We start from the raw sequence: 86,013 nt of genomic DNA, 5'->3' as shown, positions 1-86,013 counted from the left end.
CAGCTATCAGCTATCAGCTATCAGCTATCAGCTATCAGCTATCAGCTATCAGCTATCAGCTATCAGCTATCAGCTATCAGCTATCAGCTATCAGCTATCAGCTATCAGCTATCAGCTAAAATAATTTAACTCTTATATAATCGAATATTTAATGCTTATTATTCTCTTTTCATTGTTTGGTTAATATCAGATAACATGTGTAAAATATTTAATGCACAAAATAAAACTTAGAATATTTATTTATCTAACCTACAAAGCCAGCTTTTAAATATAATTGGTGAAATATCTTAAAGTACAGGAAGTTAATAAACACTTTAGTTTAAGTGACTGTATGGCCAGCTAAGCTGCTGATTTATAAGTATTTTTATTTATTTTCTTTCTGATATGATAGACTAAATAGATAAACAAGGATAAAGAAGATGCCTATCATCACGATAGATAACTTAACACTCATTGTATCCCTGGTCTCATCTTTTGTAGCTATAGCTATGTTTGTAATTGCGTCCATTCAAACTCGAATACAAAAAACGTAATCTTAATCTAGCTCTTTTTAATAGCAGATATAAAGTTTATATAGATTCGCAGAAGCTATATCAAGAGTATACCAATGGATATATTTCTGACGTTACTTTTAGCCACTTTATTGCTTCAGAATTACTATTTCCGTCAGAATCTGGAATTTATAAATTTCTAGAGAAAGTACATGAATATGCAATATCTTTTAATGGTACTAAAAGAGCAATGCAAAGCACTGGTGAACCAGCTGCCCTAGAAAGGATTTATGAATACAATAGAGAAGCTAGTTCTAATTTGAATTGTTTTTTACAAGAGCTAACGAAATTAATGAAGCCTTATATTAAGATTAATTAGTAAAAAAAGACAAAGTATATTGCTTTACAGAATGCATAAGCATTAACAGAAAGGCTTTCATCCTCTTCCTTAATATTACGACCTTATTTGTGGACTTATATTATATTCAGATAAATAATTTATAAGCCGCTTTTAGCGGCTTATAAATTTAACTTTAAAGCTTCTCTAGCTATGTTTTATGATTTTATTTTTGTATAAATCCTCAACAGGAAAAATCATAGTGTAGTCATCCCAATTGATATTTCCATCAACAATATCAAAGTTTAAGAAACCATCTATCTTTTTGTAAGCTTCGTAGTCAGGATGACCTACAGAAAAAATAAATGTGGCAAAATCTACAGTCGAAATATGCCCGTCATTGAATTCAATATCAAGTATATGACCTGTAATATGTTTAGCATTAACTACCGATAGCTCTGACATTTTTCACCTTTCTTGTAATCAATTGTGGACTGATATGTTTCTTTTTAACAAAATAATCGACCCATTTATTAACTATATCGTCAGCATAAGCATTAACGAACTATTCAAATTCTTTGCGTTTTTTCTGTTCAAGTCCCGTTCCTTTATCCTTTATCACAATCTTGTAAATGCGGCCGCTCAACATATGCAGCTCGGCTTTAGACTCTTTACCTTGAAATTTAGCATGAATATGGATCGGCTCATGTTCATTGCTATAAAAAATAGTACTAGCCCAAAGTATTCATATATTTTTGGCATAAATATCTCCTTTCTCCATTGCCTAACTTAAGTTTTACGTTTTAAAGTATACCTAAAAGCTCCTATCTCTATAATTAGTAAGTATAATTTTTTATTCGCTTAGCACAATCCCATATTTATTATTTAATACTCTAGCCCTTTAATAAAAATGTAATAATTTAGTACATGCCTGAGCTAATACATACTTATTTATAGCTTCTTATCAAACGCTTCAGCTAATTTTTCAGTTTCACTAAAAACGGTATTCCAATATTTAATGCGTGTGTCTGCATCGAGATTAGTAAAGTCATTTCTATCTGGAATTTTTCCGTAAGGTAAACCTGCTATAAATTCTTTTGATGGTGAGATCATCACAACATTATCGTAATTTTGTGGTGCTACTTTACGTTTTAAATTTTTATCGAACCACCCTGCTTTTGGCTCGCTATTAAAATGCGGATATAAAATTAAGCCTGGGTTATTAATTTTTAAATCAAAGTGGTAGTCAATTATTCCACCATCGCGATACATACCTTGTGGTGAACCGGCAATATTTTTTATACCTTGCATAACAAGCGGTATAGAGCCCGATGCGAGTAAGGCATCTTTTAAATTAGTTTGGCTAAGTGGTATGTTTTGAGTTTTAAAGTTATAACTATCAGTTATTGATAAATTACTGTTTGGCGCACCAAAAATAAATCGCTCGTACTGCGAGCCTAACAATTTTCGGTTTACGCGATTGAGCATATAACTTTTTGATAAACCCAAAAGCTGAATTAATTTATTTTCGCTGGCAATAAAGCCATTAGATTTAGCCACTATAAAATGCGCTTTAAACACGGGGTTATTTAAAATTTCGGTTACACCGTTATCCCCAAAAACATCTTCAAGTAATCCGCGCGCTTTTATTGTTATTTCATTTGGTGTTGGTTTATTACTAGAATAGCGCGTTTGCGAATACGATTTTGCTAAACGCTCAATGGCAGCAACGGGGTCGTTTTGTGCAAAACACGCAGATCGAAATGCGCCAGCAGATGATCCAATTAAGTTAAGTGGTTGGGTGCGGTGTTTAAAAAACTCACCAAAAATATATTTGTCTAAACCAAATAAAGTAAACCATTTAGGCCCACCACTTGCCCCTAAAAAAGAGGTAAATAACTCGGGTTTAAAGCCCTGCTTGTTAATAATTTTTGCTGCTGTTTTCCCTGCATGAATGTCTATCATTAAATCAGTTTACCTTATTTTTCTTAGCTTTTAGTGCAGTTTACAAAACCCAAAACTGAATAATTATGCAAATTTAAAAAGCGGTTTTATGTTGCCATAAAACCGCTTTTTATCGTTAAAATTGCTTAAAATACGCGAATCAATCCCAAATGCCGCTTTCGCATTTTCCCTGTACTTTTACATTTTTTACTTTAAATTCGGGCTCTATGCCTTTTTCTCTTTGTGTGTTGTAGTCGCGATTAACAGACAAAATAGTTGGCGTGAGCAATATAATAGCGATTACGTTAACTACTGTCATTAACCCTAATGCTATATCGGCTAAATCCCAGACTTCTTTTAGAGACGCAGATGCGCCCCACAGCATCATTGATAAATAAAGTAATGTATAAATTGTGCGCCCTACTTTGTTATCGAGCTTAAATAAATGTAGGTTACTTTCGGCGTAAGCGTAGTTGGCCACCACCGAAGTAAAGGCAAATAAAGTAATGGCTGCCGCAACAAAATATACGCCGCCTTGTGCTAAGTGTGCGGTCATGGCGCTTTGCGTTAAACGTATGCCTTCCATTTCGCCGCTTATATCTACATCGGCAAGTAAAATCACAACGGCGGTACAGCTACAAAGTACAATGGTGTCAAAAAACACGCCAAGCATTTGTATATAGCCTTGTGTTACTGGGTGATTAGGAATAGGGCTTGCGCTTGCTGCTGCATGGGGCACACTACCCGCACCGGCTTCGTTAGAGTATAAACCGCGTTGTATACCATTTTTAATGGCTGCACCCATTGCACCTGCGCCAGCTTCTTGCAAGCCAAAGGCTGATAAAAATACATCTTTAAGCATGGCTGGTACTTGCGGTAAATTTATAAGCGTTATAATTACGGCAGCTGCTACAAATAATATGCCCATTAATGGCACTACACGTTCAGCAAAACGGGCTATTGCTTTAAAGCCGCCAAGTATAATTGAGCCTGCTAATACGGTAATTACTAATCCTGAATAAAAGGTGGGTACTTCAAATGCATAGTTAAGGGCGTCGGTTATGGTATTGGTTTGCATGGCACTAAAGGTAAAGCCGTAACCTAAAAATAAACACGCGGCAAACACAATAGCAAAGGCACGGCTGCCTAAACCTTGTTGAATATAATAGGCGGGGCCGCCTCTAAACTCGCCACTACTATCGCGTACTTTATACACCTGCCCTAATACACTTTCGGCAAAGCCGGTTGCCATGCCAAGTATGGCAATAACCCACATCCAAAATATGGCGCCGCTTCCGCCAAGTGAAATGGCAACGGCTACCCCAGCTAAATTACCTGTACCTACACGAGCACACAGGCCAGTACACAATGCCTGAAATGATGAGATATCGTCTTTTTTACACTTGCTACTGCCTTTTAAAAGGCTAAACATGTGTTTAAATTTTACTATTTGAATTGCTTTTAAACGCACCGAAAACCAAATACCTGCAAACAGTAGTATGTAGATCAGTATTTGGCCCTCTCCCCATAATAGGCCATTTACACTTTTTACTACGGTATCGAACATGGGCTAATCCTTTTGTATTTATTATGTTTTACTCAGCAAGTGGTTGAGTAAATGGCATTTAATTATGCATATTAGCCATAGATTTAGGCAGCTAAGCTGCCTTAGTATGTTGACTTAGTGGTAGGTTATTTACTTTGCAGATGAATGCCTGCAATCATGCATCTAACCGAACCTCCCGCCGACTCTATGGTTGGTATAGGTAACGGAACAAGTTTAGCTGTTTTTTGTATTGCTGCTTTTTGTTCGGTTGTAAGTGCATTAAACGCCGTTTGTGAGAGTGCTAAAATACGGCCATTTGTACCTTGTAGCTCTATTGCGTTGCCGCAAAAGCTACTTATTTGCTCATTAGTTAAGTTTATTACTTCTAAATGGCTTTGTATAAAATGGCTAGTTATTTGTTTGTGCTGACTATTTGGCACCATATCTAAGCTGATCATGGCAAACTCTGTTGCTATACACATTAATACATTAGTATGATAAACCGCAGTACCTTGTTTATCGTACGCATTAAATACAACAGGTTTTAGCTTTAATTGTTCACATACTGTATTAACCACAGTTTTAGTAGTGCGCTTAGATTCTACTGCATAAGCAAGCTTATGTGGGTGATCAATAACAAGCGATCCTGTGCCTTCTAAATATGCATTTTCTTTCGCTAAAAATGAATAATCAGTCACAGACAACACTTTATAGTGATTAGTCAAAAAATCAATAATATCTTTTCGATATTCTAATCTTCTGTTTTCTGCATACATTGGATAAACAACTAGCTCACCACTTTGATGGGTAGAAAACCAATTATTTGGAAACACTGAATCGGGCGTGTGTGTCTGTTCGTCTTCAAAAAGGTGAACGGTTACGCCCTCGTTTTGTAATAATTTAACCGCATTGGTTACTTCGTCAAAGGCGTGCTGACTCTGATTTTGTGAGTTACAGGTACTTTGAAACGTGTTGTCTAACATAGTTTGTGGGTTAGATGTAAAATGATGCGGTCGCACCATAACCACAGCGCTTGGTGCTTGCTTTATATAACTCATGCCACTTGCTCTTGCTTATGGGTTTTTGCTGTTTGTGTACAATTAAGTACCGAAAATAAATTACGTGGATCAGCTTGTTGTGTAATTAAATCAAGTAATTCAAACTCACCCGCAGCCACCAGCGCATCTTTAATATAAACCAATGCGGTAAAGTCTTCGCTTGCAAAACCTACCCCATCAAAAATAGTTAGCTCGTCGTTACTTGTACGCCCAGGTACTTGTTTATTAATTACTTTATGAAACTCTGTTACGGCAAAAGTGTCGCTCATTTGCTGTATTTCGCCTTCTATTCTGGTTTGCGGCTCGTACTCTACAAACACAGTGGCACGCTCTAGTAACTGTGAATCAAGCTCTGTTTTACCAGGGCAATCTCCACCAATGGCATTTAAATGCACACCTTGTGGGATCATATCGTTGGTTAAAATAGTGGCATTTTTTTTATCCGCTGTGCAGGTGGTAACAATGTGCGCGCCCTGTACGGCTTCCGCTGCGCTATTACATATAGTTACATTTAAGCCGTAGCCACTTAAGTTGTTGTAGGCTTTTTGTGAGGCGTTTTTATCAATGTCGTATAAACGAATGTGGGTAATACCTAATACGGCTTTAAAAGCGAGTGCCTGAAACTCAGACTGTGCACCATTACCAATTAATGTCAGCGTTGTTGAGTTTTCAGGCGCTAAATACTTTGCAACAAGCGCCGATGTAGCCGCTGTGCGTAGGGCCGTTAGTAGGCACATTTCACTGATCATTACTGGGTAACCGCTATCAACATCCGACAAAATACCAAATGCGGCCACTGTTTGAAGCTCTTTAAATGTGTTTTTTGGATGACCATTTACATATTTGCAGCTAAACATTTTGCCATCGCTTACGGGCATAAGCTCTATTACGCCATCTGGAGAGTGCGCCGCATAACGTGGCGATTTATCAAATTCGTGCCAGCGAGCAAAATCTTGCTCTAACCTTTGAGTAAGCGCTAATAGCACGTTTTCTATGCCCACTTTATTTATAAGTTTGGCCATTGCCTGTACGCTCACAAATGGAACACCTTGTTTAGGCTGTGCGATAAAATGACTCATAAATACCTCTTTAATGACTAAATAAATTATTTGAAATAAGTTTATAGGCCAGAGGTGTTACTTAAAATGCCAAAAGTTTATACAAATAATGTTATTTTTTAGCAAATTGCTATGCATCAAAGTACAAATTTAGTAATTTGTAATAAACACATAACCCTAGGCGTTTTATGACCCCTTATATTTACGACTCATTAGATAACGCGTTAATAGCCGAATTAAGAAAAGACGGCCGCGCTTCTATTTCAGCATTGGCCGATGTTTTAAAAGTGTCGCGCGGGACGGTACAAAACCGCTTGGACCGTTTAGTCTCATCGGGTGCTATATTAGGTTTTACTGTGCGCGTACATGAACACATAGAAACCGAAGCCGTAAGAGCCATTATGATGGTAGAAGTGGTGGGTAAATCGACCTCGCAGGTAATTAAAACCATGCGTGGTATACCTGAGCTTACTAAGTTACATACTACTAATGGCGCTTGGGATTTAGTGGCTGAAATACAGGCTGCTAATTTAAGTGAGTTTGATGGCGTACTCAGGCAAGTACGCGAAATAGAAGGCATTTTAAATAGCGAAACCAGTATATTATTGTCATCTACTTAGGTTTATTAACGCGATGTTTTACTAAAGAATTTTAGACAATACTCGGTTTATGTATTAGATATTGGAGTAGGCAATGAATAAGCTTTCTATTCGGTTTTATTCGCAAGATATAAAGCGCCACCAGCATAATTACCATCAACTCGTGTTACCTCTACACGGTGAAATACACATAACATTAAATAATGACTTTAAAACAACGGTCAGTACAGGCAGTTGTATAGTTATACATAAAAACGTAGTGCATGCCTTTACGGCCGATGAGGCTGCACGTTTTATTGTGGCAGATTTAGATGCGCTCCCTGATAACCTTATAAATCTTTTTTGCCCTAAAATTTCAATAGATAGCCGCTTATTAAGTTACTTACAATTTATTGAGCAGCAACTGCTCGTTGTTAGTGATGATAAACTGACTAGCTCAACCTTTGATTTATTTTATTTATTACTTTGTGAGCAAAGCAGCCACAGTAATATTGATAAGCGAATAGATAATGTAATAACCACGGTAAAGCAAAATTTAGCGTATCCCTACACGTTAAAAGAGCTGGCCAATATAGCCTGTTTAAGCGTTACGCAATTTAAAACTGTTTTCAAAAGAAACACTAACATGAGTGCGCTGCAATATATAACTATGTTACGAATGCAGCATGCGCGCGCCTTATTAACCCATTCAGACCTGCCGATTGCTTTAGTAGGTGAGCGCATTGGTTATAACGATGCCTCTGCTTTTAGCCGTCGGTTTAATGTATACTTTGGGCAGCCACCTAAAGCGTTTACAAAGCAGTAAATTGCGCCTAAGCAAACAACAACACCGCCTTTTTAGCATATTTATACTTCACCCTGTTGATACACTCAGTAAATAGTATTTACGGAGGATAATTAATGGCAACAAACATAGGCCTTTTAGCAATATTTTCGTGGGGGCTTTTAGCCTTACTAGGTAATTTAACCAAAGCACTGCCTGCTTTTCAGTTACTTTTTATATGTTTTTCACTCTCTTTTATTATTTTATTAGTTAAACGCGTAGCTACAAAACAGCCATTATTAACCCCTCCTAAGCTTTCTAAAAAGCAAATTATAATAGGTGTTACTGGTTTATTTGGTTTTCACTTTTGTTATTTTATGGCTTTAAAATACGGCCCTTTAATCGAGGTAAGCTTAATTGTGTACCTTTGGCCATTATTGCTAGGTGTATTTGTTGCTACCCCAGGGGCTAAATTTAAAGCTATATTGGGCGGATTACTGGGATTTTTAGGCACGCTTAGTTTAATTACCGATGGCAGTGGGTTATCAATCAATAGTGAATATTACTTAGGGTATGTTTTTGCAGGATGCTGCGCCGTACTTTGGTCGAGTTATTCTTATTTAATGTCGCGATTTAATAGCCATGTAGATGACATAGGCTGGCTTTCACTGATTGTGGCAGTGCTTGCCCTTTGTGCACATTTTTATTTTGAAACAACCGTTACTAGTTTGTCTTCTTCACAATGGCTAGGCGCTATTTTATTAGGATTAGGCCCAGTAGGTGGTGCATTTTATTTATGGGATCATGGTTTAAAATTTGGTAATCGCTCGCTATTAGCTTCCTTAAGCTTTTTAACGCCGGTGCTCTCTACATTTATTTTAATACTCGCCTCGCAGGCTCCCTTTAGTTGGTCAGTATTTATTGCTTTAGCGCTTATTTTATTAGGTGCGGCAATTAGCAATAAAAAGCCATCGATAAGCTTAAAAAAAGCATAGCTTTAATTTTGCTAAGGCACTTTACCAGCGCTTAAACTTAAATTACCACTTAAGTTTAAGCGCTGGTATACACAGCTACATGGCATAGCTGTGTGCGTAATCTACTATACGTGCATTTTGACTTTTTAAATAAGCGCGGCCTGCTTTTACACCTAGTTTATGATCAAAGCGTAAATCATCGTTTGAACTGCCTAATAATTTACTGTGTAGTTTTTCATCTGCAAAAATTTGTATAATTTCTACATCACTAGGCGGATTGGCAATAAACGTTAGCTCGTCTAGGTATGCTTGTTCGTGTTGAATCAAGTAATCAAGTGTTTTTGGGCAGTAACCTGACGCACACGCAAATGTTCTAAGCTTTTGAACCCATGCAGTTTGCGCTTGAAAATGCTCATCAACGGTTCTTATTACCACGATTTTTCGTGCACCGCGGTTATAAGCTTCGCGTACCGGCAATGGCGCAGCTAAACCGCCGTCTACATAAAAGTCGTCACTAGAGTGCTCTTGATGAGCTAAATCTGCTTCGTTTGCCGCTTTTGTATCTAACCAAGGTGTTAATTTAACCCCCTGTTTATACAAAAAAGGTAACGCGCTTGAAGCTTTTAATAAATCTCGCCATTGCTTTCCCTCACCAGTTGGCGATAAGTAATAGGCTTTTCTGTCGCGAGTATTGGTTGCAGTTATAAGTAACTCTCGCTCACCTAAACTGCTTTTAGCTGTTTTAAAGTCGAGTACTCTGTTTACCTCGGTGGTTTTATCAAAGTACCAGTCTAAATCAACTATGTGTTTACCCATTAAACCACGGCCCAATTGAAAAAAACGCTTGTTACGCGAAAGCCCTCTAATTAAACGTTTTGCATAGCCTTTTTGGCGTGCTAAATAGCTAGTTAAATTTTGCGAGCCGGCAGAGGTGCCAATAAATAAATCAAAGGGGTCGTAATTTTGCTCTAACCACGCATCAAGTACACCGGCTGTGAATATCCCTCGCTGTCCGCCACCTTCAGCTATCAGTGCAACTTTTGGCTGCGCTGGTTTTGTAACTGAATTAGCCGATGCGGTTGTTAGAGCGTTCACGGTGTACCTTCCTTTAATTTAATGATGTTTTTGTTTATACAGTCATTATAAAAAATTAAAGTGGTATCTTAAAATTGATTGTTTAAATCAATTTAATTGAAAAAATAGAACGGTAATAAATGCAAAAATAGCCGTTAAACATTGGCAAAACACTTTGCACTAACTAATTAAATACCGAAAACAACTTAATACAGACACCACTGAAAGTTAATAAACAAAGTATATAAAAACTAACTTTTAATGATGCCTGTATAGTATCAAGCTTAGGGTGTACGCTTGCTTAACCAATATAATTAATGTTTTATTTCCATTAAAATTTCTAAGGCTCTGTGGCGTTTTTCGCTGTTGTAAACATCGTTAGTAAATATAAACTCATCCACTTCTAGCTCTTTCGCTATCATCTGTAATTTGTGTTTTATACTCACATGCCCGCCTACTACGCTTAAACTTAAAAAGTTTTCTACGTGGGCACGCTCTTGCTCGCTCCATAATCCTTCCATGGTATCTACCGGAGGTTTTAGCCATAGCTCTTTGCCGCGTATTAATTCAAGCACCCGTTGTTTTGAGGTGGTAGAGAGGTATTGCGCTTCTTCATCGGTTTCTGCCGCCACCAGCGGTAAAGCAAGCATTACATAGGGTTTATCTAATACGTTTGAGGCTTTAAACTCTCGTTTGTATAGCGCTATTGCATCGTGTACAAAACGCGGCGCAAAGTGTCCTGCAAATACATAAGGTAACCCTTTTTGGGCGGCCAATTGCGCGCTAAATAAACTCGAGCCTAACAGCCAAAGTGGTACATTTGTGTCCTCCCCAGGAATAGCGCGTATTGGGTGAGTGCCGTTGTATGGGCCTAATAATGTTTGTAGCTCTGTTACCTCCCCAGGGAAATTTTCAGCGCGGCTCATATCATTATTGAGTGCACGGCTAGTTACCGGATCACTACCTGGGGCGCGGCCAAGACCTAAATCTATTCGCCCGGGGTATAAACTCTCTAACGTGCCAAATTGCTCAGCCACAACTAATGGCGAATGATTCGGCAGCATTATTCCGCCGGAGCCAACACGAATACGCTGAGTTTTACCTGCAATATGGCCTACTAATATTGAAGTAGCAGCACAAATTATACCGGGCATATTGTGATGCTCAGCCAGCCAAAAGCGATTAAACCCTAATTGGTCTGCCCGCTGGGCGTATTTAGTGGTTTTCTTGAGCGTATGAGAAACGCTTTCCCCTTTGATCATGGGGGCAAGCTCTAATAACGAAAAGGGAATGGAAGATAACAAAATAGCAGCTCCTTAAAATGCATGCTAATAATGGGCTTCATCATCAGCATAAAACACTTAAATGGGTCTGCTATTTATTCAATTCAAGTAAGGTAACAGATAAAAGCAAAATAGCGTTAGGCTGTTTTGCTCTTAGGTATTTATGCAAGCTCAGAGCTTTGCTGACGCTCTTTTTTATAACCCTCTGAGTCTACGCCTTTTTTCCAATAACCAGAGGAAACTATATTACTACGCGGTATATTAAAGTTATGCGTAAGTAAGGTTTTTGCTTTACGCACTAATCCTGCCTCTAATGCCATAAATACAATAGGTGACTCATTTGTGTGTGGCAAATTGTTAAGCGCGTTGAGCATATCGGCATCAGGTGTATCTGTAATTATCCAATTAACATCGCGCTGCGTGTGTAAATCAATAATGTCTTGCTCTGTAGGCGCATGCACAAACGCGTCAATTTTTGCGCTTGCGGGTAACTGCTGCATGTACCCTTTTATTGCATTTACTGAGGTTAAATCGCCTAGCAAAACATAGTGCGAGTGCTGGTAATTATCAAGCTTTTTAGGGCCTGGGCCTGCTATAGCGAGCTCATCACCTACTTGGGCAATTTTAGCCCAATGGGTTGCTGGGCCTTGGTGCATATTTATTACAAAGTCGAGCGTTAACGCACCACTTGCCTCATCAACGTCTCTTATTGTGTAAGAGCGCATACACGCGGTTTTTAAATTAAAATCAACTTTGCCATTTTGAGGAATAAGCACTTTTACATAGCTGCCAATATGCGCTGGCGTTAAATCCGAAAACTCAGCTGAGCCTACAATAATGCGCTGTAAATGCGGCGTTATTTGTTCAGTACTTAGTACTCTAGCTTTGCGAACTTGTTTACCCATTTAAAATCACCTCGTTTAACAAAATAGTTAACTGCTTTTTAAAGCAAGCATTGCACAACGCCTCATTGGTTGATAAAATCAACTATAAACAGATTGATTGACATTGTCAACTACATTGAGAGCCCTATGAATACGTCTTTATCAAATACCTTGTTTGAACTCATGCAAAATTACCGTGTAACAATCCGCGAGGCCATTAACGCAGGCGACCTTGGTATTAATGCTATGCACGTGCGTTGTATACATATAATTGCCGCTACAAGTAACTGCACCGCTAACGATATAGTTACCAAAACACAGCGCGACAAAGCACAAATTGCCCGCTTAATTAAAGATTTAATTGCCTTAAACCTTATCAATAAGCAAGCAAGTGAGCACGACAAACGCTGCTTTATTTTGTCGCTCACCGAACAAGGCAACACACTTTTTGATAAGTTATTAGCCTCTGAGCAGCAAATAAATGAACAAATGTGTAAAAATTTAAATCCTCAACAAATCAAAGACTTTTTAGATACCGCGCAACAAATGATCAAAAACATGGACTAAGCTGCCTTTCATTTCTTGGCATAACTCATACAAAACGCATATACTGTACACTTATACAGTATATGCGTTTTAGGTTATGTTATGTTTGTTATTCCCGTTTATATAGAAGCTGGTGTGTGTGGATTTGAATCGCCCGCGGCGCAATATGCCGAGCTAGGTGTTTCGCTTGATGAGCTATTAATAAAGCACCCCGACGCCACCTTTATTGGTATTGCATCGGGTAACTCCATGCAAGAGGTGGGGATTTTTGAGGGCGACTTGCTTGTAGTAGACCGTGCTGAGCAAGCCGATAACGGCGATGTTATTGTTGCCAATTTAAATGGCTTATTTGTGTGTAAGCTATTGGATAAAACCAATGCGCGGTTACTCTCGGCATCGCCTTTACATAAGCCGGTACAACTAACCCCAGCTGATGAGTTTCAGTTAGAGGGCGTGGTTACACTATCAATTAGAATGCACCGCCCAAGCCCTGAGCTATTAAAATGTACGCCTTAGTCGATGCCGTTGCCTTTTATGCCAGCGCCGAAAAAGTGTTCGACCCTGCTATTCGCTCTAAACCTGTGGTGGTTTTAACTAATAACGATGGCTGCGTATGTGCGGTGTGCCCGATTGCTCGGCATTTAAACATTCCTAAATTTGGCCCTTATTTTAAAGTTAAGCATTTGCTTGAGAAAAATAATGTGGTTGTACGTTCGAGTAACTATGAGCTGTACGCCGATTTAAGTGCCAAAATGATGAACGTAATTGGCCGCTTTTGCGATACACAGCATATATACAGTATTGATGAGTCGTTTTTACACTTTAATGGCTACATGCCACTTATTAAAAACTGGCATGAGTATGGGCATACAATAAGGCGTACCGTTTGGCGCGAAACTAAGCTCCCTGTGGGTGTGGGTTTTGGCCCTACACCTACACTTGCTAAAGCCGCTAACCATGCAGCTAAAAAGCTAAGCGGGTTTGATGGCGTAGCCGTTATAGATAACGAGCCAAGCCGCCAAGCTATTTTACAAAGAATGAGCTGCGCCGATGTGTGGGGCATAGGAAAGCGCCTAGCTAAAAAGCTTAACATAATGAACATACATACCGCGTGGGATCTAGCACAGCAAAATCCTAAAACCATGCGTCGTGCGTTTAGCGTAGTGGTGGAGCGTACCGTAAGTGAGCTAAATGGTGTAGCGTGCTTAACCTGGGACGATGTACGCCAAGATAAACGAGAAATATATTCTACTCGCAGCTTTGGTGAGCGGATCAGTGAGCCAACTGCACTTAAAACCGCCCTTATTAACCACGTAACCACAGTGGCAAGTAAACTACGAGCCCAGCGCTCACTAGCAAAACAACTTTATATATTTGCCGCCACGGGCAAACACGAAGACCGCTATTGTAAAAAGTCGTTTATATATAAATTTGCCACCCCCACTAACGATACCTGCGTAATGGCCAATGCTGTATCAGAAGTGTTTGCTCATATTTACCAGCCAGGTGTACGCTTTTATAAATGTGGTGTAGGCGCCTTAGAGCTTACCTCGGTGCAGTACCAGCAAAACGATTTATTTAACCAAAGTGCCGATAACCCTAAATTAATGCAGTGTCTTGATACAATAAACAACCGCTACGGAAAAGGTATACTCACTCTAGCCAGCAGCAAATTAAACCAAGGCTGGCATATGAACAGAGATCACTTATCGCCCCAGTACACGACTCGCTGGCACGATATACCTAAAATTTACTGTTATGAATAAGCGCGCTATTGCCTTTATAAATTAAACGCTGTGTTCAATCGGCTTGTTTTTCAAAGGTGCATTGTACTTGTGGATCATTAAGGGTGTATTTAACAGTTGTAGGGCTCACAAATTCTATGCTTTGCCTAATGGTTTTTTCGTTAACGGGATCAACACAGCGACTCATTCTTAGGCTGTTATCTACACCATCACTTTTGTATTTATACGAGCTGGTTACAAAGCAAAAGTCAGGTTTTTTAGTGGTACGTGTGCCGTTATGCAGACTTTCAAACGCGATATGCTCGCCTAATTTGAAGCCCGCGTCTGGGTAGACTGGGTTAATTAAACTCAATTGACTATCCACACACAGTGGGGAGTTAGCAGTTACCACCTGGTAATCGCCAAGCATTGTTTTTAATAACGGTATAAAACGGCTTTTATTACTTGGCGTAGCCAATGCAGATGCACTAATAAAGGTTGTCGAAATTAAAAAACAAAGTAAGGTTTTCATTAAGTGGGCGTATCCTCGTAATAAGTAACGTGCGGCGCTAACTTTTATAACTATAACAGAGATTTAATCTAAAAAAAGGACACATCACTTAGCATTATGTAATGCAGTGTTGTAGTTATGTTTTACGAGTAATAAAACAAAGTGGTTTAATTACTAAATAAATAAACCACTAAGGGTGACTTTACTGCCAGTATTTTGCAAATAATTGCGGATAGCTTTGCTTTAAAAATTTAGGTTTGTCTTTAAAGCGTTTACCTGCAGGTTGCTCGCCTGATGGAACAAACGGCAACTCGTCGTCGTTGCGCTGCTCATAAAGTAAACCCGCAATTAAATCGTATTCATCAATATAAGGGTAAGGTTGCTCATTTAAATAATACACCGGTGAACACTGTGCAAGTGAGTCAGCATCATTCAATGCGTTATTAAATACGGCTTCTCCTCGCGATATAAGCCAACATCTAAATTCGCTAAAGCCATATTCGTCATTACAACCGGCCATAACAAATGCGGCACCGAACAAATCCCAGGTAAAAGATTTGCGCATGTTAATACCAAAAAATTTATCAAAAGCAATAAGCTGCTCGTCAGTAAGCTCGCTCAGTTTAGCTTTTAAATTGTCGCTTACGCTTTGAGGGTCGAGCCCTAACTCAGGCGTGGTCACTAAATCCCAAAATTCCTGCTCAGTTAACACTGTCATTCTAAAATCTCTTTTACTCGACCAACTTGACCGTCTTCTAGGCGTACTTTAATACCATGCGGGTGATTAGGTGACTTAGTTAATAAACGCTCAACTACACCTTGGGTTAATGTGCCGCTGCGTTGATCTTCTTTTAATACAATATTTACGGTTGTACCTGGTGTGATTTGCGAACGCGATGGAACAGCCATGCTTTATATCCTAAAAATAATTTTGGTAATTATACCGTCCAAAGCTAGGCAAACCAATGTTAATCAACTAAAAACGCTACTTGCTTAGCCGCTACCGGTAAGCTTATTTTGCTAAGTTCAGCGTTAATAATATCGACTAGCTGAGAGAAATGCGCCTCGGTGTCGTGATAGGCTACATCATCTTCAAAATAGCAGCTTATTTTTAGTGACTTTGCTTCATTTTTTAAATCAACGGTGTGAGTTAAATAGGCAAAGCCATAATGAGTCGCTTTTATTTGCTCACAGGCGTTAGTGAGGGCTTGGCGTATTTGTTTGTCGCGCAATTTTTGTGTTTTTGTCATAACTTATTGTGTTTGCTCACTTTGTTGTTTTTTATATTCTTCAAAATTTTTATCTTGTTTTTTAAGGCACTCATAATACTCTTTATCGGCTTTATAATTACATTCATCTAAACGTGCCGATTGAATTTCATGAAAGCGAGCGTCGGAGCTGCACCCTGCAAGTACCGAAAATCCCACAAACAGCAATGCACTTTTAGTTATTTGGCTGATTAACATTAGAATTCCTTACACTTTCGTTATCGAAAGCAACAATATTATTGTATATTAGCGTCATAAAAACCTGACTTTGCATAGGACCCATAATTATGATGTCGCAGTTACAAAAGCTGTTTCAGCGTATAGACAAAAGCAAGATATTTCAATCATTTGTTATTGCTGTCATTGTTGTTTCTGCCCTCACCGTAGGTGCTCATACCTATTCTCTTCACCCCACTGTAGAATTTATTCTAAATTGGATGGATGTAGGAATAACAACGTTCTTTTTAATCGAGTTAATTATTCGCTTTATTGCAAGTAAAGGATTAAAAGACTTTTTTTCAAAGGGCTGGAATATATTTGATACCATTATTGTACTTGGCAGCTTGTACCCAGCTGCGGGCTCAACCATGTTACTTGCTCGATTGCTGCGCATATTTAGGGTACTGCGTTTAGTATCAATGATCCCCGAGCTGCGCTTACTTGTAAATTCATTACTTAAAGCTATACCGCAAATGGGTTACATAGCGCTGCTTATGTTTGTTATTTTTTATATTTACGCAGCTATGGGCAGCATGATGTTTGCCGATATTAACCCCGTGCTTTGGCAAGACGTATCCATTTCAATGTTAACGCTATTTAGAATAGCCACCTTTGAAGATTGGACCGACATTATGTACGAAACCATGGCGGTGTACGAGCTGAGCTGGATTTACTATCTCACTTTTATCTTTTTAACCGCATTTGTGTTTTTAAACATGATGGTAGGTGCCATTTTAGAAGTGATGAGCGAAGAGCATCGCAGTGCCCGTGAGCTCAAAGCAGATAATAGCTCTCTTCCGGCAACACAAGGACAGGTTATTGAGCTTCAAGCGCAAATTGCAGAGCTAAAAACGTTATTGGGTAATAAAAATACTCATAGCTAAAACTTAAAAAGCCCTTTGCATTGAGTTAATGCAAAGGGCTTTTGGTTACTCATCTTGCTGCTTTTGTGTGCTTTCAAACGAAATTACGTTATCAACCTTCATTTTAAACGCTTCAAAAAACGCATTTTTTAAAACCGATACCACCGCTTCAAAAGTAGAAACGTCAGCATTATCTAACTGCCCTTCTATAGGCACCCGAGCAGCCACCAGCTTTGACTCGTCGTTTTCTAATAACGAACTGAGTAAATCAATACTGCCTTCAAAAATAGCAGTAAATAGGCCGTCGTCATCTTTTTCAATGTCTTCACGCCACGAAAAAACACTTAAATTGTGCACACCGGCTTTTACATAACCATTTAAGTTATTGTTGTTAGCTGCAAGCTCCATTGCACCATCAATGCCACCGGCCTCAATATCAAATGGGGTATACACTTTAAAAACAGTTTCGAGATTTTTAACAGAAAAACGTTGTACCTCAACATTAAAATCAAAATTAGCTTGTTCACTAAAAGGGTCTAACTTCCCGTTTAAGATAAGTGCAGCCTCTCCCATTAAAGCACCTTCTACATTTAAACTGGTGACTAGCGTTTTAGAAAGGTTTTGGGCATTGGTTATATTTTTAATCTCAGCATTTATGTTTGAAATATACGTGGGTTTTTCGCCGTCGTTTGTCGCATTAACTAGCGAAACTTTACCGTTATTAATACGCAAGGTATCGATTGAAAAAAGCACTAAGTCGTTAGCAAGCCCAACCCAAGTTGTTTCGTCTTTAACTTGTTGGTTTTGCTCAGCGGTTGATGGGTCCTTATCGTATATAACAATTTCTGGGCGAGTAAAAGCCATATTAGTGACTAAATTGCCCTTCAAAAGTGCAGACCAAGCAAGTGAAAAATCAAGGGTTTGTATCGCCAACAAAGGTTTAGGGGCTGATGTTGCATCTACAGCGTAAATTTCAACATCGTCAATCGCATATGCACCACGATATAAATATAAATCTACATCACCAACATGTCCTGTTATTCCTTGTGTTTGTTCTAGCTGCTGGTTTACATAATATTGAACCGCATAAGGCGCTGCCGCTCTTAATAAAATTAAAAATAAAATTGTAGTAACTAAAACAGACAAACATTTATTTCGGGCATGCTTAAAAGTAAAAGCCATTTTATATCCTTGTTGTGGGGCTTAATTACTCGAATAAGTAAATGTTACGGGCGTAAGTGAACTAAATACGCACAAATCAGCTAAAACCGAGCAAAAAGCGATGTAATACGATAACGGCAGCAAAAGCTATACCAAAAAACGTAATATAGATGTATTAGACACAAACAAGTAATACATAAACTTTTACAAATAGCATGCTTTAATAACAGCGCTTTGCTCGAATTAATAAGCAACCTCAACTACATTAAAAAGTAACTCACACAAGAACATACCTCTATGAGTCCAATATTTTTTATTTTAGTTACACTTTTACTAACCAGTATTATTTGGTCTGTTATTTTTTTAATGGCGTGGTTTACACTAGGGAAAAAGTCATACGCTTTATTTTGGGGTGGTGCGTTTGTACTCTCTGCGTGCCAATGGGGCACTATCTTATTAAGGCCCTACTTCGACTCAGATACCCTTTATTGGATGACGGGAGTGAGCTTTTCTATGGGGTCTGTGATTTTAGGCACATGCGGGCACGCTATTCGTGCTCGATGCCCTATTAATTTAAAGTATTTATTAGCATTAGCCGTGATCACGCTAGCCGCGGTTTATTATTATAAAGCCATAAATGTTCATGTTGGCTTATTCATGTCGTTATATATTTATTACGATATTTTACTGCTGCTGGTAAATGCCGTAATTATAATAAAACATAAAGCCAAATCGCTCCCAGCTGAAGTTGGTGCGGCCATTACTTACACTTTGTGTGGAATATGTTTATTCATTGCTGCCACTATCGCGCTGATGCAAGGAAGCCAAGTGAACCAAACTTATTTAGACTTATACACACTCATTAACTTTATAACGGTCCCAACTGCGCATGTGGGTATGGCGGTGTTTATTATTTTTATAATGGCTTCAGACTTAGCCCAAGAGATGCAAAAACTCGCCATAACCGATGTACTAACAAAATGCATAAACAGGCGCGGATTTTACGATATTGGCCAACAAAAACTTGAAGCTCATCTAAGCTGTAAACAGCATGTATCCCTTATATATTGGGATATAGACTCGTTTAAAAATATCAATGACGAATTTGGACACGCTGCAGGGGATGAGGTGTTAGTTCAAGCAACTCAGCGTATAAAAGCGTGTTTACAAAAAGAAGATATTTTTGCCCGACTAGGTGGAGAAGAATTTGTCGTACTCATAGCCAGAGAGACAGAATTAAAAGCACAGAAGTTTGCTGATACATTACGAGAAACTCTTGCAAGTAAGCCCATTGCATGCAAAAAGCAATGTATAGATGTTACGGCAAGCTTTGGGGTGATCAGTATCAAGTGTGTTAACACACCAATTGATAAAGCTATAGATTTAGCCGACAAAGCTTTGTACATAGCAAAGCATGAGGGGAAAAATAAAGTAGCATATGCAATGCCGCTTAACTAAAAAAAGGGTTAGCAATACGCTAACCCTTTTTAATATATAGTTTTAAATGTAAAAATTATTCACCGTCTACAATAATGCGCAGCATACGACGAAGTGGCTCTGCAGCGCCCCACAATAGCTGATCGCCTACAGTAAATGCGCTAATGTATTTAGGGCCCATCGCTAATTTACGAATACGACCAACAGGAATACTTAAAGTCCCTGTTACTTTAACTGGGGTTAAATCAGTAGCCGTGATATCACGTTCATTAGGGATAACTTTAACCCACTCGTTATGCGAAGCTAAAATTTCTTCAATTTTTTCAACGCTAATGTCTTCACGTAATTTAATGGTCATGGCTTGGCTGTGACAACGCATTGCACCAATACGTACACATAAACCATCAATGGGTACTGGCTGCTTAGACGAGCCTAAAATTTTGTTCGCTTCAACCTGAGCTTTCCACTCTTCTTTAGACTGGCCACTTGGCATTGGCACGTCAATCCACGGAATTAAGCTACCAGCAAGCGGCACGCCAAATTGGTCTTGTGGTAAATCGCTTGAAGCCATTTTTTCGCTCACTATTTTATCTATTTCTAAAATAGCTGAACTTGGGTTATCTAGTTGCTCGGCAACGCTTGAATGAATAGCGCCCATTTGTGCAATAAGCTCTTTCATATTACGAGCGCCGGCACCAGAGGCCGCTTGGTAAGTCATTGGGCTTACCCATTCAATTAAGTCTTGCTCAAACAAGCCACCTAAAGCAAGTAGCATTAACGATACGGTACAGTTACCGCCTACAAAGGTTTTTACGCCTTGCTCTAAACCTTGTTCGATAACATCTTTATTTACAGGGTCAAGTACAATTATGCTGTCATCAACCATACGCAGTGCAGAAGCTGCATCAATCCAGTAACCACCCCAACCCGATTCGCGTAATTTAGGGTAAACCGCTTTGGTATAATCACCACCTTGACAGGTAACAATAATATCCATTTTAGCAAGTTCATTTACATCACTTGCATCGAGTAACGGTTTTGCGTCGCCCGCAATATCTGGGCCGAGTTGCCCAGCTTGTGAGGTGGTGAAAAAGGTGGTGTCGATATGCGCAAAATCATTTTGCTGTTGCATACGTTCTAATAACACAGAGCCAACCATGCCACGCCAACCGACTAATCCTACTTTTTTCATTGTTTTTTCCACTGTTTGATTCATAAAAGATGCCTTAATACATTAAAAATTAAAATTCATTGCGTGAGAATTAATTTTTATTAAACCTAACACCCAAAGCGCCCTAAAACTAGTGAATAAAGCGAAACTTAAATATTTTTCATAGTCATAAAAAAGCCCTGTATTAAATACAGGGCTAATCGGTAGTTAGGTTTTATTATATCCCCCTTCCTTGGGATTAAAATTAAAACTCGTAGCTGTAACTTAAATCAAACGTTACACCTTGTTCTTTTGAGCGCACTATAATGTCTGATTGGGTTACCTCTTGATCTTCATCGAGTAAGTTTTTAACTTTAAACTTAATCTTAGAATTAAAATCTGGGTAGTAGGTGTAAACTAAATCAAGTGAGTGAAATGGTTGCTCATACGCGTCATCCCTATTAGCAACACCGGCTGCTAAAATTCGCTCACCAAAAACGTTATAAACTAATGAGCTGCTGTGCATGCCATCTAATGAATCGTAGTTTAATTGTAAATTAACTACATACTCAGAGTGGCCTGTCATACGTTTTTTAGGATTAGTTAATGTACCCGCAAGTGCTGGGTCAATAGACGCTTCAGAATCACTTAATGTGATATTACCGCTAGTAAATAGGCCTTCACTTACAAAAGTTAAGTCTTGTAGCCATTCAGCTTCAATACCATATACTTCTGCTGTTTCACCATTTATAAACGATGCTGAGTAATCTTCATCACCAATGTTTAAAACTGTTTCAATTGGCGCTGTAATATCTTTATAAAACGCCGCTACGCTAAATGAATTACCAGCTTGTCCGTAATACTCATAGCGTAAGTCGTAGTTTTTAATTGGGCTACTTTTAATCCCCGTACGACCAAACGTTCTAATATCGGTCAAAGGGTCATAATACGTAACTGGCACTACTTCACGAAAATCAGGGCGTACTACTGTTTCGCCATAACCTAAGCGCACCTGGTAATCATCGCCACCTACATAGGTAATAGACAGTGCTGGGTACCAATCATCGGTAATCACAGAGCCTGCTTGAATTTTATCTGGATCGTAAAAGGTATTTAAATCATCTTCATCAAAAATAAGGCTCGATGTACCGATAGAAGATTGTTTAAATTCTTCATAACGAATACCACCGCTTATTCTTAACCATTGATCATAAAACACATCGAAAGACGCATAACCTGCATCCACCTTTTGCGCAGCAATGTAATCGTCGGCATCAGGCGCTGTTGGCTCATTAAAGTCAACTAACACAGCGTTATTATCAATAAAGTCGTCAGTTAAAAAGCCACTATTATTAAGCGCATCGTTGCTACCGTCGTTTATTGAAATACCAGAGCCACCACTATTGTTTATAGCAAAGCTTGAGGTATTAAATATTCGGGCTCTGTCAGAAAAATCGTAACCCACTTTAAACTCAACTTCCATACTCTCAAAGCTAAGTGGCAAGGTTAAATTACCGCCGTACGATTTAACACGCTCTTGCATATTGGTGTATGACATAATTACACGGTTATCATCCCCTGTAATAGTTGAGCCTGCATAGCTGCCATCACTATTATAAGTGTCACGAAACTCAAAATCGGCACTGGTAGGTATATCAGTCGTTGCTTTAGCTTCGGTGTACTGCCAATCGGCACCAATACCAAAATAATCTAAAAAGGTGTGTTGGCCCATAAACTGCGTAATGTTTAATTGGCGTTCTTCGTAATTAAACTCATGATTACGGTTTGCAATCCCATCACCGGCAATACTAAACGTAGAACTACCCGCAGGGCTTTGCGAAATAGCAATTTCAGATTCATCTTCATTATCAATAATGTAAAGCTGTTGAGCTGAAATACTGTGAGTACCTAAACGGTATGACAAGCTTAATGAACCGTTATAACTTTCGGTTTCAGTTGTCACTTGCGAATTTTTGACTGTGTTGTAACACGAGTTACTCACATCATCACTGGTCGCTAACGACGTTGTACAATCAATATTGCCTTCTTCGTTTTCTAAATCTTGGGTGATAACTGAGCTAAAACGTTCTTCAAAATCCCATTCGCTTTTGTAAGCACCGGCAAGCAAAAACCCAACCTTGCCACCAAAATAGCTCTCTTCAAAGCTATCACCATAATGGGCTTTAATATTATAACGCGGGTCTAAAGACTCTTCTTTTAACTCATAATCGCGAGGAAGCGATTTTAAGAGTGCGTTATTAACAGCGGTTGCTTGTTCTGCACGCGTTAAATCGCCATCTTCAAAACCTTCACTACTAACAATATTGCCAATACCAAAATTACCACGGTAGGTAGAAATAGCTTCAGTTAAAACACTCGGAATGCCATTTTCGTTACGATTGTAAGTAAATCCATCACTCGATGCGGTATCGTAACCTGCACCCACTTCAATACCTGCTGTAAATTCACTCGGTGCGGTTTTAGTTCTAATATCTATATTACCGCCACCAAACGCTGCTGGCATGTCTGGAGAGTAGGCTTTTTGAACGGCCATACTTTCAATTATACTGGCAGGGAAAATATCCAGCGGAATAACGTTACGGGTTAAATCTGGGCTTGGGATGTAAGCGCCATTTAAACGCGCACTAGAGTAACGCTCACCAAGGCCCCTAACGTAAATAAACTTACCATCAACAAGCGTTAGGCCTGTTACACGACGAAGCGCAGATGCAGCATCGCTGTCGCCCGTGCGTGATAACTGTTCAGAGCCTAAAATATCGGCAACAAAGGCTTGGTTTTTACGCTCTTCTACAACTGCCGCAGCGCTCCCTTGTAAACGCGTACCTACAGCAACAACTTCTTCTATTTCTTGTTCGTTTGTTAACTGTTCATCGGCTTGGGCAGCAATTAAACTGGTTGACTGAGCAACTAAACCTAAACCAATTGCCCAGGTAATATGATTGAGTCTATGCTTTTTAGACATGAGATAATCCTAATCAGGTTATACAAAAGAGGCGCCTGACGCTTAAATAACAAGCCACAAGGCGCCTTTAATTAGAGGTTATAAAGGGTGTTGCTATTTAGTCAGCATTTGCTGCTGTAACAGCCGCTTCAACCCATTTGTACCAGCTAGAGTCTGTATCCTGATCCGATACTGCACCAATGTAGTTTACGCTTTCAAAGAATGAATCGCTTGCGCTTAAGTCTGTTGCAGTAACCGTTACTTCGCTAGCCGCGGTGTTTGTAGCAAAACCGTTATCTGCAAGTACTGCAACATCATCAGTTAAGATTTGGTTAGCACCGTCATTTTCAAACCACGCTGTTTTTGTTTGACCTGCTAATGGGCCGCTTGCAAACGTATCTGTATCAGTAAAGTTTGCAGAACACGCCATTACAGAACTTGTGAATGAGATTTTATCTGCTTGTGTTTCACCGTCGCCTGAAAACTCAATACATTGCGTGTTAGTGGCGTTTTGCTTAACAATAACTGTGTTGTAAATGCTTGAATTAAATTGGTCATCAAACTTGTAAGCTTGTGAAGGGTCATCATCACGTACCGAGTTACCATCGGTAGTTACAACCGTTACATTGGCAACCGTTGGATTAGATGGAGACACTTGCTCGGTAGAAGAACCTTTAACACCATCAGACTCAAAGCCATTGTTACCCATGTTAACTACAGTGCCGTCATTTAGTGTCACAGTACCGTGTTGAATAAATAAGTACTGAGCTTTACCTTGCCAACCTGCGTCAAAGTCAAATGAATCATCTTGTGTATCTGTTACCGCTACGTGTTTAAGCGTTGTAGCACCACCAAAAATTTCAATACCGTCATCAAAACCTTGGTGAATGTGTAGGTAATCAAACTCAGAACCAGAGCCAACTGCATTTAGTGTTAGTGAATTTAAATCATCGCCTTCACCACCAACGCGAGGGCCTGAACCTGCGTACCAAATTTTAGCCCATTTAATATTACCGCTAGAGTCTGCATTATCGTTACCACCAAAGTAGCTTGTAATACCTTCAGAGGCTACGTTACACGTACCACCGTCACGCTCTGCATCAGTACATTGGTCAGTAATACCGTTACCATTAATAATGATACCGCCCCAATCTGCGTAGCGTGCGCCTTCACCTGCTGTATCAAAACGGTCGAACGCATTTGCAGAAGTAAATACAACCGGCTTTTCTTCAGTACCTACTGCTTGAATTTTTGCACCACGTGCAATACGTACAATTGCTTCACCTGAGCCAAATGCTAAGACAGCACCTGGTTCAACAGTCATTGTCGGGCCATTTGCTGGTACTTCAAAGCCATCTACTGTGCTGCCGTCTTCGCCAATTTGTAATGCATCTTCAAAAACATGAACACCGCCATCAGGTAGCTCAGCGAAAGTAATGTTGCTTGTGATAGAAATTGTTTTGCTCGCAAACGAGTCGTTGTATAAACAATCAATGCCGCTTACTACGCCTGTTACCGTACCTGCATCTGATTCGTAGCTTGCACAAACAGCTTCTTCTTCTGTTGTTGAACCAGTGGTATTGTTTGAATTATTAACACTGTTATCTGTTGTTGAGCTGTTATCGTTTACAGTAGGTGTAATTTCGATATCGCCGCCACAGCCAGCTAGCGTCATTGCAGTTGCTACTAGGCTGACCTTGAATAAATCAGATAATTTCATTGTTCACTCCGTTAAAGTATTTAATTATTTTGTTAGTGCATTAAGTAAAAAACTTAAGTCACTTTAAGGCACGATACTCATGCATTAAGGTGACCTGAGTTATCGGATGCAAATAAGATACGGGAGGGATATGACAAAGTAGTTACAGTTTGGTAACCATAAGATGACAATGGTAATTAATTTAAATTCAATAACTTAAATAATTTAACAACGAAAAAAACCGCCCTAAGGCGGTTTTGGTGTTGCGATTATGAAAAAGGTAAACGCTCTTTTATTGGTATAAAATAGCGTTAGAGTAAAAAGTTAAAGTAACGCGGCTTTAAGTGTTTGCGCATGCACTTTTTCACGCTTCACATATTTGATCCACTGATTTGCTAAACGTTGTGATTTATCATGCTTTTGGGCTTGTTCAAACGCTAAAATAGACGCATCAAAATTTTGCATATTGTACTGTGCCATACCTAGCGCAACGTAGGCGTTTGATTCAAAATCAAGACCGCCTTTATCAAGCGCCTTACGCGCAGCATCAGCGGCTTCTTCGTATTGCTCGATGTTAACATAAACTTCAGCTAAGCGTTGATCGTACTTGCCATGCTCTGATAGGTCAGCCGCTTTTGCAAAGTAACTAATCGACTTTTCGTCTTCTTTGGCCTGGATCATAGCCTCTGCAATAAAGGCATAGTTCTTCGCTGACTTTTCTACAACGCCGCTTTCTATCGCATCACTCATTGTTTTAGCCGCTTTGTATGCTAGGCCGTTATAAAGGTAAGTTTGCGATAATTGCCTTAAGTCAGACTTAGTTTTTAAAAAGCCTTGTTGATAAGCTGCTTCTATTACTGCTAGTTGTTCTTTTTCTTTGCCAGTTTCTCCGTACATACCAGCTAGCTGAACCCAGTACTCTGGTTTATTGTAAAGTTTGACCATGCGCTCAAGTACTGCAACTACATTATCTGTTTGATTAAGTGAGTAATACATAGCGCGCTGAAGTACCAGCCAATTTTCTTTAGGGGTTTTACCTTCGCTGTCGCTAAGAGCAATAACTTGATTGATGTACTCAAGTCCCTTTGGATATTCTTTTAACTGATAGTAAGTTTGCGCTCTAAGTAAATAATACCCTTCAGTAATAGGTTTGGTATTTATTTCATCCCATTTATCTAAAAACGCAATTACTTTTTTATACTCACCATTTGCCATTGCAAGCTGCGCTAGGCTAAACGTAGTACTTAAACGTAATGACTCTGGAATAGCCTCTTCGGCTACCACTTTTTCAAAAGAGGCAATCGCTTTAGGTAAATCATTTTCGTTGTAATAAATAAAGCCATAAAAGTTATGCATCATCGCGATTTCGTACGAGTTCATACTAGACGCTCGCTCTTGAATGCTATCAAGTGCTTCAAGGCCACCTTTTACATCGCCATCGTCAGCAAGCTTTTGCGCTCGAGCGAGTTGGCTATAAACCTTTTCACGCAATGCGGGTACACGCTTTGTTTTTTGCTCTGCATGTGCAGTGGCTACGTTTAGCCCTGGCACAAGGCTTAGTGTACTTGGCACAACAATACTTGCACTAATCGCGGCAGTGCAAAATAATGCCAGTTTTAAATTTTTAGCTGTAGGTAGTAATTTCATAATCGCCTCGCTATTTCATCCAATTAAGATAAATTAACCATTAATTTGGAAAGATATTTTGTTTTGAACACCCGCCACTTCAACGGCTTCACCATTTACTACGCGCGGTTTATATTTAAATTTAAGTGCAGCATCCATCGCAGCTCTATCAAACAGTGACTCAGGAACCGCTTTTACTACTTGCGGATCTCGCACAGTACCTTGCTTAGTTACTGTAAATTCCACAATTACGTAGCCTTCAATACCACGCGACAAAGCACGGCGCGGATACACAGGAGCTACTTTTACAATGGGTAGATATTCACCATCACTGGTTTCAAGCGCTAAGCCACCTGCTAGGTCAACGTCGCTGCCTACATCGGCGCCAAAGTCAAAATTATTGCTGGCCGCGTTTGCATCATTATTTTGCATTTGCGGCGACTCCATTGGCGGTGGTGGCTCTTTTGGAGTAGGTGGCTTTTGCGGTTTACGTTCTTTCTTCTGTACTGTTTCTTCTTTTTTCAAACGTACAAAGTCTAGAACGTTTCCTTTTACTGGCTCCGACATGGCACCTTCACCACCGGTGATCAGTGCCTGCATGCCTAAAAACAGCATAAAGGTCACTACGCCCGCTACTATTAATGCTACTAAATATCGCAACATGACTAACCCTTAAGACGCATCTTGTGCAGCAATTGACACATCAAACGCACCCGCAGCACGCGACGCATCCATTACTTTAATTAACATATCAGTGGTCGCTTTTTTATCAGCCTGAATGACCACGCTCCCTTGTGGGTTTTCTGCTTTTAAGCGTTCAATATTAGCTTGCACTGCACGTACATCGATTTGGCGTTTATTAATCCAAATCTCGCCTGTATCAGAAATAGCCACTAAAATATTTGCGCGTTCTTTTTTAACCGCTGTTGCGGCTTCTGGGCGGTTTACATCAATACCGGCTTCTTTCACAAACGAGGCGGTAACAATAAAGAAAATAAGCATGATAAATACAACGTCTAACATTGGGGTCATGTTAATTTCTTCTGCTTCGTCTTCTTGTAATAGATTTCCTAACGGGGCTCTCATTTTTATTCTCCTAGGATGAGCGACTATATAAGCCGCTTATCAAAATGTTACTTAATGGTCTAAAACCATGCTGTCTTGTAGTAGTTCAACTTCGCGCTTGGCTCTGCGTTGTAAAAACGTAGAGGCAAATACACCCGAAAGTGCACCAACCATACCTGCCATGGTTGGAATAGTTGCTTTAGAAACACCTGATGCCATAGAGCGCGCACTACCTGTACCGGTAATTGCCATTACATCAAATACTTCAATCATTCCCGTTACTGTGCCTAATAGGCCAAGTAGCGGACATAATGCAACCATTACATTTATCAGCGCTAAGTTGGTGTCTAAACGCATTGAGGCACGAGAGATCATTGCCTGGCGTATTTGCTCAGCATTCCAGCTATTGCGCTCTGCACGGTTTTTCCACTGCGCTTTTACGTTTTGCTTGTAACTACGAAAACCTTTGAAAAAATATATAAATCGCTCGAGTATCAATAACCACATCGCGAAGATTAACACCCCGATGACCAAGAGGACTTGGCCACCAGTGTCGAGAAAATCACGGATAGCATTGATTGAGTCAATCAATAGCACCATGGTTTATGCTCCCTTCTCGCTTCGCTGTGCGATAATACCTGCGCTTTGCTCTTGAATAGTAAGCAATATGTTTTTAGCGCGTGTATTGAGTAGGGTGTATAAAAATACCGTAGGAATTGCCACAACTAAGCCTAAAACCGTTGTAACCAATGCTTGCGAAATACCACCAGCCATTAGTTTAGGGTCACCTGTACCAAATAATGTGATTGCTTGGAAGGTGTTGATCATACCGGTTACTGTACCTAGTAAACCTAGTAACGGTGCCACCACCGAGATGATTTTAATCAGCGTTAAATTACGCGTTACTTTTGGCATTTCACGTAAAATAGCTTCACTTAATTTAAGTTCTAATGTGTCGTGGGCAACATCAGGGAACTGATCTTTTACTTTCATTACGCGACCAAGTGGGTTGTCATCGCGTGCTACATCATCTTTGAGTTGACGACGAATTTTACCGCCCATAATCAGTAATGAGAAAAAACGCTCAAGTGAAATAAGTAAAGCAATGACACCTACACCTAAAATAACATAACCGACTGTGCCACCTTGGTGCACACGCTCTTCGGTATCTGGTGCTTGCACTAATAAGCCTAAAATTGAGCCACCCGTTGGGTCAAGCGCAAACTGTACAACACCGTTTTTAGTGTTTTGTAACTCATCTGCTGTTGCAGTGAAACGCGCTACAGGCTGGCGATTTAACTCGCTTAAGGTATTTGTTACTGGGTTAAATTCTAGGTATTTACCGTTAGAGATTAAGTTAAAAGCACCAACACGCACCACTTCTTGCTGTGCTTTTTCACCACCTTGTACAATTACATCGGTAGTAAAGCGGCTTACTTTACCTTGCTCTGTCATTTCACGTTGTAGCTCAAACCATACTTTTTCAATATCTTCGATAGAGGCAAGCTTTGAAGTAGAGCCCATTTTTTGTGCTAGCTCATCCATAAATGTGCTACGACCCGCAATTTCAGCTGATACCACAGAGGTAGCAAACTTATTGCTAGAATCGCCTGCAACTTGCTGAAGCACACCAAATAGCTCCTTTAAAGAACCCATTCGTTTAGACAGTGTATCTGTTAAGTTAGCAAGTTTTACTTCGTTTTCTTCAAACTGTGTTTCTAAGCGCTCAGACTCGACAAGCATTTGATTACGTTTTGCTTGTGTATTGTTAAGCATTTGCACTTGTTCGTTTTGGCGCGCCATAAATTCTTGTTCGCGTTGTTTGTTTTGTGCGCTTTGAGCCGATTTGCCTTCTTCAAGTGTTTTTAATAATGAGTCTAAATCCATAGGCTCAGCAGCCACACTTGTGCCTGCAAAGCTTAGGCTTGCAGCAAAAAGGGCCACTTTTGTCATTTGAGTAAACAGTTTCATTTTCAACCTCTTATTCTGCTGCGTGTACTGGCAGAGTTAACATATCTGGGGCAAGTTGCTTACGTGCTATGCGTAAACCTTTGTTGATTTGGCTAATTGTTGAGTCTGGTAATGTAACAAACGATTTTGTTTGTTCATCCCAGCTACCGGCTTGCTTGCCATCACGTGTTAAATAAATAAGCTCTAAGCGGCCAATGCGTAAAAAGTCTACTTCACGCTCTTTACCGTCTACCGTTAACAGTGAGGTGTAGGCTTCAATAGTGCGTCCGTAATCAACTTCTACTTGGTATGCTTCTAATACGCGGCGGAATTTTTCGCTTGAGTTAATATCTGCACGGTCCATCATGGCGTTTAAAGAGCTAATACGCTTAGTGCGCTCTTCTTGCAAAAATGGCACATCAAGTGCTACAAATTGCTCAAGCCCTTCAATCATGCGCAGCATTAGTGGTGTGATCTGACGCTCAATAATAGAGACCTGATCCATTGAAAGGTTAAGTGACTCCATTTCTTCAATTTGGTTATTTAACTGTTTAGTTAATTGCGCGTTATAAACAGTTAAACCATCAATTTCTTTATTAAGGGTTTTAAACTGTTGAAGACGTCCTTGCATTGAATCAGCAATCTTGTCTATTTTTGTTTGTGATTGCGCAGCTGATTTATTAATTTCACTGCTTTTATCGATAACCTTTTCTAAATCATTGGCATGTACTGCAGCACTTGCTGCTACAATACCAGCTAAGATCAATGGTTTAACGCCTTTCATCGCATACACCTTTACTCGTTAATTAGCGGATTTGCTAGTTTGTTGTTTTAGCCTAAACTGACTTGTTTTAGGCTAAAGATTTTCAATGAGTGAAATTGTATAGAGGAATAATGACAGGCATGTTGCGCAAAAAAGTCTATTTTGTTACAGGTGTAACATTTACGTCTTATATCGTTGTTTTTGTACAAAAGCGTATATTTTAGCAGCAAATACACGCCCTAGTTGTTAAGCTAATAAAGCGTTAATTGTGTTTAATGTTTGCTGGTGGTCGGTGTAATTTATTTTAATTGCAATGGCTTTATTATCAGTTATTAATACTAACGAAGGAAAGCCTTGTATTGGTAAGCTTGCACTAAATGCTAACTCCGCATGTAATTTTTGATTCAAAGCCTCTGAGCAAAGTTCCTCGGTAAACTGTTGTTTATCTAGGCCTATTTTTTCAGCTAAGTTAATGAGGGTACTTTCATCAGATGGGTTTTGAGCATGTAGATAATAAGCATGTTGAATTGCCTCTATCATTTGTGGTTCTTTATTATGCGCTCTGGCAATAATTGCTGCTCGACAGGCTGGGTAAGTAGAGCGCCTTGGCTGACATACCTGCCAAAAATCAAAATTAAACTGTGTTCCCAACATCGCACTAATTTTATGCCATGTGCCTTCAAGCATGGCACGCATATTTTCTAGCATGGTCTCTTGGCTATCTGGAGCAAGCCCCCCTACTTTGTATTCTATAGTTAGCTGCGAAGCTAATGCGGCTTTTAGTTTTAACCACGTCGGTTTATACCCCCAGCACCAACTGCACATAGGGTCGTGTACATATATAAGTTTAGTTTGAGTCATAGTGTTCCTGTGTGATTTGATACAACTTTGTTACGCCCCTGCTCTTTAGCTAGGTACAGGTATTCGTCTGCTTGTTTAAGTGCACGGCTGTAATACTCCACATTATCAACCTGTGCCACACCAATACTACAGGTAATAGATACCTGTTTATTATTAGTGGTTAAAATAGCTTGTTTTGCGACACATTGTCTAAAATCATCGGCTAATTTTGTAGCCACTGGCGCTGTTTCTTTAGGTAAAATAACAACAAACTCTTCGCCGCCATAACGGGCTTTAACTGCGGAGTTTGGAAATTGTGAATCAAGTAGTTTGGTAAATTCAATCAACACTGTATCGCCAAAATCGTGACCGTACGTATCATTTAGTCGTTTAAAAAAATCTAAATCAAGTAATAAAATAGAAAACGGCAGGTAGCTTTCGGGTTTTTTAGCGGCTAATTTTAAAAAATGAGCTGTAATAAAGCGCCTGTTAGCACCACCTGTTAACTGATCTGTGTAGGCATCTTGCGTTTGCGCAAGGGTTATATCGGCAATTGCCAGATGGCTTTTATGCCTAAAATACTCACCTATAAACGAAAAAATAAACACCAGTGTAAAAGAGGCTAAAAACCGAGACTTTTCAACATTGCCATAGTTAACTTGCCCAAAATCAGGCCCGTATAAAATAACACTGCAGCACAGTAATAATCCTAAGCCAAACCTGCAGCCATGCTTTACACCTAAAGAGGCAAAACACACCACAGGGTAAAACATAAGCCAATAAAGCGCGGTATTTTCTTTTCCTCCGGTATACGTAAGGGCCACACACATAATAAACACTATACACATACTTATAAGTGCAACCATTTCTAGTTTGGCAGTTTTTATAAAATAAAAGGTGCCGCTAATGAGGGTAATATTAACCGCTATTAACGATGTTGTAAGAATAGGCGAATACACCTTGTAGTTAAAAACCACTAACATGGAGATAACAATAATAGCAATGGCTATCATGGTGAATAGTGAAAATGCTTGGCGCTGTTTATCCGAACTATACACCTTATCTATGTTAATAAGGCTTAACCAACTTTGTCCTGCTGATGATTTCTTGGGCATACTTTAAACTCTAAACTTTTGAATCATTTGCTCTAAATCACTAAATTGTTGTTTAAGTTTAGTACATTCATTAAGGGTGTTTTTTAAATTTTCTTGGCTTTGTACCGATAGCTCGCTCATGCTTGTAATATCTGAATCAAGTACTTTAACAAGCTCGTTTTGCTCAACAGTTGCATTAGCAACACTATGATTAGCTGTGCTAATTTGTTTTATCGACTCTATTATTTGGCCCATTAATACGCTCACACCTTCAGCGTGCTCTACACTTTTTTCACTGTCTTGAATGCTTGTTTTCATCAGTTCTACCGCTTGGTTTGAGCCCCTTTGTAATTGTTCTACGGTATCTTCAATCTCTTGGGTTGATTGCTGAGTACGATGTGCTAATTGACGCACCTCATCAGCAACAACAGCAAAACCGCGCCCTGCTTCACCGGCTCTTGCAGCTTCAATTGCCGCATTTAATGCAAGTAAGTTGGTTTGCTCGCTCACACCTTTAATCACCTCAAGCACTTGCCCAATACTAATTGTATGCGCGTTAAGGCTATTAATCGTATGTTGCGCTTGTTCCATATTAGCCGATAACTGATGAATACTATTAACACTGTGCGATAAAGTTTGCTGGTTTTGTGTTGAATGTTCATCTGCATTTTTAGCAATTACAGAGGCGTCACTGGCGTTATTTGCAATAGCCATAGCCGATTGCGAAAAATTATTTACCGCCATAGCGACACTGTCAGTACGCTTAGTTTGGTCATGGTGCATGGCTAGTGAAGAATGTGTTTGCGACACCACACTGGCTATTACGCTATCGAGTTGTTCAGTCGTTAATTTAACGTGTTCAATAGAGTGCTGAATTTTTTCAATAAAAATGTTAAACGAGTGACTAATTTGGCCAAATTCATCATTGTTTTCAACCTTTAAACGTTTGGTTAAATCGCCTTCGCCTTTTGCAATATCTTCTAATGCATCATTTAGGCGCGCCATAGGTTGCATCAAATAACGCAGTAAAAACTGCATAAACACAATAATGGCCACAATTCCCACTAACATATAAATAAGCGCGTTAATACCAAAGCGAGACACCTCTGCATAGGCTTGGTTTTTATTAATAACAACACCTAAATACCAGTCAACATTGTCTATGCCACGTATTTTAGTAAACGATATCAACTGCGGCTCACCCGCTATATCATATTGTGTAAATTCGCTATTAAGCGCAGTAGATTGGCCAAATAATTCAGATGTGGTTTTTAAATTAAGTTCGCTATTAGGATGGCTTAGTACTTGGCCATTATTATCTACTAAAAAGGCATACCCTAATCCTAAGAAATCAATATCGTTAATTATTTCAGTCACTGTATGCATGTCTATATCTGCTCCCGCTACGCCACTAAAACGTCCATTGCTTTGAATGGGCACGACTGCAGAAATAGTCAGCTCGTTAGTGGTTACATCAATATAAGGGGTTGTAAAAGCAGAATAGCTTTTATTTTCAACTAACTTATACCAAGGTCGTGAGGTGGCATTAAACTCTGGTGGTAATACAATGCTTTGATCGTTAAGTATAAATAAGCCACTTGGTTTACCAATGTAAGTGTTTTTAAAGCCGCCTGCGTATTTGGCAGTATTGAGCTGAGTGAGCGTTAATTGCTTTTGGTCACTGTTTTGGTGAGTTTGCGCAATCGACTTAACTATGGCTAGTTTAGCATTGAGCCAGCTCGCAATGTTTTGTGAGGTAGATTCTGAATTTTGCTTAAGGACTAAATCGAGCTGCTGTTGCGTTTGGTTACGCATGGCGATGTAATTATTAATAGCAAATAAACCCAGTACAATTACCAGTACCATAGATGCTGCAATAGTCACTTTTGAGGTAAATTTAAGTGAGTTAAGCATGACTGCCCTTTTTTATTTTTTGTTATTAATTATATTTTTAGCAAAATTTTAAAGGTATGTCGTCGCTATTGAGATATATAGCCAGGTTATGGCCATAAAATAAGAATAAAGAACCAGCTATTTACTATATATATTTGTAACACAAATAATTTATAGATAAGGGAAAATAATTTGGAACGTTCCTAGTTGTTTGTAATAAAAAAGCGACTGAATACGTATTCAGCCGCTCTTTAAGCAAAGAGTATTTACCACTTTTTAGCTAAACGAACCACGTTCAAGCCATACCAAGCAATAAATACATAACACACTAGCGGAACAAAAAAGCTTTGCTGAATATTAACAACATCAGCAATATAACCTTGTAATAAAGGCACCAAGGCCCCCCCTACAATTGCCAAACACAACCAGCCAGAGCCCTTACTTGTTAATGAGCCTAAGCGCTCTATAGCAACAGAGAAAATAGTTGGGAACATAATTGAGTTAAATAAGCCAATGGTCAGTACCGCGTATAGGGCTACATTACCTTGGGTAAAAATAGTCACAAGTAATAAAGCAATTACCATACAAGCATTAAATGCCAACGCTTTAGATGGCGCTATTTTTTGCAGTAAAGCTGAGCCAATAAAGCGGCCAACCATTGCTCCGCCCCAATAATAGCTGATCAGTGCTGCCGCAGCGTGCTCTTCAAGTCCAGCTATATGTGCTTCACCAAAAAAGTTAACTAAAAAACTGCCTATAGCCACTTCACCACCCACATAACAAAAAATAGCCAAAACACCCATTGTTAGATGAGGAGCTTGTGTTAAAGAGCGAGTTTCATTAACTGGGTTATTTTCTTCTTTATGGCCTTCTATTTCTGGAAGTTTAATAAAGGCAAATACAATAGCAATAACCAGTAAGGCCACTGCCAACATTAAATAAGGCACTTTAACAGATTCAGCGCTTGCAGCACTGACCGCGAGTGTTCCCGCTGTGCCAAAAAACAGTATACCCCCAACATAAGGGCCTACCGTAGTACCTAAGGCATTAAGCGCTTGCGCTAAATTTAGTCTTGATGATGCGGTTTTTTCTGGGCCTAAAGCAGCCACATATGGGTTTGCAGACACTTGCAAAACAGTTACACCAGCAGCCAATACAAATAAAGCACCCAAAAACAACCAGTATTCATGCACCACTACTGCAGGGTAGAACAACATACAGCCCATTGAAGCAACCACTAGACCGGTTAGTATGCCTTTTTTATAGCCTAATTGTTTAACCAAAATTCCAGCAGGAATAGAGACAATAAAATAGGCGCCAAAAAAGCAAAACTGCACCAGCATTGCTTCAAAATAAGTTAGGTCAAAAACGCCCTTTAAACGGGGAATTAGTACATCGTTTAAAACGGTAATAAAACCCCATAAAAAAAACAGTGTGGTCATTGCAGTCAGCGGTAACAGGTAATTTTTATTTTGTTGCTCTTTGACCGCAAATGATTGATTGGTATTTATTTCACTCACGTCATTTTCACTCCATTAACAAGTTGAAAATGATTTTACACGTTTGTGACACGTTAAAAGCACTAAATTTTTGGAACGTTACAATTTATCACATTCATTTAATAATGTATTTTTGAGCCTTTGCGTTTCGCCACTATTTTTAAACTTATACAATCCCGTATTAATATTTTCTAAAACAGTAAGCCAATTAGGAGTGCTTTTACTAATAGCAAAATATAGAGGGTTATATTGAATTGCCTTGCTTTCTGGTTCGATAGCACTAAGAAGTGCCTGTTTTTCACTATTGGCTAAAGAGGCATATTTTACTGAGTAAATAAGCACATCGAGGTCGCCTATGATTAAATCTACACGCTTTGCAACAAGCAAGTTTACAAGCTGTAAATCGTCAACAGCATCAATAATGATAAATTCGTTGTTATCCATCATGGCATCAAATTCAGGGGTATTTTGATACCCTCTTACTACCCCAATACGTGAGCCTTTAAGCGATTTTAAATTTCCATTAAACCTATCTGGCTCGCCTTTTCGTTTTAAAAAACCTATATTGCCGCCTTCAAACGAATTTGAGAGCCCTAACAATTTACGACGTGTTTGCCCTGCTACATAATCAGAAGGTGCGGTATCTTCAATATAATATTCTGGCATTAATATATCAGCTTTGCCTAATTCTACCGCGCGTACAGCCCGTGCCCAAGGAACAAACTCAATATACACACTGTAGTCAACACTATTTAAAACGGCTACGCTAAATTGATATACCCAGCCTTTATTACATAGTTTATTACCTATATACGGAGGCCAGTCTAATGTTACAACATGGATGGTTTGAACACTGTTAGGGGCATTAAACAAATACCCCGATTTATAGCGCTCACCTATTACAGTGCGACGAGTATCATTTTGTATGTAAGTGATGGGCACTTGCGCAAAACAATAAGATGAAAAGAGTATAAAAATTAAAAGTACGCGCATAATTACACTTTGTTTGGGGTATGTCCCTAAAGTGTAGAACTAAGTACGTAAAGTAAAAGAAATTTTAGCGATCATTTTAGCTTTGCTCGCTTATGCTTTATCCCATTTCATTTTATTATTGGTATCGCGGGAATTAATAATAGTTGCATCGCTACTCTCTACTCCACCTAGCTTGGCTAAACGGTCGTACAATACTACATTACAAGTAGCTGCAAGGTTCATACACCCTATTGTTGGCACATACACGACTTCATCACACCATTTTAAAACGTCTTTTGGAATAGAGCCGTCTTCAGGACCAAATACATAAAATGCATTTTCTGGGTGCTTAAACTCAGGCAAAGGCGTTGCACCTTCAATTAATTCAATAACCACTACGGTAGCACCTTCTGGTTTTACATTTTGAAGATTATCAGCACTACTAAGAGGGATTCGTTCAACGACATTTTTAGTATCGGTGTGAAACTTTTTAGCGTTTAAATAACGGCTACCGGTAAAAAATACTTGCTTTGCATCGTAGCAACCAGCGGCACGTAAAACGCCACCTACGTTTGTAGGGCTTTTAGGATTAATTAAACCAATTACAGCGCTAAACTTGCTCATTAATCGCAATCCTGTGTTGGCCACTCAGCAATGTATAAATCAAAGTCATCAAGCTTTACGTCACAATCTTTAACTGTTTTATCTTTAACAGATATACCTAGCTCGTGCATTTTTGCTTTTTCGCCATTATTTAAAAGCGGGTGCCATGACGCTAAACCACGCCCCTCGTGAAGACGGCGGTAGCTGCAGCTTTGCGGCATAAAAAAGATATCTTTAAGGTTGGCTTTGGTAAGCTTTACGCATGATGGGACAAGCGTCTGGCGGTTTTCGTATTCGCTACAACCACAGGTGTTGTTATCAAGATATTGGCAAACAATATTTGTGAAAATAAGTTCTTCGCCTTCACGTAACTGATCGGTGGCGGTAAATTCGTCTTCGTCTTCGCTATCAATAAAGGTATTTAAACAGCATTTTCCGCACCCATCACAAATCGCTTCCCATTCGTTTTGGCTCATATTGGCTAAGCTTTTCTTAAGCCAAAACTGTGTACTTGCTAACTCTTGATCAAACATAATTTACTCGCGCCCCTAAAGAGCGCGCATTCTAACGTATTGCAGCTATACGCGCAAAGCCCGTGCCTTTATTAATACGGGCTTGGCGTATTTTATTACTGAAGCGTGGCAACCCAACGCTTTATTTTTTCCTCTAAAATTGGCATAGGCAGTGCGCCATCAATCAATATTTGCGTATGAAACGCTTTAATATCAAACTTATCGCCAAGCTCTTTTTTAGCATAATCACGCAGTTGCTTAATTTTAAACTCCCCCAGCTTGTAAGAAAGAGCTTGACCAGGCCATGCAATATAACGCTCAACTTCTGCTATTACATCACTTTTAGCCATTGACGAATTTGCCAGCATGTAATCGATACCTTGCTGTCGAGTCCAACCTTTTGCATGAAAGCCAGTATCAAGCACTAAGCGCATTGCTCTGAGTTGTTCATCGGCTAAACGCCCGTACCACATATAAGGGTCGGTGAATAAGCCAAGCTCTTTACCAAGGCTTTCTGCATACAATGCCCAGCCCTCTGCAAATACAGTGTAGCCACCAAATTTTCTAAAATCTGGTAGGCCATCTATTTCTTGCTGTAAAGCAATTTGAAAGTGATGGCCTGGAGCTGCCTCGTGGATTGAGAGTGTTTCGAGTAAAAACTTTGGCTGTGCTTTTAAATTAAACGTGTTTATGTAAAAAATCCCTGGGCGAGAGCCATCAGGTGCAGGTGCTGCATAAGACGCCCCCGCTGCAGATTGGGCTCTGTAAGCTTCAACAGCTTTTACTACGTATGGCGCTTTAGGGGCAATATCAAATAGCGTGGGGACACGTGCATCTATTTTTTGTTTCACGTTTTCATAGGCTGCTATCAGCTCTTGCGGTGTAGTGTAATAAAACTCGTCTGAATCACGTAAATGATGAAAAAATTCTGCCAACGAACCATTAAATCCAACATCCTGTTTTACTTTTTTCATTTCATCTAAAATACGCGCGACTTCGCTTAAACCAATGGCGTGAATTTCATCTGCAGATAAGCTTAACGTGGTATTTTTTTTAATTTGATATTCATACCAAGCCTGACCATTTGGTAAGTCACTATAGCCAACTGTTGTGCGGCTGTTAGGAATATACTCATTGGCTAAAAAATCACTCATGCTTTTATAAGCAGGAACCAATTGCGTCATAATAAGTGAGCGGTACTGCGCTGTAATTTGCTGCTTTTGTTGCGCTGTAAATGACTCAGGAATGTTTTTAACTGGCCCCCAAAATAACGAGTCCTCAGCACGTTTAACAACATGTGCTGCAAATTGCGGCTGTAGTTTTTTAGCTAAAGGTTTTGGTAAAGAAATACCTTGCTTTAAACCTTCCCCCATTGAGCGTTGAACACTTGCAAGCCATGCTACAAAGCCTTCACTGCGCTTTACAAAATTACTATAATCTTCGACTGTATTAAATGGTTGCGCACTTTGCCCTGAGCCAAAACCTGCAAAGGTATTATGCGAGCCTGCCATTTGGTTTATTGGCAACATGTAAGATGGGAATTTCATGCCTTGTAAATTAAGTGCCAAATCACGCTCTAATATTTCGTAGCTTAAAAGTGCCTGTCCTGTTAATTGCGATTTGTCAATAAAGGTAAGGCGCTGTTGATACTTTTTATAAAATGCTGCTTTTTTTGCCCGGTTTTCAGTTGAAAGCTCTGGGGTAAACTTATCATTAAATTCACTGCGACCACTGTAGGTTGCATTAATAGGTTTAAAGCTGAGTAACTCGTTGTAATACTGTGCTACAAGTACATCTAATTGCTGCTCATTAGAGAGCTCTGAAACAATAGCTGCGGGTGCGTTTGAGGTGTTTAGCTGTGCACCACTGCCAGTGTTATTACTGGTTTGTATATTCATACAGCCACTTAAAGCAAACATAACGCCACTGGCAACTAAGGCTAATTTAATTGATTTCATGATAATCCTTTTTAGTATCGTCAGCCGATTATGCGCATTTAACCGGCGTTAATAAAGAAATTACGATAAGTGGCGATTATCCAATTATATTTACACTTTTATATTAGGTTGTTACATTTCAATAAATTAAATCGCCACCAGAAGAAAAACACGATGAAAAAAAAGCTACTCAGCGCCTCCGTCGCACTTATGTGTTTAGGAAGTTTTAATGCCCAAGCCCTCACTTATTTAACTGCTAAAGCAATGGTAGATGTACAGACAGGTGAGGTTATTCAATCGCCGCTGATCACTATTGATAACGGTGTGATCACTGATGTTGCACAAAACAAAAAGCCGAACATGACCAAAAACGATCAGCATATTGATTTACCCGAGCTGACTTTAATGCCGGGCCTTATGGATATGCACGTACATTTAACGAGTGACCCAACCGTATCGCGAAGTGAGCGTTTAAGTCAGTCGGTACCGCGTATGGCTATTAAGGCCGCGTACTTTGCTAAAAAAACATTGCTTGCTGGCTTTACTACCCTCAGAAATGTAGGGGCCGAGGGTTATAGTGTGATTGCAGTGCGTGACGGTATTAACGCCGGTGACATTGTAGGCCCACGAATTTGGGCAGCAGGCCCTTCACTTGGTATTACAGGTGGACATTGTGATAATAACCGTTTACCACCAGAGCTAAAATACACCTCTACAGGGGTAGCCGATGGCCCATGGGCTGCACGTGTAAAAGTGCGTGAAAACATAAAATATGGTGCTAATGCCATTAAGTTTTGCGCCACAGGCGGCGTTTTTTCTAAAGGGACAAAAGTAGGTGTACAGCAATATTCATTTGAAGAAATGAAAGCCATTGTTGATGAAGCCCATATGCGAGATTTACCTGTAGCCGCTCACGCACATGGTACAAGTGGTATTAAAACAGCCATAAAAGCCGGTGTTGATAGTATTGAACATGCCAGCTTTTTAGATGATGAAGCCATCGCACTTGCTAAAAAACATGGCACGTGGTTATCAATGGACATTTATAATACAGAATACACTCTGAGTTTTGGCGAACAAAATGGGGTAGACGAAGAAAATCTCAATAAAGAACGCCAAGTGTCTAAAAAGCAGCGTGATAGCTTTAAACGTGCAGTAAAAGCAGGTGTAAATATGGTATTTGGTACCGATGCTGCTATTTACCCTCATGGCGATAACGCTAAACAATTTAGCCGTATGGTTAAATTTGGTATGAGCGAACTACAGGCAATACGCTCTGCAACTATTAACAGTGCTAAGCTATTAAAAATGGAGAATAACTTGGGCCAGCTAAAATCTGGCTTTGCAGCAGATATTATTGCTGTTAAGGGCAATCCACTTGAAAATATCGCTACGCTCGAGCACGTACCTTTTGTCATGAAAGCAGGCGTTGTTTATAAAAAGTAGTCACTAGTGACTACTTTCACAAAAGCATGAAGGCTTATACTTTCATGCTTTTTTATTTTTTTGCGTCAATTTTAACCTTTAATTTACTTTTTAGAACAATAACCGACCTAAAAACCAACTATTTTCACTTTTTTAGAAATTTTTATTCACTTAACGAATAATAACTATTATTATTCGCGCACTTTAAGAAATGCGAATAATTATCAATATGAAAAAGTTCAACTATTCACTTTTAACTTTAGCGTGTTTAAACGCTCCTTTAGCCCTTGCTGCAACAACGGCTGAAAAAGACATAGAACGTATAAGCGTTTATGAAAAGCAAAATCAAGTTGTAATGAGCTCAGGACTTGCAACTAAATCAGACATGTCGTTAATGGAAACTCCGGCACCTGTTGTTATTATCGACCGCGAACTTATAGAATCACAAGGTGTAGATAGCCTACAAGAACTTGTACGTAACGTAAGTGGTTTAACTCAAGCCGGTAATAACTATGGTATAGGTGATAATTTAGTTATTCGTGGTCTTGATGCTAACTATACATACGATGGTATGTATGGCGGTGCTGGACTAGGTAATACATTTAACCCTACCCGTTCACTTACAAATGTTGAATCAGTTGAAGTACTTAAGGGCCCTGCTACGGGTTTATACGGCATTGGTAGTGCAGGCGGTGTAATTAACCTAATTGAAAAAAAACCAGAGTTTGAAGAAAAACATAAAGTTTCTGCAGAGCTTGGTCAGTGGGATAGCTATTCACTTGCCTTTGATAGCACCAATGCAATTACCGACGACCTAGCTTACCGTGTAATGGCTAAAACAGCCTCAAGCGATGGGTTTCGTGATTTAAAAGAAGACCGCGACGAAATTTATACCTCACTTAAATATATAGTGAGCGATAAGCAAGACATAATGATCTCAGCTGCGTATATTAAAGATTCAATTGCAGTAGATTCTATCGGTCACCCTATTCGAATTTATAACGCAGAAACAGCCAATGGGTTAACTGCGGGCGAAGTAACCGGCGCAGATTTAGCCAATGATCCATCAGGCAATGGGGTGCAGTTAACTGCGGCTCAACAAACTCAATTAGCACAGTCACTTTCATCAACCGACGGACTAACACCTTACGATTTTGGTACTAACGGTATCATTTCTCCAATGGCCGATGACAATGAAGGTGAAGAACTTCGCTTTAAGCTAACTCATAATTACTTCATTACCGATGATTTATTTTTAAATCAACAATTACAATACCGTAATTACACATCAAGCTTTGCACGTCAAACGGGTGCGTTTAACTACGTGTATTCAACACGTGATGGCATTATTAATAATGACCCACGTGCCCCATTAGTAGAAGACGGCGAATTATACCCATTTGCAGCTCGTCGCCAAGAATATCGCCAAGTAGAGGCTGATGAAAAATCATGGCAGTATTTCTTAGATTTACGCTACGACTTTATGCTTGGTGACATTGATAACGAACTACTCGTTAATGCAAACTACGAAGATAGAGATATTCGCTTTAAGCAATACTCTATTTATGATGCAGACAAAGTTATTTACGACAGCGAAGGCGAGGTGCTTTACCAAGGTACTTTACCATATATTTACGATATGCGCTCGCCTAATTGGCCAACAGGTAACTTTGATGACTACGACCCGCTTAAAACCAGTGACTACAACAAAAAAGTACAAGCCTGGGGTTTAGGTATACAACATGTAGGTTATATAACTGAGCAGCTAACTACACGTGTAGGTGTTGCTTATAACCGTATTAAGCAAACGTATGAGCATTTTGGTGTAGATGAGCGTTATAGCTCAAGCCGCGCAGAGCCAACGCCTGAGGCGAATACTTCAGATAGCGGCTTAACATATAACTTAGGCGCTACGTATCAACCAACTGAAGACTTTTCGGTATTTATTAACCATGCTAAAGGGCGCACTGCATACAGTGTACTTGGCTCAGTAGCAGGCAACGAAGCAGACCGTGAAGACTCTGAATCTATCAGTAACGATTTAGGCTTTAGATTTAAAGCATTTGATGATCAATTGTTAGCATCACTTGTAATATTTGAAAGCGCGCGTACTAATTTAGAATACGCTAACCCACTTTATGAAGCCGGTGTGTCAGGCCCAGATGTAGTAGAAAGCTACTACGATGGCGAAGAACAAACTAAAGGCGTAGAGCTTGATTTAAATGCACATTTAAATGAGCAATGGAAAGTAAATGTAAACGGTGTATATCAAGATGCTCGCGATAAATCTAATCCAAATAGCAGCAGCTACGATACGCGCCAAAAAGGGGTGCCGTATGTAACTGCAAGTACGTGGGTTACCTACTACGCAGATATGTTTAACCTACCAGAAGCTGTTAATATCAGTGGTGGTATTACATTTGTAGATAACCGCAGCACTAACTCAAGTTCGTTTAGTATCCCTGATGGCTATGTACCTAGCTACACGGTTTACGATGCGGCAGTTTCGTACACAACTGATAAATGGCATATGCAGCTTAATTTAAACAATTTGTTTAATAAAAAATACTACTCTAAAGCCATGTTTTTAGGTGGTATGCCAGGCGAAGAGCGCAACGCTAAACTTAGCTTTAGCTACACACTTTAATCCCGCGTAAGCAATTAATTTACTCCTACCTAGTAGGAGTAAATTAAACTTTTTATTCGTTTTTACTCTACAAAAAAGATACCTTCCTAAGCGTTGCTATAATTTATAAGCGTGCTAGCATTACTTTCTGAATTTACTGAAACTTAAAAAGCTATGAGTCTATCTGAAAAAAACTTAGCCTTTGTGATGCACTGTGGTGAAATGGGCAGCCGTTGGGGTTTCAATCGTACGATTGGCCAAATGTGCGGCTTACTGATCATCACCAAAGAACCCATGACCGCTAATGAGATTGCCGATGCGCTAAGTATCTCACGCGGTAATGTGAGCATGGGTATAAAAGAGCTGCAATCATGGCAATTAATTAAAGTGCATCATATTCCTGGCGATCGTAAAGAATATTACGCTCCTGCAGGTGAAATTTGGGATATGGCTAATCGCGTATTTGAAGAGCGTAAAAAGCGTGAAATAGACCCTACCCTTAGTTTGTTGCGCGACAACTTGTTAGACGAAGCAAACAATGAAGAAGAGCGCTATGCACAAAAGCAAATGGGCGAAATCCATAATTTACTCGAAACGGTTACTAAGTGGTCTTCAGAGTTACAACGCTTAAGCCCTGAGCAGCTGAATAAGCTAATGAAACTAGGCTCAGGAATTGGAAAGGTTATTGATTTAAAAGATAAAATATTTAAAAAAGAACATGATTAAACAAATAAAAAAAGCCGCATAGCGGCTTTTTTATTACACAACAGCGTGCAAATTATATTTTCGGATAACCGATTCTATCTGATAAATAGCCCACGCTGGTGGCAAAGTAATATGAGCGGTTCCAGTGCATAAACACTTTGTAGTTATCATACGCTAAATACATGCGACCATTAATATCATCAGGCATAACTAGTGCGGCGCGTACATCTACATTTGGTAAATCTGAGCCATCAGCTTTGCGTACACCCAGTGCTTGCCAATCAGCTAATGAGCGCTCAGAATCACTCCAGTATTCTAACCATTGCTTACGTGTTTTAGTGCCACGTTTTAGCACGTATTTGCTGTCAAAATTTTCAGGTAACTTAACTTGGCGACCCCAAGTGAGTGAGTCATTCCAGCCTTCTTGTTTTAAATAATTAGCAATCGATGCAAATGCATCTTCTTTTGTGGTCCAAATATCTTTACGGCCATCGTTGTTGTAATCAACCGCGTAGGCATTAAATGAAGTAGGCATAAATTGCGTTTGCCCCATTGCGCCTGCCCAAGAGCCTTTAAATTTATCAAGGCTTATATGGCCTGATTTTAAAATATCTAATGCTGCCCAAAGCTGGCGTTTATAAAGTGCCTCGCGACGACCATCAAAAGCAAGTGTTACCAAAGATGAAATAACGTTATGGCCACCTTGTATTGTACCAAAGTTACTTTCAAGGCCCCATAATGCCACAATAAAGCGCGCTTGTACGCCAAACTCTTTAGCTACTTGCTCTAGTACATCTTTATTTTCTGCATAAAGCTTACGTGCACGGTCAATTTTCCACTGTGGTACACGTTTTGGTAAGTAGGTTTCGAGGGTTTCTTTAACCTCTGGCTGATTTTTATCAGCCGATACAACTTTTTCTTTGTATGAGGCAGTCGCAAATGCATCGTCAATTAATTTGCTATCGTACCCTTTAGCAATGGCCTCTTGCTTTAAGTCACTTAAATAAGTTTGAAATTCGGCCTGCGTTTTAGCAACTACAGAGCCACTTAAACACACTGAGCATAAAATTACGGCTAACTTTTTAATCACTATCAACTCCGTTTTCTTTTCGTAATTGGCTAAGTAAGTTTTCTTCTGGCGGTGGAATCTGTAAATAGTAGCCTTTATCGGGATCGGCTAAAGCTTCTTTTACAGTTTCAAGGTCGGCGCCACCTAAATGATCTCGCTTTGCTAAGTTAATGATCATTACATAAATAGGTTGACCAAACATTGCCAGTAAAGGTTCAGGCACTTTACTAAAATCATCTCTTTTTTCAACAAATAAGAAGGTATCCGCTTTTTTCTTACTTTTATATACCGCAGTGAGCATAATGGCCCTATTTAATCTTGCTTAACATTGCCGCACACTATAACATGAGAGTAATAATAAGTTAGAAAAATTAGATTAGAAATTTCATTAAAGGCCTTATTCAGCCTACGTTTATCTAAAATTAATTTCTAATCAGACAAATCAATTGAGCGTGTATGTCGGAACAAATTTTTGAGCTAAAAGGGAACCTTTTCACACTATCAGTATTGCATCTTTACAGCACTGATATCGCCCTTCTAGCAGAACAGTTGTATGTAAAAATAGCCCAAGCTCCTCGTTTTTTTGAAGGAGCGCCTATTGTTGTTAATTTAGAAGAAATTAAAAACAGCTCACTTGATTTTGACCATTTAAAGTCTCTCATTGAGCGTATGAGCTTTAATGCTGTAGGTGTATGTAACGGCTCAGATGAGCAACACACCCAAGCTAAAGCCGCTGGTCTATCAGTACTAAATTACTCGCAAGATGCTAAAACAGCCCCGGTTAAACAAGAGGCACCTAACACCTCTATTGTTGAAAAAAACGTGTATCTACCCGCACAAGTAATAAATGGCACGGTGCGCTCAGGGCAACAAGTTTATGCAAAAGACAGAGACTTAATTGTACTCGGTGCAGTAAGCCATGGTGCAGAAGTAATAGCCGATGGTAATGTGCATATTTATGGCACCTTACGCGGACGTGCTATTGCAGGTGCAAAAGGGATTAAAGATGCCTGCATTTTTTGTCAAAAGCTTGAAGCCGAATTGGTTTCAATTGATGGCAACTACTGGATCAGCGACTCATTACAAGGTGAGCACTGGGGCAATGCAGTACAAATACAACAAAAAAACGAATCACTAGAAATTTCAGCTTTGGTTAAAGGATAAATCTCATGGCAAAAGTTATTGTCGTAACGTCAGGTAAAGGCGGTGTTGGTAAAACAACATCAAGTGCTGCAATAGGCACTGGTTTAGCTTTAAAAGGCTATAAAACAGTTATTATCGATTTTGATATTGGTTTACGGAATCTAGATTTAATTATGGGGTGTGAGCGCCGTGTAGTATACGATTTTGTAAACGTAATAAATGGCGAAGCCAACCTAAATCAAGCGCTTATTAAAGATAAACGCGTTGAAAAATTATTTTTACTACCCGCATCACAAACACGCGATAAAGATGCCCTGACTCGTGAAGGCGTTGAACGCGTATTAAACGAACTTAAAGAAGACTTTGACTACATTGTCTGTGATTCACCTGCAGGCATTGAAGCTGGCGCTATGATGGCTATGTACTTTGCTGATGAAGCAATCGTTACTACCAACCCAGAAGTGTCTTCAGTTAGAGATTCTGACAGAATTTTAGGTATTTTACACAGCAAGTCTAAACGTGCTGAAGAAGGCCTAGAAAATATTAAAGAACACCTTTTATTAACACGCTACAACCCTGAGCGAGTTGAAAAAGGTGAAATGTTATCGGTAGAAGATGTTAAAGATATTCTATCTATTCCTTTACTCGGTGTTATTCCTGAGTCGCAAGCGGTGTTAAGTGCCTCTAACTCAGGACAACCAGTAATACTTGATGGTGATTCAGATGCAGGGCAAGCGTACGCTGATGCAATCAATCGCTTACTCGGTGAAACAGTCGATTTTCGCTTCTTAGATGTTGAGAAAAAAGGCTTATTTAAACGGATTTTTGGAGGTTAATGTGTCTTTACTTGACTACTTCCGCTCAGAAAAGAAAAATAGCGCGTCATTAGCAAAAGAGCGATTGCAGATCATTGTCGCGCACGAGCGTTCGCAACGTGGAACACCGGATTACTTACCACAATTAAAACAAGACATATTAGATGTGATCCGTAAATACGTGAATGTAAACACGGATGCAGTGCAGGTACAGTTTGATCAAAACGAAGATGATTTAGCGGTACTTGAGCTCAACGTGACATTACCTGACGAAGAAAAAAAGTAGCACAATTAAAAGCGGCATTTTAGATGCCGCTTTTTGCTTTTATACCCATTAGATTAATCAAGTGATCTATTTTAAGGCTGGAAAAACGTGTTACTAGCTAGGCAAAAAATTCGCTATTTAGTTGTTCAAAATGCGATTTTTACGTAGTTAGCGACCCAATTAGCCCACAGATTGATTAAGTATTAGCGCAGTTGGGTATTAGGTCATTGAGTGTAGTAAAATAATCGAGTTAAGCCCAATGGTTGCTTTTAGTCTCTTATAAGCGGCAAGTATGTTAGTATGCGTGTAATGTTTTTTTGTACTTACTTTTGCCATGCTTAATTCCCCGCCCTGCTTTACATTATTTTCAAAACCAATAAATAGTATCCCCCTTCCAGATAAATTTACGTTTCCGTTTTACTACCAACCTCATCCGCTATCTGTTTTAGCTGCAACGCAATTACAGCAGCAACTTGAAACACATTTACCGTATAACGAAAATGACAGCAACAAAATAGCAGCGAATGATGGCAAAATGTTTGGTGTACTGGTTGTACAAAACCAGCAACAACAGCTTGGCTTTTTAGCGGCGTATTCTGGCCAACTTGAAAATTTAAATACCGATATAAAATGCGTGCCTAATGTATCTAAAATGGCATTGGAAGAGGTGAGTTATTTAAAAGAAAGTAAAATTATTAACGAAATAAATGCGCAAATACATGCCCTAGAAAATGCAAGTACATTGAATAAATTAACAGCGTCATTAAGTGCTGATAAATACGCGTTTGATCAACAGTTACAGGCTCAACAAAGCGTAATGCAAGCCAATAGAAAAGCACGTAAAAAGGCGCGCAGTGAACTTGCAATTGATAACAATCTAACAATAACGCCTGAGCAGCAAGCAAGCTTGAATGAACTGGCAAAACAAAGCATAGAAGATAAAAAACACTATCAAAGCATAAAAGATCACTGGCATGATAAAATAACTCTGCAACAGCAGGCGCTTAATACCCTACAGGACGAAATAAAACAGTTAAAAAAACGCCGTAAGATTTTATCTAAAAACTTACAAAAACACGTGTTTGCACAGTACCAATTTTTAAATGCAGAGCATGAAGTTAAAGATCTCAACGCCATATTTGCAGCATTGCCTGAGCTTACACCGCCATCCGGTGCGGGAGATTGCGCGGCACCCAAGCTATTACAATACGCTTATCTTAATAATTTAAAGCCAGTGGCTATGGCTGAGTTTTGGTGGGGAAGCGCACCTAAGTCGGCAATACGTCAACATAAAAACTATTATCCTTCTTGCTACAGTAAGTGCCAACCTATTTTATCGCACATGTTAAAAGGCCTAAGCATAGAAGATAACCCGCTACTCGTTAACCCTGCTCAAGGTAAAACGCTGCCCATAGTCTACCAAGATGATGATATTGTTATTGTAAATAAGCCTAGCGAGTTTTTATCTGTACCAGGTGTCAATATTGAAGATTCTGTATATTTACGTATTCAAACGCAATTTCCGCACGCAACAGGCCCGTTAATTGTACACAGGCTCGATATGTCTACATCAGGCTTATTAGTGGTGGCGCTCAACAAACGCGCCCACAAAGCTTTACAAAAGCAATTTATTGCCCGCACCATTGATAAACGTTACATTGCGCTGGTTGATGGTATTGTGCCCGAGGACAGTGGCAAGATAGAGCTGCCATTGCGGCTTGATTTTGACGATAAACCACGCCAACTCGTGTGTTATAAAAACGGCAAACCTGCACTTACTACATGGCAAGTGCTTGAACGTAAAAACAATATTACACGCCTACAGCTCTACCCTAAAACAGGGCGCACTCACCAGTTAAGGGTACACTGCGCTCACCACTTAGGGCTGAACATGCCTATTATTGGTGACACACACTACGGTAAAAAGGCTAACCGATTACATCTACATGCTGAGTATTTGGCGCTAAATCACCCCATTACACATGAGCGTTTAACGTTTAGTGTAGCGCCCGATTTTTAACATAGCCTGCTAACTAAATAATACCAATTCGCATAATTAAGTGATCTATTTTGAGGGTGGATAAATGTATAGATAGCGACACATTAGCCCTTGAAAATGATCAAATATTATTGCGTATTGGTATAAGTAGGTTTAATTATCCCACTCTTTAAGTGCGTCTTTAACAAAACCGTAGCGCCAAGAATTAAGTAAATCAGGTTTAATATGATTTACCTTTTGCTCATCGGTAAGTTTCCAATTCCAACTAATAAGCTGATTAATTTGCTTTTTAGAGGCCATTACATCCTCTGGAATACCCTGCTCTTTTGCCACTTTCGTGACTTTTTGTTTAATGTCCTTAGCTACTTTTTTATAAGCTGGAAAATCAATTAAACGTTTTAGCACAGGCGGATGCTCATCAACTGCAAGAGCTTTGGCCTTTTCAATACACTTTAGTATTTCGACCCCAGAGCGATTTACTTCCATCGACTCAACACCCGGAATTTGTCTCAGCGTATTTAAGCTTGAAGGCCCACGTTTAGCAATTTCCGTCATGTTGTGCTCTTTAAGCACAAAGTTAAGGGCTAAATTTTTACGAATAGCTTTGTTACGACGCCATACAGCTAATTCTTTTAATACTGCTAGCTCGTGCGGTTTTAATTGCCATGCGTTTTTTATATCTTTGTAAAGCAACTCATCTGGGGTTTGAAAGGCGCGTTTATTTGCAATTAACTCGCTCTCATTTATTACAATATCAAATAACTCAGCTTTATTGATACGCTCAATTATTAGTTCAAAACAAGGCAGTAAATGGAACGTATCAGCGGCTGCGTAATCGAGCTGCTTTTTAGTTAATGGGCGCTGTAACCAATTAGTTCGCGATTCACTTTTGTCTATCTCTATGCCTAGCAGCTCTTTTACCATTAGCGCAAAGCCCACACAGTTGCCTTCGCCTAAAAGCTGAAGAGCAAATTGTGTATCAAACAAAGGAGCAGGTACGAAGCCTGCATATTTTTGAAATACTTCAATATCTTCTGAAGGCGAATGCAACACTTTTAGTACTGCAGGATTTTTTAATATTTGCCAAAATTCAAATAACGAAAGTTCGGCAAGCGGGTCTATTAGAGCGAGATGCTCGCCATCATATACTTGAATAAGTGCAACTTCAGGGTACAAAGTACGGCGGCGCATAAACTCTGTGTCTATGGCTAAAATAGGCTTGTTTTTTATTTGCTCAACAAAAGTATTGAGTTGATTTTGTGTTTCGATCAATTGGTATTGCACTTAATCTCCTACAATAAAAAAGCCGGCTAATGCCGGCTTTTTTATAGTTTACTAATCTTTTAGGGCTCTTCTGAGAATTTTACCTACATTTGTTTTAGGTAACTCATCCTTAAACTCAACGAGTTTAGGCACCTTATAATTAGTTAAATTATCACGACAGTGATTTATTATATCTTTTTCAGTTAAAGAAGGGTCTTTTTTAACAACAAAAACTTTAACTTGTTCACCACTTACATCGTGCGGAACACCAATAGCCGCAACTTCTAGTACGCCATCGTGCATGGCAACCACTTCTTCTATCTCATTTGGGAACACATTAAAGCCCGATACAATGATCATGTCTTTTTTGCGATCAACAATATAGAAGAAACCTTCATCGTCATACGTGGCAATATCGCCGGTAGCAAACCAGCCATCTTGTAAACATTCTGCGGTTGCATCTGGACGATTATAGTAACCTTGCATAACTTGTGGGCCTTTAACCCATAGTTCGCCGGGTTCACCTTTTGCCGCTTCTTCACCGTTTTCAAGCATTAGCTTTATTTCGGTGTTTGGAGCAGGTAAACCAATAGAGCCATTGTATGCTTCTAAATCGTAAGGGCTTACAGTTACAAGTGGCGCACACTCAGTTAATCCGTAACCTTCCATCAATTTAGAGCTAGTCACTGTTTGCCATTTTTCAGCTACAGGGCGTTGCACTGCCATGCCGCCACCTAATGACATTTTTAAATGACTAAAATCAAGCTCTGCAAACCCTGGTGTATTAAGTAGCCCGTTAAACAAAGTGTTTACACCGGTAATAGCAGTAAATTTATGCTGATTAAGCTCTTTTACAAATGCTGGCATGTCACGTGGGTTTGTAATTAATACATTCAAACCACCGTACTTCATAAACGTTAAGCAGTTAGCTGTTAACGCAAATATATGATAAAGCGGTAAAGCAGTAACAACTACTTCAGTACCTCGGTCTAAAACCTTATCTAAACAACCCGACACCTGCTCAAGGTTACCAACCATATTACCGTGGCTAAGCATTGCACCTTTAGACACACCGGTAGTGCCACCTGTGTACTGTAAGAAAGCTAAGTCAGATAATTGCATTTCTGGACGTGCATACTTTGCAGGGTCACCTGCTAGCACATCCGAAAACTTAATTGTATTTGGCAGGTTGTAGCTAGGTACCATTTTTTTTACGTATTTAACTACAAAATTAACGATATGCTTTTTAAAACCACCAACCATGTCGCCCACTTGGGTAACAACAATGTGTTTTACATCGGTTTTTGCAAGTGCTTTTTCAAGTGTATCTGCAAAATTAGCCAATATAAAAATAGCCGACGCGTCAGAGTCTTTTAATTGATGTTCAAGCTCTCGTACTGTGTAAAGTGGATTTACGTTAACCACTACACAGCCCGCCCGTAAAATACCCAAAATAGCGATAGGCGTTTGTAATAAGTTAGGCATCATTACGGCAACTTTGTCACCTTTTTTAAGACCTAAATCATTTTGAATATACGAAGCAACACGTTGTGTAGCTGAATCTATTTCATTATACGATAATGTTTTACCCATATTCGTAAATGCAGGTAAATCTTTATAATCGGTAAAACTTTTTTCGAACACTTCGAGTAACGAGTTGTAATGCTCAGGATCGATTGTTTCAGGCATACCTTCTGGGTAGCGCTTAAGCCAGATTTTTTCCACTCTTAGCCCCTGTTTATAATTATATTTTTATTAACCTTAATCTAAGTAAGGCGCTTTAACAATTGAGCAAATACTCTAATGCAGGAATAATCCCACATTTGGCGCTAATTTACAATTAACATGCACCATTTTGCAGCATAAAGGCTTGAATATGCTCAAAACATAACCCACTGCTTTGCATATGGCAATGATGCCCGCCATCTACATTAATTACCTTTAAGTTGTTGTAATAACTAATATACTTCTCCAAGTTTTGTTTTACAAACGAATAACCTTGGTTACCTAAAATTAATTGGCTTGGTGCAATTAATTGTTTTATTGCACCAATACATTGCGCTTCATCAAACCTAAAACCTGAGTGATTTTTAAGCTTAGGGTCTGTTGTTAACTCATACCCTAGTTCAGTTTGCTTAATATTACGACTCATCAACAAAGTGATCAGTTCGTTTTTTAAATCTGTTTTATTTGCACGCGCTTCGATAATAGCTGATTGCGATTTATAAACGCGCTTTTTTTTATTGTAGGCACGCTCTCTGTTAAGTACCGCCCCTTTTAATTGCTCACATACCTCATTACTGGGGGTTGTAACACAGCCGATCCCTTCAATAAAGGTAACAGAATGTACATACTCACTAAAGCAACTAGCAAATAAACCAGCCACCATTGCGCCCATTGAATGGCCAACTAAATGTACCTTTTTTGCCCCTAAGCTCTTTATAAGTTGGTACACATCGTCAATATAATCAACAAAATAATAATGAGCGTCATGTGCACGCCAATCAGATAACCCATGCCCAGCAAAGTCAACACAATACCAAGTATGCTCAGGATTGGCCTTATCCAGCATAGGCGCAAAACTATTACAGTTATCTAGCCATCCATGTAAGGCTATAACTAGCTCATCGCCAGTGCCTTTTTGTAAGCCACGGAATGTTATATTTCTTGTTTTTATTTCAAATGGCTGCAACAGACACCTCTTTTAAACGTGCGACATTATTTATAACATACTAGTTGTCAGACCTCTAATACCAAAAGTTTTTATATTTTTTATATTTATAAAGACCACTTAAATTGTAAGGTTAACTTTTCAATGTAAATTATATGAATAATTTCAATATCTTAAATCAACTAATGTTTCATTAATTAAAATAAAAATAACACAATGTGAGCAAATACTCTTTAGGTGCGTAATGTATACCATTATATTCATACACTATAATTAACATAAGCTAAAAAAATGGTTGTATTGTTTTAGTGACAATTAGCTCAATGAGTTTACTTACTTTGCTTTTTATTCTTACTCCATTTCATTATTATACAAGGGCGTATTGAACTTTGTAGATTGAAACGTGTTCAATCTACGGGCTGTTAAATCGTGGTACGAAGTTTGTAACCTTGTGAGCTGAGTAAAAACTTGGCAAAAAACTTAATCGCCTAAAGAATAATTTTTTGGCCGCGCCATGTTTAGTATTTATGCTGCAAATTCAACACGCCGTAACCATATACAATTGTGGTGCTATTTAAATAGCACATTCATAGGGATAAAAATGAAAAACCAACTTAGCTTATTAGCACTTTTATGTGCATCAACTAGTGCTTATGCAGATGATGCACCTAAAAATGTAATTTATATGATTGGTGATGGGATGGGTCCTGCCTATACAACCGCTTATCGTTATTTTAAAGATGATCCAACCACCAAGCAGATTGAAACAACCGTATTTGATACTATTTTAACAGGTATGGCGCGTACTTATCCTGATGATCACACTTATGTTACCGACAGTGCTGCAGGTGCAACCGCATTGAGTAGCGGCCATAAAAGTTATAATGGTGCTATTGCAGTCGATGCAGACAAAAAACCCGTCAAAACCATGTTAGAAATAGCAAAAGAACGTGGTATGACAACGGCATTAGTGGCTACATCGCAAATAAACCATGCTACGCCTGCAAGTTTTGCTACACATAACGAATCACGCCGGAATTACGATGCGATTGCTAATGAGTACATAGATAACAAAATTGCTGGTAAACTACCTGTTGATTTAATGCTAGGTGGCGGTACGCAGTATTTTATTAGAGAAGACCGTAACCTAGTTGATGAATTTAAAGCAGCTGGATATCAATATAACGATGATATAAAAAACCTTGGTCAAATTACGCAAATACCGGCACTTGGCTTATACGCCCCAATTGGCCTACCTTTTGCGCTTGATGCTAATTCAAACCACTTAACGCAACTAACAGCTAAAGCATTTGATTTACTTGACGGCCAAAATAAAGACGGTTTTTTTGTCATGATTGAAGGCAGCCAAATTGATTGGTGTGGGCATGCTAACGACGTGGCCTGTGCCATGGCCGAAATGGATGACTTTGCACAATCGATTGAAAAAGCAAAAGCCTATATTGATAAAAACCCAGATACTTTATTAGTGGTTACCGCAGATCACTCAACTGGCGGATTAACCTTAGGTGCGCATGGCCAATATAAATGGGATACAGAGGTTATTAAAGGCGTTAAAGCAACAGCCGGTGAGCTGACAAAGCAATTACTCGCTGCCGATAACCTAGAGCCTATTTGGCGCGCCAGCACAGGTATTGAATATACACCAGCTAATAAGGTAAAACTTGAGCAAGCGAAAAAAATGGGCGAAACAGCGCTTAATTTAGCTATTAAAAGTATTATTAGTGATGCAAGCTTTACTGGTTGGACAACAGGCGGACACACCGCTGTAGATGTACAAGTGTTTGCCTACGGTAAAGGCAGTGAGCACTTTAACGGTGCACAAAATAATACAGATATTGCCGATAAACTAATTGGCTTTATTAAACAATAGCCGTTAGCTAACGTAAAAAGCCCGAACCTGTGTTCGGGCTTTTAATTTTTTACTATTACTTGGGCTAAGCGTATATATCAACGCCTATTAAATCTTGTACTTCAGCCCGGCGTTCTAAATTTGCAAATTCAGTATATGTTGAAATCGCTTTACTCACTGTTGGGCTTGGCTGATCGTATATAGTTTGGCTGTACTGCGTACTCTTTGTGTTTTGTGTAAAGTACTGATTAGCGAGGTTTAAGCCTTCCTCGCTGGTTTTTACATAATCTGTGTTAGTTTTTTGGCTGGTGTTATTTTGAACTAAAGCTTGAGGCTTAAGTGTGATTGCTTTAGCCGAGTTTACTCTACCAGGAATATCCCCAGTAAAAAAACCTGAACCAATTGGCAAAGTCATAGACAGCCCTCAAAATTTAACATATTAAAATTATGATTTAAAAACAGCCAATTTGCAACATCCTTACTTACTCGCGACCCGGTAGCTTTTTCCATGTTACTGTATCACGCACATATTTAGGTTGCGCATCGCTTGCTTTAACAACATTACCATTTAAAAAGGCATCATCAACGTGGTTAAGCATGTAACGTGCATCTGGTAATGTAATTTCAGTAATTATTTGTATATTACTAAAATTATTAAGTGCGTCTGGGTAAGTTTTAAAGCCTGTGCCTACTGCCACAGCCTGCTCATTATTTACAGATATAAAATCAGCAGTTAACAGCTCAGGTTTAATTACACATTCTTGATTCACTAGTTCCATTTTAGTGTTATTTAGCTGGTAATTGGCAAAGTATATTTCGCCCATACGCGCATCAATAGCTGGATATACGCAAGTACTGCCATTTTGTTCAAAAGCTTGCTGCGCCATAATAGCTAACGTTGATACACCCACTAGCGGTAAATTTGCCGAATACGCTAAACCTTGTGCTATAGCTACACTAATACGCACACCTGTAAAACTACCAGGGCCTTGGCCAAAGCCAATAACGTCTAAGTCTTTTAATTTACACTGTGCTTTATTAAGAAGCTCATCAACTAAAGGGAGTATTTTTTGACTATGTTGCTGTGGGCATTCTTCAAAATGATGAAATGTTTGGCCCTCAAAATGTAAAACTATAGATAACGCTTCTGTTGAGGCGTCTAGGGCAAGAATATTACTTTTAATCATTTTAGTACTCTAGTTAATGTGTTTTAAAAATGTGTTTGCATCTTCTAAGCTTCGCGTGCGGCGCATCGGCGGTAAGCTTTTTAAAAATACTTGGCCATATTGGCGCGTTACTAATCGGTTGTCGCAAATAACTAGCACGCCTTTATCTTTGTTATCTCGTATTAAACGCCCTACACCTTGTTTGAGCGCAATGACAGCCTGTGGCAACTGAATATGTGCAAACGGGTCTTTGCCTTGCATTTGGCAATCTTGCATTTTGGCTTGCAGCAATGGGTCATCCGGTGCTGCAAAAGGTAACTTGTCGATAATAACACAGCTTAGCGTACTACCACGTACATCAACACCTTCCCAAAACGAAGCAGTACCTAACAATACCGCATTACCATGGCGGGTAAATTTTTCGAGTATTATACGCTTAGACATTTGCCCTTGCATATAAACTGGGTAGTCCATTTGTGTGGTTAATCCCTCAGCCACTAAATGCATCATTCGGTAGCTGGTAAACAACACAAAGCAACGCCCTTTAGCTGATTTGATCAGTTCTAGGGTTAATTTTATAATTGCATGTGGCATGTTCTCGGCATGCGATTCAGGTAAATAGCGCGGTAAGCACAATAATGCCTGATTAGGATAATCAAAGGGGCTATCCACCATCATGCTTTGCACTGGGGTAATGCCTAAACTTGCGTTAAAGTGATCCAGCTTATTGTCAACCGATAGTGTAGCTGAGGTAAATACAAACCCTGCACCGGTATCTTTCATCATTTGGGCAAATTTAGCAGAAACATTAAGCGGTGTAATATTAACCGTTAAATAACGCCTTGTGGTTTCGTACCAATAGCTAAAGCCCGTTTGTGCGGTATCAAAAACACGCTCTAACTGACCTTTAAACGCTAATGTACGCTCAAACGGGTGCTCTATTTTATCACTACGCTCTAGGCATAGCTTTAATACTTGGTAGACAAAGTCTAAATCGCTGATCACCCGATGTAGCGCTGCGCAAATTAATTTATCACTGAGCTTTTCGCGCCAATCACCTCGGCTACCATCAACCCCAAATTGTAAACGTAAGTCGGCTACACTGGTTTCAAGCTTATTAAGGCTTTTTCCAAGCTGTAGCATATCGGGAATTTCTGCACGGTAAATAGCGCGTAAATCGTTAATTAAATCCACCAGCTTTTTGGTGCTTATGCTTTCACCAAAGTAGTCACTGGCAATTTCACTCAATTGGTGCGCTTCGTCAAAAATATAAGCGTCGGCAGTGGGCATAAGTTCGGCAAAACCGGAATCTTTTACTGCCATATCGGCAAAAAATAAATGATGATTTATAACCACTACATCCGCTTCGGCAGCATTTAACCGCGCTTTGCGTATATAACATGATTGAAAGTCTGGACACTCTTTGCCTAAGCAGTTATCAGCAGTTGAGTTTACATAGGGCAGTACTTTGGCATCTTCTTCAATACCAATACAATCAGCTAAATCCCCCGACTGTGTTTCACTGGCAAATTTTGCAACCATGGCAAGCTGATGCATTACATCGGGGTCATCTGTAGGTACATGGGCTACATGCTGGTTCAATCTGTAAGTACACAGGTAATTAGCACGCCCTTTTAACAATGCGGTTTTTTTAGATGCATTAAGTGCTTTTACTAGCTGAGGTAAATCACGGTGGTATAACTGCTCCTGCAAGGCCTTAGAGCCTGTTGAAATAATTGTTTTACCCTTAGATTTAAGGGCAGGCGCTAAATAGGCAAACGTTTTACCTGTACCAGTCCCCGCCTCAACCACTAACTGCGTGCTATTTTTTAATGCATCGTTAACGGCAACGGCCATATCAATTTGAGGTTGGCGAGGCGTGTATCCATCTAGAGATAACGCTAACGGCCCGGTTGCACTAAACAGCTGTTTGATAATACCAGTCACTTTACAAAAAATAATAGCGCGATTTTACGTAAGCCTGGCTATAAGGGCAAGCCCATTGGAATTAAAGGACACGCATATTTAAGGTAAGGCTAAAATTGAATAAAGTTTAATTTGATATTTAAAAATAAAGATTGCCCAGTCACCTTGTATTAATCTCTTTATTACAACCAGTAACACCAGCAAATTTGCATTAACTAACTGTCTTCTAAAGACATAAATTAAGTACTAAAAGCCCCATAAATACTGTGACACAGCCTAGTCACAGGAGTAATATACGCCGCGTTTAATTCTCTTTTTTCGTTCTTTAAAATAATTTAAGGTTAGCCAATGAATGCTTGGTATCTCATTTGTTTTCTCTCTGCCATTGCAATTTTTATTGCCTTTGCAAACCAGTATGTTCTCAAAATGCAAACAACTATCGCCATTACAACAGGCTCAGTTGTTATATCCTTGTTATTGATTATTTCGGTTAAATTATTAGGCGATAAAACAGCACTAGAAATCACCCAAGTTGTCGCAAGTATCAATTTTAATGAGTTACTTTTAAAAGGTATGTTGGGCTTTTTACTGTTTGCAGGCGCGCTGGAAATAAACCTACTTGCACTGCGCAAACAGCGATGGGAAATAACCGCACTGGTGCTGTTTTCTACTGTGATGTCTACTTTTTTAGTCGGCTATCTAAGCTTTTATATATTTACCGTGCTCGGCTGGCCTGTACCATTTATTTATTGTTTACTTTTTGGTGCATTAATAAGCCCTACCGATCCTATTGCTGTGCTCGCTATTATTAAACAATTACGCGCCCCTGAAGGTATTTCAGTTCAAGTAGAAGGTGAGTCTTTATTTAACGATGGTATTGGTTTAGTTATTTTTACAACACTTTTTTCTGTCGCGTTTTTTGGAACAGATGCAAACCCAAGTGACATAGCAGAGCTCTTTTTTGTTGATGCTATTGGCGGCATTGTGTTTGGTTTAGTTATGGCGTTAGTGGGTCACTTTTTAATTATTAACTGTAAAGATGTAAATATTCGTTTATTAATTACTTTAACAATTCCTACAGCGGGCTTTGCAGCTGCAAATATTTGGGAAATATCGGGCGCATTAGCCATGGTTACCAGCGGAATTATTTTGGGCAATATTACTCGCGCAAAAGCCACAGAACGTACAGGCCCCGAAAACACACGCTATATTAAAGACTTTTGGCACGCTACCGACAGCTTTTTAAATGCGTTATTGTTTTTAATCATAGGTATGCTGATTGTTACTATGCCAGTAACCTTAGCTGAAATTGGCTTAGGGCTAGTGATGATCCCTGCTATTTTAGTAGCACGCTTTATTAGTGTTGGCGCGCCTTTTGTCATATTTAAACGCTTTAGAAATTACGATAAACACAGCGTGAAAATTTTAACTTGGGGTGGTTTACGTGGTGGTTTAGCGCTTGCTATGGCTGCGGCAATTCCGCGCGATGAAGTTTTTATATCAGGCAGTGACCTACATGACTTAATTGTTATTGTGACTTATGTTGTGGTTATATTTTCAATAATAGTTCAAGGGTTGACTATATCTCCTCTTATACAAAGCAGTATTAAATCAGCTGATCAGACCCAATAGTTTTATTGATGATACCCGCAGTAATGTCACTGCGGGTTAACTGTATTTTGCTTATTACTATTTACTTTCATTTCACCAAACTCTTTTAAAGCAGAACAACACCAACCTAGGTTTTTTAAAAAATTAACCACAGAGTAATGGCTATTAGTGTAAAAATTTTTATTAATTCACGGCAAAGTTGAGCTCTAAATGTGGGTAATAAAGCTGGCAATTTTTATTAATAAACGCTGTTGGCATAGCAGCATATTGACCGTGATCTTTTAAGTATTCCATATGCTTTTTACCATCAGTAGTAAATTGATGAAATAAAGAGTGATTAACCCCATCAAACTCTAACGGCTTTATGTTAACTAAGTCACATAACTCCTTATTAAAGGCTGGGGTTGATTTTACCCAATTCCCTTCAATAAACTGCTCTACGTAAGCATGCATCGTAAACACCTCATTCTTTAGTAACTCATCTAATTTAGGGGTGCTTAAATGGTTACGAACATCAGCTAAGCCTAACCGTGCAGGGATATTACATGCTCGGCTTAATGTTATTTGTAGCGATGCCTTAGGGATGCAATACGCTGCTTTGTTATCTAAGCAATAATCGCTACTGAGTGACTTTGCTCCATCTAAAAGAGTAAAGGGATCATATTTAATCTGATCTCTTACAAGGTAATAAATTGAAATTGCCTTGGTGCGATCGTTTTCTCCTTTTACCTTTTGTAACCAGCTATTTATTTGGTAATGATTTTGATTAAAAAAAGCATCATTTTGTAAGTACTGCTGCAAACCTGCCCCCTAAAAAAATGTGTTTATTATTATCCCACGTAGTTTAGCTATAATTTAAAATAGTAAAAAGCACTTAAAAACAATAACTTTTAAATACATGAGTCTTTAAAGTATGATCCCATGTTACTTTTACAAATATTAAAATAATATGTCTGCACAGGTACTTTTAACAGTTCGATCGGGCCAAATGAAATTATGAAAAATATAGCAATTATTGCCTATGAAGACTGCTGGGCTGTGAGCGTGTTTTTAGCAAAAGACTTTTTTACTATTGTTTCCTTGCTCGACTCGCATTACTCATTACCCCAAAGTTATGAAGTAGAAATAATAACGACCGACGGTAGTGCAATAACTAGTTCAAGTAATTCACTTGTTATTGCCGATAATTCGCTTTCTGATAAAGCGTATGATTTAGTTATTATTCCGCCAATAGAGGGCTCAAAATTAAAAAATATGCCACTTGGCACTGACTTAATTATTAATTGGCTAAAACCAAAAATACACAGTAGTACGTCTATTCTTAGTTTAAGTACTGGCTCTTACTTTTTAGCAGCCACAGGTCAATTGAACAAAACGGTGATTGCGACTCACTGGAGCTTGGTTAAGCCGCTCAGTAAGTTATTTCCTGATTGCCAATTTATTAGCCATAAATCGTATTTAAAAACCGGAAACATCTATACAACAGGCTCCTTTGAGGCGGGTATCAGCGTACTTTTAGGAATTGTTGCTAAAGATAAAGGCGACCGTTTTTCTCAGCAGTGTGCTACCCATTTACTTATTTCTGATTCTAATAAGTTAAATCTTATTTTGCCTCAATTTAATAATCATAGAGATGAGAAGATTAACGAGATACAAGATTGGATTAATAACCATTCAAGCGGTTTAATCACTATAAGTGAGTTAGCAAAACAATTTAATTTTAGTGAACGCAATTTAAAAAGACGATTTTCGCAAGCAACAGGAATATCAATTAACAAATATGTACAAGAAGTCAGAATAGATAAAGCCAAAAAGCAATTATTAGCAACAGATAAAACCGTGAACGAAATATCGGTGGATGTGGGCTATGAAAACAGTAGTTTTTTTTCTCGTCTATTTAAAAAAAGCACAGGGCTAACGCCTGCAAAGTGGCGTAAGAATGATTAAGTATTATCGCAAATTGGTATTAAGCCCACGTATCTAAATGCTTGTTACCTTCATCATCTACGGTGATGGCTTTTTCATTAGCGGTGTTTGCGCTTTGGTTACTTTGAGCTGCTTCTAATCGTTTTTTATTTAGCGTTTGCTTTTTTTCATTTTCCAGCTTAATTTTTTGTGTTTGCGGCGTATTTTGCACACCTGCAATGTGAAAGGCCCCTTTTGGCTCGAGTTCGAGTCGTGAAATTTTCCCTAAAAAAGGGATCATTATATCCATGCAATCCTCCTAAACGTTAATTTACCAAATTAGATAAAACGACCAATAAAGCCTGTTTTGTCTACATTTTAAACATTAAAATAGCAAAAAGTGAGGTTTTGCTCTCAATATTATCGACCGTTATAAGATATGCTTTAATTAGGTAAAAAAAAACTTGCCTTAGCAAGGCGGTTTATGTTTTTATGAATGCGAAATTTATTGAAACAGATTAAAGCTTAACGCTCACTAAATAGCGCTAAGCAAAATAGGATATAAAAATGCGCTTAAACCTGACAACAGTACATCATCACCACCATTCACCGGAATAACCTGTCAGGTCTTTCGCTGAGAGGTTATTCCTAAAAGGAACCTCTGGCGATTCAAAACACATTGATTCATTTTCGCCCTGAGGTTCCCCTCGGGGTTTTTAGTTTTTAAATTAAAGGAAAATGAATAATGAGTAACACAAATCGTCTACGTATCGCCATCCAAAAAGGCGGTCGCCTGTCTAAAGATTGTCAAGATTTACTAAAGCAACTAGGTGTTAAATTAAACCTACGTGAGCAACGCTTAATTGCACACTCAACTAATATGCCAATTGACGTACTACGTGTGCGCGATGACGATATTCCGGGCTTAGTAATGGACGGTGTATGTGATTTAGGTATCGTAGGCGAAAACGTACTAGTAGAAGTACAAGCAGAACGTGAACGTCAAGGTGTACCAAGCGAAGTTAGCAAACTAGCTAAACTAGATTTTGGTTACTGCCGTCTTGCACTTGCATGGCCACAAGAGCTTGGCCCACGTGATAAGAGCTGGTTTGAAGGTAAACGAATTGCTACAACCTACCCAGAAATTTTAACGCAGTGGTTAAAGCGCGAAGGCATTAATGCAAGTACTGTAATGCTTACAGGGTCAGTAGAAGTTGCCCCACGTGCCGGTCTTTCTGATGCAATTTGTGATTTAGTTTCTACCGGTGCAACACTTGAAGCAAACGGCTTAATTCAAGGTGATACCATTTTAGAATCAAACGCGTGTTTAATTCAAAATAAAGACCTGCAAGATGAAGACAAACTAGCGCTAATCAATAAGCTTATGCCGCGCCTTCGTGGTGTTAAACAAGCAAAAGAAAGCAAATACATTATGCTTCACGCGCCAAAAACTAAACTTGATGAAATTTGCGAAATTTTACCAGGCTCAGGCCAACCTACTCTACTTGCACTTGCTGGTAACGAAGAGTACGTAGCGCTTCACATGGTAAGCAGCGAAACATTATTTTGGGAAACAATGGAGCAGCTTAAAGCCCTAGGCGCTAACTCTATTTTAGTAATGCCAATTGAAAAAATGATGGAGTAAGTACCATGCTTCGTTGGAATGAGGAATCTTCACAAGTACAAGCAGCGGCGCTAATGCGCCCTGCGGTTTCTGCCAGCGCAAAGGTTGAAGCAATATGCCAAACAATTATGAGCGATGTTAAAGAGCAAGGTGATAAAGCCTTACTTGATATGGCTAAAAAGTTTGATAATAGAGCTAACCCTCGTTTACGTGTACCGCTTGATGAAATAAACGCATCAGAGCAAGCACTAAGCGCAGAGCTTAAATACGCAATTGACACCGCTTATGCAAACGTTAAACGTTTTCACGAAGCGCAATTGCCTAAGGATATTAAGTTATCAACCCAACCTGGCGTTGAATGTGAACTGAAATATCAGGCCATCGAAGCTGTGGGTATTTATGTACCTGGTGGCAGTGCTCCACTGCCATCATCGGTTATTATGCAAGGTGTACTTGCACAATTAAGTGGTGCTAAAACCGTCGTACTTGCAACCCCTGTGCAAGGTGATGAAAGCATTAACCCTGCGATATTATATGCAGCTAAGTTATGTGGCATTACAACTTTAATTGAAAGTGGTGGCGCAGGTGCTATAGCCGCAATGGCCTACGGCACTGAATCAGTGCCTAAAGTGAACAAAATTTTTGGCCCAGGTAATAGCTTTGTAACGATGGCAAAACAGCTTGTTGCGCAAACAATTCCTGGTATGGCAATCGATATGCCAGCAGGCCCGTCTGAAGTATTAGTAATTGCAGATGAGCGTGCAAATCCAGAATTTATAGCAGCAGATTTACTCTCGCAAGCTGAGCACGGCGCAGACTCGCAAGTTATTTTACTGTGTAACAGCGAAAGTATCATTGAGCAAACGCAGCAGGCGCTTACCCGCCAGCTTGCTAACTTAAGCCGCAAAGATACCGCCGAACAAGCACTGGCTAATTCATCACTTATTTTAGTGGACTCTGTTGAGCAAGCTTTTGAGGTGTCTGCGCAATACGGCCCTGAACACTTAATTTTGCAATTAGCAGATTCAACACCTTATTTAGATAAAATTAAAAATGCAGGCTCGGTATTTGTTGGCGACTACACGCCAGAGTCAGCGGGCGATTATGCATCGGGTACTAACCACGTGTTACCTACCTATGGTTACAGTGCAACCTATTCAAGTTTAAATTTGCTTGATTTTTTCCGCACATACACAGTGCAAACTATTAGTAAAAGTGGCTTAACGCAGCTTTCAAAAGCTATTTTACCACTAGCAGATGCAGAAGGCCTTGATGCACACGCAAATGCGGTTTCAATTCGTTTAGAGGCAATTAAAAATGAGCAATAAGAGCGCACAAGCGACAAGCTTATTACCACAAAATATTGCAGCACTTGCTGCCTATAGCTCTGCTAAAAGTGAAAAGCTAACCGGTACAACGTGGTTAAACGCCAACGAAAGCCCGTATGCTAAAAACCTTGAACTGAGTATTGAAGATTTAAATCGCTACCCAGATCCCCAACCGCAACTGGTGATTGACCGCTACGCAGCGTATACAGAGCTTGAAAGCGAAAACGTATTAATGACGCGCGGCGCCGATGAAGGCATTGAGCTTTTAGTACGCACTTATTGTGAACCAGCAAAAGACAGCATTGCGTTATTTTTACCAACATACGGTATGTACAAAGTTACGGCTGATACTCATAACGTTGCCATTAATAGCCTAACGCAAGCGCTATTACTTGATGGTACTGTAGATGAAATAGTAAAGGCTGTGGGCAACTCGAAACTGGTGTTTATTTGTAATCCAAATAACCCAACAGGTAGCCTAACACCGCTTAATAAAGTAAGAGCAATTGCAACAGCGCTTGCGGGTAAAGCACTGGTCATTGTTGATGAAGCCTATATTGAATTTTGCCCAGAGCAAAGCGCCACAGCACTTATAAACGAATTTAATAATGTAGTGGTACTGCGCACATTATCTAAAGCGTTTGCACTTGCAGGTCTTAGAACGGGTTTTACACTTGCACAACAAAGTGTACTTGCACCAATTCGTAAAGTGATTGCGCCTTATCCGGTATCTGGCGTAGTGGCAAGTATTGCTGCGCAAGCCATAGCTCCTGATGCAATTACATCAATGCGCCGCCAAGTGACTATTTTAAATAGCTTAAAAGCTAAACTTGTACAGTGGTTAAACGCCTCCCCCGCTGCATTAAAAATTCTCACTGGTGAAGGTAACTTTGTTACCTTAAAATTAGCCAACAAAAACTACTTTAAAGTAGCACTTGAGCAAGGTTTAGTAATGCGCGCGTTTACCCTATACGGTGAAGACGATTGGCTACGAATTTCAATTGGTAGTGAACAAGAGCTAGAACAAGTAAAAATTTGGTTAGATGGCTTACAAACGCTGGCTACCACAGCACCATTAGCAGGAAACGAAGTATCATGAGTAACCCCTATTTATTTATTGACCGCGACGGCACCATAATTGAAGAGCCAATTACCGACAAACAGGTAGACAGTCTTGAAAAGCTTGCCTTTTTACCAGGTGTTATCCCGGCTTTATTACAATTACAAGCCGCCGGTTACCGCTTAGTAATGGTATCGAATCAAGATGGCTTAGGCACAGACAGTTTCCCGACTGCTGACTTTGATATAGCACAAGATAAAATGATGGACATACTACAAAGCCAAGGCATTAGCTTTGACGAGGTATTAATTTGTCCACACTTTGACGAGCAAAACTGTGATTGCCGTAAACCTAAAACAGGTTTATTAACTGAGCTTATGCGCTCTGGCAAAGTTGATTTAGCACGTTCATATGTCATTGGCGATCGTCAGACCGATATTGGCCTTGCTCAAAACTTATGTTGTGAAGGCATTTTGTATGATGGCAGCTGGCCTGCCATTGTTACAAAGCTTACAACTGCTAACCGTGAAGGTCGTGTTACGCGTAACACCAAAGAAACCCAGATTGATGTAGCCATAAACCTAGATCAAACTAAAAACGGTAGCATAGACACCGGCCTTGGCTTTTTTGATCACATGCTTGATCAAATTCGCACCCACGCCAACATTGGTTTAAACATTAAAGCAAAAGGCGATTTACACATAGACGAGCACCACCTTGTTGAAGACATTGGTATTGCCCTAGGTGTTGCGCTTAAACAAGCGCTTGGCACTAAATCGCAAATAGCGCGCTATGGTTTTGCACTGCCAATGGATGAATGTAAAGCTGAAGCACAAATTGATTTATCGGGCCGTGCATCATTTGTATTAAACGCTAACTTTAGCCGCGAAAAAGCAGGCGATTTAGACGTACAAATGGTTGAGCACTTTTTTAAAAGCTTAAGCGATAATGCCGCTATTAGCCTTATTTTATCGGTCAGCGACGGTAACTGTCATCACCAAGTAGAAGGTTTATTTAAAGCGTTTTCACGTGCCCTTCGTATGGCAGTAGCACAGGACACGAGCCAACAGACAGCCAGCTCTAAGGGATGTTTATGATTGCCATAATTAATACAGGTTGTGCCAATATAAATTCAGTACGTTTTGCCTTTGAACGCTTAGGGCAAACGCCAACAGTCATTACTTCACCAGAGCAATTAGCGGGTTTTGAGCGCGCTATATTGCCAGGCGTTGGCCATGCATCGGTTGCTATGAAACGCCTAGTAGATAACGGCTGGCAACAAGCTATAAACGAATACCAGCGCCCACTTATGGGAATTTGTTTAGGTATGCAGTTACTGTGCGAAAGCACCGAAGAAGGTAACGTACAATGCTTAGGTAAAATACCAGGGCAAGTAAAAGCCCTTGATGTTGGCAATTTAACGTCGCCGCATATGGGTTGGAATAACGTAAGCATTAATAAAGAGCATGCACTTACTAAAGGGTTAACACAAGACGAGCAAGTGTACTTTGTACATAGCTTTGCGCACACTGTAAACGATGCAACACTTGTAAGCGGCCAGTACGGCCAAACCTTTTCAGCTATAGTTGCAAAAGACAACTACGCTGGCATGCAATTTCACCCAGAACGTAGTGCAAAAGTAGGCACCCGTTTATTACAAAATTTTGTTGATTGGCAGTTATAAACTGCCCATTAACCAACAATAAAGAGATTATTTGTGATTATTCCAGCATTAGACGTATTACAAAATCAAATTGTTCGCTTATACCAAGGTAAATACGACACCGCTCAGTTTTACCCTTTTGAGCTTAGCGCACGTTTAAAAGAATACGCCGACAGCGGCGCAGGTAAACTGCACCTTGTAGATTTAGAGGGCGCACGCGATCCGAGTAAAAAGCAGTGGCAACATATTCAAGCCGCAACTAAAGCGCTTAATGTGCCGTACCAAGTGGGCGGTGGTATTCGCTCAGACCAAGATGTAAGTGATTGGCTAAAAGCCGGTGCTAACCAAGTTGTTATTGGCTCAATGGCAGTAGAAAAACGCGAGCAAGTAAAAGCCTGGATTGAACAATTTGGCGCAGAGCACTTTGTTATTGCCCTTGATGTTAATAAAACAGCCACCGGTTGGGCACCTGCTACGCACGGTTGGTTGAGCGAGTCAGAGTTTGGTTTACTTGAGCTTGTTGATTTTTATGTAAGCTTAGGCGTTATTGACTTTTTATGTACGGACATCAGTAAAGATGGCACCATGACGGGTCCATCGTTTGAGCTTTACGAAGATTTAACTCGCCACAACAGCACCATTAAAGTACAAGCCTCTGGTGGCGTAAGTTCACTTGATGACATTAAAAAACTTAAAGAGCTCGGTGTGGGCGGTGTTATTTTAGGTAAGTCACTACTTGATGGCGCATTTAGCGTTGAGGAGGCGTTGGCATGTTATCAAAACGCATAATTCCGTGTTTAGATGTTAAAGACGGCCAAGTAGTCAAAGGCGTTAAATTTAAAGGCCATGAAATTGTTGGCGACATTTTAACAATGGCAAAAGCATACAGCGATGCTGGTGCTGATGAACTGGTTTTTTACGAGATCAGCGCAAGTGTTGAAAAACGTCTACTTGATGTTAACTGGGTAGAGAGCATTGCCCGCCATATTGATATTCCATTTTGTGTGGCTGGTGGTATTAAATCGGTAGCCGATGCAGCACGCGTTTTAGAGCGTGGCGCAGACAAAATAAGTATTAACAGCCCTGCTATTGCACGCCCTGAGCTTATAAAAGAGCTACACGATGAATTTGGTAAGCAATGTGTTGTTGTAGGTATTGACAGCTTTTACGATGAAGTGACCGGCGAATACTTAGTGTATCAATTGACCGGCGATCCTAATGCCTCAAGCCGTACACGTTATAAAACCGAGGAGTGGGTTAAACGCGTTCAAGACTTAGGCGCAGGCGAAATTGTTTTAAACTGTATGAACCAAGACGGCGTACGTAATGGTTACGACAACGAGCAGCTAAGTAAAATGCGCGCATTATGTAATATCCCGCTTATCGCCTCTGGCGGTGCAGGCAGCATGCAAGACTTTGTAGACGTATTTAAACAAAGCGAAGTAGATGGCGCACTAGCAGCCAGTGTTTTTCATAAAAATGTGATTAACATTAGCGAACTAAAACAATTTTTAAACGATAACCAAGTGGCAGCAAGATTATGCAATTAACACAACAAAACCAAACCCAAGTTGATTTTGCTAAAAGCGAAATGATCCCTGCTATTGTTCAAGATGCCCGCTCTGGTGTTATTTTAATGCAAGGCTTTATGAACAGCGAAGCGCTAAAGGTAACGCTTGAAAGCAACAAAGTGACCTTTTATTCGCGCTCTAAATCGCGTTTATGGACTAAAGGTGAGTCATCAGAAAACTACTTAAATGTGGTATCGGTTCATACCGATTGTGACTACGACTCAATTTTAGTACTGGCTAATCCAGAGGGCCCAACCTGCCACTTAGGCACACAAAGCTGCTTTGGCGATGATGCTAAACCAAGTTTAAGCTTTTTAGCACAATTAGAAGATGTCATTGTTGAGCGTAAAAACGACGACCCAGCAAAAAGCTACACCGCTTCATTATTTGCTAAAGACTTAAGCCGTAGCTGTCAAAAAGTAGGTGAAGAAGGCGTAGAAGTTGCTCTTGCCGCAATGAAACACGATAACGATGAGCTTACTAATGAATCAGCCGATTTAATTTACCACCTTACTGTATTGCTACAACGCCAAGGCTTAAGCCTAGAAGATGTAGTTAAATGCCTACAAGGTCGCCATAAATAACACTAGCTAAAGTAAATTAAAAGAGGCTCATATTTATGGGCCTTTTTACGTTATGGTATTTATTTTTTTACATAGGTTGCGTATGGTGCAGCTTATCAAACTCTTTTAGCGTTGCTTATGAATAAATCAATTATCACAGCCTTATCCTTATTGGTACTAACAGGCTGTGTAAGTCAAAAGGCCCCTGCGCCTAAAATAGTAAAAACACAAAACACATGTAGCCCACTAAACGCATTACTTAATGCGCACGCTAATGGCTTTAGTGCAGTAAAAGCAAATAAAGTAGAGAATGATTTTATAAACCAGTGGCATGCCAATAGCCATTTTATAGGCAAAACCTGCACTATTACTCAATATAATAAGCAACAGTTTAGCTACCAATGTACCAGTGAAAACAAACAAGACCGTGCCACAAGCCTTCATACACAAACAGCCGATAAAATACGTCAATGTTTAGCGTCACAAGGCTGGTACGAAAACACGAAAGAGTCAGCAACCTCAATGAGTAGTAACTTTGTATTGGATGAAGCCCACCCAGCTATCACCTTATTTACCTCTTTAGGTATCACGCGCTATATTACCCGATTTGAAATAGCTCCACCGCTAGGAAATTAAATGCAAAAGCGTACATCTAATGCCTCAAAACTAAAAACAGACTGTTTAGGAATTTGCGAGCGCCGCAGCGGTTATTGCACTGGGTGCGGGCGAACTAATGAAGAAATATTTGATTGGATCATTCTCTCTCAAGATGAAAAAAACGCTATTTTAGCGCAGCCAAGAGCTGACTTAAAAAAGCCATAAATTTGCCACTGCCATGTAATACAGCCCTCTTACTATAAGAAAAAAATGTAAGAGGCATTAGGTATGGCAGCAATATTTGTAATTAATTTGGCACGCTCAACCACGCGTTTAATACAAACCACAGAGCGGCTATCTGCAGTTAACTTAACGTTTAAGCGTATAGACGCTATTGATGGCAATAACTTAACTGTTGAACAAAAATACCTCCATTACAGCCCGCAACTAAACAAACAAAAATACCATTACCCACTTAGCAATGGTCAAATTGGTTGCTATTTAAGCCATCGTAAAGCATGGCAAAAAATAGTTGATGACAATCTAGATTACGCGATTGTGCTTGAAGATGATTTTTATATTGATGAAAGCATTCATGACGCGATAAAAAATATTGAGCAGCTACAGCAGCCCTGGCAACTTATTAAACTTGCCGCCTATGAAAACCGCACTCGCCCTATCGCCTATCAGCAAAATCTAAATAACCACCAGCAGTTAGTCATACATAAAAAACTAATGACCGGCTGCTGCGCTACAGCAATAAGTTATGAAGGTGCAAAACAACTACTTAAAGCCACAGCCCAATTTGGTCGCCCTGTAGATTGCGACTTGCAACATATATGGGAAACACAGGTTAATGGTTTTTCACTTATGCCATACCCAATTAAGCAAGACGCTAACATCAAAAGTGATATTGCCAGCTGCACAACTAAAACAAGCGTTAAAAAGGCATTTTTGCGGCGCAAAATACAGCAAATTAAAAGCTGTATTTTAAATAAAGTTTATACAAACAGATTTATAAGGCATACAAAAATTATTGAACACAATAAGAAAGGAGCCTTAGAGGCTCCAAGTTTAATTACTCAACGCTTATAACATCCTTAAAAGTTGAGAACCTGGTATGCCAGTTTGCGGTAGTAACGCCGGGGTAACTGCAAATACTTCTGGGATTTTACTTTTGATTTCATTCATCTTTTTTCGGTTGTTTTGTTTATCATAAACATAGTATTTAAGGATATTTCCGTATACATCATCTTTTGCATCAACCTTCTCAAGAGTTTTTAATGCCTTATCGTAATCAGCAAGGTAAATGTATGCCAGTGCTAAGTTATCTGCAGAGCCAACATGTAGTTTCCCTTCAAGCTGTTTTGATAAATCTTCTAGCTCTACAACTGCAAGCTCATAACGCCCTAGTTGTATATACGCGGTTGCTAGTGAATTTTTTAAAAAGTAAGGCGGGTTACTACCAGGCTCATACCATTTTTCGTAAGCACTCAGTATATCTTCATATTGCTCAAGTTTAGAGTAAACGTGATTTAGCAGCCTAAAGCTTTGTAGTTTGATTTCAGCTTCTTCAAAACCAGTAAGTTTATCTCTATTTAAATGCCATTGTTGAATGCCCTGCGCAGCTTGATTTAACAGTTCAGGGTTATCACTTTTTGCTCCTGCTGCATTTTTAAGAAGTTGTGCAAGTTGTTGATTATAAGCTTCACTTTTTACAGGTGCCTGAGAAGTTTTACTACTTTGCTGTTTACTACCCGTATTACCATCTACAATTTGCGTTGCAGCTAAAGCACTAAAAGACATCGCCGCCGCAACCATAACCAAATATTTACTTTTCATTGTTTTTTCCTTGTTTAACATTTTGATCCTCTGAATATTAAAGCTCTTAGAATGAGCAATATTCAAAAGTGGGGGGGTAAAAAAGTTGTTTTTGCTTGTAACGTTTTGCTTTTTTAGTAATAAACTGGCTAAATCTAATTGGTATTTATCTTTTAGCTTTTCCATACATAACTCATCACAGCTAAGTTCAAGTTGTTCTCGCGCTAAACCAGTTAACTTTAAGCAGATAGGGTTCCACCAAAAAACGCTTTCTGTAAAACAAATTAGCCACGTCCAATAAATATCACCTTGTTGTAAGTGAGTTACCTCATGTTGAATAACTGAATCTAATTCTTCACGATTCATCATCGACAACTCTAACCAAATAACAGGCTTTATTAATCCGGTAGCAAAAGCAGGCTCTGTATGGGTTGTAAGCCTAATTGGATACTGATTGTTGATGTGTTTAAGTTCAGGACTTGGCTTTGAGTTAATGTATAAAGTTTTTATAAGCTTTACGTATAAGCCCATGCGTAATAAAAACAATCCACAGCCACTAACAAGCAGAATAATAAAAATATTACTAAGTGATGGAACAAAGTCCCATATACTCTGCTTACTTAGTCGCATGTGCGGAGTCGTTGTTTGTAAGGTATCTGGAATTAACACTTTTATATCGGGAACAATTTGTGCCACATTAAATGTGTAGCGTTCTGCTTCTTCAAAAAATGCTAACTGAGATAAGTACTGCCAAGGGACAAACCAACACGCCAAGGCAATCATCAAAAGGTAAAAGTTTAATCGTGCAGGGGCGTTTTTTAACCTTTTTACTGTAAGTAAAATACATAAGCTAATAAGTGTACTGGTAAATAAATAATCCGTCATTACCCTCTCCTTTAATCTAACTTCTTATTTTTTAAAAGCGTTTGTAAGTATTCAATATCTTCATCGTTTAGCTTTTCTTCTTTAATAAAGTGAGCAATTAAACTACGGGAATTGCCTTTAAAAAATCGTTGCATAAAACTAGGCATAGCTTGCTCCGATAACGTGTCTTGAGTCACGATTGTTCTATAAACAATAGCTCGCCCTTCAAGCCCACAGCGCTCTATAGCGCCTTTTTGCTCTAGCCTATCAACAATGGTTTTAACCGTTGTATAAGCTACTTTTTTATCTTTTTGCTTATCTGATAAAAGTACTTTATGTAGTTGACTAGCTGTACAGGGTTCTTCCTGCCAGAGAAACTGCATAATATCCATTTCAAAATCACTAAGTTTCATTGTTGCTCCTATTACTACAATTGTAGTTGCACTGTTACAAATGTAGTAGTAAGCAATCTTAGTGTCAATACAAAATTGTCATATGGATAAAAAACAGTCGGTGAAAATATAAAAGTATTAGAAAGGTTTTATAAAAAATTAATATTAAACAGGGAGGTGTGCTTACTAATTGATTTTAGAAAAACATAAAAAACGAGAGTATATTTTAAACTAACGCTTTTTATGTTTTAAGCTTTTTACGAAAGGTAGTGAGGTAACTATGCTTTATCGAGCGCTTGGCTTACATCGGCGATAATATCGGCAATATTTTCAATCCCTACCGATAAGCGAATTAAATCACGGCTTACGCCTGCATTAGCTAGCTCTTCATCGTTTAATTGGCGGTGTGTAGTTGACGCAGGATGGCACGCTAGCGACTTGGCATCGCCAATATTAACTAAGCGTAAAATCATATTTAGTGCATCAATAAACCGCGTACCTGCCTCTAAGCCACCCGCAATACCAAAACTTAAAATACCCGATGCTTTGCCACTGGTAATTTTTTGGCTCATTGCATTATACGGGCTTGATTTTAAACCTGCGTAATTAACCCAAAGCACTTTTGGATGATTTTCTAAATACTCCGCTAACTGCTGTGCATTTTCGCAGTGGCGATCCATTCGTAAGCCTAAGGTTTCTAGGCCAATTAAAATGTCAGATGCGTTTTTAGGCGCAAGTGCTGCACCGGTATTTCTAAGTGGCACTACTCTACAACGACCAATAAATGCAGCATCAGCAAAAGCTTCGGTATAAACCACATTGTGATACGACGGATCGGGCTCGTTCATCATTGCAAAACGCGTGGCATTGGCTTTCCAATCAAATTTTCCTGAGTCGACAATCATGCCGCCAATGGCAGTACCGTGCCCGTTTATATACTTTGTCAGTGAATGAACCACTATATCGGCACCTAGCTCAAATGGGCGGCATAAATACGGGGTCGCAACGGTATTATCAACAATAAGTGGCACCCCTTTACTATGAGCAATGTTAGCTAAACACTCAATATCGACAATATTACCTGCTGGGTTACCAATGGACTCACAAAATACTGCGCGAGTATTATCATCAATCGCGTCTTCAAAGGCGCTAAAATCATCAGCTTTAATCATACGTGCCTCAATACCTTGGCGCGGTAACGTATGAGCAAATAAGTTATATGTACCGCCATACACTTGGCTAGTGCTCACAATATTAGTGCCAACTTCACACAAGCATTGAATAGCATAGGTAATAGCTGCCATGCCAGAGGCTACCGCGAGTGCGCCAATACCCCCTTCCATTGCAGCAATACGTTGCTCAAGCACAGCATTGGTTGGGTTCATTATGCGGGTGTAAATATTTCCGGGTACTTTTAAATCGAATAAATCAGCGCCATGCTGCGTGTTATCAAACGTGTACGATGAGGTATGGTAAATAGGCACCGCTGCAGATTTTGTCGTGGCCTCAGATTCGTAACCATGATGCAGTGCTAATGACTCTAATTTCATGCTTATATCCTTTAATATTGTGTTTCTTAAACCTAGCATTTTTAGGTTATAAAATGCACATGAAATATATTAAAGGGTGTTGAACTGATTAAATTTAAATACCTCAATCTTTAAAACATAGTAACTGCGTGGCGGGCAATGGTTTACTAAAGTAGTAGCCTTGTATCAAATCGCAATTTAGCTCGGCTAATAATTTTTGTTGTGCCGATGTTTCTACGCCTTCTGCTACCACACTTAAGCCTAAGCTATGCGACATTGCAATTGTTGCTTTAACTAAGCTGTAGTCCTCTTGGTTTTCGGTAATACCACAAATAAAGCTGCGATCTATTTTCAATACCTCAAACGGGTACTGCCTTAAATAACTAAGCGAAGAGTACCCTGTACCAAAGTCATCCATAGACAGCTTAATACCGAGTTTATTCAGTGCATGCAGTGATTCTGTAATATTTGTTTGTATACTCATCAATACGCCTTCGGTTATTTCAAGCTCAACATGTTTAGCACTTATTCCAGTTTTTTCTAATGTGCTTGCTATAAAATTTAATAACTCGGAATCTCTAAATTGGCTCGGTGATAAATTAATTGCCATGCTGTAGTTTTGTTGAGAGCTTGCCTGCCACCGTTTTAAAAATACTAATGCTTGCTCAATAACAAACTTGCCAATAGGAATAATTAAACCTGTTTGCTCTGCTAACGGAATAAATTCATCGGGCATAACCTTGCCAAGCACATTATTGTCCCAGCGTAATAGCGCCTCGGCCCCAATTATTTTGAGTGTTTTAGCATCGCATTTAGGTTGGAAATACAATTCAAATTCGTTTTTTTCAAGAGCAACATGCATCTGCTCTTCAATTGCTAAACGCCTATTTATAGCTGTATTCATCTCGTTGGTAAAACAAGCGTAGGTATTTCGACCAAGTGCTTTTGCTTGATACATGGCTGTGTCTGCATGGCGTAATAAATCGGAGGCTGTTAGGCCATTATCTGGATATAATGCAACGCCAATACTAAGCGTTAGTAACAGTTCGCGGCCATCTATTTCAAAGGGGGTTCTAAAGCTTTTAAGTAAGCGTGTAACAATTTCATCTAGCTGTTTTTTACTGTGTAGCTCTGGCTGTAAAATAATGAACTCATCTCCCCCTAACCTGCCTACAGTCGCATTTTTACAAACTATTTGGCTCAATTTATTAGCGGCACTGATAAGTAATGAATCGCCAATTTCATGCCCTAGTGTGTCGTTTACTTTTTTAAAGTCATCTAGGTCGATAAAAATAACAGCGGCTAAGGTATTTTTTTCGGTCGCAGTGTTAATCAACTGAGTGAGACGTTTTAACGAATTAAAACGATTAGGAAGTAGCGTTAAGCTGTCGTAATAGGCTTGTTTACGTATTAGTTTATTTGTCTCATGCTGCTCTGTTATATCGCGAATTATTACCATTATTTGGTCTGAATGATGCAAATAACTCACTCGCGCTTCGAAATACAACACACCTTTGGGTACTAACAGTTCGTATTCAAAGCATACATTAGCTTTGTGAATTAACAGCGCTTGAATATTATCTTTAAAGGTTTTTGCTACAGCATAGGGCAATACACTAAACATTGATTTATTTAAAAATTGCTCAGGCTGTAAATGTAAATTGCTTAAATCATTAGCATGGTAATCAACTATGGTGCCATCCGGTTTGAGTAAAAAGTACAGATCGGGAATGGCTTCAAATACCTTTTCTAGCATTTGTTGTTTATCCATAGCTTGCGCTTGTGCTTGTTTTACATCACTCAGGTCTATGTCAATGCAGTACATTTGTTTTACCCCATGCTGATTTGTAAACATCACATGGCTTGAAAACACAGTAACATTGCTGCCATTTTGATGCTGTAATGTAAGCTCAGCCGCTGGAATTTCGGTATCGTTTATGAGCCACTCACTATGAGCATTTATAACCGCATCTCGCATTGGGGGTGGAATAATTAAGTCTTCTAGTTTTTTTCCTGTTGCGTGCTCTTTTGTATACCCATAAAGCAGCTCACTGCCTTTATTCCAATAAATAACGCGGCGTTGCTCATCATATCCTTGCACTGAAATACTATGTATCGCATCAAATAATTGATGAAGCGGATCGTTAAGCACAAATTGGTGTGAAAGCGTTTGAATGGTTTTTAATGACTTCATTTATACGCAACCTAGAGTCGTTATTAACACAATAATAGGACGTACTCTTAAAATTAGCACTTTTAGATTGGTTTTTAAGTGATATACCTTTGCATAAGATATAAAAAAAGGAGCCAAAGCCCCTTTAATTAAACGCTAATAGGGTTAATCAGCTTGAACATTAATAGGGTGCTCTACCCCCATCCATGCTTTAAATAAGGCGCGTTGAGATAAAGTTGCATGTTTATCAGCAACCACCTTTTTAGGTTTATCATAATCTTGCGATAAAACGAGGCTAGTTGATTGAAGCTCATCCCGACGAATAAAATCGATAGTGACTTTTTCACCCGCTTTAAATGCTTCTAAGCTCGATTTTAAATCTTTTCCAACATGCTGCTTGTTAACTGCCACAATTTTATCGTCTGTTGTTAGACCCGCCTGCCATGCTGCTCCACCTCTGCGAACGTGGGTGAGTGTTAATAACTCACCGCTATTTTTTGCACTGGCATCAATACTTGCTAATGGCTTAGCGCTCTCGGGGCGGGTAAGCTTTAAGCCTACTTTAGCTAATAAAGCATCAAAATCTATATTTGCTGGGGTGCTTACGTTATTGTGCCACCATGTTGTGTAGTCTTCGCCTGTTAGCTCTTTTAATATTGTAAGTACATCTTGCTCAGTAAAACCTTGTGGTAGCGCATGTTTGTTATATAACGCATTGTGTACTTGGCGGTAGTTAACTTTTGCTTGGGTTGTTTCTAATAAATGAATATCTAGCAACATAGAAAGCAACGAGCCTTCTAAATATATATTGGTGCTGTAATTACGCGCGTGGTCGCCGCCTTGATTGATCCATTTATCAAAGCTTGTTTCACTGGCACTTTGTACTTCTCGACCTGGTGTTTGTAAGTGGCGATTAATTGTTTTGCTCATCACTTTAAAAAACTCATCGGTGGTTTCTATGCCTGAGCGCACTAATAAATGATCTTCAAAATAACTTGTAGAACCTTCGGCAATCCACAGTAATTTTGAGTAGTTCATATTTGTGTAGTCGTAAGGGACTAAACCTTGAGGACGATACGCTTTTACATTCCACGTATGAATAAACTCATGCGCGGCAGTACTTATAAAGCCTAAGTAGTCTTCGCGGCTACCAAAACGATCGCGTGGGCGCTGAATAATGGTTGAATTTAAATGCTCCGTTGCCCCGCCGGCACCCGACGTTGCATGCACCATAAATACATAACGCTCATACGGGTAACTATCCCAAATAACATTACCTGTGGTCACTAATTTTTTTAAATCAGTCAGCATTAGCTGCTCATCGTAGTTGCCTTCGCCCCATATAACTAACTCGTATTGGCGGCCATCTACTTCAAATTTATGAAGTTTATTAATTCCTGTTTCTATTGGTGAGTCTACCAATACATCGTAATCTGCGGCTTTAAAACTGTGTTTATTGCTCGCATTTTCCATGCCAGATACAGAGCGCCACGCTTTAGGCACCTTTAAATCTACGGTAACCGGTTCTTGGCGAAATGACTCACTAAACATAAAAAAGCCAGATGCATCAATAAAGGCATGGCTATCGTCTATGTGGCGTGCACGTTTACCTAACTCGTTTGCATATACTTGGTAATCAATATTCACTTGTGTTGGCTCTGCTAAGTGCACTCGCCATGTACTGTGGTTAATTTTTTCCCATTTTAATGCTTTGCCATTATCGTCTGTGGCCGCAAAGTAACGTACCCCATTGGCTAAATTTAATATTTCGTAGCGCCCAGTGCGCCATGCAGGCAATTTAACATCGATATGCGATTGTGCAGACTTTGGAAACTCCACACTCACATTACCTAAATGATGTTGTGGCTCAGTAATACTTAAAGAATAATTTACATCGGCTAATGCAGGGGCTGCGCAAAAGGCAGCTAACATTGACAAGACAAAACGCTTTTTCATAATGGCTCTAGGTTACTTATTAGTTGAAATAAGCCTAACAAGGCATAAATTAAAAGTGAATTAAAAACGATAAACAACCTAATAGCCCAGTTTACGTGCAGACTCTGAGTAAAAATGCTTAGTTTTTTAATTAGATAACTACACTTAATATGATTTTGTTGTAAACTGAAGGTAATGTAATTAACACGATGGCGGTATGCTTAGGTGTCTGAAAACTCTAACGCTGTAGATAAAAAGTTAAAGCAAGCAATTGAAGCCAGGATAGCCATTGAAAATGCGCGTAAGCTCCAAGTTGATACTTTATCAAATCTAACTGCAAAATTGTCTTTAAGCTCTAAAGGGCTTGATATTGAGCTTGATAATAAACTCGCCAAATTTAGAAGTTCGCTAAATAAAGGGGTCGGGTTTGAAATATTATCACCTTTAATTGACGATATTTTATTGTTACTACAAAACCAAGAGGCATTACAAACAGCCCATCAGCGAGAACTGTTTTCGAGCGTACAAACAGCCGGTAAGCTTTTACAAAAAACCAAAGGCTTACCAGACGATACCCGCCGCACCTTAAGACATTTACTTGATCACGAAATTAATAATGTACAGTCTACACACGACTACATTCCGATATTAAATCAGCTTATTAACTTTTATCATCATGCTTTGCATAGCAAGCTTTCAAGTACCGTTAAAGCAAGCTCCAATGCCTCTCCTCATATGGCTAAAAAGTTGTTAGAGCTTGCTAATGAGCTAGTGTTAGAGGATGAATCGACTGAACAAATTAAACAAATAAAAAATGCAATTACCGAAAACGATAATTTAGAAGCCCTGCTGCAAGCTGCATTAAATATAATAAGCGTGGTGGTCAAAAATATCAGTAAAGAGCGCCAATCGGCACAAAGTTTTTTAGTATCGCTTAACCAAACATTAGAAGAGTTGCACTCATCAATTGTATCTACTAGCCAACATTCAAAATCAATGGGTAATGAATTTGACTCATTAAACAAGCGAATTAAAGGAAAAATTAAGCTTTTAAATGAACAAACTCAATCTGCTACGTCTATTTCATCTTTAAAAGAGTTAGTTGATAATGAGCTCAAATCTTTAAGTAAAGATTTTATAGCTAAAGAGCAGCTAGAAAGAAAAGATCGTGAAACGTTAATTACAAGCTTTGATGAAATCAATGATCGCATTGGCAGCTTAGAAGGCAAACTAACCAAATATAAAAAACGCCTAAATGAGCAACGCTTTAAAAGTTTACTCGACAGCCTTACAAAATTGCCTAACAGAGCCGCCTTTGATGAGCGTTACAATCACGAGCTACACTTATTTAATGTACAAGCCTCGGATGTTACCCTAGTGGTTATTGATGTTGATCACTTTAAGTCAATTAATGATAGATTTGGTCATACTGCAGGCGATATAACTTTACAAGTTATTGCAAAAGCACTACAAAAATCTGTGCGGCAGTCTGACTTTATAGCCCGCTACGGTGGAGAAGAATTTGTTTTACTTATGCCTGGGCTTTCGTTGTCGCATGCTGCGCAACCGCTTGAAAAGCTGAGAAAAGTGATTAAAAATATTCCTTTTAAATTTAGAGAAAAAGAAATAGAAATCACCATTTCGTTGGGCGCTACACAATTTAAAAAAGGCGATACACCGCTCAAAGCATTCGACAGAGCAGATGACGCCCTCTATGAAGCAAAGAAAACAGGTCGGGATCGCCTTTGTATGAGTAAATAATGTCATAATTCTCAATTAGTTTGAGTGCTAAAGTAGATGACATGTAGTTTTTACATTTTAAGCAGCAAGGAGAATGCCGATGTTAATACAGTTAAACCCGACTGGGGTTTTAGATTTACTGTCACAATTGGAAGTTGATTTATTAGAGCAATCTTCAGCCAGTGAACGTTATCGACTTTTTAGAAACTGTGCCTTAGCCGTCCTTAACGTAGGCAGCCACACAGACGCAAGTAATGAAATTTACGACAAATACCAAGACTTTGATATTCGGTTAGTCAGTCGCGAGCGCGGCATTAAAATTGAGTTAGAAAACCCTCCCGAAACCGCCTTTGTTGATGGCGAAATAATTACCGGTATTCACGAGCATATCTTCTCTGTTATTCGTGATATTTTATTTATTTGCCAAAAATACGAAAAAGATCTTAAAGAACAAAAAGCCATTACCCACATGGTGTTTGATATGCTTAGAAACGCAGGTGCATTGCGCGTTAACAGCGAACCAAACATGATTGTGTGCTGGGGTGGACACTCAATTAACGAAATAGAATACAAATATACAAAACAAGTTGGTTACGAGCTTGGTTTACGTGGTTTAAATATATGTACTGGCTGCGGCCCAGGGGCAATGAAAGGCCCGATGAAAGGTGCCACTATTGGCCATGCTAAACAACGTATTAGCGAAAACCGTTATTTGGGTTTAACCGAGCCTAGTATCATTGCTGCAGAGCCGCCAAACCCTATTGTAAATGAGCTGGTAATTTTGCCCGACATTGAAAAGCGCCTTGAAGCATTTATTAGGACGGCGCATGCAATTATTATATTTCCAGGTGGTGCCGGTACCGCAGAAGAATTACTTTATTTATTAGGTATTTTGCTGCACCCAGATAATGAAAAACAGTGTTTGCCTGTTATTTTAACCGGCCCTAAAGAAAGCGCAGCGTACTTTAGCGAGTTATGTAAGTTTGTAGAGCTGACATTAGGCAAAGAAGCCCTTGATAAATTTGAAGTAATCATTGATGATCCTGCCTTAGTAGGGCAAAAATTAAAATCAGCTATGGCAAATGTACGTAATTACCGTAAAAGCCAAGGAGATGCCTACTACTTTAACTGGACGCTTAAAATCGATAACGACTTTCAGCAACCTTTTGCACCTACGCACGAAAACATGGCAAGTTTAGATTTGCACCTAGAGCAGCCTAAGCAGCAATTAGCGGCTAACCTACGTAGAGCATTTTCGGGTATTGTTGCAGGCAATGTTAAAGATGAAGGCCTACGCGCTATAAAAGCGCATGGACCCTATGTGTTAAGTGGTGAGCCTGATTTAATGAAAGATATGGATAAACTATTACAAGCATTTGTAGACCAAGGTCGGATGAAGTTGCCCGGTAGTAAGTATATCCCTTGTTATGAAATAAAAGCATGAGTTTGACTATTTGAAACCCCATTTACTTTTAATTGATGCGCTTAATTTAATTAGGCGCATTTACGCAGTTGACGCTAACCAAACACACCATAGTGAAGAGCAGATGCTAAAGGCCAGTTGCGCGCGCGTAGCACATGCTTGCAACAAACTATTGCAGTCAACAAATGCCACTCACGCTATAGCTGTTTTTGATGGTGACAAAAGCTGGCGCTACCACTTTTATAAGCAATATAAACACTCAAGGGCACCTATGCCCAACACGCTTAAAAACGCACTGCATAATTTTAAAGAAGCAATAGAGCAAACCGGTATTGTTGTATTTGAACCGCTCAACGATGAAGCCGACGATATTATAGCCACCCTAGCCGACAAAGCTGCGAAAAATAAGATAAACAATACCATTGTTTCTACCGATAAGGGGTTTTTACCTTTTTTGAACGACTATATTTGTGTGTACGATTATTTTAAAAAATGCTATCTAGATAGCGACAGCATTGAGCAGCGTTTTGGTATTGAGCAAAGTAAACTTATTGATTTTTGGGCCTTAGCGGGCGATAAAACTAATGATGTGCCCGGCGTTAAAGGAATAGGGACTAAATCGGCTCAGCTTATTGTAAATACCTACCAAAGCATTGATAGCGCCATAGAAGATAATGCCCTATCAAGCAGTATTCAAAAAAAGCTAGTTGAGCAAAAAGACATGTATGTTATTTCTAAACAATTAGTCACTTTACGTACAGATATACAGCTAGGTTTTAGTTTAAAGCAGCTGAGGTTGCATTAGTCGCATGTTGATAGCACTGTTTAAGCGCACCACATATACTCACTTTATTGTTGCGAGCGTGAGTTAAACATGATTAAAAAGTTTATAAGATACTTAATATTAGGGTTAGGCTTGTATGCACTCATTGCGACTTTAGTGATCACCTTTTATAAAGATGACCCACAAGCAATGATATGGCAAGACCGTGAGGCCTTTAACGAACGTTACATCAAAAAGCTGTCAATTGATGAGGCAGTTACATTAAACAGTGTACTCGATTATTTAGGAAGCCCCGATTTAACCTATGCCAAACGTAATAAAGACCAAGTATGGCAGATTGTTTTTTACCGTACTCAGCACCAAACTTCAGATGGCATAACCACGATGGATGAATGCACCGGGTTATTATTTAAAAATGGTGAGTTATTTTTATGGGGCCCCAGCGCCTATACAACTTATCAGGAAAAGATCAGGTGATAGCCAATGGATGAGCCTATTTCAAAACAGTTAGTGCGGTTACTGCATAATACACAGCAAATACTGACAATTTATAATGACAAAACGCAGTGGCAACATCTTTATCCGCTTGTTGTACAAACAGCCCAGCACTATCGCGTTTTGTATCAGCAACACCCGCACGCTTTACAAGCGCGTTTAAGCTTGTACACAAGCCACTACGACTTTGCTACAAACCTGGTTATTAACCAATGTGTTATTAGCACCGCACTGTGTGCTAGCCAGCAGTATGATGACGAACTAACCGAGCTTTATATTGGAGTTGCATTAGTAGAGCATTGCTGCGTTGTAGCGCAGCATAATAAAATTGCGCAGCAGCAAATGCTAACACTCAGTGATAAAAAAATATGGCGTTTTCGCCACCAGCTAGCAGCAAAAGTGTTGCTCAGTGCACAGCACCCTACTCAAAATAGCGTGCGTATGTTGGCTAAATTAAATAAGTATAAGCAAGCCTTACTAAGCACTAGCGACATAATGCTATACGACAATGCCATAACCTTGTGTGCATTAAGTAATATTATAGCGATGAACATTACCTATACATCAAAAAAGAACCCATTGAATTTTTACAAAGCTTTGGGTGAATTGTATGTCAAAACAGCTAACCCATTTGCGCAAAGGTTAATTAAGGATTTAATAGCGCACATAGGTCCGCACCTGCCAGGCAGTAAAATTGTTTATAGCGACCAAGCAATGGTTTATCTCGCAAGTGATGAAGCTAACAAGCATATACTTATTAATGCCAATAATGAGAAAAAACTGGCGTGGTACAAGGTTAAAACCTCACTTAAAGATCAACCACTGCAATGGCTATGTACTGATAAACGGGTATTATTTTTAGCCTGGAACAATGAGCACCTAGTCCGTAAAGCCTCGGAGCAGATAAGTTCAAAGGCCGAATTAATCGCATTAGTGAGCCATATAAAAGTAGCGCATGAATATAGTTTTAAAGGTTTAAATAAGTTACTGGCTCCGTTTAGCGAAATAACACATAAGCTTTGCCAAGCAGTCAGGCCTTATAACAATCAGCATCAAGCCGCCAAAGATTTACGCCATAGCTTATCAATGGTTGGCTACGACAATGCACCGGCAATTATTCAGCGAGTAATATTTGAGCAATTAGTGGATACATCACATCATCCGCACAAACATATAGTACTCAATAAACTTAATAGCTTTATTCGTATTTTAGCTTTAATGGTAAGTAATAACCCAACTCAGCAATTTGAACATATAGCCTTGCCCATCTATGGCTATGCGCATTACTTATTAACCCATTGCAGTGCACAGATCTGTGCAAAAGTAAGTATTAATAGCGCGCCTAACCAAACCTACAGTGCCCCATTAGCCGCCTTTTTTGGGGTTGAAACGCTTGATAATGAGCATTTAAATACAGAATTAACTCAATTACTAAGTGATAATCCATGGACCAAACCACTGCTCGATGCTGAACAACAACCCAAAAAAGAGCTTAACGAGCAGCACACATTATGGATTAGTTTAAAGGTCGTGGCGCAAACTATTTTTAAACCCGCTTTACCTTTAACGCCTTGGCAACAACATACTTTAAATGCGCAGCTAAAAGCACAAGGCTTTAAATCTGAGGATGATTTTTTTGCGCAACTGCAAGGCTTATCGCTATATAGCAGCATTTAAGTCACTTATG

The 86,013-nt window shown here is 39.3% G+C and carries 81 protein-coding genes; 34 read left to right on the top strand and 47 right to left on the bottom strand.

What is annotated here, in order from left to right:
• Positions 1–1,035: 1,035 nt before the first annotated feature.
• The 6 genes from WDB87_RS13280 to WDB87_RS13260 all read right to left on the bottom strand — a co-directional run bounded on the left by WDB87_RS13280 (position 1,036) and on the right by WDB87_RS13260 (position 6,455).
• Complete coding sequence (locus WDB87_RS13280; RefSeq protein WP_286248253.1) at positions 1,036–1,293, bottom strand: DUF2442 domain-containing protein; 258 nt, start codon at positions 1,291–1,293, stop codon at positions 1,036–1,038.
• Positions 1,294–1,393: 100 nt separating this feature from the next.
• Positions 1,394–1,555 (bottom strand): DUF4160 domain-containing protein, encoded by a 162-nt coding sequence (locus WDB87_RS15780; RefSeq protein ID WP_443197911.1) that lies wholly within the window; start codon positions 1,553–1,555, stop codon positions 1,394–1,396.
• 224 nt (positions 1,556–1,779) lie between these two features.
• Positions 1,780–2,793, bottom strand: a complete 1,014-nt coding sequence (locus WDB87_RS13275) for a patatin-like phospholipase family protein (protein ID WP_286248251.1) — start codon at positions 2,791–2,793, stop codon at positions 1,780–1,782.
• A gap of 139 nt (positions 2,794–2,932) precedes the next feature.
• On the bottom strand, positions 2,933–4,339 hold the full coding sequence (locus WDB87_RS13270; protein WP_286248249.1) for an alanine/glycine:cation symporter family protein: 1,407 nt from the start codon (positions 4,337–4,339) through the stop codon (positions 2,933–2,935).
• A 125-nt stretch (positions 4,340–4,464) separates the two neighbouring features.
• On the bottom strand, positions 4,465–5,376 hold the full coding sequence (ctlX, locus tag WDB87_RS13265; RefSeq protein ID WP_337850103.1) for a citrulline utilization hydrolase CtlX: 912 nt from the start codon (positions 5,374–5,376) through the stop codon (positions 4,465–4,467).
• A complete protein-coding gene (locus WDB87_RS13260; RefSeq protein ID WP_337850102.1) occupies positions 5,373–6,455 on the bottom strand; it encodes an ornithine cyclodeaminase in 1,083 nt (360 codons plus the stop codon). The genes ctlX and WDB87_RS13260 overlap by 4 nt, the downstream gene beginning before the upstream one ends.
• Positions 6,456–6,622: 167 nt before the next feature.
• On the opposite strand from WDB87_RS13260, the gene WDB87_RS13255 reads away from it, so the two are divergent.
• From WDB87_RS13255 to WDB87_RS13245, 3 genes are all read left to right on the top strand, one after another.
• Positions 6,623–7,054 carry an Lrp/AsnC family transcriptional regulator gene (locus WDB87_RS13255; protein WP_055254207.1) on the top strand — a complete coding sequence of 144 codons (432 nt, stop codon included), beginning with the start codon at positions 6,623–6,625 and terminating at the stop codon, positions 7,052–7,054.
• 73 nt (positions 7,055–7,127) lie between these two features.
• Entirely contained in the window at positions 7,128–7,838 is a 711-nt protein-coding gene (locus WDB87_RS13250; protein ID WP_286248239.1) for an AraC family transcriptional regulator, read from the top strand.
• 95 nt (positions 7,839–7,933) lie between these two features.
• Positions 7,934–8,791, top strand: coding sequence for a DMT family transporter (locus tag WDB87_RS13245; RefSeq protein WP_337850101.1), 858 nt, complete (start codon positions 7,934–7,936; stop codon positions 8,789–8,791).
• 75 nt (positions 8,792–8,866) lie between these two features.
• On the opposite strand, the gene WDB87_RS13240 is transcribed toward WDB87_RS13245, so the two are convergent.
• The 3 genes from WDB87_RS13240 to WDB87_RS13230 all read right to left on the bottom strand — a co-directional run bounded on the left by WDB87_RS13240 (position 8,867) and on the right by WDB87_RS13230 (position 12,032).
• A complete protein-coding gene (locus tag WDB87_RS13240) occupies positions 8,867–9,865 on the bottom strand; it encodes a patatin-like phospholipase family protein (protein ID WP_337850100.1) in 999 nt (332 codons plus the stop codon).
• Between the two features lie 293 nt (positions 9,866–10,158).
• On the bottom strand, positions 10,159–11,148 hold the full coding sequence (locus WDB87_RS13235; RefSeq protein ID WP_337850099.1) for an LLM class flavin-dependent oxidoreductase: 990 nt from the start codon (positions 11,146–11,148) through the stop codon (positions 10,159–10,161).
• A 140-nt stretch (positions 11,149–11,288) separates the two neighbouring features.
• Positions 11,289–12,032: a siderophore-interacting protein gene (locus tag WDB87_RS13230; RefSeq protein WP_337850098.1), complete on the bottom strand. Its 744-nt coding sequence runs from the start codon at positions 12,030–12,032 to the stop codon at positions 11,289–11,291.
• Between the two features lie 126 nt (positions 12,033–12,158).
• Between WDB87_RS13230 and WDB87_RS13225 the strand changes: the two genes are divergently transcribed.
• The 3 genes from WDB87_RS13225 to WDB87_RS13215 all read left to right on the top strand — a co-directional run bounded on the left by WDB87_RS13225 (position 12,159) and on the right by WDB87_RS13215 (position 14,323).
• Entirely contained in the window at positions 12,159–12,578 is a 420-nt protein-coding gene (locus WDB87_RS13225) for a MarR family winged helix-turn-helix transcriptional regulator (RefSeq protein WP_286248228.1), read from the top strand.
• Between the two features lie 81 nt (positions 12,579–12,659).
• Entirely contained in the window at positions 12,660–13,073 is a 414-nt protein-coding gene (locus WDB87_RS13220; RefSeq protein WP_055017071.1) for a LexA family protein, read from the top strand.
• Positions 13,061–14,323: a Y-family DNA polymerase gene (locus WDB87_RS13215; RefSeq protein WP_337850097.1), complete on the top strand. Its 1,263-nt coding sequence runs from the start codon at positions 13,061–13,063 to the stop codon at positions 14,321–14,323. Before WDB87_RS13220 ends, WDB87_RS13215 begins: the two co-directional genes overlap by 13 nt.
• A gap of 34 nt (positions 14,324–14,357) precedes the next feature.
• On the opposite strand, the gene WDB87_RS13210 is transcribed toward WDB87_RS13215, so the two are convergent.
• The 5 genes from WDB87_RS13210 to WDB87_RS13190 form a co-directional block, all read right to left on the bottom strand.
• Positions 14,358–14,813, bottom strand: a complete 456-nt coding sequence (locus tag WDB87_RS13210) for a hypothetical protein (RefSeq protein WP_337850096.1) — start codon at positions 14,811–14,813, stop codon at positions 14,358–14,360.
• A 181-nt stretch (positions 14,814–14,994) separates the two neighbouring features.
• Positions 14,995–15,510, bottom strand: coding sequence for a DUF4240 domain-containing protein (locus tag WDB87_RS13205; RefSeq protein WP_337850095.1), 516 nt, complete (start codon positions 15,508–15,510; stop codon positions 14,995–14,997).
• Positions 15,507–15,701: a YwbE family protein gene (locus WDB87_RS13200; RefSeq protein ID WP_138540049.1), complete on the bottom strand. Its 195-nt coding sequence runs from the start codon at positions 15,699–15,701 to the stop codon at positions 15,507–15,509. Before WDB87_RS13200 ends, WDB87_RS13205 begins: the two co-directional genes overlap by 4 nt.
• 59 nt (positions 15,702–15,760) lie before the next feature.
• A complete protein-coding gene (locus tag WDB87_RS13195) occupies positions 15,761–16,042 on the bottom strand; it encodes a hypothetical protein (RefSeq protein WP_286248210.1) in 282 nt (93 codons plus the stop codon).
• A 3-nt stretch (positions 16,043–16,045) separates the two neighbouring features.
• Positions 16,046–16,258, bottom strand: a complete 213-nt coding sequence (locus tag WDB87_RS13190; protein ID WP_286248208.1) for a hypothetical protein — start codon at positions 16,256–16,258, stop codon at positions 16,046–16,048.
• A gap of 89 nt (positions 16,259–16,347) precedes the next feature.
• Here WDB87_RS13190 and WDB87_RS13185 point away from each other — a divergent pair, with 89 nt between their 5' ends.
• Positions 16,348–17,163 carry an ion transporter gene (locus WDB87_RS13185; RefSeq protein ID WP_286248206.1) on the top strand — a complete coding sequence of 272 codons (816 nt, stop codon included), beginning with the start codon at positions 16,348–16,350 and terminating at the stop codon, positions 17,161–17,163.
• 45 nt (positions 17,164–17,208) lie between these two features.
• Here WDB87_RS13185 and WDB87_RS13180 read toward each other — a convergent pair whose 3' ends face one another.
• Positions 17,209–18,324, bottom strand: a complete 1,116-nt coding sequence (locus tag WDB87_RS13180) for a DUF748 domain-containing protein (protein ID WP_337850094.1) — start codon at positions 18,322–18,324, stop codon at positions 17,209–17,211.
• Between the two features lie 276 nt (positions 18,325–18,600).
• Between WDB87_RS13180 and WDB87_RS13175 the strand changes: the two genes are divergently transcribed.
• Entirely contained in the window at positions 18,601–19,761 is a 1,161-nt protein-coding gene (locus WDB87_RS13175) for a GGDEF domain-containing protein (protein ID WP_337850093.1), read from the top strand.
• Between the two features lie 55 nt (positions 19,762–19,816).
• On the opposite strand, the gene asd is transcribed toward WDB87_RS13175, so the two are convergent.
• From asd to WDB87_RS13090, 17 genes are all read right to left on the bottom strand, one after another.
• A complete protein-coding gene (asd, locus tag WDB87_RS13170; RefSeq protein ID WP_337850092.1) occupies positions 19,817–20,956 on the bottom strand; it encodes an aspartate-semialdehyde dehydrogenase in 1,140 nt (379 codons plus the stop codon).
• A gap of 199 nt (positions 20,957–21,155) precedes the next feature.
• On the bottom strand, positions 21,156–23,873 hold the full coding sequence (locus tag WDB87_RS13165) for a TonB-dependent receptor plug domain-containing protein (RefSeq protein ID WP_337850091.1): 2,718 nt from the start codon (positions 23,871–23,873) through the stop codon (positions 21,156–21,158).
• A gap of 97 nt (positions 23,874–23,970) precedes the next feature.
• The gene (locus WDB87_RS13160) at positions 23,971–25,572 is read right to left on the bottom strand and encodes a hypothetical protein (RefSeq protein ID WP_337850090.1); all 1,602 of its coding nucleotides are present in this window, start codon (positions 25,570–25,572) and stop codon (positions 23,971–23,973) included.
• 303 nt (positions 25,573–25,875) lie between these two features.
• The gene (locus WDB87_RS13155; RefSeq protein ID WP_286248192.1) at positions 25,876–27,198 is read right to left on the bottom strand and encodes a CDC27 family protein; all 1,323 of its coding nucleotides are present in this window, start codon (positions 27,196–27,198) and stop codon (positions 25,876–25,878) included.
• A 33-nt stretch (positions 27,199–27,231) separates the two neighbouring features.
• Entirely contained in the window at positions 27,232–27,837 is a 606-nt protein-coding gene (locus tag WDB87_RS13150; RefSeq protein WP_029772986.1) for an energy transducer TonB, read from the bottom strand.
• 12 nt (positions 27,838–27,849) lie between these two features.
• Positions 27,850–28,263 carry an ExbD/TolR family protein gene (locus WDB87_RS13145; RefSeq protein ID WP_004586342.1) on the bottom strand — a complete coding sequence of 138 codons (414 nt, stop codon included), beginning with the start codon at positions 28,261–28,263 and terminating at the stop codon, positions 27,850–27,852.
• Positions 28,264–28,314: 51 nt separating this feature from the next.
• Positions 28,315–28,842 carry a MotA/TolQ/ExbB proton channel family protein gene (locus tag WDB87_RS13140; RefSeq protein WP_286248189.1) on the bottom strand — a complete coding sequence of 176 codons (528 nt, stop codon included), beginning with the start codon at positions 28,840–28,842 and terminating at the stop codon, positions 28,315–28,317.
• A gap of 3 nt (positions 28,843–28,845) precedes the next feature.
• Complete coding sequence (locus WDB87_RS13135; protein WP_337850089.1) at positions 28,846–30,213, bottom strand: MotA/TolQ/ExbB proton channel family protein; 1,368 nt, start codon at positions 30,211–30,213, stop codon at positions 28,846–28,848.
• Positions 30,214–30,223: 10 nt separating this feature from the next.
• The gene (locus WDB87_RS13130; protein WP_286248185.1) at positions 30,224–30,976 is read right to left on the bottom strand and encodes a DUF3450 domain-containing protein; all 753 of its coding nucleotides are present in this window, start codon (positions 30,974–30,976) and stop codon (positions 30,224–30,226) included.
• 225 nt (positions 30,977–31,201) lie between these two features.
• A complete protein-coding gene (locus tag WDB87_RS13125; protein WP_337850088.1) occupies positions 31,202–31,816 on the bottom strand; it encodes a DsbA family protein in 615 nt (204 codons plus the stop codon).
• On the bottom strand, positions 31,813–32,910 hold the full coding sequence (locus WDB87_RS13120) for a GGDEF domain-containing protein (RefSeq protein WP_337850087.1): 1,098 nt from the start codon (positions 32,908–32,910) through the stop codon (positions 31,813–31,815). Before WDB87_RS13120 ends, WDB87_RS13125 begins: the two co-directional genes overlap by 4 nt.
• A gap of 3 nt (positions 32,911–32,913) precedes the next feature.
• Positions 32,914–34,803, bottom strand: coding sequence for a methyl-accepting chemotaxis protein (locus WDB87_RS13115; protein ID WP_337850086.1), 1,890 nt, complete (start codon positions 34,801–34,803; stop codon positions 32,914–32,916).
• A 245-nt stretch (positions 34,804–35,048) separates the two neighbouring features.
• Positions 35,049–36,302, bottom strand: coding sequence for a sugar MFS transporter (locus WDB87_RS13110; RefSeq protein WP_337850085.1), 1,254 nt, complete (start codon positions 36,300–36,302; stop codon positions 35,049–35,051).
• 78 nt (positions 36,303–36,380) lie between these two features.
• Complete coding sequence (locus tag WDB87_RS13105) at positions 36,381–37,274, bottom strand: substrate-binding periplasmic protein (protein WP_337850084.1); 894 nt, start codon at positions 37,272–37,274, stop codon at positions 36,381–36,383.
• Between the two features lie 90 nt (positions 37,275–37,364).
• Positions 37,365–37,877: an RNA methyltransferase gene (locus WDB87_RS13100; RefSeq protein ID WP_286248172.1), complete on the bottom strand. Its 513-nt coding sequence runs from the start codon at positions 37,875–37,877 to the stop codon at positions 37,365–37,367.
• Positions 37,877–38,389, bottom strand: a complete 513-nt coding sequence (locus WDB87_RS13095) for a YcgN family cysteine cluster protein (protein WP_286248170.1) — start codon at positions 38,387–38,389, stop codon at positions 37,877–37,879. Before WDB87_RS13095 ends, WDB87_RS13100 begins: the two co-directional genes overlap by 1 nt.
• Positions 38,390–38,484: 95 nt before the next feature.
• The gene (locus tag WDB87_RS13090; protein ID WP_337850083.1) at positions 38,485–40,326 is read right to left on the bottom strand and encodes a DUF885 domain-containing protein; all 1,842 of its coding nucleotides are present in this window, start codon (positions 40,324–40,326) and stop codon (positions 38,485–38,487) included.
• A gap of 153 nt (positions 40,327–40,479) precedes the next feature.
• Between WDB87_RS13090 and WDB87_RS13085 the strand changes: the two genes are divergently transcribed.
• The 3 genes from WDB87_RS13085 (at position 40,480) to WDB87_RS13075 (ending at position 45,082) form a co-directional block, all read left to right on the top strand.
• Positions 40,480–41,751: a Xaa-Pro dipeptidase gene (locus WDB87_RS13085; protein ID WP_337850082.1), complete on the top strand. Its 1,272-nt coding sequence runs from the start codon at positions 40,480–40,482 to the stop codon at positions 41,749–41,751.
• A gap of 208 nt (positions 41,752–41,959) precedes the next feature.
• The gene (locus WDB87_RS13080; RefSeq protein ID WP_286248163.1) at positions 41,960–44,377 is read left to right on the top strand and encodes a TonB-dependent receptor; all 2,418 of its coding nucleotides are present in this window, start codon (positions 41,960–41,962) and stop codon (positions 44,375–44,377) included.
• Between the two features lie 153 nt (positions 44,378–44,530).
• Positions 44,531–45,082: a GbsR/MarR family transcriptional regulator gene (locus WDB87_RS13075; RefSeq protein WP_004586357.1), complete on the top strand. Its 552-nt coding sequence runs from the start codon at positions 44,531–44,533 to the stop codon at positions 45,080–45,082.
• A gap of 52 nt (positions 45,083–45,134) precedes the next feature.
• Here WDB87_RS13075 and WDB87_RS13070 read toward each other — a convergent pair whose 3' ends face one another.
• Together WDB87_RS13070 and WDB87_RS13065 are read right to left on the bottom strand one after the other, a co-directional pair.
• Complete coding sequence (locus tag WDB87_RS13070; protein ID WP_286248158.1) at positions 45,135–46,151, bottom strand: lytic murein transglycosylase; 1,017 nt, start codon at positions 46,149–46,151, stop codon at positions 45,135–45,137.
• Positions 46,144–46,431, bottom strand: coding sequence for a YcgL domain-containing protein (locus WDB87_RS13065; RefSeq protein ID WP_089349769.1), 288 nt, complete (start codon positions 46,429–46,431; stop codon positions 46,144–46,146). Before WDB87_RS13065 ends, WDB87_RS13070 begins: the two co-directional genes overlap by 8 nt.
• 155 nt (positions 46,432–46,586) lie before the next feature.
• On the opposite strand from WDB87_RS13065, the gene minC reads away from it, so the two are divergent.
• From minC to WDB87_RS13045, 4 genes are all read left to right on the top strand, one after another.
• Positions 46,587–47,294 (top strand): septum site-determining protein MinC, encoded by a 708-nt coding sequence (gene minC, locus WDB87_RS13060; protein WP_286248154.1) that lies wholly within the window; start codon positions 46,587–46,589, stop codon positions 47,292–47,294.
• 5 nt (positions 47,295–47,299) lie between these two features.
• Positions 47,300–48,109 carry a septum site-determining protein MinD gene (gene minD / locus WDB87_RS13055; protein WP_024031716.1) on the top strand — a complete coding sequence of 270 codons (810 nt, stop codon included), beginning with the start codon at positions 47,300–47,302 and terminating at the stop codon, positions 48,107–48,109.
• A gap of 1 nt (position 48,110) precedes the next feature.
• A complete protein-coding gene (gene minE / locus WDB87_RS13050) occupies positions 48,111–48,374 on the top strand; it encodes a cell division topological specificity factor MinE (RefSeq protein WP_004586362.1) in 264 nt (87 codons plus the stop codon).
• A 313-nt stretch (positions 48,375–48,687) separates the two neighbouring features.
• Entirely contained in the window at positions 48,688–50,373 is a 1,686-nt protein-coding gene (locus WDB87_RS13045; RefSeq protein ID WP_337850081.1) for an RluA family pseudouridine synthase, read from the top strand.
• Between the two features lie 132 nt (positions 50,374–50,505).
• Here WDB87_RS13045 and rnd read toward each other — a convergent pair whose 3' ends face one another.
• The 3 genes from rnd to WDB87_RS13030 all read right to left on the bottom strand — a co-directional run bounded on the left by rnd (position 50,506) and on the right by WDB87_RS13030 (position 54,307).
• Entirely contained in the window at positions 50,506–51,636 is a 1,131-nt protein-coding gene (gene rnd, locus WDB87_RS13040) for a ribonuclease D (protein WP_337850080.1), read from the bottom strand.
• Between the two features lie 51 nt (positions 51,637–51,687).
• Positions 51,688–53,340, bottom strand: coding sequence for a long-chain-fatty-acid--CoA ligase FadD (gene fadD / locus WDB87_RS13035; protein WP_286248141.1), 1,653 nt, complete (start codon positions 53,338–53,340; stop codon positions 51,688–51,690).
• Positions 53,341–53,455: 115 nt separating this feature from the next.
• Positions 53,456–54,307, bottom strand: a complete 852-nt coding sequence (locus WDB87_RS13030; RefSeq protein WP_337850079.1) for an alpha/beta hydrolase — start codon at positions 54,305–54,307, stop codon at positions 53,456–53,458.
• A 580-nt stretch (positions 54,308–54,887) separates the two neighbouring features.
• Between WDB87_RS13030 and WDB87_RS13025 the strand changes: the two genes are divergently transcribed.
• A complete protein-coding gene (locus WDB87_RS13025; protein WP_337850078.1) occupies positions 54,888–56,177 on the top strand; it encodes an alkaline phosphatase in 1,290 nt (429 codons plus the stop codon).
• Positions 56,178–56,241: 64 nt separating this feature from the next.
• Here WDB87_RS13025 and WDB87_RS13020 read toward each other — a convergent pair whose 3' ends face one another.
• From WDB87_RS13020 to WDB87_RS13010, 3 genes are all read right to left on the bottom strand, one after another.
• On the bottom strand, positions 56,242–56,571 hold the full coding sequence (locus tag WDB87_RS13020) for a hypothetical protein (RefSeq protein WP_286248134.1): 330 nt from the start codon (positions 56,569–56,571) through the stop codon (positions 56,242–56,244).
• A gap of 67 nt (positions 56,572–56,638) precedes the next feature.
• Positions 56,639–57,343: a tRNA (adenosine(37)-N6)-threonylcarbamoyltransferase complex dimerization subunit type 1 TsaB gene (gene tsaB, locus WDB87_RS13015; RefSeq protein WP_337850077.1), complete on the bottom strand. Its 705-nt coding sequence runs from the start codon at positions 57,341–57,343 to the stop codon at positions 56,639–56,641.
• Between the two features lie 9 nt (positions 57,344–57,352).
• Positions 57,353–59,269: an ATP-dependent DNA helicase gene (locus WDB87_RS13010; RefSeq protein WP_286248131.1), complete on the bottom strand. Its 1,917-nt coding sequence runs from the start codon at positions 59,267–59,269 to the stop codon at positions 57,353–57,355.
• Positions 59,270–59,596: 327 nt separating this feature from the next.
• On the opposite strand from WDB87_RS13010, the gene WDB87_RS13005 reads away from it, so the two are divergent.
• On the top strand, positions 59,597–60,880 hold the full coding sequence (locus WDB87_RS13005) for a cation:proton antiporter (protein WP_286248129.1): 1,284 nt from the start codon (positions 59,597–59,599) through the stop codon (positions 60,878–60,880).
• Positions 60,881–61,042: 162 nt separating this feature from the next.
• Here the strand turns inward: WDB87_RS13005 and WDB87_RS13000 are convergent, their stop codons facing one another.
• A complete protein-coding gene (locus tag WDB87_RS13000; protein ID WP_337850076.1) occupies positions 61,043–61,660 on the bottom strand; it encodes a transglutaminase-like domain-containing protein in 618 nt (205 codons plus the stop codon).
• Positions 61,661–61,855: 195 nt separating this feature from the next.
• On the opposite strand from WDB87_RS13000, the gene WDB87_RS12995 reads away from it, so the two are divergent.
• The gene (locus WDB87_RS12995; RefSeq protein WP_337850075.1) at positions 61,856–62,806 is read left to right on the top strand and encodes a GlxA family transcriptional regulator; all 951 of its coding nucleotides are present in this window, start codon (positions 61,856–61,858) and stop codon (positions 62,804–62,806) included.
• A 19-nt stretch (positions 62,807–62,825) separates the two neighbouring features.
• On the opposite strand, the gene WDB87_RS12990 is transcribed toward WDB87_RS12995, so the two are convergent.
• Entirely contained in the window at positions 62,826–63,074 is a 249-nt protein-coding gene (locus WDB87_RS12990) for a hypothetical protein (RefSeq protein ID WP_286248124.1), read from the bottom strand.
• Between the two features lie 435 nt (positions 63,075–63,509).
• Here WDB87_RS12990 and hisG point away from each other — a divergent pair, with 435 nt between their 5' ends.
• The 11 genes from hisG (at position 63,510) to WDB87_RS12935 (ending at position 72,265) form a co-directional block, all read left to right on the top strand.
• Positions 63,510–64,409: an ATP phosphoribosyltransferase gene (gene hisG / locus WDB87_RS12985; RefSeq protein ID WP_004586378.1), complete on the top strand. Its 900-nt coding sequence runs from the start codon at positions 63,510–63,512 to the stop codon at positions 64,407–64,409.
• A gap of 5 nt (positions 64,410–64,414) precedes the next feature.
• Positions 64,415–65,716 (top strand): histidinol dehydrogenase, encoded by a 1,302-nt coding sequence (gene hisD / locus WDB87_RS12980; RefSeq protein ID WP_337850074.1) that lies wholly within the window; start codon positions 64,415–64,417, stop codon positions 65,714–65,716.
• A complete protein-coding gene (gene hisC / locus WDB87_RS12975) occupies positions 65,706–66,815 on the top strand; it encodes a histidinol-phosphate transaminase (RefSeq protein ID WP_337850073.1) in 1,110 nt (369 codons plus the stop codon). Before hisD ends, hisC begins: the two co-directional genes overlap by 11 nt.
• Complete coding sequence (hisB, locus tag WDB87_RS12970; protein ID WP_337850072.1) at positions 66,812–67,873, top strand: bifunctional histidinol-phosphatase/imidazoleglycerol-phosphate dehydratase HisB; 1,062 nt, start codon at positions 66,812–66,814, stop codon at positions 67,871–67,873. The genes hisC and hisB overlap by 4 nt, the downstream gene beginning before the upstream one ends.
• On the top strand, positions 67,870–68,460 hold the full coding sequence (gene hisH / locus WDB87_RS12965; RefSeq protein ID WP_337850071.1) for an imidazole glycerol phosphate synthase subunit HisH: 591 nt from the start codon (positions 67,870–67,872) through the stop codon (positions 68,458–68,460). The genes hisB and hisH overlap by 4 nt, the downstream gene beginning before the upstream one ends.
• 33 nt (positions 68,461–68,493) lie before the next feature.
• Positions 68,494–69,228 carry a 1-(5-phosphoribosyl)-5-[(5-phosphoribosylamino)methylideneamino] imidazole-4-carboxamide isomerase gene (locus tag WDB87_RS12960; RefSeq protein ID WP_337850070.1) on the top strand — a complete coding sequence of 245 codons (735 nt, stop codon included), beginning with the start codon at positions 68,494–68,496 and terminating at the stop codon, positions 69,226–69,228.
• Positions 69,210–69,989, top strand: coding sequence for an imidazole glycerol phosphate synthase subunit HisF (gene hisF, locus WDB87_RS12955; RefSeq protein WP_286248104.1), 780 nt, complete (start codon positions 69,210–69,212; stop codon positions 69,987–69,989). Before WDB87_RS12960 ends, hisF begins: the two co-directional genes overlap by 19 nt.
• Entirely contained in the window at positions 69,980–70,594 is a 615-nt protein-coding gene (hisIE, locus tag WDB87_RS12950; protein WP_286248103.1) for a bifunctional phosphoribosyl-AMP cyclohydrolase/phosphoribosyl-ATP diphosphatase HisIE, read from the top strand. Before hisF ends, hisIE begins: the two co-directional genes overlap by 10 nt.
• 117 nt (positions 70,595–70,711) lie before the next feature.
• Complete coding sequence (locus WDB87_RS12945; RefSeq protein WP_286248099.1) at positions 70,712–71,209, top strand: lipoprotein; 498 nt, start codon at positions 70,712–70,714, stop codon at positions 71,207–71,209.
• Positions 71,210–71,395 (top strand): DUF1289 domain-containing protein, encoded by a 186-nt coding sequence (locus tag WDB87_RS12940; protein ID WP_089349745.1) that lies wholly within the window; start codon positions 71,210–71,212, stop codon positions 71,393–71,395.
• A gap of 63 nt (positions 71,396–71,458) precedes the next feature.
• Positions 71,459–72,265 carry a glycosyltransferase family 25 protein gene (locus tag WDB87_RS12935; RefSeq protein ID WP_337850069.1) on the top strand — a complete coding sequence of 269 codons (807 nt, stop codon included), beginning with the start codon at positions 71,459–71,461 and terminating at the stop codon, positions 72,263–72,265.
• Here the strand turns inward: WDB87_RS12935 and WDB87_RS12930 are convergent.
• The 5 genes from WDB87_RS12930 to WDB87_RS12910 form a co-directional block, all read right to left on the bottom strand.
• Positions 72,260–73,876, bottom strand: coding sequence for a M56 family metallopeptidase (locus tag WDB87_RS12930; protein WP_337850068.1), 1,617 nt, complete (start codon positions 73,874–73,876; stop codon positions 72,260–72,262). The two genes, WDB87_RS12935 and WDB87_RS12930, sit on opposite strands and share 6 nt — an antisense overlap.
• An 11-nt stretch (positions 73,877–73,887) precedes the next feature.
• A complete protein-coding gene (locus tag WDB87_RS12925) occupies positions 73,888–74,268 on the bottom strand; it encodes a BlaI/MecI/CopY family transcriptional regulator (protein WP_337850067.1) in 381 nt (126 codons plus the stop codon).
• A gap of 257 nt (positions 74,269–74,525) precedes the next feature.
• Positions 74,526–75,797: an O-acetylhomoserine aminocarboxypropyltransferase/cysteine synthase family protein gene (locus tag WDB87_RS12920; RefSeq protein WP_337850066.1), complete on the bottom strand. Its 1,272-nt coding sequence runs from the start codon at positions 75,795–75,797 to the stop codon at positions 74,526–74,528.
• Positions 75,798–75,900: 103 nt separating this feature from the next.
• Entirely contained in the window at positions 75,901–77,970 is a 2,070-nt protein-coding gene (locus WDB87_RS12915; RefSeq protein WP_337850065.1) for a sensor domain-containing protein, read from the bottom strand.
• A 144-nt stretch (positions 77,971–78,114) separates the two neighbouring features.
• A complete protein-coding gene (locus tag WDB87_RS12910; RefSeq protein ID WP_337850064.1) occupies positions 78,115–79,905 on the bottom strand; it encodes a M61 family metallopeptidase in 1,791 nt (596 codons plus the stop codon).
• 204 nt (positions 79,906–80,109) lie between these two features.
• Here WDB87_RS12910 and WDB87_RS12905 point away from each other — a divergent pair, with 204 nt between their 5' ends.
• From WDB87_RS12905 to WDB87_RS12885, 5 genes are all read left to right on the top strand, one after another.
• Positions 80,110–81,645 carry a GGDEF domain-containing protein gene (locus WDB87_RS12905; protein WP_337850063.1) on the top strand — a complete coding sequence of 512 codons (1,536 nt, stop codon included), beginning with the start codon at positions 80,110–80,112 and terminating at the stop codon, positions 81,643–81,645.
• Positions 81,646–81,724: 79 nt separating this feature from the next.
• Positions 81,725–83,068 (top strand): nucleotide 5'-monophosphate nucleosidase PpnN, encoded by a 1,344-nt coding sequence (gene ppnN, locus WDB87_RS12900; protein WP_286248086.1) that lies wholly within the window; start codon positions 81,725–81,727, stop codon positions 83,066–83,068.
• Positions 83,069–83,078: 10 nt separating this feature from the next.
• Positions 83,079–83,852, top strand: a complete 774-nt coding sequence (xni, locus tag WDB87_RS12895) for a flap endonuclease Xni (RefSeq protein WP_337850062.1) — start codon at positions 83,079–83,081, stop codon at positions 83,850–83,852.
• 69 nt (positions 83,853–83,921) lie between these two features.
• Positions 83,922–84,308: a DUF3192 domain-containing protein gene (locus WDB87_RS12890; protein WP_055013660.1), complete on the top strand. Its 387-nt coding sequence runs from the start codon at positions 83,922–83,924 to the stop codon at positions 84,306–84,308.
• Positions 84,309–84,314: 6 nt separating this feature from the next.
• The gene (locus tag WDB87_RS12885; protein ID WP_337850061.1) at positions 84,315–86,003 is read left to right on the top strand and encodes a hypothetical protein; all 1,689 of its coding nucleotides are present in this window, start codon (positions 84,315–84,317) and stop codon (positions 86,001–86,003) included.
• Positions 86,004–86,013: the final 10 nt, after the last annotated feature.

This window comes from Pseudoalteromonas sp. C12FD-1, from assembly GCF_037414265.1.
Lineage (GTDB): Bacteria > Pseudomonadota > Gammaproteobacteria > Enterobacterales > Alteromonadaceae > Pseudoalteromonas.
The sequence above is the reverse complement of the archived record's forward strand: the minus strand, read 5'-3'. Positions and strand labels throughout refer to the sequence as shown.

Coding starts and splice junctions, on each gene's coding strand:
- WDB87_RS13280 (WP_286248253.1), bottom strand. CDS start 1,293: ATGTCAGAGCTATCGGTAGTTAATGCTAAACATATTACAGGTCATATA.
- WDB87_RS13275 (WP_286248251.1), bottom strand. CDS start 2,793: ATGATAGACATTCATGCAGGGAAAACAGCAGCAAAAATTATTAACAAG.
- WDB87_RS13270 (WP_286248249.1), bottom strand. CDS start 4,339: ATGTTCGATACCGTAGTAAAAAGTGTAAATGGCCTATTATGGGGAGAG.
- ctlX (WP_337850103.1), bottom strand. CDS start 5,376: ATGAGTTATATAAAGCAAGCACCAAGCGCTGTGGTTATGGTGCGACCG.
- WDB87_RS13260 (WP_337850102.1), bottom strand. CDS start 6,455: ATGAGTCATTTTATCGCACAGCCTAAACAAGGTGTTCCATTTGTGAGC.
- WDB87_RS13255 (WP_055254207.1), top strand. CDS start 6,623: ATGACCCCTTATATTTACGACTCATTAGATAACGCGTTAATAGCCGAA.
- WDB87_RS13250 (WP_286248239.1), top strand. CDS start 7,128: ATGAATAAGCTTTCTATTCGGTTTTATTCGCAAGATATAAAGCGCCAC.
- WDB87_RS13245 (WP_337850101.1), top strand. CDS start 7,934: ATGGCAACAAACATAGGCCTTTTAGCAATATTTTCGTGGGGGCTTTTA.
- WDB87_RS13230 (WP_337850098.1), bottom strand. CDS start 12,032: ATGGGTAAACAAGTTCGCAAAGCTAGAGTACTAAGTACTGAACAAATA.
- WDB87_RS13225 (WP_286248228.1), top strand. CDS start 12,159: ATGAATACGTCTTTATCAAATACCTTGTTTGAACTCATGCAAAATTAC.
- WDB87_RS13220 (WP_055017071.1), top strand. CDS start 12,660: ATGTTTGTTATTCCCGTTTATATAGAAGCTGGTGTGTGTGGATTTGAA.
- WDB87_RS13215 (WP_337850097.1), top strand. CDS start 13,061: ATGTACGCCTTAGTCGATGCCGTTGCCTTTTATGCCAGCGCCGAAAAA.
- WDB87_RS13210 (WP_337850096.1), bottom strand. CDS start 14,813: ATGAAAACCTTACTTTGTTTTTTAATTTCGACAACCTTTATTAGTGCA.
- WDB87_RS13205 (WP_337850095.1), bottom strand. CDS start 15,510: ATGACAGTGTTAACTGAGCAGGAATTTTGGGATTTAGTGACCACGCCT.
- WDB87_RS13200 (WP_138540049.1), bottom strand. CDS start 15,701: ATGGCTGTTCCATCGCGTTCGCAAATCACACCAGGTACAACCGTAAAT.
- WDB87_RS13195 (WP_286248210.1), bottom strand. CDS start 16,042: ATGACAAAAACACAAAAATTGCGCGACAAACAAATACGCCAAGCCCTC.
- WDB87_RS13190 (WP_286248208.1), bottom strand. CDS start 16,258: ATGTTAATCAGCCAAATAACTAAAAGTGCATTGCTGTTTGTGGGATTT.
- WDB87_RS13185 (WP_286248206.1), top strand. CDS start 16,348: ATGATGTCGCAGTTACAAAAGCTGTTTCAGCGTATAGACAAAAGCAAG.
- WDB87_RS13180 (WP_337850094.1), bottom strand. CDS start 18,324: ATGGCTTTTACTTTTAAGCATGCCCGAAATAAATGTTTGTCTGTTTTA.
- WDB87_RS13175 (WP_337850093.1), top strand. CDS start 18,601: ATGAGTCCAATATTTTTTATTTTAGTTACACTTTTACTAACCAGTATT.
- asd (WP_337850092.1), bottom strand. CDS start 20,956: ATGAATCAAACAGTGGAAAAAACAATGAAAAAAGTAGGATTAGTCGGT.
- WDB87_RS13165 (WP_337850091.1), bottom strand. CDS start 23,873: ATGTCTAAAAAGCATAGACTCAATCATATTACCTGGGCAATTGGTTTA.
- WDB87_RS13160 (WP_337850090.1), bottom strand. CDS start 25,572: ATGAAATTATCTGATTTATTCAAGGTCAGCCTAGTAGCAACTGCAATG.
- WDB87_RS13155 (WP_286248192.1), bottom strand. CDS start 27,198: ATGAAATTACTACCTACAGCTAAAAATTTAAAACTGGCATTATTTTGC.
- WDB87_RS13145 (WP_004586342.1), bottom strand. CDS start 28,263: ATGAGAGCCCCGTTAGGAAATCTATTACAAGAAGACGAAGCAGAAGAA.
- WDB87_RS13140 (WP_286248189.1), bottom strand. CDS start 28,842: ATGGTGCTATTGATTGACTCAATCAATGCTATCCGTGATTTTCTCGAC.
- WDB87_RS13135 (WP_337850089.1), bottom strand. CDS start 30,213: ATGAAACTGTTTACTCAAATGACAAAAGTGGCCCTTTTTGCTGCAAGC.
- WDB87_RS13130 (WP_286248185.1), bottom strand. CDS start 30,976: ATGAAAGGCGTTAAACCATTGATCTTAGCTGGTATTGTAGCAGCAAGT.
- WDB87_RS13125 (WP_337850088.1), bottom strand. CDS start 31,816: ATGACTCAAACTAAACTTATATATGTACACGACCCTATGTGCAGTTGG.
- WDB87_RS13120 (WP_337850087.1), bottom strand. CDS start 32,910: ATGCCCAAGAAATCATCAGCAGGACAAAGTTGGTTAAGCCTTATTAAC.
- WDB87_RS13115 (WP_337850086.1), bottom strand. CDS start 34,803: ATGCTTAACTCACTTAAATTTACCTCAAAAGTGACTATTGCAGCATCT.
- WDB87_RS13105 (WP_337850084.1), bottom strand. CDS start 37,274: ATGCGCGTACTTTTAATTTTTATACTCTTTTCATCTTATTGTTTTGCG.
- WDB87_RS13100 (WP_286248172.1), bottom strand. CDS start 37,877: ATGAGCAAGTTTAGCGCTGTAATTGGTTTAATTAATCCTAAAAGCCCT.
- WDB87_RS13095 (WP_286248170.1), bottom strand. CDS start 38,389: ATGTTTGATCAAGAGTTAGCAAGTACACAGTTTTGGCTTAAGAAAAGC.
- WDB87_RS13090 (WP_337850083.1), bottom strand. CDS start 40,326: ATGAAATCAATTAAATTAGCCTTAGTTGCCAGTGGCGTTATGTTTGCT.
- WDB87_RS13085 (WP_337850082.1), top strand. CDS start 40,480: ATGAAAAAAAAGCTACTCAGCGCCTCCGTCGCACTTATGTGTTTAGGA.
- WDB87_RS13080 (WP_286248163.1), top strand. CDS start 41,960: ATGAAAAAGTTCAACTATTCACTTTTAACTTTAGCGTGTTTAAACGCT.
- WDB87_RS13075 (WP_004586357.1), top strand. CDS start 44,531: ATGAGTCTATCTGAAAAAAACTTAGCCTTTGTGATGCACTGTGGTGAA.
- WDB87_RS13065 (WP_089349769.1), bottom strand. CDS start 46,431: ATGCTCACTGCGGTATATAAAAGTAAGAAAAAAGCGGATACCTTCTTA.
- minC (WP_286248154.1), top strand. CDS start 46,587: ATGTCGGAACAAATTTTTGAGCTAAAAGGGAACCTTTTCACACTATCA.
- minD (WP_024031716.1), top strand. CDS start 47,300: ATGGCAAAAGTTATTGTCGTAACGTCAGGTAAAGGCGGTGTTGGTAAA.
- WDB87_RS13045 (WP_337850081.1), top strand. CDS start 48,688: ATGCTTAATTCCCCGCCCTGCTTTACATTATTTTCAAAACCAATAAAT.
- WDB87_RS13025 (WP_337850078.1), top strand. CDS start 54,888: ATGAAAAACCAACTTAGCTTATTAGCACTTTTATGTGCATCAACTAGT.
- WDB87_RS13020 (WP_286248134.1), bottom strand. CDS start 56,571: ATGACTTTGCCAATTGGTTCAGGTTTTTTTACTGGGGATATTCCTGGT.
- tsaB (WP_337850077.1), bottom strand. CDS start 57,343: ATGATTAAAAGTAATATTCTTGCCCTAGACGCCTCAACAGAAGCGTTA.
- WDB87_RS13005 (WP_286248129.1), top strand. CDS start 59,597: ATGAATGCTTGGTATCTCATTTGTTTTCTCTCTGCCATTGCAATTTTT.
- WDB87_RS12995 (WP_337850075.1), top strand. CDS start 61,856: ATGAAAAATATAGCAATTATTGCCTATGAAGACTGCTGGGCTGTGAGC.
- WDB87_RS12990 (WP_286248124.1), bottom strand. CDS start 63,074: ATGGATATAATGATCCCTTTTTTAGGGAAAATTTCACGACTCGAACTC.
- hisG (WP_004586378.1), top strand. CDS start 63,510: ATGAGTAACACAAATCGTCTACGTATCGCCATCCAAAAAGGCGGTCGC.
- hisD (WP_337850074.1), top strand. CDS start 64,415: ATGCTTCGTTGGAATGAGGAATCTTCACAAGTACAAGCAGCGGCGCTA.
- hisC (WP_337850073.1), top strand. CDS start 65,706: ATGAGCAATAAGAGCGCACAAGCGACAAGCTTATTACCACAAAATATT.
- hisB (WP_337850072.1), top strand. CDS start 66,812: ATGAGTAACCCCTATTTATTTATTGACCGCGACGGCACCATAATTGAA.
- hisH (WP_337850071.1), top strand. CDS start 67,870: ATGATTGCCATAATTAATACAGGTTGTGCCAATATAAATTCAGTACGT.
- hisF (WP_286248104.1), top strand. CDS start 69,210: ATGTTATCAAAACGCATAATTCCGTGTTTAGATGTTAAAGACGGCCAA.
- hisIE (WP_286248103.1), top strand. CDS start 69,980: ATGCAATTAACACAACAAAACCAAACCCAAGTTGATTTTGCTAAAAGC.
- WDB87_RS12945 (WP_286248099.1), top strand. CDS start 70,712: ATGAATAAATCAATTATCACAGCCTTATCCTTATTGGTACTAACAGGC.
- WDB87_RS12940 (WP_089349745.1), top strand. CDS start 71,210: ATGCAAAAGCGTACATCTAATGCCTCAAAACTAAAAACAGACTGTTTA.
- WDB87_RS12935 (WP_337850069.1), top strand. CDS start 71,459: ATGGCAGCAATATTTGTAATTAATTTGGCACGCTCAACCACGCGTTTA.
- WDB87_RS12930 (WP_337850068.1), bottom strand. CDS start 73,876: ATGACGGATTATTTATTTACCAGTACACTTATTAGCTTATGTATTTTA.
- WDB87_RS12925 (WP_337850067.1), bottom strand. CDS start 74,268: ATGAAACTTAGTGATTTTGAAATGGATATTATGCAGTTTCTCTGGCAG.
- WDB87_RS12920 (WP_337850066.1), bottom strand. CDS start 75,797: ATGAAATTAGAGTCATTAGCACTGCATCATGGTTACGAATCTGAGGCC.
- WDB87_RS12915 (WP_337850065.1), bottom strand. CDS start 77,970: ATGAAGTCATTAAAAACCATTCAAACGCTTTCACACCAATTTGTGCTT.
- WDB87_RS12910 (WP_337850064.1), bottom strand. CDS start 79,905: ATGAAAAAGCGTTTTGTCTTGTCAATGTTAGCTGCCTTTTGCGCAGCC.
- ppnN (WP_286248086.1), top strand. CDS start 81,725: ATGTTAATACAGTTAAACCCGACTGGGGTTTTAGATTTACTGTCACAA.
- WDB87_RS12890 (WP_055013660.1), top strand. CDS start 83,922: ATGATTAAAAAGTTTATAAGATACTTAATATTAGGGTTAGGCTTGTAT.
- WDB87_RS12885 (WP_337850061.1), top strand. CDS start 84,315: ATGGATGAGCCTATTTCAAAACAGTTAGTGCGGTTACTGCATAATACA.